The organism is Neorhizobium alkalisoli, assembly GCF_007829835.1.
GTDB lineage: Bacteria > Pseudomonadota > Alphaproteobacteria > Rhizobiales > Rhizobiaceae > Neorhizobium.
The window spans coordinates 282,797-398,139 of record NZ_VIWP01000003.1; the positions used below are offsets into that span (position 1 = coordinate 282,797).

Genomic DNA, 115,343 nt, shown 5'->3' on the forward strand with positions numbered 1-115,343 from the left:
GCATGCCTATCGGCCATGGTCAGCGCATCGGCGTAACGGACGTTGATTTCCTCCTGACCGGGGGATGCCTCGCCCTTGGAATTTTCGACCGGAATGCCGGCGCCCTGCAGGCCGGTGCGGATCGCCCGCATCACCTCTTCTTCCTTGGTGGTCTGAAAAATGTGGTAGTCCTCGTTATAGGCGCTGGCGAGTTTCAGGTTGCGGTATCCGCCTTCCCGGGCGCTGTCATAGGTCTGGTCGAACAGGAAAAATTCGAGCTCGGTCGCCATGAAGGCCGACATGCCCATGTCCTTCAGCCGCGCCACCTGCTTCTTTAGCATCGCCCGCGGCGAATGCGGCACTTCTTCATGGGTATGGTGATCATAGACGTCGCAGAGAACCAGCGCAGTACCTTCGAGCCAGGGCAGTTTGCGCAGGGTCGAAAGGTCGGGCTTCATCGTATAGTCGCCATAACCCTGCTCCCAGCTGGACGACTTGTAGCCGGAGATCGTCTCCATTTCGAGATCGGTCGCCAGCAGGTAGTTGCAGCTATGGGTCTCGTGATAGGCGCTCTCGACGAAATATTCCGCCTGGAACCGCTTGCCCATCAACCTTCCCTGCATATCGACGAGCGCTGCAATGACGGTATCGATGCGGCCGGCGGCGACATCGAGCTTCAGGTCGTCGAAGGAATAGCTGCTGCTCATGATTGGTCTTCCCTCCCGAGGAAAATGAAAGATGCGGCCCGCACAAAGCGAGCCGCATCGATTGATGTGGAGATCAGGCGAGCGAAGCTGCCTGCTTGTGTTCCATGGCGAATTCCTCTTCCGGAGAGAGGATCAGCCGGTGGCGACCGACGATCGCGAAATAGGCGATCGCCAGGGCAAACCACAGAACGACCCAGAGCACGCCCTTGGTGAAGTTCGGATCCTGGATCTGGTAGAAGAGCGTTACGACGGCGATGATGATCGTCAGCACGGCGCCGGGAATGCCGAGCGGCGAGCGGAAAGGCCGCTCGATATTCGGCAGTTTCTTGCGCAGGATGATGAAGGAGATCGCCTGCATGATGTAGGAGAACATGGCGCCGAACACCGCCATATTGAGCAGCACGCTGCCGATAATGCTGCCGCCCTGTTCTGCGCCGAGCGAGAACCAGATGACCAGCATGACCGCAAGGCCGACTGCAGCACCGGCACCCATAGCCACATAAGGCGTCTTGAACGTCGGATGCGTGACCGAAAGCACGGTCGGGAAATAACCGGCGCGAGACAGCGAGTAGATCTGCCGGCCCTGCGCATAAAGGATCGTGTGGAAGCTCGCGATCAGGCCGGTCAGCGCGACGAGACCGAGCACGACCACGCCACTATCGCCATAGACCGCCTTGAACCCGTCGAGCAGCGGCTCCAGCGCCGAACCAAGATGGAAGGCGCCGACGCCCGGCAAAGACGGGTTCAGCAGCACGATCATGAAGGCCGATAGCATCAGCGTCAGCATGCCGAGAATGATGCCCTTCGGCATGTCACGCTTCGGATCGACGGATTCTTCCGCGGCCAGCGGCAACTGCTCGATGGCGAGGAACAGCCAGACGGCAAAGGGCAGCGTCGCGAGAACGCCCGAAAAGCCGAAGGGGAACCACGAGCCATTGCCTTCCGGAAGCTCGATTGCAGCCCCATCAGGACCAACGCCGATATTCAGCGCCCAACGCGAAAAGTTCATGTTGGGAATGGCGCTGATCCAGAAGAAGACGAGGACGGCGAGCGAAATCACCGTGATGACCAGCGTTACCTTGAACGACAGTTCCAGGCCGAACACGTTGAGGCCCAAGAAGATCGCGTAGAAGACGATCCAGATCAGCGGCGAATAGGCCGCGTCGAGCCCGAGGATCGAGTTCACATAGGCGGTGATAAAGGTGACGACGACCGCCGGTGTCAGCACATATTCGACATTTTCGCAAAGGCCGGTGATGAAACCGCCCCAGGGACCCATCGCCGTGCGGGCGAAGGAATAGGCGGCCCCCGTATGCGGCAGAGCCGGGCTCATCTCGGCGATCGAGAAGGTCAGGCCGAGATACATGATGGCGATGATCGTGCCGGCCACCAGCATGCCGCCCCAGCCGCCCGTGGCGAAGCCGAAATTCCAGCCGGAAAAATGTCCTGAAATAACCGCGCCGACGCCGAGTGCCCAAAGCGACCAGACGCCCGCATACCGCGATAACCCGCGTTTTTCGAAATAGGATGCATCAGCCTTCTTGTAGCTGACGCCGGAAGATGAACTTTCCATGCCCTTCTCTCCTGATAAAGAAATGGGCGGCCGGCCGTCATGGCCTGCCACACCCCCAGTATGAAATTTCCCGCATCGCCCGCTTTTATCGGTGTCGATGAAGGTCCGCCTTATGCTGTTCCCAATCGTTCGGGGTCTTTATCGCTGGATGTCCGCGAGGCTTTCCCGCAGCAATCCTGTCAAGAAATCGGCCACGACCCCCTGGCCGATTTCGTCTTGTATGAGGTCGTTTCGGATTTCGATCATGACGTTCAAAAGCCCGGCAGGCAGGGCATGAACCTCAAGCGTATGGGTGACGCCATCGGCCGGGCCATAAGGCTCGTTCCGCTGGACGTTAAAAATATTGGTGTCGGCAGCCGCCTCCAGCATGCGATCCGCAAGCCTTTGGTCGGTGTCATGCAGGATGCCGATCTCGACACTGCGCGACTTTCCGAAATAGACCGGCGTAAAGCTGTGGACGGTGACGAGCACCGTGTGCCGCCCCTGCTCTTTTCGGTCGTCAATTTCAGCGCGGATGCGGCCATGAAAAGGCATGTAGAGCGCCGTCGTTCGGCGCGAGCGCTCCTCTTGCGGGAGATTTTCATTGCCGGGAATACGGAAGATTTCGGAGACGTCACGCATGGCCGACGGCGAGTCCGGCGGCCGGTTGCAATCATAGACCAGTCGCGAAAAACGCTGGTAAATCAATACCGCATCGAGATTGCCTGCCATCTGTCGGGCAACAGCCAAAGCGCCCGGATCCCAGGCGATATGCGAGGCGAGCGCTTCTTCGGACAGGCCCAGCGTCCCGTACCGCTGCGGCAGCCGCCGCGACGCATGTTCGCAGATCAGAAGCACATCGCTGCGCCCTCCGGCATTCTCTACGGCAACGGGTTCACCGTCCGTCTCCGTGAAAAAATCCGAGTGCAGCAGCATGAGGAATTCCGCAAAATCTGACCGAACTAAACTCAGAAGAGAATTCTTCACTTCATTCGCGCCGTCAACGCCAAAACTGAAATTTTCTCTTCAAAACCCCGATTGACTTCTTGTAACAAACCGCGGTTAATCATTGTCACAAACCGGCAGAGACCGGAGGGGACAGCTTTCGTGCCGCCAACAGCACGCACCGTTTCGGACGTCATTCGTCTTCGCTACGACGAACTGACGCGTGCGGAAAAACAGTTGGCGGACAGCCTATTGGAGAACTATCCGGTGTCGGGGCTCGGCAGCATCACCACGATTGCGGAAAACGCCGGCGTCTCCACGCCGACCGTTGCGCGCATGGTGCAGAAGCTGGGCTACAAGGGCTATCCGGAATTCCAGGCGCATCTGCATCAGGAACTGGAAGAGACGATTTCGAGCCCGATCGCCAAACATGATCGCTGGGCCTCGAATGCGCCGGGCACCCATATTCTCAACCGTTTTGCCGAAGCGATCACCGCCAATTTGCGCGAAACCCTTTCCGATCTGGACACCGCGACATTCGAGGGCGCGGCAGCACTTTTGCGCGATCGGGAACGTGGGGTCTATTTCGTCGGCGGCCGCATTACCGGGTCACTTGCCGAATATTTCTTCACTCACATGCAGGTCATTCGCCAGAAGACCACGCTGATTTCCTCCAACTCCAGTTCCTGGCCGCAGCATGTCCTGAACATGCGCGCCGGCGACGTCCTGGTGATCTTCGACATCCGCCGCTACGAGCAGGAGATGGCGACGCTGGCCGAAGCTGCGCAGGCGGCCGGCGTCGTCATCGTCTTGTTCACCGACATCTGGACTTCGCCCGTCGCCAAGCGGGCGCAACATGTCTTCAAGGTGCGTATCGAGGCACCCTCGGCATGGGATTCTTCGGTTGTCACATTGTTCGTCGTCGAGGCGCTGATCGAGGCGGTTCAGAGCGCCACGTGGGAGGAAACCCGTGAGCGCATGAACGCGCTTGAAGGCCTTTTCGAACGAAGTCGCCTTTTCCGCCGGCCCGGGCGACAGAGCCGCCTCGATTAACGGCGGCCAAGTACCGGATATCCTTTCAAAAACGCGACGATAATTAGCGGATGATCACGTTGCGAACCTGTCACATACCTTACATGAATCCGCTCTACGAGTTGCGCCAACAAAAACTTCACCCAAGGAGAACAACATGCTGAACAAGACCCAACGTCTGCTCTCCATGACGACCGCAATCGTCATGGCCTCTGCCAGCCTCGCTGCTGCCGAGCCGAGCGCCGATCTGATCGCTGCCGCCAAGAAGGAAGGCACGCTGACCACCATCGCTCTGCCGCACGACTGGTGCGGTTACGGCGACGTCATCGCAGGCTTCAAGGCCAAGTACGGCATCGAAGTCAACGAACTGAACCCGGACGCCGGCTCGGGCGACGAAATCGAAGCCATCAAGGCTAACAAGGGCAACAAAGGCCCGCAGGCTCCTGACGTGATCGACGTCGGCCTCTCCTTCGGCCCGTCCGCCAAGGCCGAAGGCCTGCTGATGCCGTACAAGGTTTCGACCTGGGACAGCATTCCGGACACCGCCAAGGATGCCGACGGCGCCTGGTACGGTGACTATTACGGCGTTCTCTCCTTCGTCGTGAACACCGACATCGTCAAGAACGTGCCGAAGGACTGGGCCGACCTGAAGAAGTCGGAATTCGCTAACTCGATCGCTCTCGCCGGTGACCCGCGCGCTTCCAACCAGGCCGTTCAGGCTGTTTACGCTGCCGGCGTCGCCGCTGGCGAAAAGGACGCGGAAAAGATCGGCGCTGCCGGCCTTTCCTACTTCGCCGAAGTCAACAAGGCTGGCAACTTCGTTCCGGTCATCGGCAAGTCCGCTTCGCTCGCCCAGGGCTCGACCCCGATCGTCGTAGCCTGGGACTATAACGGCCTGTCCTGGCGCGATACGCTGAAGGGCAACCCGCCGGTTGAAGTCGTCGTTCCGAAGACGGGCGTTGTTGCCGGTGTCTACGTTCAGGCGATCTCCGCCTTCGCACCGCACCCGAACGCTGCCAAGCTCTGGATGGAATACCTCTATTCCGACGAAGGTCAGCTCGGCTGGCTGAAGGGCTATTGCCACCCGATCCGCTTCAACGACCTCGCTGCCAAGGGCAAGGTTCCGAAGGAACTGCTCGACAAGCTGCCGCCGGCTGAAGGCTACACCAAGGCCGTCTTCCCGACGCTCGCAGAGCAGGACAAGGGCAAGGCCGCCATCACCACCAAGTGGGATTCGGTCGTCGGCGCCAACGTCAAGTAAGCTCCGCCATCAATCAGCCTTCCCGCGTCCGCGCGGGAAGGCCTTTTTTCATCCGGCACAATCCACCCCGAGTATCGGCCCCCATGAGCACCGCTTCCACGTCCTTTATCGACCGAAAAACCGTCGTCGATTGGCTCGGCATCGCGCCGTTCATGATCTTCGCGCTGATGTTCCTTGTCGTGCCGACGCTTTATCTCGTCACTGGCGCGTTTTTTACGCCTGACGGTGACTTCACCTTCAAGAACATTGCCGACCTGTTCACTCCGTCGATCCTCAGCGCCTACTGGATCTCGATCAAGGTCTCGGTCGCCTCTTCGATCGGCGGCGCGCTGATCGGCTTTTTCCTCGCCTGGGCGATCGTGCTCGGCGGCCTGCCCTCCTGGATCCGCTCAGGGCTCCTCACCTTTTCCGGCGTCGCCTCCAATTTCGCCGGCGTGCCGCTCGCCTTCTCCTTCCTTGCCACGCTCGGACGCACCGGTCTCGTCACCGTTCTGTTGCGCGACTGGTTCGGCTTCAATCTCTACGGAACCGGCTTCAACATCCTGTCCTTCTTCGGCCTCACCATCACCTACATGTTCTTCCAGATCCCGCTGATGGTGCTGATCCTGACGCCGGCACTGGACGGTATGAAGAAGGAATGGCGCGAAGCCTCCGAAATTCTCGGTGCCTCGACCTGGCAATACTGGCGCATGGTCGCTCTGCCGATCCTCTGGCCGAGCCTGATGGGCACGACCCTGCTTCTCTTCGCAAACGCCTTCGGCGCAATCGCCACGGCCTATGCGCTGACCGGTTCCTCGCTCAACATCGTGCCGATCCTGCTCTATGCGCAGATCCGCGGCGACGTCCTGCACAATGCCAATCTCGGTTACGCACTGGCACTCGGCATGATCGTTATCACCGGCATCTCCAACATCCTGTACATCCTGCTCAGGATGCGCGCCGAACGCTGGCAGAAGTGAGGAGCACGCCATGAAGATCAGCAAAATCCTCGCCTGGGTCGCGCTTGCCATCGGCGTTATCTATTTCATCGTGCCGCTGATCGGCACGTTCGAATTCTCGATGCGCATGCGCCGCGGCGCCTATTCCTTCGACGCTTACGACTCGGTCTTCTCGGACATGCAGTTCCGCTCGACCTTCGGCTTCTCGATGTTGATGGCACTGTTCACCATCATCTTCGGCATGCTGCTGATCGTACCGACCGCCTATTGGGTGCGCCTGCGCCTGCCGCAGATGCGGCCGGTCGTCGAGTTCATCACGCTGATGCCGCTGGTCATACCGGCGATCGTCATCGTCTTCGGTTACCTGCGCCTCTACAATTCGTCGTCCTATATTCCCTTCACGGGTTCGATTCAGGGCACGAACATCCTGCTCGTCCTCTCCTACATCACCCTGTCGCTGCCCTACATGTATCGTTCGGTCGATACGGCGATGCGCACGATCGATGTCAGGACGTTGACCGAGGCCGCCGAAATCCTCGGCGCCAAATGGCCGACCATCCTGTTCCGCTGCATTTTCCCTAACGTCATGTCGGGTGTGCTGTCGGGTGCCTTCATCACATTCGCGATCGTCATGGGCGAGTTCACCATGGCGGCCCTGCTCAATCGCCCGGCTTTCGGCCCCTATCTGCAGCTGATCGGCGCCAACAGGGCTTATGAACCGGCGGCGCTCGCCATCATTGCATTCGCCATCACCTGGCTGTCGATGGGCCTTCTCCAGCTCGTCTCCCGCTTCAGCAAAATGACGCCGTCCCGGCCCTAAGGAATTTAATCCATGTCGTTCCTCGTGCTCGATCATCTCAAGAAAAGTTTCGGCCAGACGCAAGTCGTCAAGGATTTCAACATGTCGATCGAGAAAGGCGAGTTCATCTCCTTTCTCGGTCCGTCCGGCTGCGGCAAGACGACCGTCCTGCGCATGATCGCCGGCTTTGAAAGCCCGAGCGACGGCACGATCACCATTAACGGCAAGAACCAGAATGGGCTGAAGACCAACCAGCGCAATATCGGCATGGTCTTTCAGGCCTATGCGCTCTTCCCGAACATGACGGTTTTCGACAATGTCGCCTTCGGCCTCAAGGTCGCCGGCATGCAGAAGTCAGAAATCGAGACGCGCGTGAAGGAGATGCTGAAGCTGATCCATCTCGAACATCTCGCCGATCGCTATCCGTACCAGATGTCAGGCGGCCAGCAGCAGCGCGTCGCCCTTGCCCGCGCCCTTGCGCCAAAACCGCAGGTCCTGCTGCTCGACGAGCCGCTGTCTGCGCTCGACGCAAAGATCCGCGTTTCGCTGCGTGAGGAAATCCGCCAGATCCAGCGGCAGCTCGGCATCACCACCGTCTTCGTCACCCACGACCAGGAAGAGGCGCTGTCGATCTCCGACCGCATCGTCGTGATGAATGCCGGCCGCGCCGACCAGATCGGCACGCCCTCCGACATCTACAACCGCCCGGCTACCCGTTTCGTCGCTTCCTTCGTCGGCACGCTCAACATGATCGAGGCAACCGTCGCCGATCCGGCCGCCAACACCGTGCATATCGGCGAAAACCTGGTGACCCTGCGGGAATCGATTGGCGCGCTGAAGGCCGGCGACAAGCTTTCGATCGCCCTGCGCCCGGAAGCGGGTTCGCTGTCGGAAAGCGCGAAGGGTGATACCTCCCTCACCGGCACCGTTGCTTCCTCGCACTTCCTCGGCTCGGTCGTTCGCACCCGGATCGATGTCGGCGGCACGCTGATTTCCTTCGACATGTTTAACTCACCGGACAAGGCCCTGCCGCAGCCGGGCGAGACCGTGACATTGCGCTTTGCTGCAAGCGATCTTCTGCTCGTCAAGGAATAAGCGTCCGGCCTTAGCGACCATTCCAGCCTGCGGACGGCAAAACAGGATCGCCCGCAGGCAGAACCTGTTGCCATGCAGCATCGGAACACACGCCAAAGCCTTGGGAAACAGACGTTTTGACTTGAAAATGCGGGCCTTATGCCGCATTGCGAAAGGATTGCCCCGGCCCTTTGCCGGCCGGGCCGTCTCGCAGCAAGTCAGTTGAACGATATGTCTCCCACCATGCCTTCTGCGGCCGCACCGCGCCGCCTCACCGCCCATGATTTCCGCGTTCTCGGCCTTGCCGCTCTCGGCGGCGCGCTGGAATTTTATGATTTCATCATCTTCGTGTTTTTCGCGGCCGTGATCGGAAAGCTGTTCTTTCCGCCGGACATGCCCGACTGGCTGGTACTGATCCAGACTTTTGGCATTTTTGCTGCCGGTTATCTGGTGCGCCCGCTCGGCGGAATCGTGCTGGCCCATTTCGGCGACATGTTCGGCCGCAAGCGCGTTTTCGCCTTCTCGATCCTGTTGATGGCGCTGTCGACGCTCGGCATGGCCGCCATGCCGACCTATGCGACGATCGGTGTTGCCGCCCCGATCCTGCTGATCTGCATGCGCATCCTCCAGGGCGCCGCAATCGGCGGTGAAGTGCCCGGCGCCTGGACTTTTGTCGCCGAACACGTCCCCTTCCGCCGCGTCGGTTTCGCCTGCGGTTTCCTCTGCTCCGGCCTGACGCTCGGCATCCTGCTCGGCTCCTTCATCGCGACGATCATCAATTCGGTCTTCGTGCCGGAAACGATCGCCGCCTGGGCCTGGCGTATCCCCTTCTTCCTTGGTGGCTTCTTCGGTCTCCTCGCTGTCTGGCTGCGCCGCTGGCTTCAGGAAACGCCGATCTTCACCGAGATGAAGGCTAGCCGCACGCTGGCGCCGGAACTGCCGCTGAAGGCGGTCCTGCGCGACCACAAGCGCGGCGTCGTCATCTCGATCCTGCTCACCTGGATCCTCTCGGCCGGCATCGTCGTGACGACGCTGATGACCGCGACCTTCCTGCAGAAGCTTTATGGCTACACCGCGCAGCAGTCGCTGGCCGCGACGAGCTTCGGCACGCTGTTCCTGATCGTCGGCACGGCAGCGGCCGGCGCCATCGTCGACAGGATCGGCTCCGGCCGCTTCTTCATCGGCTCCGGCGTCTTTTTCGGTGCCGCGACCTGGGCCTTCTACAGCTATGCCAGCGTCTCGATCACCACCGTCTTCGTGCTTTACGCGGTGATGGGCCTGGCTGTCGGCATGGTCGGTGCCGTGCCTTACGTCATGGTCCGCGCCTTCCCGGCCCGCGTCCGTTTCTCAGGGCTCTCCTTCTCCTACAACGTCTCATATGCCATCTTCGGCGGCCTCACCCCGATCGCGGTCACCTCGCTGCTGCCACTCAACCCGATGGCGCATGCCTGGTACCTGCTGTTCATCGCAGCGCTCGCCATCGGCCTCGGCGTCTATCTCAGCCTCTATGGCGAGACGGTAGAATCGGATGCCGGCATCGAGGAACTGACGGCACGGATGGCGAAAAGCTGATCTTCTTTTCGCTGAAGGATCAAAAGGAAAGGCCGGAAAGCTCATCGCTTTCCGGCCTTTTTGTTATTGTACTATCAAGCCTGCCTTACGCAGCGTCATCCACAGCACTGCCCGGCGTAACCGGCACATAGTTCAGCACCGGTCCAAGCCAGCGCTCGACTTCGCCAACGCCCATACCCTTGCGCTTGGCATAATCCTCGACCTGATCACGCTCCACCTTGGCGACGCCAAAATAGTAGGATTGCGGGTGGCCGATATAGATGCCGGAAACGGAGGAGCCCGGCCACATGGCGTAGCTTTCGGTCAGTTCGACACCGGTTGCCTTGGTCGCGTCGAGCAGACGGAACAGGGTTTCCTTTTCCGTATGATCAGGCTGGGCCGGATAACCGGGCGCCGGACGGATGCCGGCATAGTCCTCGTGGATCAGCTCTTCGTTGCTGAGCGTCTCTTCGGCGCCGTAACCCCAGAATTCCTTGCGGACGCGCTGGTGCATGCGCTCGGCGAATGCTTCGGCAAAGCGGTCGGCCAGCGCCTTGACGAGGATTGAGGAATAGTCGTCATTCGCCCGTTCGAAACGTTCGGCGATCGCCACTTCCTCGATCCCTGCGGTAACGACGAAGCCACCGACATAATCCGGCTTGCCAATATCCACGGGTGCCACGAAATCCGACAGGGCCACGTTCGGACGGCCATCCCGCTTCGACAGCTGCTGACGCAGGGTGAAGAAGGTCGCGAGCTCCTCTTTCCGGCTTTCGTCGGTGAAGAGGCGGATATCGTCGCCAACGGCATTGGCCGGCCAGAAGCCGATGACGGCGCGCGGACGGAACCAGTTTTCGGCAATGATCTTTTCGAGCATGGCCTGCGCATCGGCATAAAGCTGGCGAGCCGCCTCGCCCTGCTTCTCGTCTTCGAGAATGGCCGGGAAACGGCCTTTCAGCTCCCAGGTCTGGAAGAACGGCGTCCAGTCGATATAGGTCGCAAGTTCCGCCAGATCATAGGTCTCGAACACCTTGGTGCCGAAGAATTGCGGCTTGGTGGCCTCGTAGGACGACCAGTCGACCTTTTCGGCATTGTCACGGGCACGCGAGATCGGCAGGCGCTGCTTTTCCGCTTCCGAGCGGGCATGGGCGGCCGCGACCTTGGCATATTCGGCCTTGATGCCGTCGACATAGCCTTCCTTGCCGTCTTCCGACAGAAGCGACGAAACCACACCGACGGCACGGCTGGCATCCGTCACATAGATCGTCTGGCCCTGATTGTAGCGCGGATGGATCTTGACCGCGGTATGGACACGGCTGGTCGTCGCACCGCCGATCAAGAGCGGAATGTCAAAACCCTGGCGCTCCATCTCGGCCGCGACATGCACCATCTCATCGAGCGAGGGCGTGATCAGGCCGGAAAGACCGATGACATCGACCTTTTCGGCAATCGCCATTTCAAGAATCTTCGTTGCCGGCACCATGACGCCGAGATCGATGATCTCGTAATTGTTGCAGGCGAGAACGACGCCGACAATGTTCTTGCCGATATCGTGCACGTCGCCCTTGACGGTCGCCATCAGGATTTTTCCGGCCGACTTCCTGTCGTCGCCGCCGTTCTGGCGCTTCTCCTCCTCCATGTAAGGGAGGAGGACAGCAACGGCCTGTTTCATCACACGGGCGGATTTCACCACCTGCGGCAAGAACATTTTGCCGGAACCGAACAGGTCGCCGACGACATTCATGCCGGCCATCAGCGGGCCTTCGATGACATGCAGCGGGCGGGCCGCCTTCTGCCGGGCCTCTTCGGTATCGGCTTCGATATAGTCGGTAATGCCGTTGACCAGCGCGTGCGACAGGCGCTCCTCGACCGGCTTTTCGCGCCAGGCGAGATCCTGCACCTTGGCTTCCTTGCCGGGACCGCCGCGAAACTTTTCCGCGACTTCGAGCAGCCGCTCGGTGCCATCGGCACGACGGTTGAGCACGACGTCCTCGCAGGCCTCACGCAGTTCCGGATCGATCTGATCGTAGACCGCCAGCTGGCCGGCATTGACGATACCCATGTCCATGCCCGCCTGGATGGCATGGTAGAGGAACACGGCATGCATCGCCTCGCGCACCGGCTCGTTGCCGCGGAACGAGAAGGACAGGTTGGAGACGCCGCCGGAAATATGCACGAGCGGCATTTTCTGACGGATCGTCCGCGTCGCCTCGATGAAGTCGACGCCGTAATTGTTGTGTTCCTCGATACCGGTCGCGACGGCAAAGACGTTCGGATCGAAGATGATGTCTTCCGGCGCAAAGCCCGCTTCTTCGGTCAGAAGCTTGTAGGCGCGAGAGCAGATCTCGACCTTGCGATCATAGGTATCCGCCTGCCCCGTCTCGTCGAAGGCCATGACGACGACAGCGGCACCGTAATTGCGGATCAGCCGCGCCTGCGAGAGAAACTTCTCCTCGCCTTCCTTCAGCGAGATCGAGTTGACGATCGGCTTGCCCTGCACGCATTTCAGGCCTGCCTCGATGATCTCGAATTTCGACGAGTCGATCATGACGGGAACGCGGGCGATATCCGGCTCGGCGGCGATCAGGTTCAAAAATTCGACCATGGCATGGCCCGAATCGATCAGGCCTTCGTCCATGTTGATGTCGATCACCTGCGCACCGGCTTCCACCTGGTCGCGAGCAACGGCCAGCGCTGCCGTGTAATCGGCATTGGTGATCAGCTTGCGGAATTTTGCCGAGCCCGTAACGTTGGTGCGCTCGCCGACATTGACGAAGGGGATGTCCTTGGTGAGCGTGAAGGGCTCGAGGCCCGACAGCGACATGAAGGGAACATGGTCCGGCACCGCACGCGGCTTGTGGCGCGCAACGGCTTCGGCAATGGCGCGGATATGGTCTGGGGTCGAGCCGCAACACCCGCCGACCACGTTGACGAGGCCTTCGCGGGCAAACTCTTCCACCTGACGCGCCATCATCTCCGGCGTCTCGTCATACTGGCCGAATTCGTTCGGCAGGCCGGCATTCGGATAGGCGCAGATGAACGTGTCGGACACGCCCGACAGTTCCTGCAGATGCGGCCGCATGGCATCGGCGCCGAGTGCGCAGTTGAGGCCGATCGTGAACGGATTGGCGTGGCGCACCGAATTCCAGAAAGCAGACGGCGTCTGGCCGGACAGGGTACGGCCGGAAAGATCGGTGATCGTGCCGGAAATCATCACCGGCAGGTGGATGCCCTTGGCCGCAAAGCGTTCCTCGCAAGCGAAGATCGCAGCCTTGGCATTCAGCGTGTCAAAGATGGTTTCGATCAGGATGATATCGGCGCCGCCATCGATCAGTCCGTCGATCTGCTCGCCATAGGCAATGCGCAGGTCGTCGAAGGAAACGGCGCGGTAACCGGGATTGTTGACGTCGGGCGAGATCGAGGCCGTGCGGTTGGTCGGGCCGATGGCGCCAGCGACGAACCGGCGGCGGCCGTCTTCCTTTTCGGCGCGAAGGGCCGCACGGCGGACAAGCCGGGCGCCGTCGCGGTTCAGGTCATAGACAGCGCCTTCCATCTCGTAATCCGCTTGAGCGATCCGGGTTGAGGAAAACGTGTTGGTTTCCAGAATATCGGCACCGGCCTTGGCGTAGCGGTAATGGATATCCTCGATCGCCTGCGGCTGGGTCAGAATCAGGAGGTCGTTATTGCCCTGCTGGTGACAGGCGCAGCCGATAAAACGTTCGCCGCGAAAATGCTCTTCCTGAAAGCCGAGCCCCTGGATCTGCGTGCCCATGGCGCCGTCGATGACGAGAATGCGTTCGCGGGCAGCGGCCTTGAGCGCTTCGAAAATTTCTGCGCCGTCGCGCGGGGCGGCAGCGGAACCGAAGAGATCATCAAACACGGGCAAGGCTCCTGACAATTATCAATGCAATGTTCATAATCATATAAAGATACGTTTATGTGCTGTCCAGTGGATGTGTCGCAATCCTGTCCGGATTTGTCGCACGGATCTCATATGGTCCGCCGGCCTGTATTTCTGCCTTATTGCCGATGACAGCTATGGCCGGCACCGCTATAGGCTCTAAGTAAAGCGTTGATGCAGATGGGAGAACAGCATGAGCGAGACGGTTCCAGTGGCCAATTCGGTGTCGAAATTCTGGAGCGAGCTTCCTTACCACCGCAGATGGCTCATTGATCAGGCCGATGGCCTGATGGACTTCTTCCAGTATCGGGCCATCAACCCCAAGGGCGGTTTTTACGATCTCGATGATTCCGGCAATCCCTTGCCCGCGAAAAACCCTGTGCGTGGCATCCACGCTTCGGCGCGCATGGTCCACTGCTTCTCGATCGCTTACCTGCTCGGACGCCCCGGTGCCGGCGACCTGATCGATCACGGCATGAACTTTCTCTGGAACGGCCATCGCGACCAGAAAAACGGCGGCTATGCCTGGTCGATGAACGATGACGGCCCGGCGGATGGCGCCAAGCAGGGTTACGGCCATGCCTTCGTCCTGCTCGCCGCCTCTTCGGCCAAGACCGTCGGCCACCCGCTTGCCGACAGGATGCTAGCCGACATCACCGAAATCCTCGAAACGAAATTCTGGGAAGAAAAGCACGGCGCGATTGCGGAAGAATTCAATGCCGACTGGTCGCCGATCGACGGCGGCCTCTATCGCGGCCAGAATTCCAACATGCACCTCACCGAAGCGCTGATGGCAGCCTATGAGGCGACCGGCGAAGATAATTACCTGCGCAAGGCGGAAAGCATCGCGGATCTCATCATCCGCCGCTCGGCCGGCAGCCACGGTTTTCGCGTCGCCGAACATTTCGACACGAACTGGACCGTCAACAAGGACTATTACCACCCCGACGAGATGTTCCGCCCGGCCGGCACGACGCCCGGCCATGCACTGGAATGGGCGCGACTGACCCTTCAGCTCTGGGTGCTCGGGGATAAAAAGCAGGACTGGATGCCGGAAGCGGCGAAAAACCTCTTCGTCCAGGCCATCTCACTGGGCTGGGACAAGGAGAAGGGCGGCTTCTTTTATACGCTCGACTGGAATGACAGGCCCGCAAAAACCAACAAGCTCTGGTGGCCGATGTGCGAGGCGGCGGGTGCTGCGCACTTCATCAACCAGCATCTGCCGGCCGATCCGTTCTATGAAGACAGCTACCGGCTGATCTGGAGCACGATCGCCAATCGCTTCATCGACCATAAAAACGCCGGCTGGCATGAGGAGCTGACCGAGGATCTAGTCCCGGCCCATACGCTCTTCCCCGGCAAGGGCGATATCTACCACGCCCTGCAGGCCTGCCTGATCCCGATTTTCCCCGCGACCGGCAGCCTGACGAAGGTGATCACCGAAGCCGAAGGGCGCTTCTGACCTCTGGCAATCAGGCCGTTCCGCTCGGTGCAACAACCGAGCGGATCAGCGTCGCAAGCAGATCATAATCGTAAGGCTTGGTGACAAGAGCCGAGCGCGCAAGATTATCGGCGCCTTCGACATTGCGGTCACCGGTGGCAAAAATTACCGGCAGGTCCGGCACGCTCTGGCGCAGCGCCAGAATAAGGTCGAGCCCGCTCATGTCCGGCAGGTGCACATCAGTTACCAGCACATCGAAAGCCTGATCGCGCGCAAGCTCGATCGCTTCGTTGGCGGCACCTGCCTCGATAACCGTCATGCCGAGTTCCTGGAGAAAGTCGGCGGTGGAGATGCGGATCAACGCCTCATCCTCGACGAACAGGACTTTCAGCCCGTCCGGCTTGCCATTCGTTTGTTCCATGATGATCTTCGGCTCCAGTACTGGCGTTTCCGCCCTCGGCAACAGGCCGGGAGGACGCTGGTCGAGTACCTGTCTGATCTTTCGCGCCAGCGTTTCCCGCGTATAGGGCTTGCTAAGCAAATTTACGCCGAAATCGAGGCGGCCATCGTGAACGATCGAGTTTTCCGTATATCCTGATGTGAAAAGAATGCCGATACCGGGCAATCGTTCCTTCGCCGCACGGCAAGATCGCGGCTCTTCAGCTGGCCGGGCATCACGACATCGGTGAAAAGCAGGTCGATCGGGACACCGCTTTCGACGATCGCAAGACCGCTATCGGCATCCCGCGCCTTCAGCACGCGATAGCCGAGTTCGGTCAGCAGACCGACCGTCGTCTCCCGCACGGCTTCGTCATCCTCAACCACAAGAACGGTCTCGTCACCGCCGGTTGCCGCAGCCGGGTTTTCGACCGTTTCCTCTTCCTCGCCAAGCGACCGCGGCAGGTAGATGCGCACTGTCGTCCCCTCGCCCGGCTCACTATAGATGCGGATATGGCCGCCGGACTGTTTGACGAAACCATAGACCATGGAGAGGCCAAGCCCGGTCCCCTTGCCTTCCGGCTTGGTGGTGAAGAAGGGATCGAAGACCTTTTCGAGCACATCCGGCGTCATGCCCGAACCGGTATCGGTCACCGCCAGCATGACGAACTGTCCCGGCTCGATCTCGAAGGCCGTACGGGCATATTCATCGTCGAGATAGGCATTGCCGATCTCTATCGTCAGCTTGCCCTGCCCGTTCATCGCATCGCGCGCGTTGATCGCCAGGTTGAGAAGCGCGTTCTCGACATTCGAAGAATCGATCAGCGTGTTCCACAGACCGCCGCCAACGATCGTATCGATCTCGATCGCCTCACCAAGACTGCGTCGCAGCAGGTGGTCCAGCTCGCGGATGAGCCGCCCAAGATTGACCACTTTCGGTGCCAGCGGCTGCCGGCGACCAAAGGAGAGAAGCTGCGAGGCAAGCCGTGCACCACGCGACGCGCCGGCCAGCGCATTGCTGATTCGTTTCTCGGCGGCCGTATTGCCGGCGATCTCGCTCGAAAGCAGCTGCAGATTGCCGGTAATCACTTGCAGGAGATTGTTGAAGTCATGGGCGATGCCGCCGGCCAGATTGCCGATCGCTTCCATCTTCTGGCTCTGGCGCAGCACTTCCTGGGTTCGTTGCAGCTCTTCCGTCCGCTCCTCGATGCGGTGGCCAAGAGATTCCGCCAGATATTCGAGGTTGGATTCGGTGCGTTTCTGATCGTCGATATCCGTATTGGTGGCGACCCAGAAGACGATCTCGCCCTGCGGATTGCTGACCGGCACCGCCCGGCTGAGGAACCAGCGATACTGGCCGTCATGACGCCGCAACCGAAGCTCGCCCTGAAAGGTCTCTCCGGTCCGCACCGCATGTTTCCAGCCTTCCTCGACACGCTGCATGTCATCGGGATGCAGAATGGAGGAACGCTTGGTCTGGTCGAAATAGATCTCGTCCAGTCCGCTATAGCGGTAGAGCTCGTCATTGACCCACAACATCCGGCCGTCCGGCGAGGCCGTCCAGACCTGGTTCGGCAGCGATTGCGCAAGCGTGCGAAAACGCTCCTCGCTTTCCCGCGCCGCGACCTGGGCAAGTCTCAGGTCGGTGACATCATGCCCTTGTACGAAGATGCCGGTGATCGCATCGTCGCGGTCGAAGATCGGTTGATAGACGAAATCGAGAAACCGTTCCTGATAGGCCTCGTCGGGATGGTTCTGCAACAGCACGCGCACGCTCTTGCCGCTATAGGGCACGCCGGTCCGGTAGACCTCGTCGAGCAGCTCGTAAAACCCCTGGCCGGCAATATCGGGAAGAGCATCGCGAATGGTCCGGCCGACCAGCTCGTCTCGCCCGACAAGCGCCCGATAGGCGCCGTTGGCGATGCTGAAGACATGCTGAGCGCCCCGGAACACGGCCATGAAACCGGGCGCCTGCTCGAACAGCGCGTGCACATATTCGAGCTCCTCGCCAAGCGCCAGGTTCTCGCCCTTGAGAGCCTTGGCGTGGTTCAGCAGCGAGGATTGCAGGTTCGTGCCACTATCGGGCACGGAATGCCTCAGCTTCTGCAGTTCCGTGACATCGACCGTATGCTGCAAGACAAAGCGGATCTCGCCATTTTCCTCCGGGATAGGTGTGTGGGTGGCGCTCCAGTAACGCTCCTCCAGCACACCGTCGTCATTGGCGATCGGATAGGGAATAAGCGGCAGGTGATCGACCGCACCGGTCGAAAACACCTTTGTCAGGGATTGCCGCAGCAGCCGGTCCGGCACCGATCCCGGCGCACTCGGAAAGGCGTCGAACATGCCCTTGCCGGTCAGCTCTTCGCGCGATCGACCGGTGACGGCGAGATAGGCGTCGTTCATGCCGACGAGCCGCCACTCCCGGTCAAGAATGACATAAGGATTTGGCGATAGGTTGAACAACGTATTGAAGTCGATGGCGGATAGACCCGTCAGCCGAAACATGCTTCGTCCCTAATGCTAAGCGCCCCATTCGGTTATAGTTTTTTTTTGATTCGAAAGACAATGACAAAGACGATGCCGAGCCCATCTCGCCAAAAAGTTGCAGTCTGTTTTCGGCGATCGGGATTCTGATGGAACAAAACCATGTGCATGACCCAGCCCATCGCGCCTGCCCATTGGACGTTGCATTTCAGCTCGTGCTACAACGCAAATTGACAAACGGCATTTTGAATGCCCCTTTCGCGGCGAGGACCATGCCGGCAGTCTCGCATTCGGTGACCCTCTATGGCTAAAGACGCGATGACAGGACGGACGGAAAGCTTCGTGCATTCGGTGCTGGAGCGGCAGTTCTCAGCAAGGGAGATCTACGCCATCGTCACCGGCGGCGTGGTCTTCATGTTTATTCTGCGCCTCCTGCTCGCCGGCCCGCTTGCCGACAAGGCGACCTTCATTTTCTTCATCCCCCCCATCCTCGTTGCGGCCGTCATCGGTGGCCTGACGCCATCGGTCTTCACCGTCGGCCTTTCGGCACTCGCCATCTGGGCGCTCAAGGAACTGACGACCGAAGGCGCCGGTCTCTGGGAAATGATCGTCGTCCTGGTTTCGGGCCTCGCGATCGCCCTGATGGGCAAGGCGCTTCATGTCGCCCGCATCGTCATCAAACAGGCGCAGACGAGGGCGGAGACCCGCGAGGCACATCTCGAATCCATCCTCGACACGGTTCTGGATGCCACGATCGTCAGCAAGAAGGACGGCACGATCATCTCCTTCAACTCGGCCGCCGTTCGTCAGTTCGGTTATGCGCCGGACGAGGTGATCGGCGAGAACCTGCGCATGCTGATGCCGGAACCCTATCATCACGAACATGATGGTTATCTCGACCGTTACCTGCGCACCGGCGAAAAACGCATCATCGGCCGCGACCGCGTCGTTGTCGGCAAGCGCAAGGACGGCTCGACCTTCCCGATGAAGCTCGCCGTCGGCGAGACGCGCTCGGGTGGAGAGACCTTCTTCACGGGCTTTGTCCGCGACCTGACGGAGCGCGCCGAATCGGCAGCACGCCTGCAGGAAATCCAAGGCGAGCTCGCCCGTCTGGCGCGGCTCAACGAAATGGGGGAAATGGCCTCGACCCTTGCCCACGAGCTCAATCAGCCACTCTCGGCGATCGCCAATTACGTCCACGGCTGCTCGCGCCTGCTACGCGACCTCGACGACGAGACGGCGGTCAGGATGCGCGATGCGCTCGAGGAAACCGCGCAGCAGTCTTTGCGCGCCGGCCAGATCATCAAGCATCTGCGGGAATTCGTCACCAAGGGCGAAACGGAGAAGGCGCCGCACAATATCCGCCGGCTTGTTGAAGAGGCTGCGGCACTTGCTCTGGTCGGCTCACGCGAAAAGGGCGTGCGCACGCTTTTCCATTTCTCCCCCGGCCCCGAGACGGTGATCGTCGACCGGATCCAGATCCAGCAGGTCTTGACCAACCTCATGCGCAACGCGATCGAGGCGATGCGCGACAGCGAACGGCGTGAGCTTTCGGTCAGCACGGTGGTCAACGATGACGATGAGGTTATGGTCGTTGTCGAGGATACCGGTCCGGGCATATCCGACGAGATCGCCGGCCAGCTTTTTCAGCCTTTCGTCACCACGAAAGCAGGCGGAATGGGAATAGGGCTTTCCATCTGCAAGCGCATCGTGGAAGCTCATGGTGGAGAGATGACGGTCTCCAGCAATTCTGCCGGTGGTGCGACCTTCCGTTTCACCGTCCCCATAGACAAGGAGGAAAGCGATAATGCCGACCGCTGACTACGTGGTCCATATCGTCGATGATGAAGAGGCCGTGCGCAAATCGCTCGCCTTCATGCTGACGATGAACGGATTTGCGGTACGTATGCACGAGAGCGCGAACGGGTTCCTGCAGTTCGCGCCGGGCATGCTCAACGGCGTGCTGATCACCGACCTCAGAATGCCCGACATCAGCGGCATAGAGCTGATCAAGAGCCTTGCAGCGGCTAAGATCAAGGTTCCCGCGATCGTCATCAGCGGTCATGGCGACGTGCCGCTCGCCGTCGAGGCGATGAAGAACGGCGCCGTCGACTTTATCGAAAAACCGTTTCAGGACAGCGTCATCGTCGAGGCGATCGAACGCGCAGCACGGCTTCTGAGCGACAGGCCAGTCGAACTCGACGACCTGCAGGAAGTGCTGGGCAGGCTGCACTCCCTGAGCGATCGGGAGCGTCAGGTTCTCTCGGCCGTGGTCGCCGGCCTGCCGAACAAATCGATTGCCTATGATCTCGACATCAGCCCGCGCACCGTCGAGGTGCATCGCGCCAATGTCATGACGAAGATGAAGGCCCGCAGCCTGCCGCAGCTTGTCCGCATGGCAATCGCGGCAGGTTTCGGCCCGCACTGAATGCAATCTGGCAGATCATTTCGACACCCTAAAATAGTTGGCATTTTTTGATCTAGCGCAAAGTTTACTCGACCATAAAGGTTTTAACTACCGCTTCCTGCGGCAATGCCGCATGCTCTTGGTCAGAGAAAAACCTTGCCATCTCCCACAGGAACCATCGCCGTATTCGCGCCCGATCTGGCCCTGAGGCAGTCGCTCACCTTCGCGTTGGAGGTCGAGGGCTTCTGTGTAGCGGCGTTCGAACGCTGGAAGAAGGGCGGCCTGCTGGCATCATGGCTCTGTGTCGTCATAGACGACCACATCGTCCGCAACTCCGATGAAGCCTTTGATTTTGTGGCCAATCCCGAAAACAGGGTGATCATGCTCGCCGACGGCCTGTCGCCGGTTGCCGACGACAACCTGGCAAAGATCCTGACCAAGCCCTTCGACGGGGCAGAGCTTCTGCGCCTCGTCAAGGATCTTGCCGCCCCGGCAAGGGTGCTGGCGCCGGAATAGCCGGCCAAAACAGAAACGGCCCGAAATCGGAAGCGATCTTCGGAAGACCCGATCCTGCAGACACAGATCGCCAGCACATCCTCTGCGTCCATCTGGAGCACACAAGGGATGCGCTACGTATTATCCCGTAGTGTTACAACCGAATTATCCGAGCCTTCCGTTTCAGGCATTCTGTACCTGTCACGGAGAGGATTTCTGATGAGCATTACTGCACGCAGCATAGAGACCAAAACTGGCTCGACCCCGATTGCCTTCCCCCCCTCGATGATCGGGAATCAGAAAACCTCTCCGCTGACCACTTTTGCAGGCGGAGCAGAAATTTACGTCCCGGGCGAACAGGCCGGAAACCTCTACGAAGTGGAATTCGGTGCAGTGCGTCTTCACCGACTTCTCTCCGATGGCCGGCGCCAGGTCATCGCCTTCTACCTTGCCGGCGAGACGTTCGGTTTCGAGGCGGAACGCAGCCACAGCTTCTTCGCCGAAGCCATGGTGCCGACCGGCGTGCGGATCTCCCGCCAGCCGGACGGTCAGGCTTCGCCGGAACTGCTCATCCTGGCACTGCGCGGCATGATGCGCGCCCAGGAACATCTGACCGTGATCGGACGCCAGACGGCCGTAGAACGGATTGTCGGCTTCCTGCTCGACATGGCCAACCGCCAGGGCAGCCTCAACCATTTCGACCTGCCGATGTCGCGTCTCGATATCGCCGATTACCTCGGCCTGACGATCGAGACCGTATCCCGGGTTTTCGCCAAGCTGCGCGCCGCCGGGCTGATCAAGCTCCAGAGCGTCCGCTGCGTCCAGATCAAGGATTTCCAAGCGCTGGGAGGTTTGTGCGCGTAGACTGAAAAGAGACGGTGGCGCTTTCTCCCAGGTGGCCACCAATCTCCAAAGTCCTCTTCCCCCAAGAATGACGCGCCTCCCAGCAACGCGCGGCGGATCATCCTCACACATGATCCGCCGCGAAGTCTTTTTCAGACCAGCTTAAAATCCGGAAAGAACCGAACGCAGGCCTGCCACCGCTTCCCGGCTGGTCTTGTATGACGTCGGCATCTCGAAGCCGAACTCGACGCTGCGCCGATCGCGTGCCTCGACCGGCTTTCGGCAGGAACTGTGGATTTCCGACACGCCCGTGCGCCGCACAAGCTCCGCAGCATTCTCGGCATTGATCCCGCTTCCGGGCATGATCGATATTTTGCCCTGCGCCCTTGCCTTGAGGGCGGCCAACAGATCCAGCCTCTCAGGTGCACGCGGGCCAAGACCGGATGTCAAGATCCGCTCGACGCCGAGATCTGCCGCCTGATCGACGGCCTCGAAAGGGTCCTGAACGAGATCGAAAGCCCGGTGCAGTGTCAGGCCAAGGCCTGCCGAATGGGAAACAAGCCGCTCAAGCAGGCAGATATCGAGCCGCATGTCCGGCAGGTTGGCGCCGATCACGACGCCGGCAAGCCCGAACGACCGGACGGCATCGATATCCGCCAGCATCGCTGCTTCGTCCGCTTCATCGAAGACGAAATCACCCGCCCTCGGCCGGATCATGGCATAGACAGGCACCGGCACCTTGGCGGCCAGCGCCATCAGTCCGGATGAAGGCGTGAGCCCGCCGACATCGAGCGCCGCACAGAGTTCGATCCGGTCCGCACCACCGGCAATCGCAGCTTCCAGCCCCTGCGGACTGTCGACGCAGACTTCGAGAAGAACGCTCATGGCCGCACTCCCTGATGGCCGAGCACTGCCGCTCCAGCAAGTCCGCCGTCATCCTGCCGCAAGGCCGGCGTCACCAGAACCCGGTCGAACCTGTTCAGGATACGCTTACGCACAGCCACATCGAGCGCGGAAATCAGCGATGTCACCGAACCGAGACCTCCACCGACCGGCACGATCGAGGCTCCGGTCATGTTGACCACAAGCGCAAGCGGATCGGCGATCAGTTCCAGAAAGGCCGACACTGTCTTGCCCGCTTTCGCTTCACCGGCCTGCCATTGATCGAGAATGCCGTGGCTCGTCTCCTCGCAACCATGCAGAAATTGATGCAGCCGCTCGATACCGCGCGCGCCGCCGATCGTATCGGCGCAACCCGACTGGCCGCAGCCGCAGGCAAAGCGCGGAATATGCAGCGTCTCGCCATCCACCTCGATCATCGTGTTGAGGATCGGCCCATGGCCCCATTCGCCGGTGACACCACCTGCGCCGAGCACCATTTTCCCACCGATCGCCAGACCGCCACCGACCCCCGTCCCCATGATCGCGCAGAAGACGACGTCATGCCCCCGTCCCGCGCCCTCATTGACTTCGGCAAGCGTCAGACAATCGGCATCATTGGCAGCCAGCACCGGCCGGCCGAGAACCTCGGAGAGCGCATCGCCGATCCGACGACCGGTAATGCAGGGGATGTTGGCGGAGGTCGCCACGCCATCGCGCGGATCGACGAGCCCGGCAATCGACAAAGCCAGCGGCGATGCCGGATCGCCCTTGTCTGCGTGTCGCGTCACGAGCGCCGAAAGTGCCCCGCAAAAATCGTCCCAGTTTGCAGCCGGCGTCGGCACCCGCTCAAGCAGCGTCAACGCGCCCGGCATAGCGGAGACGGCGAACTTCATGAAGGAGCCGCCGATATCGGCACAGAAGACGGGCAGGTTTCCTTTGGCTTCGAGAGGCCTGGACAAGACGGCAGCACCGGTCATGAGTGGTCAGCCAAAAGGTTATCGAGCCATTCGCGAATGATCGCGACATCGGCAGGGCTGAGCGGATGCCCGTCATCGATCCGCCGCGCCGTGACGGTCGCGCCCGCATCCACCAGCCGCTTTTCGATCGGCGCTGCGTAAGGTGCATAAAGATCCTGCTTGGCGCTGACGGAAAGGACCTGTGTGCCGGAGAGATCAGCATCCGTGACCTCGTCCAGCACGTTCATCGGCCGCAGCATCACCGCCCTGCCGATGACGCCGGGATGAAGCTGCATGACGGCGCCCAGCATATTGCCGCCATTGGAATAACCGATAAACGTCGTCCGCGCCGGATCGACACCATAGGCGGCACCGATATCCTCGGCGAAACCGGCAAAGGCCGCGGCCTCGGCTGCAATATCCTTCTGGTCAAAAACCATCGTGCCGAAACGCCGGAAATAGCGGGCAATGCCCTCCTCCGTCGCCCGGCCACGCACGCCGATCAGCATCGCATTCGGCGCGACCTTGCGGCCGAGTGGCAAAATATCCGCCTCGCTGCCGCCGGAACCATGCAACATGACAAGCGTCGAGCCGTCCGGATTTTCCGGCATGTGGATGCGGTGGACGAAGTCGAGGTCGCGATAGGTGACGCGCTCCTCGCCCGGCAGGCCGAATTGCGGCAGCATCACCTTCAGCTCATCGGGATCGACCTTGAAATGTTTTGGAATGAAGAGCTCGACGCCGAGTTCTTCCAGCGTCTCGTCGGCGGTAAATCCGGGCGTATCGCTGGCGAACTCGATCAGCGTCCCGCCCGGCTCGCGGACATAAAGCGAGAAGAAATAATGCCGGTCATGGATGTTCATCTCGCCGGCATTGTCGGCCTCGAGTGCTGCATAGACAGCCTCCACCTTGGCCCGGTCAGGCGCACGCAGCGCGATATGGTCGATCGCGCCGGTACCGGGTGCCGCCGTCCAGAAACCGGCCGCATCGCGCACATCGACGATATCGCCAGCCTCTGACGTCAGCCGCTGGATCGTGCCTTCCTTGGCGCCTAGCGAAAGCCCCATATGTTTCGTTAGGAATTCGGCGGTCGCCTCCGGCTTTTCGGAGAGGATGGTGGCTCCCTTTAGCCGGCGGATCGCATCTGCTTCGGCAATACCGCCTTGCGGCCACCAGACCCAGGGCGACACCGTTTCCGTACCGACCAGCTTGACGATGATCCCGTCGGGATCGGTCAGCCGCAGAACTGGCTGGCCAAACTCCTGCGCCGGACCGGAAAGCTTGACGTTGAACTGCAGCGCCCGTGTCAGCCAGAAGCCGATCGCCTCCGGTTCGATCGCAAAGGCGATCTCGCTGGTCGCGCCATGCCCGACACGCCCGAGCGAGCCATCCTCCCAGGCGAGAAAGGTGATGAGCGAACCGGGCGATGCGGCGCCATCGCCATAAAACAGGTGCAACTGCTGCGCATCCTCAAAACCGGCCGTGCGCTTGACGAGGCGCAGCCCCAGAAAGCCGACGTAAAAATCGACATTCGCCTGGATCTTGCGGGTGATGGCAGTGATGTGATGCAGGCCGGTCGTCATGATGCTCGTTTCTGAATGCGTTTCGGATCGATGATCGTTGCAACCTTATGCGACGAAAACGACACGCAAGGGAAGCGGCTCAACGCAGCGCCGGCCTTGCCCTTTATCAAATCTGTTGACGCGACTCATCACGCATGTTGGCTAGACAGGCAAACCATCTTCACCTCACAATGGCCTTCATCGCGGGTATTTTGGGCCCGTCCATTGAATCATTTGGAATAGTATCGTGAGCAGCGACACGACAGTGCGCGCCGTAAAGCCGTCGGCTTCTCTGGCGCTGGCAAAGGCAGCCGGTTGGGGCAAGGGCCTGTCCATCCTCACGCGCATCACCGTCATGGCCTTCCGCCATCCCTGGCAGGCGGGTGCCGCCATCGGCGCGACGCTGATCGCTTCGGCTTTTCAGCTCACCATTCCGCGCCTGCTCGGTCAGGCCGTCGACAATACGCAGGTGGCGCTAACGGGCGGTGCAGCCGGCCAAGCAGCACAGGATGCGCTGCTGACGACCGCCCTTTTGCTGCTCGGCGCCAGCGTGCTGCGCGGCATCTTCACGCTGGTCCAGAACTATTACAGCGAGGCCGTCGGCCACCACATGGGCTACCGGCTGCGGCTGGCCTGTTACGAAAAGATCCAGCGCCTGTCCTTCTCCTTCCACGACAGCATACATTCCGGCGACCTGATCACCGTCGGCCTGCTCGATCTGGAAGGCGTGCGCATGTATTTCTCGACGGCGCTCGTGCGCGTCTTCCTGCTCTCCATGCTGATCGGCATCGGCGCCTATCTGCTGATTTCGACGGATCTCGTTCTCGGCCTGCTTGCCCTGAGCTTCGTGCCCTTCGTCGGCTGGCGGTCCTCCGTCACCCAGCTTCGCCTGCGCGCCACTTGGCTCGACCTTCAAGAAAGGCTGTCGGTCCTGACCCGCGTCATGGAGGAAAATCTCGGCGGCATCCGCGTCGTGCGCGCCTTCGCGGCCCAAAATCACGAGATGGAAAAATTCGACGCCGCCTCGCAAAGCGCCGTATCGCTCGCCCATCAGCGCGTCGGAATCCGTGTCGCCAATACCAGCGCCATGACGCTCTCCTTCTTCGCCTCCATGGGCCTCGTGCTTTGGGTCGGCGGCCTCAAGGTGATTTCTGGCGAGATCACGGTCGGCACGCTCACCTCCTTCCTCACCTTCATGACCATATTGCAGATGCCGGTGCGCCAGCTCGGCTTGATGGTCAACGCCTTTGCCCGCGCCTCCACCTGCGGCGCCCGCCTGTTCGAACTGCTGGATCTCGAAGTCGCGATCCGGGACCGCAAGGGCGCGCCCGAGCTGAAAGTCACCGAAGGCACGCTCTGTTTCGAGAATGTCGGCTTCGCCTATCCATCCGCAGAGACCAACGAGGTCCTGACCAACGTCACCTTCGAGGCGAAGCGCGGCGAGACGATCGGCATTGTCGGCCCGCCCGGCAGCGGCAAGTCCACCCTCGCCCACCTCATTCCGCGCTTCTACGATGTCGGCAGCGGCCGCATCACCATCGACGGACAGGATATCCGCGATATCACGCTGCAATCGCTGCGCCGCAAGGTGGTCGTCGTGCAGCAGGACAGCTTTCTCTTCACCACGACGATCGAGAACAACATCGCCTATGGCGACCCATGGGCGCAGGAAAGCCGCATCGAGCGGGCCAGCGAAAGCGCGCAATTGCACAATTACGTGCTGGGCCTGCCGACCGGCTACGAGACGGTCGTCGGCGAACGCGGCGTCTCGCTCTCGGGCGGCCAGAGGCAGCGCCTGTCGATCGCCCGCGCCCTGATGCTGCGTCCCGCCGTCATGGTCTTCGACGATTCGACCGCAGCAATCGATGCGGCGACCGAAAGCCGGATCCGCAGCGCCATGCGCAGATATGCCGCCGATCGCGTCACGCTGATCGTCGCGCATCGCCTGAGCTCGCTGATGCACGCCGACCGTATCCTTTTCATGGAAGACGGCCGGATCGTCGAAAGCGGCACCCATGACGAACTCATCGCCGCCGGTGGCCGCTACAAGGCGCTCTACGACCTCCAGGTTCGGCCTGGAGACGATGGGCGCGACGATGCGTTGACGGCGTAAGGACAGAAAAAATGTCGGAAGAACTCGAAACCGAACGCCCGGACATCAGAGAAGACGGCAGACGCCCGCCTCGCGCCGTGGTCGGCTCGCACCGCATCGAGGAAGAAATCTTCGGAAAAGTGTTCGACAGCAACATCATCCGCCGCATCTGGGCCTTCGTGAACCCTTACCGCACGAAGATCTATCTCGCGGTGGCCGCCGTTCTCGCCTTCACCGCCATGCAGCTCATCATCCCGCTGATCATCCGCTACGCAATCGACAACGGCATGCAGCCGGGCAATGCGAGCCACACAGTTCTCTACTGGTGCATAGCCGGCTTTGCCGCCGCCATTCTCGTCAATTTCGTCGCGAGCTATGCCCAGGAAACCCTGGTCGGCGGCGTCGCGGAAGATGTGTTGTTCGACATCCGCCGGGCGATGTTCTCGCATCTGCAGCGCGTCTCGCTGTCCTGGATGGACAAGACGGAAGTCGGGCGGCTGATGTCGCGCCTGCAGGGCGACGTCAATTCCATGCAGGAATTTCTCGAAACCTCGGTGCTTTCGGTCGGCGATATCACGCTCCTGTTCGGCATCGTCATCGTCATGCTGACGCTCGATTTCAAGCTCGGCCTGCTGACGCTGTCTGCCCTGCCCGTCCTGTTCATCGTCCGCATCTTCTGGCTGCCGCGTGCGCGAAAATCCTTCATGGCGGCGCATGAGACGAATTCGATCGCCAATGGCGCATTGGCCGAAGCGATCCACGGCGTGCGCGCCGTGCAGAGCATGGACCGCGAGCGCATCAATTTCGCGCTCTACGACGACAAGGCCCGCGCCAACCTCATGACCCATCTATCCGCAGCGCGATACGCGCAGGTCATGGTGCCGATCGTCGATTCTTTGACTGGTCTTGCCATGGCGCTGGTCATCGTCGTCGGCGGTGCGCGGGTGCTGAACCAGGCGCTCGATGTCGGCGTCATGGTCGCCTTCCTCTTCTACATCCAGCGCTTTTTCGACCCGATCCGCTCGCTCACCCTGCAATATTCGGTGATGCAGCGCGCCATGGCGTCTGGCCAGCGGCTGACGGAAGTGCTTGACGTGCCGGTCGATATCCAGGATGCGCCCGATGCCAAAACCTTGTCGCCGGACATGGATGGCTCGGTGGAATTCAGGGATGTGGTCTTCGGCTACAATCCAAAACATCCGGTGCTGAAACATGTGAGCTTCAAGGTGAACCCCGGCGAGACGGTGGCGCTGGTCGGCCCGACCGGCTCGGGCAAATCGAGCTGCATGTCGCTGATTCATCGGTTCTACGATGTGCAGCAAGGCGAGGTTCTGGTCGGTGGCCATGACGTGCGCGACCTGACGCAGGACAGTCTCGGCCGGCAGATCGCCATGGTTCTGCAGGAACCCTATCTCTTCACCGGCACCGTCTTCGACAACATCCGCTATCACATGAAGGATGCCAGCCGCGAAAAGGTGATCGAGGCAGCAAAAGCCGTCGGCGCGCATGACTTCATCATGCGCCTTCCCGAAGGCTATGACAGCATTCTGGGCCAGCGCGGTGGCAATCTTTCGCTCGGCCAGCGGCAGCTGATCAGCTTTGCCCGCGCACTCGTCGCCGATGCAAAGATCCTCGTGCTGGACGAGGCGACCGCCAATATCGACAGCTATACGGAAATGCTGATCCAGAAAGCGCTGGTCAAACTGCTCGAAGGCCGCACCGGCCTCGTCATCGCCCACCGGCTCGCCACGATCCGCGAGGCGGACCGCATCATCGTGTTGCAGAACGGCGAGCTGATCGAAAGCGGCAACCATGCCGCGCTGATGAAGAACGACAAGCTTTATTCAAAGCTCTACAATCTCAACTATTCGTCGTTCGACGACATTCCGGAGGATGTCATCGAGGAAGCGGCGACAGAACAGGCGACGTAAGATCCGGCAAAGCACAACGGAGAGGGATGAATTTCGACATCCCGGAGAACGGACATGGGCATCTCCCCTTTCAGGATAAATGTTCCCGACGAGGATATCTCCGACCTCAAGCTCCGCCTCGCCCGTACGCGCTGGCCGAACACGCTGGATGCAGCATCCTGGGAAGACGGCACGAGCCTCGCCTTCCTGCAGAAACTCGTCCACCAATGGAGCCACCGCTTCGACTGGCGCGCAGAGGAAGCGCGGCTCAATCAGCTGCCGCATTTCAAAACTGAGATTGCTGGCCTCGATATCCATTTCATCCATAAGAGGGGCACAGGACCGGCACCCATGCCGCTTGTGCTGACGCATGGCTGGCCGGGCTCCTTCACCGAGTTCGAACGGATCATTCCGCTCCTGACCGATCCCGGCGCCCATGGCGGCGATCCGGCGGATGCCTTCGACGTCGTGGTTCCATCCCTGCCCGGTTACGGCTTTTCATCCGCACCCCTGAAGGCGGGAACGGGATCCAGAGCCATTGCCGGGATCTGGCATGACTTGATGACCACCCTCGGCTATCGCCGTTTCGGCGCCCAGGGTGGCGACATCGGCGCAGGTGTTTCCACTTGGCTCGCCCGGCTTTATCCCGCCGATCTGATCGGCGTGCATCTGAACTATGTCTCGGCAGGTTTCCGACCGACACTGAGTCCCGGCGAAGAGCCGACGCAGGAAGAAAGCGCCTATCAGCAGCGGGTCCTTGCCTGGTCTGCACTGGAAGGCGCCTATTCCGCCCTGCATGCCACGAAACCGCAGACCCTTGCCTTCGCGCTGACGGATTCGCCGGTCGGGCTCGCGGCCTGGATCGCCGAAAAATTCCGGGCCTGGAGCGATTGCAACGGTGATCTCGAAAGCATCATCTCCCTCGACACCTTGCTGACGGATATCTCGATCTACTGGTTCAGCGGCAATCTCGACAGCGCTTTGCGCCTCTACAAGGAAAACCGGCTGGACCCCTTGGTTTTTGACTTTGGCGAAAGGCTTGCCCCGTCCTTCGGCATTGCACATTTTCCGAAGGAACTGCCCATTCCACCCCAGTCATGGGTGGAACGGGTCGCCGATGTGACACGCTGGTCCGAAATGCCGGCCGGCGGTCATTTTGCAGCGCTTGAACAACCGCAATTGCTGGCTGAGGAAATCAGGGCTTTCTTCCGCCCGCTCCGGTAGGATCGGGATCAGAAAAACCGCTGTTTCTGATCCCGCTTCAAGCCTCACCATCAGGTCGATAGAGGCTAAAATTTGCGCCAGATCGGCTTACAGACTGGCCTCGGCCATCCAGAATTCGGCATCGGCACCACCCGGAATTCTGAGCGGCGCGGACGCATCCGTGGCGGCACGCCAGACCGCTGCCGCCACGTCCGGCGCATGGGTTACCGGCCCTTTGTCATCCTGCACAGCCTGAATGAACTGCTGCAGCATCGGGCCGTAGTCCGGATCATCCATGCCGCGAAAATGCGGCCGCGCATTCTGTCCAAAACGCGTCTCCGGCGAACGCCCTGGCAGGACGATACGCACGCGCACGCCGAACGGCTCAACTTCCAGCGCCAGGCTTTCGGTAAAGGCATCCACTGCCGCCTTGCTTGCCCGATACAGCCCGATCACCGGGAGTGCCTTGACCGTCACCGTGGACGTCACATTGATGATGACGCCGGCTCTACGCCGACGCATTTGCGGCAGGACGGCCTGAACCATAGACAATGTGCCGATCGTATTCGTCTCGAAAAGCGACCGGGTCGTCGCGGGATCGGTCAGCTCGACTGGCGAAGGCGCTCCGAAGCCGGCATTGTTGACCAACACATCAATCTCGCCGGCCTGCCCCACGGCATCCGCAATGCTCGCCGGATCGGTCACATCGAGCGCCAGAATGCGCAACCGTTCAGAGGCTGGCAGCAGATCAGCATTAGGCGTGCGCATCGTGGCGATCACATCCCATCCGCGCTCGAGAAACAGTTTTGCGGTTTCCAGACCGAAGCCGGACGAGCAGCCGGTAATCAATATCGTCGACATGAACTTCTCCAGATGAAAGGAATGAAGCCATGCTAGTGACCGGGAGAGAGACTTGATATAAGCTTCAGTCTCCATTTCTTTAGCGTCAGTCCCGATCATGGCCATAGACCCTCTTGCAGAAATCGTCACCCTGCTGCAGCCCGCGGCGCGTTTTTCAAAACAAGTGGAATGCGCCGGGAGCTGGCGAATTCATCGTGAGGGCACGGGCGAACCGTTTTATTGCGCCATTCTCGAAGGGCGTTGTCGCGTCAGATTCGGAGAGGAACAACCGTTTATCCTCAACGCCGGCGATTTCGTCCTCGTGCCCGCCATGCGCGATCTCGTCAACGAAAGTATAGACGCCCCGGCCGATCTGGCCGCCACGATCCCGACGCGACTTGACGATGGCCGTTTTCGCGGCGGCCGCCTTGAAGGCCCTGCGGATCTGCGCATGCAGATCGGCCATTGCAGTTTTGGCGCGCCGGATGCGGCCCTGCTCGTATCCCTTCTTCCCGACGTTGTCATCGTGCGCGGCCAGCCCCGGCTTGCCACCCTGATGCAATTGGTTGGCGACGAGACACGCGCACGCCGGCCGGCACGCGACATCGTTCTGGAACGGCTGCTGGAAGTGCTTTTGATCGAAGCCTTGCGCTCCGGCATGGAAGCGACCGACGCGCCGAGCCTCAGCCGCGGCCTCGCCGATGACCGCCTCGCATCAGCACTTCACGCCCTGCACGCCCGCCCGGCCCATCCCTGGACGGTGGCGGATCTGGCGACCGAAGCCGCCATGTCCCGATCGGCATTTTTTGCCCGTTTCAGCCGTATCGTCGGCCTGCCGCCGATGGAATATCTGGTGGCCTGGCGCATGGCGCTTGCAAAACAGCTTCTGCGCAGTCGGGAATTGGCCATGGATCAGGTCGCCGAACGTGTCGGTTACGGATCGGCCAGCACATTCAGCGTTGCCTTTGCCCGATATACCGGCATGCCGCCCGCCCGCTATGCCCGAGCAAGTCAGGCAGATGGCTGAGGGTGGCGAAACCTTCTCGACGATCAGCCGCCCGCAATATTCCTAATCCGCTTCCAGCGTCGCCATCAGATTGGCAAGCAGCGCCGTGCGCGGCTTAAGGCTGGAGACAAGAATATGCTCGTTGAACGTATGCGGATTGGCGCCGTCGGCACCAAGACCGTCGAGCGTCGGCACGCCCATCGCCGCGGTGAAATTGCCGTCCGAACCACCGCCCGTCGACATGCCTTCAAGCGCAATCCCGAGACCGGATGCGATTTCAGCGGCCTTGTCGAACAGGCGCATGCCCGCTTCCGACTGGGCAAAGGGCGGGCGGTTCATCCTGCCGGTGATCTCGAAGGTGATGTCGGGATCGACAGGCGTCATCGCCTCGATTTTTCCGGTGATCTCACGGGCAATCACGTCGTCGGGGACACGTACGTCGATCTGCAGGCGGCATTCGGCAGGAACGGTATTGCGCCCTGTTCCGCCCTGGATCGTGCCGACCGTCACGGTCACGCCGCGTTCCGTATCGTTGAGAGCCTCGAGTTCCAGCACCAGTCGCGCAGCATCCCGGATGGCGCTTCGGCCATCCTGCGGCCGCGCACCGGCATGCGCCGCACGGCCGCGCACGACGGCGTCATACATGGCGACACCCTTGCGCGAGGTGACGATCTTGCCGCCATCGCGGGCCGGTTCGACCACCAGCGTATAGCCGGCGTTTTTCGCGCATTCCTCCATGAACGCGCGTGAGGAGGGGCTGCCCACTTCCTCGTCCGGCACGAAGACGAGATCGATCGGCATGCGACTGCCTTTGGCGACGGCAAGCTTCATCGCCTCCAGCGCCATCAGCGCTCCGGATTTCATGTCGTAAATGCCCGGACCATAATAGCGGTCGCCCTCACGGCGCAGCTTCAGCTGATCGTTGATGACGCCGATCGCATGCACCGTGTCGAGATGGGCGAGAACGAGCACCGTCTTTTCATTGCTGCCGGCCGGCCGCGGTGAACGAACGGTGAGAATATCACCGAAACCAAGCGTATCCGGCCGTCTCTCGACCTCCATCCCCGCCTCGCGCGCAAGCTCTTCGACGCGGTCAACGAGGCTGTTGATCGCCCTAACATTGCGCGACGGGGTTTCGATCTCCACCCAGCGGAGCAGCTCTTCGAGCAGGGCTTCTTCGTTGATATCGTCGAGGGAAATGGCTTGGGCGGAGGAAGCGGAATTGGACGGGGTCATGATGCGGCCTTGCATGAAAAGTCTGGCATGGAAAAACGAATGCCCGGACTATACAAGCCTCGGCCCGTCGATCAACGCTGGTTGACGAGTGCTAGGATCAACTGATGGACATTGCCGCCATCGCTGAGTTCGACCTTGTCGAAATCCCGGTTGCGCTGCTGATGGGCCGCAAAGATCTCGCCGATCTTCACCTGCAGGGCGGCGCGGACTTTTGTGCATTTCGGATCGTCCGGCGAAGAAATGCCGATGCTGACCTGTTCGATATTGCGGGCAAGGTTTTCGATCATCTCGCCATGAACCCGCTCGTGCCGGCGCACGCCATCGATGAAGACCACCCATTTGGCCTGCAGATCGGGCGAGAGTTTCGATGCCAGTTTCGGTAGCGTATAGATGATGACGAGATTGGGCTTTGCCGTCGTCAGCATGCAGGAACCATCAGCCTGCGGTTCATATTTGCGCTGCCAGGTTAGCTTGAAATCGGTATGGGCGATGGCGCGCACGTGCTGGCCGGCCTTGGGGCCGTTTTCGCCGATCGAGGAATAGAGTTCGATGCCGGACGTGCCGGTCACCGGATAGGTCTTGGTCTGTTCGGTCGGTTTCCAGGCCTGCTGCGCCTCTGCAGAGCCAGCCGCCAGCATGGCCATAACAGCAATCAAACCAAGACTTTTCCTCACCGCACACTCCCAGTCGTCAAAACGCCGCCGAACCTAGCGCATGTCTCCCGAAAGTGGCACCCGGTTTCGGGAGAAAGGCATGCGCCAAACAATAATCTGAGGCGCGCCGCGTCTCAGTCAGAAGCAGCAGCGCTTTCAACTGTCGGCAACGGTCAACGCGCAGCGCGCGCAATCGGCACCATGACCCTATCGACGATCTGCGAATCCAGATCATAGACGGTGATGGGCGTTTGCCTGTCGATCCGCGTGCCGTCGAGCAGCCGGATCAGGTCATCGGCGCCGGCGACCGGACGGCCGTCGATGGCGAGGATGAAATCGCCCTCCTTCAATCCGGCCTTTTCCGCCGGGCTACCGGGTTCGATACGGCGGATGCGCACCGTCGTCTCCTGGCCCATGCCGGCCTTCAGCGCTACGCGCCGCGGCAGTGCCGTCGTATCGGCAACGATACCGATGAAGGCACGTCGCACATGGCCGAACCGCAAAATTTCCGAAACGACGAAGTTGGCGGTGTTGGAGGCAACCGCAAAGGCGATGCCCTGCGCACCGCGGATCACGGCCGTATTGACGCCCACCACCTCACCGCCCGACGAGACCAGCGGCCCGCCGGAATTGCCGGGATTGAGCGCCGCGTCGGTCTGCACGACATCGTCAATCAGCCTTCCGTTCGACGCGCGCATAGAACGACCGAGCGCCGAGACGACGCCCGATGTTACCGACCAGTCGAAACCGAGCGGATTGCCGATGGCGATCGCGATATGGCCGCGCCGCAATGTCTTGGAATCACCAAGCCGCGCCCAGGCAGCCACATCCATGTCGGCGCGGATCAGCGCGATATCGGTATCGGCGTCGTGGCCGAGCACGCTGCCCTGCCCGACCGCGCCATTGGCACTTCGGATGCGCACGGTGCGCGCATCGGCGACCACGTGATGATTGGTGACGATCAGGCCGTCCGGCGAAATCGCAAAACCGGACCCGTGGCCGCGATCATCCAGCCGCTCGATGCGGCTGACCGCCGGGCCGACGCGGTCGACGGCCTTTGAAACCGTATCCGAATAGGCGTCCAGCAACTGGCCTTCGGCAATCGGGGGATTGGGATCGATGTAACCCATAATGATAACTCCGGGTGTCGCGTCGCAGAAAAGGAACGCGAAAGAGGAGATTCATGTGGTGGAAAGGTTGCGCTGAAACAAGGGAGGCCCGGAAGCCAACTTGTACGTGACAAATTCGGAAACTCATCATATAGGTTGGAAACCATTCAAAACCTCGCCGGAACGGCGAATGGCGGCAAAGAAAACCGCCTCTCAGACCCAGGGAGACAAGCGATTGAGCCTCGAAACGAAAGTGGAACCCACACGCGGATCGGGCACGCTTGTGTCGCAACTGGCCGAAACGCTTCGGCAGGCCATTACCGGTGGGCAGTTTCCACCGGGCTCGCGCCTGCCGAGCGAGGCACAGTTGACCGAGGCGCATGGCGTCAGCCGCACCGTCGTGCGTGAGGCGATCGCATCCCTGCGTGCCGACCGCATGGTCGAGGCGCGCCAGGGCGCCGGCGTCTTTGTGCTGGAGCCGCGAACGGCCGTCCAGCAGGCGCTTCTGTCGCCGATGAATATCGATCTGGCACAGGTTTCGTCGATGATCGAGCTTCTGGAGCTGCGAACCGCCGTCGAAGTGGAAGCCGCCGGCATTGCGGCGCTGCGGCGGTCACCGGCTCAGGAAGAGGCCATTTTCGAGCGCCATCATGCCGTCCGTGACTGTCTCGAAGCCGAAAAGCCGACCAGCGAGGCGGATTTCGCCCTGCATCTGGCCATTGCCGAAGCGACCAACAATCCGCGTTTCCGCGAATTTTTGACCATGATCGGCAAGAACCTCATCCCCCGCGCAGCCCTGCGGCCGGATGACGGCGAGACCGATCAGGGCGCCTATATCGCTCTTCTCGATACCGAACATGACGCTATCGTCGTTGCGATTTCCGAAGGAGACGAGGAAGGCGCGCGCGAGGCCATGCGCCGGCACCTGCGCGGCGCGCAGATGCGTTACAGAACATTGCTGCGGGAAGTTCGCCAATCTGTAAGATGACTTGTTGACATGACCTATATCCACATGTACGACAAGTTTGTCTGGAGGAGACATTTACAGAGGATTCCATAATATGACGCCTGAAGAGATCAAGGCCGCGCTCGGCGCCGGTCTGCTGTCATTTCCCGTGACCCATTTTAACGCCGAAGGCCAGTTCCAGGCCGAAAGCTATCGCCGTCACATCGAATGGCTGTCCGGCTTCGAAGCCCCCGTTCTCTTCGCCGCCGGCGGCACCGGCGAATTCTTCTCGCTGTCGCCCGACGAGATCCCGGGCATCGTCTCTGCAGCCAAGGAATCATCCGGCAAGACGGCCATTGTCTCGGGTTGCGGCTTCGGTAGCCATGTCGGCGTCGAACTTGCAAAGTCGGTCGAAAAGGCCGGCGCAGATGGCATCCTGCTTCTGCCGCATTACCTGATCGACGCGCCGCAGGAAGGCCTCTACCAGCACGTCAAAAAGATCTGCCAGTCGGTCGGCATCGGCGTCATGGTCTATAACCGCGACAACTCGATCCTGTCCGTCGATACGCTGAAGCGCCTCTGCGACGAATGCCCGAACCTGATCGGCTTCAAGGATGGCACCGGCGACATCGGACTTGTCCGGCAAGTGACGGCGACGATGGGCGATCGCCTGATCTATCTCGGCGGCATGCCGACGGCGGAACTGTTTGCCGAAGCCTATCTCGGCGCCGGCTTCACCACCTATTCTTCGGCCGTCTTCAACTTCGTGCCGGGCCTTGCGGTCGAATTCTACAAGGCTCTGCGCGCCGGCAACCGCACGCGCTGCGAAGAGATCCTGAAAGACTTCTTCTATCCGTTCATGGCGATCCGCAACCGTCGCAAGGGTTATGCCGTTGCCGCGATCAAGGCCGGCGTGCGCCTTCAGGGTTTCGATGCCGGCAAGGTTCGCCCGCCGCTCGACGACCTGACGGCGGAAGAGGAAGACATGCTTCTGAAGCTCATCGGCGCACACAAGCGGTGATCCGATGAAAATCGCAGCGGTCCGCACCCACCTTCTCGAACACAAGCTCGACGTCGCTTTCGAAAGCGCCTCGATGCGGTTCGACCGGCGTGCGCATATCCTGGTCGAGATCGAATGCGATGACGGCACGACGGGCTGGGGCGAATGCCTCGGTCCGGCCCGTCCGAATGCCGCCATCGTCGCGACCTATGCCAACTGGCTGATCGGCGCCGATCCGCTTGAGAACGAGAAGATCTGGGCAAGGCTCTACAATGCCCTGCGCGATCAGGGCCAGCGTGGTCTTGCGGTCACCGCCCTCTCCGGCATCGACATCGCGCTCTGGGACATCAAGGGCAAGCATTTTGGCGTGCCGGTCTCCACCCTGCTCGGCGGCCGTTTCCGTGAAAGCATCCGCGCCTATGCGACCGGCAGCTTCAAGCGCGACGGCGTCGACCGGGTCGAGGACAATGCGAGCGATGTCGCAAAATATCGTTCGGAGGGTTTTCACGCCACCAAGATCAAGATCGGCTTCGGCGTCGAGGAGGATCTGCGTGTCATCCGGGCCGTGCGCGAGGCGGCCGGATCCGACATGCGGCTGATGATCGACGCCAATCACGGTTATGACGTGATCGAGGCCGTAAAACTCGGCAATGCGGCTGCCGAATACGGCATAGACTGGTTCGAGGAACCGGTCGTGCCGGAACAGCTGGCCGCCTATCGCGAGGTCCGCGCCCGCCAGCCGATCCCGGTTGCCGGCGGCGAGACCTGGCACAGCCGCTGGGGCATGCGCGAGCCGATCGAGACCCGCTGCATCGATATCATCCAGCCCGATCTCGCTGGCGTCGGTGGCTTTACCGAAGCCAAGCGCGTCGCCGATCTGGCGGCCCTGCATGGCATCCGCGTCGTGCCGCATGTCTGGGGCACGGCCGTCCATATCGCCGCCGCCCTGCAATTCATGGCGGCGATGATCCCGAGCCCGGTTCGGGTCAACCCGATCGAGCCGATCCTCGAATTCGACCGCACCGACAACCCTTTCCGTCAGGCGGTGATCAAAACGCCGATCGAACATATCGGCGGCGTGGTGCAGATCCCCAACGGTCCCGGTCTCGGCATCGAGATCAACCGCGATGCGCTTGCCGAATTCAAGATGGGAGAGGCTTGATGCTCGTCCGCCCGCTTTCCGGACCATCGCCCGAGACGAAACTTCCAAGAGGCTCGGTCGATACGCAGATGCACATGTATCTGCCGGGCTTCCCATCCATACCGGGCGGCCCCGGTCTGCCGGTGGGTGCCCTTCCCGATGCCGACCAGTATCGCCAGTTCATGGCCTGGCTCGGCATCGACCGGGTCATCATCACCCAGGGCAATGCCCATCAGCGCGACAATGAAAACCTGATCGCCTGCCTTGCCGAAATGGGCGATGTCTCCCGCGGCGTCTGCGTCGTCGACAAGACGACAAGCGAAGCAGAACTCGACCGCCTCTCGGCGGCCGGCATTATCGGCGCCCGCATCATGGACCTTCCCGGCGGCGCAGTCGGCCTCGAGGAGCTGGAGGCGATCGATGCAAAAGCTGCTGCCCGTGGCTGGATGCTCGCCGTACAGTTCGACGGCAGCAATATTCTCGATCACGAAAGCCGTCTGGCTCGCCTGAAATCCCGTTGGGTTTTCGATCACCACGGCAAGTTCTTTGCAGGCGTCACGCCAGATAGCCCGCAGATCGATGCCGTGAAACGGCTGATCGACGGCGGCAAATGCTGGTTCAAGTTTGCGGGCGTCTATGAATCGTCAAAGACCGGCGGCACGGACTATGCCGATGTCGCCGCTTTCTCGAAGGTTCTGGCGGCCTATGCCCCCGAACGCATCGTCTGGGGCAGCAACTGGCCGCACAACCTTGCCCGCGAACAATCTCAATATCCGGATGACGTCGCCCTGACCGACACCGTGCTTGGCTGGCTTGCCGGCGAAGACGCGTTGCATCAGGCGCTCGTGACCAATCCGCAAGAACTTTATGGCCTGTCCGTTTGGGAGGCTGAAGGAGCATAAATCGACCGACCGGGGCGTGGAGGCACCGGCGTTTCACCTGAGGAGGAGCAGAAGATGAAATTTACCAAAGTCCTAGGCCTGGCATTGGCCCTGGCGCTGAGCGCCAGCGCATCCTACGCCCAGAGCGTTACCCTGCGTTCGGCCGATATCCATCCGGATGGCTACCCGACCGTCGAAGCGGTCAAGTACATGGGCGAGCTGCTGTCGCAGCGCACCAATGGCCGCATCAAGGTGCAGGTCATGAACAACTCGGTTCTCGGCGGCGAGAAGGACACGATCGAGCAGACCCGTTTCGGCGTCATCGACATGAACCGCGTCAACGCCGCACCGTTCAACAACCTCGTGCCGGAAACGGTCGTTCTCGGCCTGCCCTTCCTGTTCCGCTCGACTGACCACATGCACAAGGTCGTCGACGGCCCGATCGGCGACAAGATCCTCGCCGCCTTCGAGCCGCACGGACTTGTCGGCCTTGCCTATTACGATTCCGGCGCCCGCTCGTTCTACACGACGAAAAAGCCGATCGAAAAACTGGCTGACCTGAAGGGCATGAAGATCCGCGTCCAGCAGTCCGACCTGTGGATTGCCATGATGCAGGCCTTTGGCGCCAACCCGACGCCGATGCCGATGGGCGAAGTCTATTCCTCGCTGGAAACCGGCGTGGTCGATGGCGCTGAAAACAACTGGCCGTCCTATGAATCGGCCCGTCACTACGAAGTGGCCAAGAACTACACGCTGACCGAACATTCGCTGAACCCGGAAATCCTGGTCATGTCGAAGATCGCTTATGACAAGCTGACGCCGGACGACCAGAAGGCTGTCCGTCAGGCCGCCAAGGATTCCGTCGTCAAGATGCGCGAACTCTGGAGCGCCCGCGAAAAGGCATCGGAAGAAAAGGTCCGTGCCGGTGGCGTGAAGGTCATCAAGGTCAACAAGGAGGAATTCTCCGCCGCGATGAAGCCGGTCTACGACAAGTTCGTCACCGACGCGAAGATGAAGGACCTGCTCACGCAGATCCAGGACGTCAAGTAACCGGGATACTTAGAGCCGGTCCCGCCCTGGGGCCGGCTTCTTTCGCATATCCGGCAGAAGCCGGCGAGGAGGACAGGGTCATGAGGAAATTCATGCTGGCCGTGAAACCCGTTCTGGGTGGGCTGAGCAAACTATCGCTTTATATCGCCGGGATCGGCATCATCACCATGACCGTCATCGTCGGATGGCAGGTTTTTGGGCGCTACGTCCTCAACGACTCGCCGAGCTGGTCGGAGCCGTTGTCGCTTTATCTCATGTCCTGGTTCATCATGCTGGGCGCCGCCGTCGGCGTGCGCGAAAGCGTGCATCTCGGCCTCGACATCGTCCGTTATGTCATGCCGCCGCATATCCAGAAGGCGATGGATCTCCTGAGCCTCGGCCTGATCGTGCTGTTCGGCATCGGCATGGCCTATTATTCGACATTGCTGGCGATCGGCACCTGGACCGCCACCATCCCGGTTCTCGGCTGGCCGGGCGGCGTCGATTTCATCCCGATGATCGTCGGCGGTGTGATGATCGCCATCTTTTCTCTCGAACGTTTCATCGACGTCGCGATCGGCGAGGAAATCGCTGCAGACGTCCTGGTTCAGGAGGCCGCATAATGGCCTATACGATCCTTTTTGGTTCCTTCACCTTCCTGATGATCATCGGCATGCCGATCGCATTCTGCCTCGGCATCGCCTCCTTTGCGACGATCCTTTACATGGGTCTGCCGCCGATCGTCATTTTCCAGCAGATGAATTCCGGCATGAACGTGTTTGCCATGATGGCGATCCCGTTCTTCATCTTCGCCGGTGACCTGATGGTGCGCGGCGGCATCGCGACGCGGCTGATCCGCTTTGCAGCCGGTCTCGTCGGCCATATGCGCGGCGGCCTCGGCCAGGTCAATGTCGTGGCGTCCACCCTGTTCGGCGGCATTTCCGGCTCGGCCGTGGCGGATGCATCCGCTGTCGGCGGCCTGATGATCCCGCAAATGGCGGCCCGAGGTTATGACAAGGATTACGCGGTCAACGTCACCGCTAATGCCGCCATCATCGCCCTGATGATCCCGCCGTCGCACAACATGATCCTCTATTCGATCGCAGCCGGCGGCAATGTCTCGGTGGCCGATCTTTTCACCGCCGGCGTCATTCCCGGCCTGCTTCTGGCAGGTGCGCTGATGTTCACGGCCTGGTGGGTTGCGGTAAAGCGCGGTTATCCGGCCGATCCCTTTCCGGGTTTTGCTCGCGTCGGTTATTACCTGCTGGCCTCGCTGCCGGGCATTCTCCTGATCGGCATCATCTTCGGCGGTGTCCGTTCCGGCGTCTTCACGGCAACGGAAAGCTCGTGCATCGCTGTCCTATACGCGCTGCTTGTCGCCATGCTCGTTTATCGCGAGCTCGACTGGTCTGGCTTTGTCGAGGCTGTCATGGGCGCTGTCCGGACAACCGCCATGGTTCTGCTCGTCATCGGCACGGCGGCTTCCTTCGGCTGGCTCATGGCCTTCCTGCAGGTGCAGACCCTGATCATCGCCGCAATCGGCGCGATCTCGGACAATCCGATCATCGTGCTCCTGATGATCAACATCATCCTGCTCGTCCTCGGCACCTTCATGGACATGGCACCGATGGTGATCATTTCCACGCCGATCCTGCTGCCGGTGGTCAAGGCCTTCGGTGTCGATCCGGTCCATTTCGGCGTCATCATGATCCTCAATGCCGGTATCGGCCTCAACACGCCGCCGGTCGGCACCGTGCTCTTTGTCAGCTGCGCGGTCGGTGGCATCAGTATCCGCGAGGCGATGCGGACGATCTGGCCCTTCTTCGGCGCCAGCCTCGCGGTCCTGCTGCTGGTCACCTACATCCCGAGCCTGTCGCTCTGGCTGCCTGGCCTGTTTAGATAACGTCCAGTCCCCTCTGGCAACTTGAGGTCCCGTCTTCGTACGGGACCTTTCTTTTTGCGCGCGAAAGGATCTAAGGTCGGGCTTTCAGATGCATGAAAATGGATATTGCCATGACCGATACCGTGACCGATCGTTTTCTCCGTTATGTCGTCATCGACACCCAGTCCGACGCGAAATCGAAAAGCCAGCCTTCCACCGCAAAACAGCTCGATCTTGGCAAGCTGCTGGTCGAAGAACTGCTCGCGATCGGCCTCACCGACGCGCATCTCGACGAACATGGTTATGTCTATGCGACGGTGCCCTCAAATACCGGCAAGAACAATGTCCCGGTCATCTGCTTCTGCGCCCATATGGACACCGCCCCGGATTTTTCCGGCACCAATGTCAAACCGCAGGTGATCCGCAGCTATCAGGGTGGCGATATCAGGCTTCCGGGCCATGCCGAGCGTGTGATCCGCGAGAACGAGCATCCGGAGCTAAAGAACCAGATCGGCCATGACGTCATCACCTCCGACGGCACGACGCTGCTCGGCGCCGACGACAAGGCGGGCCTGGCCGAAATCGTCACGGCCGCAAAATTCCTGATCGACAATCCGGATATCAAGCACGGCGCGATCCGCATCCTGTTCACGCCGGACGAGGAAATCGCCCGCGGCGTCGAAAAAGTCGATCTGCAGAAGCTGGGCGCCGATTTCGGCTACACGCTGGATGGCGAGACGGTCGGCACGATCGAGGACGAGACCTTTTCGGCTGACGGTGCCGAGATCGCCATTACCGGCGTCGCGATCCATCCCGGCTTTGCCTATGGCAAGATGGAGAACGCCATCCGCATCGCCGGCGAAATCCTCGCCCGCCTGCCGAAGGAGCTGACCCCGGAGGCAACCAAGGGCAAGGACGGCTTCATTCACCCGACGGAAGTTTCGGGCGCCATGGAAGCGGCCAAGATCAGCCTGATCATCCGCGACTTCACCGAGCAGGGCCTGAAAGACAAGGAAAAGCTGCTGGAAAAGATTATCAGTGAGGTGATGACCGCCTATCCCGGCTCCCGTTACACGCTGAAAATCACCGAACAGTATCGAAACATGAAGCAGGTTCTCGACAAGAACCCGGAGATTGTCGAAAACGCGCTCGAAGCGGTCCGCCGCGCCGGCCTAAATCCCGTCCGCGGCAGCATCCGTGGTGGCACCGATGGATCTCGCCTCTCTTTCATGGGCCTGCCCTGCCCCAACATCTTTGCTGGCGGCCATGCTTTCCACTCGCCTTTGGAATGGGTCAGCAGCCAGGACATGGAAAAGGCGGTCACGACGATCGTCGAACTGGCAAAACTCTGGGAAGAGCGCGCCTGAGGCACCATCAGGCGCCCGTACGAAACCGTACAGAACAGAAAAACCGGCTAACGATTGGAACGGATCGCGGCGCCGCGCGTAAGGGATAGACACACTTCGCATCCGAGTTCCGCATGCCAAGATTCTATCTGCATATCCGCGACGGCAATGATTTTATCGAGGATCTGGAAGGCAGCGACCTTCCGGATATCCGCGCCGCGCGCGAAGAAGCCGAAGCGGCGATCCTTGAAATGCTCGCCGACAGGATTTTGGGTCGCCCCTTTCCGGCGCGGCCGATCATCGAGGTCTATGATCTCGGAGGAAAGAAGGTCGCCGAACTGCGCCCTCCAGCACGTCTGCCCTGATCCCTGACTTGCCACAGGGCGGCAGCTGCCTACCGCAGCGGCCCGACCAACCGCTCATATTCCTTCTCGCATTCGCCATAGACATCCTCGGCGAATTTCTCGAGAGCAGCCCTGTCCCGCACGATGATCACGCCGCGTTCGGAATAGATCAGCTTGCGCCCCTCCAGCACATGCAGAGCGGTTGTGACGCTCGGACGGCGAACGGCCAGCATGATCGAGAGGAATTCGTGGGTCAGGCTGATCTCGTCGCCATCGGTGCGATCGTGGCACATCAGGATCCAGCGCGCCAATCGCTCATCGATATGGTGGACGGCATTGGAAAGCGACGTATAGGCGCCCTGCACCGTCACCGCCTGGGTATAACGGGCAAGCAGGTTGTGAAGCGAGCGATCCGCCTCGAAGGCGGCCCTCAGGCGCTCTGCCGGCAGGCGATAGCCCGCCCCTTCCACCTGCATGAAGATCGAATAGGGATCGCGCTCGGCATCCAGCACCAGCGCCGTCGGCGTCATGCCGTCACGGCCAAACAGGCCGATCTCGGCATGCTGGCCGCCCGGCGAGCGTGCGACGATCGAGGCGAGACCGAATTCCGGGAAATAGGCGTAAGGCGCCGGCTCGTCCGGCTTCGACAATTCCATGCCCCGCGGCAGCTCGACATAGTCCAGATCAAGCGCCAGAGCATCGAAACATTCACCGGACATGAGCCGGAGAAGATTGTTGCGAACCCCGACCTGCTTGATTTCAACCATTACATACCCTTGAAGGCAAAGCGTGCCGCCCGGCCCCACTGAAACGGCCTCTGCCTGAACCGAATAATTCCATCTATGACCATAAAATTTCAGAGACAAGCCGCGCGGACATATCGGTACGGTATCAGACAAACGCGTACAAGGCAGGGGAAAACCGGCTAGAAAGCCTGGATCGCATCCTCTGTTCGAATCTGAAGGTCATTTTGTCCGATCACCTCATCCTCCTGCTGGAAGATCAGCCACTTATCTCGCTGGATCTGGAAGACGCGCTTGCCGCCGCCGGCTTTACCGACGTCGTCAACATGCGCTCCAGAAGCGATGCAATGGCCTGGCTGGGTGAACATTCCCCGGACATGGTCGTGCTTGACCTGCATCTCGCCGACGGCGATTGCCATGAAGTTCTCGAAGCCCTGAATGCATGCGGCATTCCTTCGGTCATCTATTCCGGCACCGATATGCCGGAAGGCTGGAAGGACGGGCCGTTTGCCGCATCGGACTGGATCGAGAAACCCGCCGATCCCGTTCGCATCGCGGAAATCGTGGCGCAAAAACTCGGCCGGTCATAGGCCGACGGCCCGCGCCGATACGCTTCCCCTGACCAGCGGGCCGAGAAGACGCAGATATTCCTTCTCGCTACCGCCATAGGCATCGCCTGCAAAACCTTCCAGCGCCTGACGATTGCGCACGATCACCGTGCCGCGATGGGAATAGATGAAACGCATGCCCTCCAGCTCGTGCAGCGCCGTCGTCACACTCGGCCGGCGCACGGACAGCATGATCGAGAGAAACTCGTGCGTCAGCTTGATCTCGTCGCCATCCGCCCGGTCGTGGCACATCAGGATCCAGCGTGCGAGCCGCTGGTCGATCGTGTGATTGGCATTGGCCAGCGCCGTGAACGAGATCTGCGTCGAGACGACATGCGCCCAGCGGAAGAACAGGCGGCGCATCGTGTCGCTGCCCTGCACGATCTCGTAGAGCTTTGGCCGGCTGATCCGCACGCCCTGCCCGGCAACCTGCATGATCACCCGATTGGGATTGCGGTCCGACCCGAGAAGCGCCGATGCCGGCGACATGCCCTCGAAACCGAACAGGCAGGTTTCCGACTGCGTGCCCTTGCGCGACACGAGAATGGTCGAGCCGATGCCGGAGGTCGGAAAATAGCAGTATTCGTCGATGTCGTCCGGACCGGAAAGCTGCATTGCCTGCGGCAAATCGAGAAATTCAAGATGCGGTTCGATCCGCAGATAATCGGAGGCGGCAAGGAGCCTTAAGAGCCGGTTGGCCGGAACCGCACTCGCCATATCTGCCTGGGCATATGTCATTCCGCTCAGCCTGTCTTGCCTCTTGAAAGCAAAGCTATAACAGGCTTGGGGCATGGTCCAGTTCCAGCGGGTTGAAACGATGGCGAAACCTCACCGGGCCGCCCTTGAAACCGCCTGTGGCATAATTACATCTGTGGTGCGGTCGCCTTTCGGGACCGGCAAAACTGGATCATTCCAGCAGCGTTATTCTGACCATGTTGCTCGACGAGGATATGGATATGATGGCGGCAACGAACGTCTCCAATTGCCTTTCGCCCTCTCTCGGGAGTGCGGGATCATGTCGTTTCGAAAAACATGTCACCGGTCTCCGGCCAGCTTTGACTGGCGGCAGCGCAAGCTGCATAGGAAGATCGCATGGAAACGCAGTGCCGTAGCCGAAGTCGAGACAAGTCTCCGGATGGAGACGTGACCGACATCGGCAGATGGAAAGCGTTGGAGCAGGAAATGAGAACCGACCCCTATCAGATACTTGGCGTGAAGCGCGCGGCGAGCCAGAAGGACATCCAGAGTGCGTTCCGCAAGCTCGCAAAGAAATACCACCCCGACCTGAACCCCGGCGACAAGAAGGCCGAGGAAACTTTTAAGGAAATTTCCGCGGCGCACGAAATCCTCGGCGACGAGGAAAAGCGCAAGCTGTTCGACCTTGGCGCGATCGACATCAACGGTTCTGAAACCGCTTCCCAGCGGCAGCGGCAATATGCGAACGCCGACGATTTCGAACGCGGTTTCGCCAGAGGGAATTCCTCCGGCAATTTTTCCGACATGGGCGGCTTCGAGGACATCTTCTCGAGCTTCATGTCCAATCGCGGCGGCGGCAAGAGCGAATTCCGCTCGAAAGGTGGCGACTTGCATATCAGCATGGATATCGATTTCCTCGATGCGCTGAATGGCAAGAGCGTTACTGTCACTCTGCCCGAGGGCGGCACGCTGGAAGTTGCCATTCCGGCCGGAACCCGCGACGGACAGACATTGAGACTGCGCGGCAAGGGTGCTTCCGGTTTTCGCGGTGGCCCGTCCGGCGATGCCCTGATCGAGGTGCGTGTGCGCCCGCATCCCTTCTTCGTCAGGGACGGCGACGATATCCGCATGGATCTGCCGGTCTCGCTGCGCGAAGCGATCCTCGGCGGCAAGGTGCGCGCACCGACCCCGACCGGCGATGTGCAGCTCAACCTGAAACCCCATTCCAACAGTGGCATGATCCTGCGGCTGAAGGGCAAGGGCGCGAAGCGGCAGGACGGCAGCAACGGCGACCTGCTGGTAAAGCTCATCATCACACTGCCCGAAAAGCCCGATCCGGCTCTGACTGAGTTTTTCGAAAGCAAGAGTGAGCAGGCGGATTATAACCCGCGCAAGAACATGACGATCTGATTTTCATGGCCGGCCCGTAAAGCCGGCCATTGCTATGTTTATGAAGTCATCAGCGGTTCAAAGAACCGCGCTCATCCCGCCATCGACATAGATGATCTGGCCGCTGACATAATCGGAGGCCGACGAGGACAGGAAAACGGCAGCGCCGACCAGCTCTTCCGGCCGTCCCCACCGACGCGCCGGTGTGCGTGCCTTGACCCAGCCGTCGAACTGCGGATTGCTCATCAGCACTTCGGTCATGTCAGTGATCATGTAGCCTGGACCGATTGCATTGGCCTGGATGCCGTGTTCGGCCCATTCGGCGGCCATGGCCTGAGTCAGGAGCTTGATACCGCCCTTCGCCGCCGTATAGGGCGCTACGGTTGCCCTTCCGAGCCCGCTCATCAGTGAACCGATATTGACCACCTTGCCCCGCCCGCGCGGCAGCATCCGCTTCGCGGCCTCGCGCCCAACCAGAAAGGCGCTGGTGAGGTTGGTATCGATCACCTTCTGCCATTCGGCTGCCGACACGTCGACGATCGGCTTGCGCAGCTGGATGCCGGCATTGTTGACGAGAATGTCGATCTCCACGCCATCGTCGTCGAGCTGCTGGAAGGCGGCCGTGACGGAAGCCTCGTCGGTAACGTCGAAAGCGGCAGGACGCGCCGAAATCCCCTCCGCCTGCATGTCGAGCGCCGCCTGCCTGCATTTCTCCGCATCAAGCCCGTTGACGACAATCGAGGCGCCTGCCTCGGCAAGTCCCTTGGCAATCGCCCGACCCAATCCGCGCGACGAGCCAGTGACAAGCGCGGTACGCCCCGCAAGGCTGAAAAGTGCGGTCAAAATAGTCTCCTCCATCCATGATTATCAGGTCTTATGACAGCACGGCCTGCTGTCGAAACGACGTTTCCGGTTATTCGGAAGCCGGCTCCAGATCGCAGCTTTCCAGCACCAGATCGGCCCCTGACGAGCGCTCCAGCACGAGGCGCACGTTCGGCAGATCGTTGCCATACATTTTGGCATCGAGCGCCTCGCCGGAAAGCCCGTAATAATGCCAGCGTGCGAGCAGCCGCTTTTCGAGTTCCTCGATCGGCGGCGCGAGCATTACGGCGAAATCGAAATAGGGACGCAACCGCTGCCACCCGCCCTCCCCGAGAAGCAGATAATTGCCTTCGACGATGATGAACCGATGATCGGGAGAGACGACACGGGCGGCGGCAATCGCCAGTTCCCGCGACCGGTCGAACACCGGCACCAGCACCTCTTCCTCGCCCGCCTTAACAGCCTTCAGGACATCGGCAAAACCGCGCAGGTCGAAGGTTTGCGGCGCACCCTTGCGTGCCAAAAGTCCCCGGTCTTGCAGCAGACCGTTATCCATGTGAAAACCGTCCATCGGCAGCACTTCGGCAGTCTCGCCGCGTTCGGAAAGCCGCAGCGCGAGCCTCTCCGCAAGCGTCGACTTTCCTGAACCCGGTGGCCCGGCAATGGCAATCATAGACCGCCCAGCACGCATGCTGCGGCCGAGGATGACATCGCAAAGCTCATCGATAGTCATATGCGTCAATCGAATTCCACCCTTCCTGACGCGGCCGCCTGTCGGCGGCCGATCCTCCATCTCCGACACAATCTGTAACCCTGCCGCTCGGCCAGGGTCAATGCGCGGCGGGTGCTTCGACAGGATCCGGGCGTGACGAGATGAAGCGTCGGGCCACGATCCAGCAGGCAACCGCCCATGTCGCGCCGGCACACCAGCCACCAAGCACGTCGGTCGGATAATGGACGCCCAGATAGATGCGGCTCATGCCGATCATCAGCGTCAGGAGAATGCCCGCCGCAATGAGGAAAATCCGCGTCGAACGATATTGCTCGGCGCGGGACAGCAGCGCTCCAAGCGTCATATAGGTGACGGCCGAGAGCATGGCATGGCCGCTCGGGAAACTGAGATCGTGCACTTCCACCAGATGCGGCACGATATCCGGCCGTGGCCGCGCAACGCCGAGCTTCAAAAGCGAGCTCACAAGCCAGCCGCCGATGATGGAGAACAACATGAAGACGGCGATGGCTCGCTGCCGTGCCAGGAGCAGGTAGATCGTCGCCAGCACGGTCATCAGCGACAGGACCGTCACGCCACCGAGCGCCGTGATATCACCCACCGCATGGGTCAGCCAGTTCGGGCCGATCGGCACCGCAAGATCACCCGCCTTGCGCAGGGAGAGAAGGATCATCTCGTCGAACGAATGCATGCCGCCATCGAGCACGAGCCCTGTCAGGCTGGCGAACAGGAAAAGCCCGCCGGCCAGCGAGGCAAACAGCAGAAGCCCGATCGGCTCGAACGTCATGAAACGTTCCACAATGCGCCGTCTTATGCGGTGAATGACCATCCGATCTCCCTTGAAACATTCAGGTGGCAAGCAATGTGGGGGTAGAGCCGCGCGCATCAAGGGGCAAGCGTCAAACGACCGCGGCCGGCGATTGCGGATTTATTCGCTGCCGCCGCCACATTGACGCGTCAGATTGCCGCCATAGGTATGCATCCATCAACCAACGCGGTGACCTTTGCTGACAACAGGAATTCTACAACGCTGGAACAGGCAATCCCTGGCGCGGCAATTCCTGCTTGCCGGCGGGGTGATTTCGGTCATCGCCATGATACTGGTCGGCGCACTGGTGACGAGCCTGATCGAGGCGATCGTCATCCGCAACTCTGCTGCGACGACGGCGCTTTACGTCGACAGCATCATCGCGCCCATCCTGCCGGATCTGAAAACAAGCGAGACACTGGATGACGTGACGACACGCGTCCTCGACGAGACCTTCGGCCAGGGCGCGCTTGGCGGCCGCGTCATCTCTTTCCGCCTCTGGCGGCGCGACGGCACGATCCTCTATTCCACGGAAGACGGGATGCGCGGCAAGAGGTTCGATCCGAGCGAAGACCTGAAATCGGCTTTCGCCGGCCGCATGGTCGCGCAATTCGAGCGGGTCGACGATCCGGAAAGCCCGCGGGAACGGGCGCTCGGCAAGCCGCTGCTCGAAATCTACAATCCGGTCCTTCAGCCCTGGTCGGGTGAGGTCGTGGCAGTCTCGGAATTTTACGAGGTTGCGGACGATTTCCAGAACAGTCTCTCGCAAGCGCGGCTGCAGAGCTGGCTGGCGGTTGCCGGCGTCACGCTCTCCTTCTTCCTGCTACTGTCGACCATCGTCTTTCGCGGTAGCCGTACGATCGAGAGCCAGCAGCGGACGCTGACCCAGCGCGTCGCCGAGCTTTCGGATCTATTGAGCCAGAACAAGGCCCTGCACGCACGGGCGCAGCGGGCATCGCAAAGGGCGACGGCGCTGAACGAAAGTTATCTGCGCAGGCTCGGCGCCGACCTGCATGACGGGCCGGCGCAGCTCGTCGCCTATGCCGCATTGCGCATGGACAGTGAGCTTCTCGTCGATCCGAAAGCGTCGCGGCGATCGCGAGACACCGAGATCTCGGCCATCCGGTCTCGCCTGCAGGAGGCGATGGATGAGATCCGCAACATCTGCACCGGCCTCGTCCTGCCGCAGATCGAAAGCGCCGAGGTTTCCGACGTCCTGCAGCGGGTGGTGAATGCCCATCGCCAGCGCACCGGCGCCGATGTGACCCTGTCGACGGCCATCCCCGTGCGGCCGCTGTCACCTTCGGCAAAAATCTGCATCTACCGCTTTGTCCAGGAAGCCCTGAACAATGGCTACCGCCACGGCGGCGGAACCAGCCAATCGGTCCGGCAGGATTATGATAACGGCAATATCACCGTTGAAGTGAGCGACGAAGGCGCTGGTTTCGATCCTGCCAATGTCCGTCCAGGCGCTCTCGGCCTGAGCGGCCTGCGCGAACGCGTCGAAAGCCTTGGCGGAACCTTCAACCTCGACACGTCTTGTCACGGCACGACGGTAAAGATGTCCCTGAACGTCCATGAAATGGAGCATGCATGATGGCAGCGATAAGAGTAGCGGTCGTCGACGACCACCCCCTGTTTCGCGAGGGCGTCATCCGCAGCCTCGGCGAAATCGACGGGTTCGATATCGTCGCGGAAGGCGGCTCGACCGACGAAGCCCTTAGGATTGTCGACCAGATCTGCCCGGACGTCATGCTGATGGATATTTCCATGCCCGGCAACGGTCTGGAAGCTGTCGCCGGCGCTCTGGAAGCCTGCCCGGATCTGAAGATCATCATGCTGACCGTCTCCGAGGCAAACGACGATATCGCTGGCGCCCTCAAGCTCGGCGCTCGCGGTTATGTCCTGAAAGGCGTCGGAAGCCGCGCCCTTGCCGATATCATCCGCACGGTCTCGGGTGGTGAAAGCTATCTGTCGCCGTCTCTTTCCGCCCGGCTTCTCGCCGGCCTGTCAAAGGAGCGCGAGGTTTCCGCCAAGCAGAACCTGATGGCCGAACTGACGGAGAGGGAACAGGAAGTGCTGAACCTCGTTGCATCCGGCCTCAGCAACAAACGCATCGCCCTTGAGCTCGACCTGCATGAGAAAACCGTCAAACACCACATGACGCGCATTCTCTCAAAACTGAAGGTCAGCAACAGGACGGAAGCAGCTCTTGCAATGCGTGATGCGACGGAAAGCCGGCTTATGGCCTGATCGTTTCCAGTCGGCGCAAGTCGGCACCGGTCGCCTGCCGGTTGACGATGGTGCGGGAGCGGGAATCCCGCATCTCGTAACGTCCGCCGACGATCTTTTCCGTCGTGCCGTTGGCATGCCGGACAGTGAGCGATCGGCCGGCCTGCAATTGCGATCCGCCTGGCGTATTTGCCGTCGCAGAGGGCATTGCCGTAGCGCCCGCTACTCCGTCGGCGCCAGACGTCGGATCGGAAACGGCGCGCCCGCCTACCCCCTTCGCATCATCGGCGCCGACAGCATCGCCTGAAGCATTTCCCCTGCTGTTCCTTCCCGTGCCCTGGCCTGATCCGCTATCGGCATCACTCGCCGCGCCGGCGCTGGAGCCGTCTTGGGATCCCTTGCCCGATGCGCTGCCTTCACCGGAATTTCCCCGACCGCCAGCGGAACTTGAATTTCCACCACCGTTTCCACTGTTGCCGTCCCCGCCTTTTCCGCTATTGCCGCCTCCATGCCCGGAACCTCCACCGGAACCGCCCTTATCGGCATGGGCCTCACTCCAGGCGGGCACGGCAAAACCTTTTGAAAAGTCGAGTCCGCTCGGCGCCAATGCGGCGGCAATCAATCCGCCTGCACACCACAAGATGAACTGCCGTCTTCCCGTCATGCTCCACCCCTTCGGCTGATGCGATCGACGATCGCGCCCCGGAGGCGCATCCATGGCCGGCTTTCGCCAGACGCCGAAATACGCTGGTGGGACAACAGGTAGCTGTTGCCCCGGTTCCCTTATTTGGGTGTTTGCAGGCGTTTCCCAAGAGTTTCCGGCCGTTGGTCCAAAATGCCATCAGCCTTTGGTCCGAAAATCACAGGGCATGAGGGCCCAGACGGGAACGTCCTCAGCGTCTCACCGATTATGACGCCATCTCCGCAGCGGCGCTCCCGACGCAACTGCCACGATCGGAGGAAACATCGTGAGAACCGAGAAAGGTAACATCATGAAAACGAAGATCATTATTCTCTCCACCCTGTTTGCCGCAGCCCTCGCTCCGGCCGCCATGGCGCAGCAGAGCACGGTCAACGGCGCGGCCGGCGGCGCAGTCACTGGTGCGATCGTCGGTGGTCCGGTCGGTGCTGCCGTCGGCGGTGTCGTCGGCGCGATCGCCGGTTCGGCCATCGATCCGCCGCCGCAGCGCGTCGTCACCTATGTCCAGGAACAGCCGATGCCGGCCCAGCCGGTGGTCGTTGAGGAACGGGTCGTGGTCGGCAAGCCGATCCCGCAGGCCGTCGTTCTGACGCCGGTGCCGGATTCGCCGCGCTACGCTTATGCCTATGTCAATCAGCAGCGCGTCATCGTCGATCCGCAGACCCGCACCGTCGTTCAGGTCATCAACTGACGAAACGGCGAGCCGGCCGATCAGTCGGTGGCAGGCAAGCGAATTTGAATGCACCCACCTTGCCCCGCGCGCGCTTTCGCCGCGGGGCAATTCATTCCGACAAGATCGGTCGGAAACGGCAATGCTAGCTTGATCGACACGAGTTCGAGACTTCCGAACCGGAACATAAGACTGGTCCGGGCGTTTCGAAAACTTCACCAGCCACGTCCAGAGGCCCTCCCGTGTCCCCAGCTTCCCGCGCCCTCCGTCATCCCGACGACGCTAAACCGACAGTTCCGGCAACCGATCCAGCCATCGAAACAGACATTGACACCGGCAAGGTAAAAGCCCAGCCGGATCAGGCACAGACACCGGAAGCGCCTGAAGACGCGGAAAAGAAACCCTCGATCATCCGCCGCCATCCGCTCTGGACACTGATCGTCCTCATTGCCGTGATTGCCATCGCGGTGGCCGGTTATTTCGTATGGCTGATCTATTACGAGCCCTATGAAACAACCGACGACGCCTTTGTCGACGCGCGCAGTTTCTCCGTCGCCGCAAAGGTCTCCGGTTATATCGAAGACATTCAGGCGACCGACAACCAGCATGTCGCGGCCGGCGATGTGATCGCAAAGATCGCGCCGCGCGATTACCAGATCGCGGTCGACCAGGCGAACGCCCAGGTGCAATCCGCAAAGGCTTCGATTGCCAATGCCGAAGCGCAGATCGAAGTCGCAGGCGCTTCCGTGGACGAAGCCCGTGCACAGCAGAACTCTTCGGCTGCGGCACTGCAATTTGCCCGTGACGAGGCAAACCGCCAGCGGCAGCTGCTTCAGGGCGGCGCAGGTAGCCTGCAGACCTCGCAGCAATCGGAATCGAACCTGCGTCAGGCCGATGCCGCCAATGCGCAGGCCCAGGCCAGCATAACCTCGGCCATGAAGAACAAGGCGGCCGCGGAGGCTCAGCGCAACAGTGCTCAAGCAAGCCTCAAGGAAGCGGAAGCGCAGAAGGAAACGGCCGAGCAGAACCTCAGCTACACGACCCTCACCGCCGCCCAGCCCGGCCGGATCGTCAAGCTCAGCGGTTCAAAGGGCCAGTTCGTGGAAGCCGGCCAGGCCGTCGCCATGTTCGTGCCGGACGATATCTGGGTGACCGCGAACTTCAAGGAAACCCAGCTCGCCGACATGCGGCCGGGCCAGACTGTCAATCTGACGATCGATGCCTATCCGGATCATCAGCTGACAGGCAAGATCGCCTCGGTACAACCGGGATCTGGAACCGCCTTCTCGCTTCTGCCGGCGGAAAATGCCACCGGCAATTACGTCAAGGTGACCCAGCGCGTGCCCGTCAAGATCACCGTCGATCACTGGCCGCAGGATGTCTCGATAGGACCCGGCATGTCCGTGCTTCCGACCGTCACCGTCCGCCCGCGGAACTGATCTGGACCTGATGAGGATCTGACATGGCAGACGCAGCTGCAATGGGCGGCTCCGGCGCAAGAAGCGCTGGCCGAACCACCAATCCATGGCTTGTGGCGGTCGTCGTTGCCGTCGCCGTCTTCATGGAAGTGCTCGACACGACAATCGCCAACGTCGCGCTGCGCTATATTTCCGGCGGGCTGGCGATCAGTTCGGACGAGGCCTCGTGGGTAGTCACGACCTATCTCGTTTCCAACGCCATCGTGCTGATCGCGTCGAGCTTCATCGCCCAGCGTTTTGGCCGCCGTCGTTTCTATCTCCTTTGCCTTGCGACCTTCACGCTGGCTTCGGTTGCGTGCGGCCTCGCCTGGAACCTGCCCTCGCTTCTTATCTTCCGCATGATCCAGGGTTTTGCCGGCGGCGGCATGGTGCCGGTCTCGCAGTCGATCCTGACGGACAGCTTTCCGCCGAACAAGCGCGGCCAGGCCTTTGCGATCTTCGGGGTGGCGGTTGTCGTGGCGCCGGTCATCGGCCCGACGCTCGGTGGCTATATCTCCGACAATTTCTCCTGGCACTGGTGTTTTCTGATCAATGGCCCGGTCGGCGCGATCGCCTTCACGCTTGTCTATTTCCTCGTTCAGGAATCCGACGAGGCCCGCAAGAAACGCGAGGACATGCGGAAAAAGAAGATCCGCTTCGATTTGATCGGCTTCCTGCTCGTCGCCACCTTTTTAGGCGCACTCGAGCTGATCCTCGACCGCGGCCAGACGGAAGACTGGTTCGATTCGAATTTTATCATCATCACCACGGTCATCTGCTTTGCCGCCTTCGTCGCTGCAATCCCATGGCTGATGACGGCGAAAAACCCGATCGTCGACGCAAGGCTGATCGCCACCCGGCAGTTCGGCTCCTGCATTCTCGTGATGCTCGCAACCGGTGCGATCCTCTACAGCACGACCCAGTTCGTACCGCAGGTTCTGCAGGAGAATTTCGGCTATACCGCCACCTGGTCGGGCCTGGCTCTTTCACCCGGCGGCCTGGTGACCATGGTGATGATGTTCACGGCCGGCAGGCTTTCCGGCCTCGTTCAGCCGAAATACCTGATCGCCATCGGAGCCGCGATCATCGCCTTCTCGATGTATGACATGACGCGGCTCAATCCGGATCTGAACTTCGGTTTCTTCGTCTGGTCACGCTGCATTCTTGGCCTCGGCCTGCCGCTGATCTTCATCCCGATCACGTCAGCCTCCTATGACGGACTGCGGCCCGACCAGACCGACCAGGCCTCCGCGCTGATCAATGCGGCGCGCAATACCGGCGGTTCGATCGGCGTGTCGATCGCCACCAACGTGCTGGCGCATCGCGAACAATGGCACCAGAGCCGGCTGGTCGAACATGTCGTTCCCTCCGACCCGGCCTATATCGAGACCATGCGCAACCTGCAGCATTTCTTCACCGAACGTGGAGCGACGATGGCGGATGCCCAGCAACAGGCTTTTGGCATGATCGGCCAGCAGGTGCAGGAACAGGCAAGTTACCTCGCCTATGTCGACGTCTTCTATACGCTCGCGATCATTTCGGCCTGCACCATTCCGCTCGCGCTGATCCTGCGCAAGATCGACCTGAATGGCGGCGGAGATGCCCCTGCCCATTAGGTGGGGATAAGAACTTTGCGAAACCCGCCTCCAGAGAAAAGAGTTTCGTTTCGATCGCCACCATTTTTGGAACAAATGATGTGGTGTTCGTGTCACGAGCCGCTAGTATCCTGCCCGAACAAGCGGTCGCCAGAAGACCACGTAAAGGGAGCCGACATATGAGCCTTCGTATCAACGACGTAGCACCGGATTTCACCGCCGACACCACCCAGGGTGAGCTGCATTTCCACGACTGGATCGGCGACGGCTGGGCCGTCCTCTTCTCGCACCCGAAGAACTTTACCCCGGTCTGCACGACCGAGCTCGGCACGATGGCCGGCCTCGAGGGCGAGTTCCGCAAGCGTGGCGTCAAGGTAATCGGCATTTCCGTCGATCCGGTTGAAAGCCATGCCAAGTGGAAGGCCGATATCAAGACCGCGACCGGTTTCGAGGTCGACTACCCGCTGATCGGCGACAAGGACCTCAATGTCGCCAAGCTTTATGACATGCTGCCCGCCGGCGCCGGCAATTCTTCCGAAGGCCGCACGCCTGCTGACAATGCCACCGTCCGTTCCGTCTACGTCATCGGCCCCGACAAGAAGATCAAGCTGATCCTCACCTACCCGATGACGACGGGCCGCAACTTTAACGAGATCCTGCGCGCAATCGACTCGATCCAGTTGACGGCCAAGCATCAGGTCGCAACGCCGGCCAACTGGCAGCAGGGCGATGACGTCATCATCACGGCTGCGGTCTCCAATGAGGATGCGATCACCCGCTTCGGTTCGTTCGATACGGTCCTGCCCTATCTGCGCAAGACGAAGCAGCCTTCGGCTTAAACCAAGCCATTTTCCGATCGAAAAATATCGCGCAGGCGCTCCGGCCCTGCGCGATATTCGTTTCAGAAGGGCTTGTAAGCTGTTTCGGAGAAAGCCATCAGGTCGAGATCCGGATGGTTGGAAGGCAAAAGCGTGCCCTGTGCCCAGACCTTCTTCAGCTCCTCGGTATCCATGGCAGCGACATTGACGTCGATATCCGTTGCCGTGCCGGGAACGCGATAGGGACATTTGCGCTGCGAACAGTTCGCCGCCGAGGAAAACTGCCAGAGGAAATAGCTCGACCAGCTGCCGATCGGAAACACGCCGGAAACATCCGGCCGGTAGCGCGCATACCAGATCGGCAGGCGTGAGAGCAGCGCGAAATCCAAGCTTCTGGCAGCGATATACCGGGCCACATTATGATTGGTGTAGAGGATCGGATAACGGCCGGTTCGCGCCTTGATATGCCGGACAAAGATCTCGGCATCCTCCAGCGACATGAATTTTTCGCCGAGGTCCTCGATATCGAGCACCATCAGGTCCTTGTCATCCGGCTCGGCATAATCCAGGAAATGATTGGCCTGATCGATCGGATTGCCCGGCCGCGCCAGATGATAGGCGCCCCAGAGCAGGCCGGCGGAACGGGCAACAAGTTTGCGCGTCTGGAAAAGCTCGCGGCTCACCGCATATTTGCGCCACATCGTCTTGCAATGCGCAACGCTGTCGCCCGCATGCGGCTCCTTGCAGGAATAGCTCTCGGGAAGACCGTCGGACGCCTTGTGGATGAAACCGGCAATCCTCTTGTCGGTCAGGAGCGCCTGCCAGTCGATCGCATTGAGCTCATAGGCATCGACCACGAGCGGCCGGCTCGGATCCTTCCAGGGCTGCGTTTCCGCCGCCTCTGCGGCTGGCCCGACAAGCATTGCCAGCATGACTGCCAGAAAATGCAGAAAGTGGGGCGCCGGTTTGCTCATTTTCCAAAAGTAAACAAACAGACTTAAACATGTATTAACTTAGGAGTGCGAGACAATACCCTGCACAGGCTCGCAAAATTAACAGTTTCTTTAGAAATCGATCACATATTGGTGACACTGAAGTGGTGCCAGAAACGTCTATGGTGCGGATTGCACGTCCGTGCATGCAGGTTCAAGTCCTGCCCACTTCTCCACTTTTCTCATCTTAACGTTACCGGATAACCATCCGCATCAGTTGTGGTTGTGCGCCCGGCTTTATGCTGGCAAGAGGGATGCACGCCCCTCGTAGCTCAATGCCAGAGCAGCTACCCCGTTTGTAGCCGATCCAGGTTCAATTCCTAGGCAGGGGCACCATTTCCTTAACAGCCTCAGGCCGCGCAGCCTTACGCCGAGCGCCAGACAACGCCGGCGCAACGCTTGCCGAAACCGCGATCCTGAAAATGTAAGACGGCGCTCTGCCGATCAGTGATGGTGATCGTTGTCGCGCTGCCAGTAGCCGACAATATACATCAGCTGCCGGTTATGGCTGCGCTTCTTCAGGAAGTCGCGAACCGGCCGCGCTTCCTTCTTCTCGCAACCGAGCCAGACATGCGTCTCCGGCGTGGCATCGAGGATGGCGGCCTTGACGACCGGCTCAAGCAGACCGCTCGTGCCCGGCGCCGCACCGTTGCGATGCAGCCACTGAAACTCGATCGAGGCAGCAGAGATAATCGGCAGCTCGCAGTCGGCGCTGTCGACTTCAAGAATGATCTTCATCCGCTTGTCGGCAGGTGCCTCGGCCGCGATACGGGAGATGACCGGCAAGGCCGTCTCGTCGCCGGCCAGAATGATATCGGTTGCGTCCGGAACGCCACCACCGCCCGGTCCCAGAATACCGGCAACATCGCCGACCTGAGCGGTGCGGCCGAATTCGGCGCCCGGCATTCCCTTGCCGTCGCTTTCATGCAGGACGAAATCGATATCCATCTCGCCGCGTTCGATATCGACGCTGCGGATCGTGTAGATGCGGATCGCCATACGGTCTTCCTGCCGGTACCAGCCGAGACGTCCGTCCGGCATGGTCAACGGCCAGACCGGCGCGCGACCCTTGACAGGGATCAGCAGGCGCACATGCATGTGCTCGCAGGCAAACCGGGCAACGTCGGCGCAGGCGACGGTCAGGCGGCGCATATGCGGCGTGATCTGGTTGACGGCGACAACGCGGACTTCGCTAAGATCCGGCAGCGGCGTTGCCGGCGCCTCATCTGCCCAGTTCAGTTCCAGCGGCTCCTCGCCGGCAAACATGAAGAGATGTTCGGCTATCGAGCTGCGCACCAGCTGCAGCATATGCGCCGAGGGGCAGGACAGATCGATCGACAGGCAACCGTTCTGCTTGCGGAAGCTCGCCTCGCCCGCCTCGCTCTCGAGCTTGACGTGGTCGCCCTCGCGCTTGACTTCGCTATGCTCCACGAAATGGCTGCAGATTTCGCAGAGCATGCGCTCCGCATCCACTGGAACAGCCTTGCCGGAAAGGGTGAACCTGTCGATCATCATTGAGTCGTTCCTTGCAACATTTTTGGTGCGGGCAAAAAGAAAGGCCCCGTAGGGCCTTCCTGCAAAACTTCACTCAGTTTGTCAACTTACCAAACCTTGCTCAGCTTGAGCGTGAAGGTACGAGCCTGGCCGTAACCGCAGAAATACTGGGTTGCGCAACCGGCGACAAAATCCTTGTCGAACAGGTTGGTGACGTTGAGCGACGCCTTCCAGTCGTTCTTCTCGTAGTGGATGCCGGCATCGAAGACCGTCGCATCGTCTACGCGCAGCGTGTTGGCATTGTCCGCCCAGGACTTGCCGCGATACCGCACGCCGGCACCGAGGCCGAGGCCTTCAAGCGCACCTTCGGTGACAGTGTAGTCCAGCCACAGGCCGGCCGTGGTCGCCGGAACGACGTAAGGCGTGTTGCCGACCATGTCCGGGCTGCCCGGATATTTGGTGAACTCGACATCCGTATAGGAGAACGAGCCGATCGCCTTCCAGTTCTGGTCGAGATTGACCTTGGCTTCCAGTTCGAAACCGCGCGAACGGACATTGCCGAGCTGCTGGTCGCCGATGCCGGGAACGCTGACGGTGTAATTGTCCTTGTCGATCTGGAAGAGCGACGCGGTCAGCATGCCGTCGAACCAGGTCGGTTCATACTTGACGCCGACTTCGTACTGTTCGCCTTCTTCCGGCTTCAGAGGACCATCGACGCTGGTGCCGACGAGCGGGCTGAAGAAGGTGGCAACGCTTGCATAGGGCGTCACACCGTTCTTGAACTCATAAGCGATACCGGCGCGACCGCTCCAGGCATGGTCGTCGGACGAGTAGTTCGTCATGACGCCGTTCAGGTCGTTGGCTTCGCTATGCAGATAGTCGTAACGGCCGTTGAAGGTCGCAATAAAACCGTCGCCGAAGCGGATCTGGTCCTGCGCATAGGCACCGACCTGGTTCATGGTGACGATCTGGTGCGAGCCGGGCGAAAGGACCGGATCGGGACCGTAAACCGGGTTCTGCGGATCGATCGAGGTCGGGAAGCCGGCATACTTGTCGGTATCGAGACGGTAGTAGCGATAATCGACGCCGAGCATGATCGTGTGGTTCGCACCGCCGATATCGAAATCGTTTTCGAGGCGGTTGTCCATGTTGAAGGCGTTTGCACGCGACGTGATGTCTTCCGCATAACGGCCGATCAGCGCATCCGTCTGGTCGAAGTCGAAGGCGTAGACGTAACGCTCGCGCTTGTAGAGGTTGGCGTAACGGGCGTTCTGGGTGAACTTCCAGCCACCTTCGAATTCGTGGTTGAACTCGTAGCCGACCATGGTCTGGTTGGCCTTGCCGATGTCGTAATCTTCGTTGCCGAGATACTGGTCACGGCCGATCTTGCCATAGACCGGGTTGGCGACAACAGTTCCCTCATAGGGAAGTAGGCCGTTCGTCGTATGCGTCTGGTCCAGACCGCTGACATAGGCATAGACGTTGAGGCTCGTCGCGTCGGTCGGCGCGAAGGTGATCTGCGGCATGATGAAACCGCGCAGGTCCTTCGTGTAATCGACATACCCATCGCCGCCGGCGACCTTGCCGGTCAGGCGATAGCTGACGACACCGTCCTCGCTGAACTTGTCGGAAATATCGAAGCCGCCGAAGGCATTGCCATCGCTGTTGATACCGGTCTCGGTATAGAAATACGGCTGGTCCGTCGGACGCTTGCGCTCAAGGTTGACCACACCGCCGGCGTTTGCACCGCCGACCAGAACCGATGCCGGACCTTTAAGGACTTCGATGCGCTCAAGCGCAAAGGCGTCGATCTGGAAATTGCCGTAGGCCGTGCTGGTGAAAGGCAGGTTGTCGAGGCTGAGACCCGTCTGGCTGGCATCGAAACCGCGGATGTAGAGCCAATCGGTATCCGGATCGGCGCCGTAAGGCTGGGTGAGAATGCCGGGCGTATAGGAAAGAGCTTCATCGACCTTGGTGATGACACCACGATCATCAAGCTCGTCACGGCCAATGACCGAAACGCTCTGAGGGATTTCGTTGATGGGGGTCGCCGTCTTGGAGCCGGTCGTGGTCTTCTTCGCGACATAACCCTTGATCGGGCCGGTGCCGGACTCGCCTTCGCCCTGAAGAACGATCGGCGCCAGCGTCGTGCCGCCGGCAGCCTGCGCATCGGCCTGCTGGGCCTGCGCATTAAAGGAAACGCACAGCGCGATCATTGCGGCGCTTGTCCCCAGTGCCGCCATTCTTGCGCGAATCATTGTCTTTTCACTCATCAATTTGCCCCACTCCGGCCTCACTTACGGCCAATTTAATAGCTGAGTGATTAACTCAATTTTCACGATTGCGCTTGCCCTGATCCAAGAGACTTGAACGGTTTTGGGCAAAGTTTGCGAAACTGGGCAAATCTCGACAAGTTTTGGAACGGGTGCGTCTTTTATGCGTCAATCATCAAACATGACGCAAAATCAGCTACGCTGCGCCTTTTTCCACTGCGATGGCGCAACGCCCATATGCTTGCGGAAGACGCGCGTGAAATGCGCGTGATCGGCAAACCCCGCCTCGGCGGCCACGACCGTCAGCGGCTCATCGGAGGTAAGCAAGAGCTGCTTGGCACGATTGAGCCGCGCCTTCATCTGCCATTCGTGCGGCGCCATGCCGGTCGAGGCCTTGAACGAATGGCTGAAATGCGATTGCGACAGGCCGGTCACCTGTGCCAGTTCCTGCAGACGAATGCCGCGCAGGCAGTTTTCCTCGATGAACTGGGTGACCCGCTTCAGCTGCCAGGGGGCGAGCGCCCCGCGCTTGCGCTGCTCTGATTTGACGATCTTCAAGACATCGACCAGAAGCGCGATCGCAAGCCCATCGCCATACAAATCGTGCAGCGGCTCGGGATTGGCGATCTCGGCGGCGATCAACTCGGCAAGCGACATGATCCGCGGATCGGAGAACAGAAGCTGTGGCTCCTTCAACCGCTGCGGATCGATCTCCTCCTGCAGCCGCCGACGCACCGTATCGGCATCGAAATGGATGTCGAGGTGACGGATCGACTGGACACCGTTGATATCGAGCCAGAGATCCATGTCAGCGGGAATATAGGAGATCGGGCTTTCACGCCGGTCCTTCTGAGCGCCACCGGCTTTCGGCGACACTTTGACCGTCGGCCGTCCCTCGCCGCGATGGTCGAGCAGGATGAACAGGCGCGGATCCTGCGCCACATAATGGCCGCCGGCATAGGAGGCGCATTCGACATCCCAGAGATCGGCGGTAATGCCATTCCAGTAGCGACGGCGCAGGCCGCCGACGACGGAAAAGCCCTCGATCTGATTGCTCATTCGCGGCTGGAAACTCATGTCGCGCTTTGATCCCGAAAAACTAGTATCTTATTATCAAGTTTAATTCGGGTCTTCAATCCCCGGCCTGCACGACCTGTGCAAACCGCCCTTCCCCGGTCCCGCGTTTCGTTATCCTCAACCGTGCTGTGCCGTATGCAGCCTGTTATAGAGGCCGCGACCGGCCATCAGGTCCTGATGGGTTCCCTGCTCGGCAATACCGCTTTCATCGATGACGACAATCCGATCTGCGCCCTGAATGGTGGCAAGACGATGGGCGATGACCAGCGTCGTGCGGCCGACGGCAAGTTCCGACAGCGACCGCTGGATCGCCCGTTCGGTCTCGGTATCGAGCGCCGAGGTTGCCTCGTCGAGGATCAGGATCGGCGGATTCTTGAGGAACATGCGGGCGATCGCCACACGCTGCTTCTGGCCGCCCGAAAGTTTGACGCCACGCTCGCCGATCACGGTATCAAGGCCATCGGGCAGACGCGCCAGCATGTCCTCCAGACGCGCCCGCTTGGCTGCCTCCACGATATCAGCCTCGCTCGCGCCAAGCCGGCCATAGGCGATGTTCTCGCGGATCGTGCCGCCGAACAGGAAAACGTCCTGCTGCACGATGCCGATCTGCTGGCGGAGCGACCGCTGCGTCATCTTGCGGATATCGATGCCATCGATGGAGATCCGGCCGCTATCGACCTCGTAGAAACGCGGCAGAAGCGAGCAGAGCGTCGTCTTGCCCGCCCCCGACGGGCCAACAAATGCAATCGTCTCACCGGCCCGAATGGTCAGATCGACATGCGAAAAGACCGGCTTGTCAGGCGTATAACCGAAGGTGACGTCCTTGTAGACGATATCCCCCTTGAGGCTGCCGACTTCAACGGCGTCAGGCGCATCGGCGATATCCGGGGCCGTGTCGATCAGTTCGAGGAAACGGCGGAAACCGGCCATGCCCTTCGGATAGGTCTCGATGACCGAATTGATCTTTTCCACCGGGCGGAAGAAGACGCTGACCAGAAGCAGGAAGCCGATAAAACCGCCGGCCGTCAGCTGGCCGCTCAGGACGAAATAGGCGCCGGCGACCATGACGATCATCTGTGTCAGGCGCATGCTCATATAGCTGAACGAGGTACTGGCCGCCATGATGCGATAGGCTTCCAGTTTGACGCGGCGATAGTTCTGGTTGTCGCTTTCGAACAGCGCCTGTTCATGCGCCTCGTTGGCAAAAGCCTGCACGACCCGCATGCCGCCGACATTTTCCTCGATCCGCGTGTTGAAATCGCCGACCCGCATGAACAGCCGGTGGAAATTTGCGGTCATCCGGCTGCCGTAACGGCTGGTCGCCCAGGCGGTCAGTGGCACGACGATCGCAGTGATCACGGCAAGCTGCCAATTGACGGAAAACATCAGAATGAGTGCGCCGGCAAAGGTCATCAGCGCGATGAACAGATCTTCCGGACCATGATGGGCAACCTCGCCGATCTCTTCCAGATCCTTGGTCAGTTTTCCGACCAGAACGCCGGTCTTCTGGTTGTCGAAATACCGGAAGGACAGTTTTTGCATATGATTGAAGGCTGCCCGGCGCATATCGGTCTCGATATTAATGCCGAGCATATGTCCCCAATAGGTGACGACCGCCATCAGCCCCGTATTGACGATATAGACGACAAAAAGGGCCGCGGAGGCGAGCAGGATCAGCAGCCATTCCTGGGACAGGAGCAGCCGGTCGACGAACAGTTTTACCGCCATCGGAAAACCGAGTTCCAACAGGCCCGACAGGATCGCGCAGAAAAAATCCACGAGGAAAAGCGTGCGATAGGGACGGTAATAGGAAAAGAAGCGCGACAGCATGAAAACCTGCAGAGGAAATGATCGGGCAGCGAATGCGGCAAAAGCCAAACATGAGGCGCCCCCTCATATTCGAAGAGCGGACAGCAGGAATAGTGCTTAAATGCCGCGCAACGCAACTTTACGACGGTCCGACTGGCAGTTCAGCCGCAAAACATGCCCGGATTGCAGGGCTATTCGCCATCCAGTCGCCTTTTCTTCGGTATCTCAAGCTCACGAAAAGATGACTATAAAAATCATCTTTCTCTTGCTCCGGGCGTGATCCTACCCTAGCTAGACCGGTATTGTTGCAGCATATGCTCCGGCACGTAAGCGTTAACGTCACTCAACGCGCTTGATCGATCGGGCGATCCGGTTTCGGTCTGCGCGGTCGCGTCCCGCAGGTCGGCACCTCTTGCCTCCGGAAAGGACAAAGATGAACGACATCTCCAGCACACAGAATGACACCGGCTCTCCGGTTCCAAACATCCAGCGTGTTCGCCACGAGCTGAAACGCCGCGAGCTGACCGTCGAGACCGTGGAAAACGTCACGCCCAACATGCTGCGCATCACGCTGACGAGCGACGACCTTGCTGATTTCATCAGCGCGGCACCGGACGACCACGTCAAGCTTTTCCTCGCGGTCGAGAACGGCGAACCGGAACGGCGCGATTACACGCCACGCCGTTACGACACCGAAGCACGCCGCCTCGTTCTCGATTTCGCCGTCCATGAAGCGGGACCGGCCACCCAATGGGCGCTGGAAGCCCGGCCCGGTACGTCACTTACCATCGGCGGCCCGCGTGGTTCGGCTGTTATTAGCGGTGTGAAGCGCTGGATCCTGATCGGCGACGAAACCGCTTTGCCCGCCATCGGAAGACGCATCGAGGAAGCCGGCGCCGATGAGACGATCGCAGTCGTCGCGGCGATCGAAGGCCCTGCGGAAGAGCAGCGTTTCGACACCAAGGCAGCGCTCGCCATCAGCTGGGTCCATCGCCCGCTGTCTTCGGCAACCGATGCCGCACCGATCATCGCCGCACTCGACGCGATCGAGCTGACGCCGGACACATTCGTCTGGATCGCCGCCGAGGGCTCCGTCGCCCGCGCCGTGCGCACCCATCTGGTCGAAAAGCGCGGTCATAAGCTGTCCTGGCTCAAGGCCGCCGGCTACTGGGCTAAGGGCAAGGCCGATAGCCACGAGACGATCGAATAGTCTTAAAGCCGGAGATGGCGGCGTTTCCGCCGCCATCCCGAAATTTTCAAACCGTTACGGCAGCGTATAAGCCGTCTTCACGACGGTAAAGAACTCCGCCGCATATTTGCCCTGCTCACGCGGACCGAAGGACGAAGCCTTGCGGCCGCCGAACGGAACGTGGAAATCGACGCCAGCGGTCGGCAGGTTTACCATCACCATGCCGGCTTCCGAATTGCGCTTGAAATGCGAGGCATATTTCAGGCTCGTCGTGGCAATACCGGCCGACAGACCGAAAGGCGTGTCATTGGCGATCACCAAGGCTTCATCATAGTCCTTGGCGCGGATGACGCTGACGACCGGCCCAAAAATCTCCTCGCGGGAAATGCGCATGTCGTTATTGGCTTCGGTGAACAGGGTCGGCTGCAGATAGAAACCGGGCGTATCACGCTTGACCAGCTCGCCGCCGAAGGCAAGCTTGGCGCCCTCCTTCTGACCGATCTCGATATAATCGGTATCCTGCTTCAGCTGCCGCTCGTCGACGACAGGTCCGATATGCGTGCCGGCCTTCAAGGCGTCGTCGACATTCAGCGTCTTCAGCTTTTCCGTCAGTGCCGCAACAAACTTGTCATGGATGCCTTCGGTGACGATCAGACGCGACGAGGCGGTGCAACGCTGGCCGGTCGAGAAGAAACCGGAATTGGCCGCCGCCTCGACAGCGACCGACAGATCGGCATCGTCGAGCACGATCATCGGATTCTTGCCGCCCATTTCCAGCTGGAATTTGCGATTGTGTTCGATCGAGGCGAGCGCCACGCGCTTGCCGGTGCCGGTCGAGCCCGTGAAGGTGATGCCCGAAAGATCCTTGCTGTCGAGCATGGCCTGACCGACGACAGAGCCGCGGCCCATCACGAGGTTCAGCACGCCCTTCGGCAGACCGGCACGGTGAAGGATGTCGACGATCGCCCAGGCGCAGCCCGGAACCAGTTCGGCCGGCTTGAACACGACCGTATTGCCGTAGCAGAGCGCCGGGGCGATCTTCCAGGCCGGAATGGCGATCGGAAAGTTCCAGGGCGTGATGATACCGACGACGCCGATCGGCTCGCGGGTGATATCGACGGTGATGCCCGGACGTGCGGACGGCACGATCTCACCGGTAAGGCGCAGCGCTTCACCTGCAAAAAAGTCAAAGATCTGGGCGGCGCGGGTCACTTCGCCGATCGCCTCGGGCAGGATCTTACCCTCTTCGCGGGCGAGCAGTTTTCCGAGCTCTTCCTTGCGGGCAAGAATTTCGTCCGCGGTCTTTTTCAGGATCGCATGGCGTTCGAGAATGCCGGAACGCGCCCAGGCCGGAAATGCGGCCTTGGCGGCAGCAATCGCCGCCTTGGTGTCCTCGGCATTGCCGGTGGCGTAAAGCCCGACGACATCGCCGGTATTGGAAGGACTGATATTTTCGCTCGCCTCTGCGCCAACCCATTCGCCGGCGATCAGGTTCTGGTAGATCGTCATTGTCAAACTCCTCGGTTCTCCCCCGCCTCAACCGTGGGAGATAAGACATGAAATACCGCGATCAGGCGTCGTTGGGATGACCGGCCGTGGTGAAGGCACCGCCCTGATAGATCACCGCGGGATCCGACGGATTGTCGCGTGCAGATGCTTCTACTTCAGCGCGCCATTTTGCGGAAGTATCCTGCGGGCTCCAGCCGAGAAAACCGGCCTTGCTATTGTCCCACCACTGCTCGTCATTGGCCGAAGCGCCATAAACGACCGTATGCTGGAGCCGCGGCGTCACAAAGGCGCGGCCGCAGAGCGAAACGAAATCGCGGGCGCTGAGCCAGGTGGCAAGCATGCGCGTGTTCATCGGCTTTTCGAAACAGGAGCCGATCCGGATCGACAGCGTCTCCTGACCAAACTTGTCCCAATACATGCTGGCAATTGCCTCGCCGAACACCTTCGAGACCCCATAGATCGAATCGGGTTTTGGCGCGACCGTGTTGTCGAGATGTTCGTCGCGACGATAATACCCGACGACATGATTGGAGCTGGCAAACACGATGCGCGGCTTGCCGTGACGGCGCGCGGCTTCATAGAGATTGTGGACGCCGACGATATTGCCCTGCAGGATCAGATCGAAGGGACGCTCGACCGAAACGCCGCCGAGATGAATGATGCCATCGACACCTTCCACCATTTTCGACACGCCTGCCGCATCGGCGAGATCACATTGGACGAAGCTTTCCGTCGCACCTGCATCCGTGATTTCGGCAAGGTCGGACAAAACGACCTCTTCGGCGAGCGTGCCCAAGAGCGGCCGGATAGCACGACCCACGCCACCGGCAGCGCCGGTCAGCAACAATCTTTTCAGCATTTATCCTCCCTAGGATGCCCGGATACCCGTCAAGGCACCTCATCATACATGATGGCTAAGCTTATACTATAAGGTGACCATGGAAGGTCAATAAGCTTTGCTGGGGATTCCACCCAATTGCCGCAAGCTATCGGCGCCATTGCGGCGCTTGGCGCTGCAAAGGCAGAATATCACATCATATAAGTGGATTGATCCGGGTGCTGGATGTTTGCTTGGATCAGTCGGAAGGACTATCCGGAGGCGTGGTCGTGGCGATCAGCTGCCGCAGGGCTTCCATGTCACACGACAGGGGGCGATCGTCGTCGTAACGGGCTACCCGCGACCGCACGAGATCGCGGACAATTTTTGTGCCCGAGGCCGGCGACAGCGTGTCGCACAGAAAATCCTGCGCCTGCACGGCGGCCATCAGCTCGATCGCCAAAATGTATTCAGCATTGTCGAGGATGGAGAGAAGCTTGTTGGCGGCGGCCGTCGGATGCGCCAGAAAATCCTCCTGCAGTGCCGAGGTCAGGCCACCATCTGTGGCCGCAGGCGCCGCCAGCCGCCGGTTGTCGTTGACAAGCGCCGCTGCCGTATACTGGGCGATCATGAAGCCGGAATGGCTGCCGGCATCGCTGGCGAGGAAGGGCGGAAGGCCGCTCACCAGCGGATTGACGAGCCGGTCGATGCGGCGCTCGCTCATCGCCGCGATCTGGGCAATCGCAATCGCCAGACTGTCCGCCGCCTGCCCCAGCGCAGGCGCCACCGCATGCGCCTCCGACCAGACAAGCGGATCTTCGGGTGTTCCCGCCACGGCAGGGTTGTCCGTCACCGAGGCCAGTTCCTGATCGACGATGCGGCCGGTCACATCGAACACATCCCAGGCCGCGCCATGGGCATGCGGTATGGAGCGCAGACTGAGTGCATCCTGCGTCCGCCGCCCGACAGCGGCGGCAATAATGCTGCTTCCCGCCAGACGGTCACGCAGTTTTGCGCCGACCTTGGCAATCCCGGCCGATGACCGCAGCGCCAGAACCGCTTCGTCGAAAGCCGTCATCTGGCAGCCGGCGGCTTCCAGCGTCAGCGCCGCAATCGTATCGGCCCAGTCCAGCAGATTTTCCGCACGCGAAAGCGCGAGCGAAGAAAGCCCGGTTGCGCAGGCCGTGCCGTTGACGAGGCTCAAGCCCTCCTTGGCGACCAGTTCCAGCGGCTGAAGCCCAATCGCGGCCAGCGCTTCGCGGCCGGTGAGCCGATCGCCCTTGACCGTCGCATGCCCCTCACCAATCAGCACCAGAGCCGTATGCGCGTTGTGCGTGAGATAGCCGGCCGATCCCTTCGAAGGCACATCCGGAATGTAATCCTCATTCAGGAACAGAGTGAGATATCGGATCACCTCCGGCCGCACACCGGAATGGCCGTGCGCAAAATTGGCGATCTGCGCGGCAATTACCGCCCGCACTTCTCGCGCACTCAGCAACGGGCCAACGCCGCAGGCATGGCTGAGCACGATATTGCGCGACAGCCTGCTCTGGGCGGCGCGATCGACGACCGTGTCCGAGAGAGCGCCGACCCCCGTCGTGATGCCATAGGCTCGCACACCGCTTTCGACCAGGCCCTCAACGATGCGCCGGGCCTCGGCAATACGCTGCTGTGCGGCCTCGGAAAGCACAAAATTTTCACCGGCGGCGACGCTTGCGATGTCGCGCCACGAAACGGTCTTTTCGATCGATATTGTCACTGCGAATTTCCAAAATGGCCGATGAACTGGCGGAAGGCCGGCGAAGCGCCGCCTCCGAACATCTCGTCGGGCGAACCGCTGCTCTCCACAAGCCCCTCGCGCATGAAAACGACGCGGTTGGAGACATTGCGGGCAAAACTCATCTCATGAGTGACGACCAGCATGGTCATCCCCTCCTCCGCCAGTGCCCGCATGACCCGCAGCACTTCACCGACCAGTTCCGGGTCGAGCGCCGATGTCGGTTCGTCGAACAGCATCACCTTCGGTTTCATCGCAAGCGCACGGGCGATTGCCGCGCGCTGCTGCTGGCCGCCGGAAAGATGGGCCGGATAGGCGTGGCGTTTATCGGCAATGCCGACCTTTTCGAGAAGCGCCTCCGCCTCGGCGATACAATCGGCCTTGGCGCGTTTCAGCACATGCACCGGCCCTTCGATGACATTCTGCAGGATGGTCATGTGGGACCAGAGATTGAACCCCTGGAACACCATGCCGAGTTCGGAGCGGATATGATCCACCTGCTTGCGGCTGGCCGGCCGGCTGACACCGTTTTTGTGGATCATCCGGATCGGTTCGCCATCCACGATGATCTCGCCGTCGCTGGCAATCTCGAGCAGGTTGATGCAGCGCAAAAACGTGGATTTTCCGGAACCCGAAGCGCCGAGCAGCGAAATCACGTCGCCATCGCGCGCGTCGAGCGAAATGCCGCGCAGCACTTCATGCGTGCCAAAACTCTTGCGGATGTTGCGGACGGACAGACGGGTGACATCCGGCATATCAAAAATCTCCGGTCAGGCTTTCAAGGCCGGCGGGATGGCACCGCGATGGCGGGAGAGAGAATATTCGAGCAGGTTCAACGCCTGCAGAATGACGAAGTTGAGGACGAGATAGATGAGCGCTGCGCAGAGAAACACTTCCATCGTCCGGTAGGTCTGCGAGATCAGCCGCTGTGCAACGCCGGTCACTTCCCAGACGGTGACGAGGCTGGCGAGAGCGGTCGATTTCATCATCAGCACGATTTCAGTCGAATAGGCCGGCAGGGCATGGCGGAAGGCGATCGGCGCAATGATACGGCGCACCAGAAGAAAGCCCGACATGCCCACAGACCGCGCCGCCTCGATCTCCTTCGGCGAGACGGCACGAATGCCGCCACGAAAGATTTCCGCCGTATAACCGGCCGTGCAGAGCGCCAGCGAGAGAACGGCGCAGACCACAGGTTCGCGCAGAAACGGCCAGAGGAAGGAATAGCGGATAACGCCGAACTGGCCGAGCCCGTAGAAGATCAAAAACATCTGGATCAGCAGCGGCGATCCGCGGAAGACAAAGATATACCCCTTGGCGAAACCGGCGAGAAACGGATTGCCGCTCACGCGCATGGCGACGATGACGAGCGCCAGAAGCCCGCCGAAAAAGATCGACAGGGAAAACAGCATCAGCGAGGTCGGCACCGCCTTGATCAGCGTCACCATTGTCGAGGAGAGAAAGGCGAAATCCATAGATATCACACCTTTCCGATCGCAGCCGACGGCATGCTACGGTTCGCCTTCCGCTCGGCGCCGTTGAAGACGCGGTCCGACAGGCTGGTCAGCACGAGATAAAGCGCTCCGCCGACAATGTAGAACATGAAATACTGGCGGGTGGAGCCGGCAGCCACCTGGCTCGCGCGCATCAGTTCAACGAGGCCGGTCACAGAGACGAGCGCCGAATCCTTCAGGCTGAGCTGCCAGACATTGCCGAGACCAGGGATCGCCAGCCGCAGGACCTGCGGAATGATGATGCGGCGGAACCGCAAGGCCCGGCTCATGCCGATCGCTGCAGCAGCTTCCAGTTCGCCCTTCGGGATCGCCTGATAGGCGCCGCGAAACACTTCCGCCTGATAGGCGCCGGAAATGATGCCGACGGCGAGCGAACCGGCAACGAAGGACGGCATGCCGAAAAACCCGTCATATCCCATGGACTGGGCAATCGCCGTCAAGCCGGAAGCACCGCCGAAATAGATCAGATAGATGATCAGCAGTTCCGGCACGCCGCGAAATATCGTCGTGTAGACATGTCCGAAAAAACTTAAGGTCCGGCTGCCCGAAAGACGGGCCGATGCGACCAGCGCACCTAAGACGGCACCGATGGCGAGCGCCGTCGCCGTCACAGCAAGCGTCATCAGGGCAGCGACAAGCAGCCAGGCGCCCCAGCCGTTCTGCCCGAAGCCGAGCAATTGCAAGCCTGTCATTCAAACGTCTCCGACACTGCGGCTTCAACAACACCGGAGACCGGCCTGCGCCTGAAAGGCACAAACCGGGCTCCGAGCCTCATCGAAAGACAGCCGCTCATTGCGGGCTGACGTCGACCTTGAACCACTTCATCGACAGGGTTTTTACGGTTCCGTCGGCCAGCGCCGACTTGATCGCCGCGCTAAACTTGTCGCGCAGATCCGTATCGGCCTTGCGGATGCCTAGACCTTCGCCCTCGCCCCAGATCGAACCGGCGATTTCCGGGCCTGTAAAGGCAAGCGCGCCGCCAGCCGATTCGAAGGCGTTGTTGAAGTAGACGGCATCGTCGAAGCCGAGGTCGATACGGCCGTTCTGCAGGTCGAGATCGCGGTCGGCGCCGGTCTTGTATTCGCGGATTTCCGCGACGCTGCCAAAATTGTCATAAACGAACTTGGCATAGACGGTGGCCGCCTGGATGCCGATCGTCTTCCCCTTGAAAGCGGCCTTAAGCGCCTCGATCTCCTTCACGCCGGTCTGTCCAGCGGTCATGGTGATCGTCGCGCCGGTGCCGGCAGCTTTTGCCAGCGGGCTGTCCTTGGCGGTCGCGAATGCGGCCGGCGTTGCGGCATAAGGAACGGTGAAATCGATGACCTGCTTGCGTTCGTCGGTGATCGACAGCGCATCCATGATGACGTCGAACTTGCCGGCATTCAGCGCCGGGATCATGCCGTCCCAGTCGGAGGCGACGAGCTTGCATTCGATCTTGGCGCGCTCGCACAGGATTTTTGCAAGCTCCGGTTCGAAACCGCCGAGTGAACCATCGGCATTCGTCATGTTCCACGGCGCATAGGCGCCTTCGAGCGTGATCGTGGCGCTCTTCCAGTCCTTGGCAAGCGCCGGCGAGGCGACGGCGGCAAGCGCGACCGAAGCGGACAAGGCAAAAACTTTGAAATTCATGATCCCAATTCTCCTCTGGGGTTCTGCAATATCATCGCAGCTGCCGATCTGACGCCGGCTTGCCCGCCATTCCGGCCCCGAAAACCGGGAGCTTGAGAACAGGCGGTGGAGCAACAATATGAGACATTATGGGATATGCAAGCGACATCCGCCGCTTTGGAAGGCGGCTTGAAATGGCGCAAAAAGAATAGGCAGATTTTTGGTATCGACCGCCAGCCGACGTCAGGCCAGCTCGGGATAACCCAGCGCCGCCGCCTGTCTTTCCAGATCGAGCAGCGCCTCGTAATCGGCATCTGACAACACTTCGAAACCGACAAGCGCCAGCGTATCACGAACGTCGGCAAGCGCCGGTTCGGACAGTGCCGCAAACAGCGCGGCACGCAACACGGCAACGTCATCGTCGCTGGTCGAGATGGCCGTGATCATCGCAAGCCCCGGCCCGGAAGGAGTTTCATCCAGAACCGTTACCCTGTCCAGAAGCTGCGGCGCAAAGCGATTGAGATGGCCGAAGGTGACGCAGTCGATTGCCGCGCAATCCGCCCTGCCCTCGGAAACCGCGGCAATGCTTGCCACATGCGCGCCGGCCTCGAACACGCGATCGAAGAATTTCTGGCCGTTCGCAAAGGGCGCGATTGCGGCACGAAACACGTTCGTCCCGGAATTGCTCTCAAAACTGTTCACCGCAGCGACGCGGCCGCGAAGGTCGGCCAACGAGGTATAACCCGCATCCTTGCGCATGATGATCAAACTGCGCGTATTCGGCCCGTCGCATCCGCGATAGGAATAACAGGGTGTCGCGATCAGCCGAACCCGATCGCGGAAGGTGGCAGCATAAGGATGGCCGCAGATCTGCGACAGGAGAAGATCGGGCCTTGCCCAGGCATGGTCATAAGCAACGCTCCGGTCGATCATGTCAGGAACGTCGGCAAGCCCTGCCTGACGAAGATAATCGCGAATGAAGGCCCAGAACGCGTCGGTCGCCTCTTCCACGGGTTTCGGCGCGACATACATGGCAAGGCTGGCGAGACGCAATTTCACTCTCCGCTCGGCAAAGGCTTCTCTGGGGCTTCGTCTGAAAAGATCCCGGGCGACAGCGCCCGAGCCGCTTATTTCTTCTTGTCGGACCGTCTCAGCTCGGCAACGTCGTGCTGCAGGATCAGGCCGGTCAGAACCGGATGTTCCCAGATCGTCTCGCCTGGCCTCGCCGAGATCGGATTGTAATCGACCGGGAAGGCATCGATCAGCGCCTGCTCGTCGATCGTCTTCGGCTTCCAGGCCGCATCCACTGCCGCCATCAAGGCGTGCCAGTCGGTCTTTTCGGTGGCCGACTGGCCGTAGATCGGCAGGCTCGACATGCCGAGGCCACGATAAAGATCGATGACGCGCAGATCGATCGGCGAACCATCTGCGAGCGAGCGGTCCTGCAATCCGTTGTTCTGAACCGGGTGGCCGAAATGCAGGCACGGAATGCCATAGCTTTCCGCAAACACCATGCCATGCAAGCTGGTGGAAACCAGCCGTTCGCAGGCCAGCATCTCGTCGATATTCTCGCCGATCGCGCCGACGCGGATATCGCTCACCGTGTTGATGATATGGATATCGTCCTTCAGCTCATCGGGAATGTGATACCGAACGAGCTCTTCGCGCACATGCGCTTCCGTCGCGCGGTCCGACAGTTCGGACAGATGCACGATCACGCCGAGCTTCCACTTCTTCTCGATCTTCGGCGCATAGAAGCGCGGCAGCAGCCAGACTGGGTCGCCGTAAATACCAACGGTGCCCTCGGCCTTGCCTGTCAGAAGTTTTTCGGAAACCGGACCGCGCGTCGCATGCACGATGAAATTCCAGTCCGGCTCGATGACGAAGGGCTTGCGCTCCTCCGCTGCCGCAGACGGATTGGACCAGGGCGAAGAACCAGTGCCCCAGAAATGCACCTCACCGCCGGAAAAGCCGTGACCAACCGTACCGACGCAGCCCATGCGCAGCGACTGCGACTTGGTCGGCACGCGCCGCACGTCCAAACCGGACATCAGCGCCACCATGACCGGGCTCAGCGCATCACCGATATTCAGGTAATCCATGGTGGTCGTGGAACCTGCCCATGCCAGCGGCACATAACCGTTCTGACGCGAGAAATTAGCCAGGGAATTGTTCTTCATGGGATTCGCTATGGTCCGCCAATGGTTTGGATCTGGGCGCATATCTGCCGGCCGCACGAGTAAGGTTTTGGGCTCGGCAATGTCAAGCGAAGGTTGCCGAAGTAGCGGACAAATGAAGAGATGCGCATCAACTGCTGTTACCAGCCGCAGACAAGGCCCATGGACTTTCAGGTGTATTCGGTAAACTTTACCCGCATGGCCCGGTTCTTGCTTCGAAAAGACCATGACGATCTCCCAGCGAAACCTTCCCTTTCAGGCCGAACCTGCCTGGCGCCGCGTCTTTCGCGATCTCGATCGTGACGGGCAGGCGCTGAATATCCAGGTGCGGCGCATGATCGTCGAGGCCGTTGAAACCGGCGTATTGTTGGCGGATGCGCGCCTGCCGTCAACGCGGGACCTGGCGCTTTATCTCGGCATCGGCCGCAACACCGTGACTGCCGTCTACCAGCAACTGATCGACGAAGGCCTGCTTGCCTCGCGCAACAGAAGCGGAATCTATGTCGCTGCCGCGATAAAGCCCGCCACGGTCGAGAAGACAGCCAGGCCGCCCGCCGATTGGTCGTCGCGATTTGCGATCGAACCATCCCGGTTGTCTCAGATCGTCAAACCGAAGGACTGGCGCAGCTACCCCTACCCTTTTCTCTCGGGCCAATACGATCCCGGCCTGTTCCCGACCAACAACTGGCGCGAGGCGGTGCGCGCCACGTCCAGCGTCCAGGAAATTCAGGTCTGGGCCGCCGACATGATCGATGACGATGATCCGGACCTGATCGAACAGCTCAGGATCCAGGTCCTGCCGCGCCGGGGCATCTTTGCGCATCCGGGCGAGGTCATGGTGACGGTCGGCTCGCAGCAGGCGCTGTCCATGCTCGTTCAGCTTCTGGTTAGCCGCGATACGGCAGCCGGCATGGAGGATCCCGGTTATCCCGACCTGCGCAACATGCTGAAGCTTGCCACCGACCGGCCGGTCTATCTCGCCAGCGACCACCATGGCGTCATTCCCGATGCGAGCTTCGCCGGATGCAAGACGGTTTTCGTCACACCCGGCCACCAATGCCCCACGACCCTTGTCATGCCGCAATCCCGGCGCCAGTCGCTGCTCGATGCCGCCACGTGCCAGGACGTTCTTATCGTCGAGGATGATTACGATGCCGACCTTTCGATCGAAAACGACAGCACCATTCCGTCCCTGAAAAGCCTCGATCGCGAAGACCGGGTCATCTATGTCGGCAGCTTTTCCAAGGTTCTGGCCCCCGGGCTGCGCATCGGCTATGTGGTCGCGCCAAAACAGGTGATCGACGAACTGCGCGTTCTGCGTCGCCTGATGCTGCGGCATCCGCCGACCAACAACCAGCGTTCGCTCGCCACCTTCATCGCGCTCGGCCACTATCGCCAGCATCTCGCCCGCGCCGGCACCACCATTCTCGAGCGCGCCCAGCTGATGGCAAAGATCCTGCCGGAGGTCATGCCCTCCTGCCGCTTCCGGCGTGACGATGGCGCAACCAGTTTCTGGATCGAGGGACCGGCGCACCTCGATTGCCGCGTCCTAGTCGAGAGCGCCCGCGCACAGGGCGTGCTGATCGAGATGGGCAATATCTTCTTTTCCGGCACCGACCGGGGCCAGAACTTTTTCCGCATCGGTTTTGCCTCGATCGCCACAAACCGTATCGAGGCGGGTCTGATCAGGCTCGGCGCCCTCGTCGAAGACCTTTGCAGGACAAACGGCACGCGCGCTTAAAGCTCGGCCGGTGGGAACCAGATGCGACTTTCGAGGGAGCCAGAAGCGCAAACCGAAGTCCCATGCGAATTGTCCATGTTACGTTTCGGCATCACCCACCCTCCGCAGCCAGGGAGACGCCCCGTGAACATCGCCGCGCAGCCCAACGATATCCGTGACGTCATCGAGGCGGATCGTGCCAATGTCTGGCATCACCTGACCCAGCACAAGCCGTTCGAGACCGTCGATCCGCGCATCTTCGTCGAGGGCAAGGGCATGCGCGTCTGGGATGCGACGGGCAAGGAATATCTGGATGCGCTGTCGGGCGGTGTGTGGACCGTCAATGTCGGCTTCGGCCGTACGTCGATCGCCGATGCCGTCCGCGACCAACTCGTGCAGCTCAACTATTTCGCCAATTCGGCGGGCTCGATCGCCGGCGCAAAATTCGCGCAAAAACTGATCTCGAAAATGCCGGGCATGAGCCGCGTCTATTATTCGAATTCCGGCTCGGAGGCGAACGAGAAGGTTTTTAAAATGGTGCGCCAGATGGCGCATCGCCATCACGGCGGCAAGAAATACAAGATCCTCTACCGCGAGCGCGACTATCACGGCACGACGATCGCAGCCCTCGCCGCCGCCGGCCAGCAGCAGCGGCGGGAACAATACGGCCCGATGCCGCCCGGCTTCGTCGAAGTTCCGCATTGCCTCGAATATCGCAGCCAGTATGGCGAGATCGACAATTACGGTGAACGCGCCGCCGAAGCGATCGAGGAAGTCATCCTGCGCGAAGGGCCTGACACGATCGGTCTCTTATGTCTCGAACCGGTGACAGCCGGCGGCGGCGTCATCGTGCCGCCCAAGGGGTATTGGGAAAAGGTCCAGGAGATCTGCCGGAAATACGACATTCTCCTACATATCGACGAGGTCGTCTGCGGCGTCGGCCGCACGGGCCTCTGGTTCGGTTACCAGAATTACGGCATTGAGCCGGATTTCGTCACCATGGCCAAGGGCGTCGCCTCCGGTTACGCGGCGATCTCATGCACGGTGACGACGGAAAAAGTCTTCGAGATGTTCAAGGACGATGCCGACGATCCGATGTCCTATTTTCGCGATATCTCCACCTTCGGCGGCTGTGTCGCGGGGCCGGCAGCAGCGCTCGAAAACATGCGCATCATCGAGGATGAAGGCCTGCTCGACAACACGCTTGCCATGGGCAAAAGGCTGGTCGGCAATCTCGAGGCCCTGATGGAACGCCACGCCGTGATCGGTGACGTCCGCGGCGCCGGCCTGTTCTGCGGCGCCGAACTGGTCGCCGACCGCAAGACCAAGGAGCCGGTTGCCGAAAAACTGGTGCAGGCCGTCGTTGCCGATTGCGCCGCCCAGGGCGTCATCATCGGCGCGACCAACCGGTCGCTGCCGGGGCTGAACAACACGCTCTGCCTCGCACCGGCGCTAATTGCGAAGGAGACGGATATCGACGGGATAACCGAGGCGATCGGCAAGGCGCTGACCAAGGTGTTCGGATAAAACTGCGGTAGCTGGCGCCCCTCACCCTAACCCTCTCCCCGTAAACGGGGCGAGGGGACGTGGCTCATGTTATGTCTGAGAGGGACGGATAGGTTGCGGCATATCCCTTCTCCCCGTCAGAACGGAGAGAAGGGGCCGGCAGGCGGATGAGGGGCAAAACACTCGGTAGGAGGCGTCCCCAAGATCCCTCACCCTACCCCCTGAAAATCTGGAACGGCGCCCAGGACTGGCTGACCGGCATGATCTCGACGCTGTTGATATTCACATGCTTCGGCAGCGACGCGACCCAGTAGATGGTCTCGGCAATGTCTTCCGGCTGCAGCGGGTTGGCGCCGGCATAAAGCTTGTCATAGGCTTCCTGATTGCCGCCGGTGCGCACGAGCGTAAATTCGCTCTCCGCCATGCCGGGCTCGATGGACGTCACACGCACGCCCTTGGCAGAAAGGTCGCTGCGAAGGCCGAGCGAAAACTGCCGGACGAATGCCTTGGTGGCGCCATAGACATTGCCGCCCGGATAAGGCCAGTTCGATGCGATGGAGGCGAGATTGACGATGATCCCCTTCTCGGCAATCAGCGTATCGAGCAGCAGCCGCGTGATCGTCACCAGACCGGTGACATTCGTATCGATCATCGTCTTCCACTGATTGAGATCGCTTTCCTGCGCCGGCGCGGTACCGAGCGCCAGCCCGGCATTGTTGACGAGCGCGGTGATCGCCCTGAACTCGGCCGGCAGTTCCGCAAGCGCCGCCTCGGTTGCGGCTTCGTCGCGAATGTCGAAGCAGAGCGCATGCGCCCGCTTCGGCCCGCCCAGTTCGGTGACCAGTGCATCCAGCCTGTCCTTGCGGCGGCCGGTGAGCACGACATTCCAGCCCTCCTTGACGAAACGCTGCGCTGCGGCCTTGCCGAACCCGGCCGTGGCACCGGTGATGAGAGCTATCTGGGGCATGAATCGATCCTTTTCTTTCGCATTGCAGCAAAGTCTATGCGGACGAAGGCGATCACGTAAACCGTCTGCATGCGGCGGATGGCGCGAGAAAAACATCCCCCCGTCACCGCCTCGCCCCTGTCACGCTGCACCCTGTCCAGCCAAGGCACTGTCGCTGATAGAACGGTCTTAGCCGCAGGCTGCAAAGCGATGACAGATCCAGAATATTTTGACCATGGAACCAGAGATATTCGGTGCTCGCCACATCTAGCAGCATGATCAAAATTGGCAAACCGCGTTGTTTTCAATGGCTAAATTTCACAAACCCGGTTTCGAGCGCCGCGCATATGGCTGGCAGGCCTGAACAATCCGCAGGCGTCTCGCCAAATTTATGAACGCCGGAATGGCGCGCATTTGTGCGGTTGCATTCACGCAAGCCTAAAACCTTTGGCAATGTGTCCGGAGACGCCGCCCTCCCGCCAAATATCCCGTTGTCAGCCCCGATCATCGTGCTAGCCTGTGGCCAATAACAGCGGCAAAGCCGCCAAGGGGATCTATGAGTTCAGGCAATTTTCATCCGGTTTCCGGCGTCGATCTTCCGCGCTTTGCAGGCATTGCCACATTCATGCGGCTGCCGCATATCGGGCTGGACGATCCACGCCTGGCCGAGGTCGAGATCGGCCTGATCGGCGTTCCCTGGGATGGCGGCACCACCAACCGACCGGGCCCCCGCCACGCGCCCCGCCAGCTGCGCGACTATTCCTCCATGGTCCGCTTCCAGAACGGCGCGACCAAGGTAAAACCCTATGACCTGGCGCGCTGCGCCGATCTCGGCGATGTCGGCATCAACCCGGCCGACGTGCAGGATTCGCTATCCCGCATCACCGCCTTCTACGACCGCGTGAAGGCGGCTGGCATCATGCCGCTCACCGCTGGTGGCGACCATCTCTCCTCCCTGCCGATCCTGCGGTCACTGGCCAGGGACAAGCCGCTCGGCATGGTGCATTTCGACAGCCATACAGATCTCTTCCATTCCTATTTCGGCGGCTTCAAATACACCCATGGCACGCCCTTCCGCCGCGCCATCGAGGAAGGCCTGCTCGATCCGAAGCGCGTCTGCATGATCGGCATTCGGGGCCCCGCCTATGATTTCGAGGACCGCGACTTTGCCGATTCCGTCGGCATAAGGGTAATCCCGATCGAGGAGTTTCACGCCCGCGGTGTGGCCGATGTCATGGCCGAGGCGCGCGAAATCGCAGGCTCCGACGAAACCTATGTCAGCTACGATATCGACTTCATCGATCCCGCCTTTGCGCCGGGGACCGGAACGCCGGAAATCGGCGGCCCGAACAGCTTTCAGGCGCTCGAAGTGGTCCGCGGGCTGCGCGGCCTGAACATCGTCGGCGCCGACCTCGTGGAAGTTTCACCGCCCTTTGACATGAACGGCACGACGGCCTTTCTCGGCATCACCGTCATGTTCGAACTGCTTTGCGTGCTTGCCGAATGCAGAGCGAATAAAGTGCAGGGCGCATAAACTGCAATCTTAAACCCAACAAGACCGGAAAACCGGCGGGAACAGTCCAACGCAACAGAAAACTGGGAGCTTACCGATGCGCATTTTGACCATGCCGATCTCTCGGCGCAGCATTCTGAAGACCACCGCTATTGGCGCTGGTGTCATTGCCTCTCCCGCCATCATTTCCTCGAGCGCGCTGGCGTCTTCGGGCGAAGTGAATTTCACCGGCTGGGCCGGTTATCCCGGCATGGCCGAAAAAGTGTTTCCGGCCTTTACCAAGGCAACCGGCATCAAGGTCAACTTCACCGAACAGCCGGACCAGGACACGATGTTCGCCCAGGCGAAGATCTCGCTTGCGACCGGCGCGTCCGACGTTGTCGAGCCGACGCTCGATCGCGTTGCCGCCTGGAACTCCAACGGCCTGCTGCAGGGCTGGGACCTGAAAAAGGTCGGTATGGACAATTACGCCCCCGGCCTCGCGGATGGCTCTGCCGCGACGCTTTCGACCATCGAAGGCAAGACGCTGATCCTGCCTTCCGTTTGGGGCACGGAAGCGCTGGTCTACAACAAGAAGGATTTCCCGACCGAATATGGCAAGGCAAGCCTCGGCGACCTGTTCAACCCGGCCAATCAGGTAACGGTGCGCGGCCACTCGGCACTCGCCGCCATGGGTCGCTGGCTTGACGCGCAGGGCAAGCTGCCGAAACCCTGGATCGAGAGCTACAAGGACGAAGCGACCATGGTCCAGCTCTGGGACATCGCGCTGGCCGAAGCGATCAAGGCCAAGGGCAATGTCGTGCAGTTCTGGAACGGCGAAAATGACGCCCAGGCCGCCTTCCGCACCAACGGCGCCGTGGTCGGTCTCTGCTGGGATTCGACCGGCTTTAACCTCACCAAGGATGGCTACGCCTATCTCGCGCCGAAGGAAGGCGCGTTTGCCTGGAATCAAGGCCTCGTGCTCCTGAAGAGCGCGAAAAACGTCGAACAGGCCCATGAATTTGCAAAATGGGTCTCGACGGCGGACGGCTCGGCGCTCTGGGCGACCGCATTTTCGGCCAACCCGGTCGGCAAGGGCGGCATCGACCTGATGGATCCGTCCGTTTCCGCCTTCTACAAGGCGAGCTTCCCGGGCGATGCCGTTTCGAAAATGTACTGGTGGCCGAGCCAGGCCGCTTGGTTCCTCTCCAAACGCGGCGAATATGCCGACAAGTACAAGGCCGCCTGAGGCCCAAACTCTCCGACTCCATGACCGGCCACTTCAGTGGCCGGTTTCTGCCCGACGGAACAGGCCACCGACCGCGCATCTGGCGGCAATGGCTTCAGAGGATGGACTGCGAGCAATGAGTGCCAGTGTCGAACTTCAGGATGTATGCGCGGATTTCGGATCGTTTCGCGCCGTGGACAATGTCTCGCTGTCGATCGAGGCCGGCGAATTCTTTTCCTTCCTTGGACCCTCCGGCTGCGGCAAGACAACGATCCTGCGCATGGTTTCCGGCTTCATCTCGCCAACCGCAGGCACGATCAGCATCGGCGGCAAGGACATGCGCAACCAACGCCCGAACCAGCGCCCGACAGCCCTGATTTTCCAGAACCTCGCCCTCTTCCCGCTGATGCCGATCTGGGAAAACATTGCCTTCGGCCTTGAAGCCCGCGGCGTCGACAAGAAGACCCGCCGAAAGCGCGCGGAGGAACTGCTCGCCCTCGTCGACCTGCCCAATGCCGCCGACAAGACGGTGGCCCAGCTTTCCGGCGGCCAGAAACAGCGCGTCGCGATCGCCCGCGCGCTTGCCGTCGAACCTTCCGTCATGCTGCTCGACGAGCCGCTCTCGGCGCTCGACCTGAAACTGCGCCAGCACATGCGCGCCGAACTGCGCGCCATCCAGAAGCGCACCAACGTCACCTTCATCTACATCACCCATGACCAGGGCGAGGCGCTCGCCATGTCCGACCGCGTCGCCGTCATGTCCCACGGCAAGCTGCAGCAGGTCGCCCCTCCCCGCGAGATCTACAACCAGCCGGCCACCGGCTTCGTCGCGGCCTTCGTCGGCGAAAGCAACATCTTCTCCGGCACGCTCGCCTCCCGCTCCGGCGACCGCGGCGAATTCCAGACGGAAAGCGGCGTCTTCAAGGGCAGGCTTGGACCGGATATCGGCGACGGCGCCAAGCTCTATGTCCGCCCCGAACATGTGAAACTCGACGCCGCCGCGATCAACGGCAACACAATCCCCGTAGAAGTGACGGATATCGCCTTCGAGGGCAATTTCATCTCGATCCAGACCATCGACGCCACCGGCCGCACCGTAGTTTCGGAAACCCGCAATGACGGCACAGCCTCGGTTCCGGACCGCGGCACAAAACTGTTCGCAAGCTTCGACGCCGACAAGGCCTTCATCCTCGCCGATGAAGCAAAAAACCAGCCGGTTGCCGCCGCATGAACGATCTCGTCCACCGTTACGGCACCGCCCTCACCCTTCTGATGTGCCTTGCCGTCGCCTTCTGGCTGGTCATCCTGGTCATCGTCCCGAACCTCTACCTGTTCGAAAACTCCTTCCGCCCCTACCTGCCGGTGCAGGACATGGGTGGCCCGAAGGATGTCTACACGCTGAAGAACTACCTGACCTTTTTCAACAGCCCGATCCATATCACCGTCTTCATCTCGACGGTTCTCTATTCGTCGATCGTCACGGTCATCTGTTTCGTGCTGGCCTATCCGCTCGCCTATTACCTGTCGAAAAAGGTCTCGGTCAAAAGCCTGCCGGCGATCTTTCTGCTTCTTACCGTGCCGCTCTGGGTGAGCGAGATCATGCGCTCCTTCGCCTGGTTCATCATCCTGTCGCTGCGCGGACCGCTCAACTACCTCCTCATCAATATCGAGGTGATCGACAAGCCGATCCGCTGGATGACCGGTTTTCGCAGCGTCATCATCGGCCTTGTCTACACCTACGTCCTGTTCATGCTGTTTCCGATCTACAACGCCATCCAGTCGCTCGACACGGCGCAGATCGAGGCGGCTGACGATCTCGGCGCGCCCTGGTGGCGCATCCACTGGCGCGTGATCCTGCCGCATGCCAAGCCCGGCATCGCCTCCGGCTCGGTCATGGTCTTCATGCTTTCGGCCGGCTCCATCCTGGTGCCGACGCTGCTCGCCTCGACCAATTCCCGCTGGTTCACGGAAATCATCCAGCAATGGATGTTCGAATCGCTCGACTGGAACACGGGTGCGGCCTACGCCTTCCTGCTGCTGATCCTCTGCACCGTCTTCGTGACGCTCGTCATGCGCATCTTCCGCGTCAAACTTTCAGACATCGCGAAGTGAGCCGGAGGAACGACAGATGACGACCAAAAAATCCGACTTCCTGTTCCGCCTCTACCTGGTGATCTTCCTCGCCTATCTGCTGCTGCCGCTGATCGTGATGGGCGGCGCCGCCTTCAACGACAGCCGGTTCCCCTCGGTCTTTCCCTGGGCCGGATTTACGCTCAACTGGTTCGTCGAACTGTGGAATGATGCGCGCCTGATCAACTCTTTCAAGAACACCATCCTCGTTGCGCTTGCCGTCGTCCTCCTGTCGGTCCCGATCGGCGCAGCCGCCGCCATCCTGATCAACAGTATCGGCGGTGCAACCCGCTCCATCCTCTACGGCCTGATGGTCGCCCCTATCCTCACGCCCGGCGCGGTCATCGGCATCTCGACGCTTCTCTTCTGGAACAAGCTCGCCGTCCCGCTCGGCCTGCATCTCGCCGTTTTAGGCCAGGTCTCCTATATCGCCGCCTTCGTCATGCTGCTGGTTCTGGCAAGACTGCAAAGCTTCGACCGCTCGCTGGAGGAAGCAGCCCTGGACCTCGGCGCCAGCCATTCCATGGTCCTGCGCCGCATCCTCTTGCCCCACCTCTACCCGGCACTCGGCGCCGGTGCGGTGATCGCCTTCTTCCAGTCGATCGAGAATTTCAACATCACGCTCTTCACGCGCGGGCCGTATGACACGCTGACGGTCTATGTGTTCTCGAAGGTACGAAGCGGCATCACGCCGACGATCAACGCGCTGGCGGTGATCCTGATTGCTGTGACGCTGACGGGCGCGCTGGTGGTGGAGTTGAGACGACGGCGGGTGCAAGCAAAGAGCGCCTGAAAACCAGCCAATATGTCCTCAGCCCTTTCGAGCCTGCCGCGCAATCTTCATTCGCATCAGGCGCTTCTTGGCCCGAATGCGCTGTTGCTTCCTCTGTCGCAGCCGGAGTTTTTTCTCCCGCTTTTCCATACGTCGGCTAATTCTGACCTGCTCTCTGGTCAAACTGCCATAGGCAGCCGATCTTGCCCGTATCGCCAGCCCAACCGCAACGATGAACAGTACGACGATGACGGCAACGGTGACGAGAAAGGTGATCATATGGCAATTTTTCGTTCTGTTTTGTGGCTGCCCGAAACGGGGATGATTTCAGGAAATACCATGTCGCTTAAGCAGAGACGACACCCTGTTCACCCGCCACCACGCTAATTGCACTTTAAAAGCGCCCAAAACGTTTTCGACCAATCCTGGAATTTTCTACACGTTTCGAAATCTGGTGCGAAATTCCAAAAATAGTATCCAGCTGCATTAGTTGAGCAACCAAGCCGAATAAAATCCATAAGTCTTTGATTTAAAAGAATTTTGGTGGGCCCGGAGGGACTCGAACCCCCAACCAAGCGGTTATGAGCCGCCGGCTCTAACCATTGAGCTACAGGCCCTTGCCCCGTAAGGCACGCGGTCAGGCGCAATGGTTCGCCGGCCGGTATGCCCGTCTAGCGTAAATCCTTTTCCGTCACAAGGGATTGCCGCAATAGGTTCACAATCGCACGGCAGGTAGGCGAGGTCCGGTGAAACCGGTCGTCATGGTTGCAGCTTTGTCAGCGCGCCAGAACGTCCGGCCATACCGTCACACCGCCTCCGGCAGGCCATCGGGTCTGCCCCCACAAGACGCTCTTGAAAGGAAACATCATGCGCCTTGGCTCCAAAACCTCTCCTGTCCTGCTGACGATCGGTGCTGCCTGCCTGCCGCTTCTCCTTGCCTTCGGCCCGGCGCAGGCCCAGGAGCAGGTCCGCCGCCGCGAGCCGGTGCTCAGCGTTTCCGGTGAAGGTCAGGCCTCCGTCGCGCCCGACATGGCGATCGTATCGCTGGCGGTGGTGCGCCAGGCGAAGACCGCCGGTGCTGCCACTGCGGCCAATACGGCTGCGATGAACGAGGTTCTGGCCGCGCTGAAAGCCGATGGCATTGCCGAGCGCGATATCCAGACCAGCAATTTTTCGATCTACCCGCAATATCGCCGCAGCGAGACGAAGAACGGCACGATCGAGACGCAGGAGATCGTCGGTTACGAGGTCACCAATTCGCTTTCGGTCAAGGTCCGCGATCTGACGAAACTCGGCAGCCTGATCGACCAGTCGGTCAAGCTTGGCGTCAATAGCGGCGGCGAGATCAGCTTCACCAATGACAAGCCGGATGATGCAATCCGGGATGCCCGCAAGGCTGCCGTCGCCGAAGCGCTCGACAAGGCAAAGACCCTGACGGAAGCGGCCGGCGTCAAGCTTGGAAAGATCCTGGAAATCAGCGAGGGATCGACCCGCCCGATGCCGCAGGCGCCGATGATGCGCATGGCTATGGCCAAGGACGTGGCTCCCGCCCCCGTTCCGGTCGCAGCCGGTGAAAATACCTATACGGTAACGGTCAATGTCACCTTCTCGCTCGGCGAGTAAGCCTTGAGCTTTTGAGATTCTTCCGGCCCTGGCCTTGCCTCGGGCCGGAAGTTTTTTTGAGATCCTGCCGCGGCTAGACAGACGAAAAGCCAGACAGGCCTGCCAATATCGTCTTATCAGCCCAGCCGGCCAGCCGCCTGCAGCGCCAGCATGATGGAAGAGACATGCAGCGCCTGCCCGATCAGGCCGGAGCGCAGTTCTTTCAGCAGCGTGTCTATCGGCATGGTCGAAACGGAAAGCCCCTCTTCGCCATGTTCCAGCATCTGCCCGGCGGTGCGGATTGCGTTCCGCGCCAGATAGACATGCAGCCGGTTGGTATGCGAGGCGGGGTTTGCATAAAGGCTTGAAACCAGCTCCCAGCTTTCGGCCTCCTATCCAGTCTCCTCCAGAAGCTCGCGTTTCGCAGCCGCTACGGGATCCGGATCACCGGCATCCACTGCGCCGCCAGGGATTTCCGTAAAAACATCGGCGGCACCATGCCGGTATTGCCGCACGAGCACGATCTCGTCATCGGCGGTAATCGCAACGATATTGACCCAGTCCGGATACGACAAGACGTAATAGGGCGCTATTTCCTGGCCCGATGGGGTCACGCAGGTTTCCGCCCTGAGGTCGATCCATCTGTCCTTGACGACCGTCTCCGAAGAGAGGACCGACCATTTCGTGTCCGTCATTCTATCAATGTCTCCTGAAAACGATGGCGCGCGCGCAGTTCATGCCGACAGGTGCAGGACGATCTCGCGCCGATGCGGCCGGTCACGGTGTTCGAACAGATAGATCCCCTGCCAGGTGCCGAGCAGCAGCCTGCCCTCCCTGACCGGAATGCCGATCGAGACAGCAGTCAGCGCCGCCTTGATATGCGCCGGCATGTCGTCCGGCCCTTCCATCGTATGCGTGACCCAGCGCATCGAAGGATCGTCCGTCGGCGGCACCAGCCGCGCGAAAAAGCTTTTCAGATCCCGGCGAACATCGGGATCGGCATTTTCCTGGACGATTAGCGAACAGGATGTGTGACGCACGAAAACGGTGAGCAGGCCTTCATCCGCCTGATTGCTGCGCAGGAAAGCCGCGACCTCGTCGGTAAATTCGTAGAGCCCCTGCCCTTTTGTATTCAGCGTGATCATCGTCTGCGGCATATCTGCTCCCATAGGTCGGAGGATGTTCGGGCCTGGGCCGCGCCTTAGCCTTCCAGGGATTTGACGCGGGCAAGTTCGGGAAAGATGCGGAACCAGAGAGCAACGACGACGAGCGTACCGATGCCGCCGATCACGCCCGTCAGCACGGGTCCGAGAAAGCCGGCCAGAAGACCGGATTCGAACTCTCCCAGCTGGTTTGAGGTCCCGATGAACAGCGAATTGACGGCGCTGACGCGGCCGCGCATCTCGTCCGGCGTCATCAGCTGTACGAGCGAGCTGCGCACCACCACGCTGATCGTATCGGCGGCACCGAGCACGGCAAGGCATGCCACCGAAAAGACGATGCTGGTCGAAAGCGAAAAGGCGATCGTCGCGACGCCGAACACGGCGCAGGCTATCATCATGCGACGGCCGACATTTTTCCGCAGCGGCCGGCGGGCAAGCAGCACCGCCATCACCAGCGCCCCGATTGCCGGCGCCGCGCGCAAAAATCCGAGACCCCAGGGGCCGGCATGCAGGATATCGCGGGCGAACATCGGCATCAGCGCGGTCGCGCCACCGAGAAGCACGGCAAACAGGTCGAGCGAGATGGCGCCCAAAATGATCGGCCGGCTACGCACGAAGGTGATGCCGGCAAAGACCGAATTCAGCGTCACCGGCTCGCGCGGCACAACCCGTCTTTCAATCCGGATACAGGCGACGTTGATGCAGGCAATCGCGAGCAGGATGGCGGAGATGAGGAAGGGGGCTGTCGGATCGACGCCATAAAGCAGGCCGCCCGCGGCAGGCCCGATGATGAAGGCTGCCTGCTGTAGCGAGGTGGCCGTCGCAACGGCCTGCTGCAGGATCGATGCCGGAACGACATTCGGCAGAAGCGCCGTCGAGGTCGGGTGCTGGAAGGCGGTCGCGGCACCGAGCACGGTGACGGCAATGAAGACGATCGTCGAGGTGATCCAGCCTTCCCACAGCGCCCAGGCAAGCCAGACCGCCACCAGCATCTGCACGACCTGGCAAATGAAGACGATTATACGCCGGTCAAAACGGTCCGCCACATGCCCAACGACGAGTGTCAGAAAGAAGCGCGGCAGGAACTGGCAGAAGCCGACGAAACCGAGCGCAAACGCGCTCTGGGTGAGATCATAGATGATCCAGCCGATCGCGATCGTCATCGCCTGAGTGGCAAGCGCCGTAAAGACGCGTGAGGCGGCGAGATGCAGATAGGCGGGATGATGAAGAACGCTTGGAATTGCAGAAGAGGATGGAGACGTCGAATTCGGGCTCTGCGTATTGTCCATGTCTGCCATCGCCTGTCCGGACGAAAGCCGCCCTGAGGATCAATCGAAAATTCGAAAATCCTGTTCTGCCGATGCGGCCGGCTTGTCAATGCCAGCCGCATCCACAGTCAGACGAAATCGACGCATGGGCCTGGCTTGGCCCACGCGTCAGTCAGCACGCCCGGCCTCAGGCAGCCAGTTCCTCGATGGAATCGACACGGTCGGGATAAAAGGCGAAGTGCTCTTTAATTTCACCAACAGCCTCGAAAGGCATTTCGTAGGACCAGACGGTATTGGCCGAGATCTGCCTGCCATCGATGACGGCACTGAAATAGGAGGCATCTCCCTTGTAGGGACAATAGGTGGAATGGTCGGTGCGTTCAAAGGCCGACATATCGACATCCTCACGCGGAATGTAATGGACAGGCGGATAGGCAGCTTCACGCAACGTCAGCACCCGGCGGCTGTCGGCAATTACCCGGCCGCCCGCCTTGACGACCACCCGATTGCCGTTGCGGCTGATCTCGATCGGATGATCGGGACCCGGAACCTTCTTCACCTTGTCAGCCATGATGCGGATCCTTCCTGAAACCTTTTTGTCGAAACACTAAAAGACAAGATGGGGACCCGCAGGCCGCGGTCAAAGGCTTGCCGTGCAGAAAAATCCCGCTCAGGTGCTGGCTGCCAGCCGGCCCGCCTCAAAACTCGGGAAAACCACGGCTTCGCCACTGCGATCTTGGAATGGCGCCGCCGACATCGAAAGCGAAGGACACGACCCTTGTGGCATCCATATCGATCTCGCAGCGGAAACTGAGATCGAACCACTGCCCCCTCTGCAGGAAGCCGGCCCGGCGGATGTCGAGAACGGTTCCCTGCGGCAGGCGCGGCGCGGGCAAAAATTCCGGGCGATAGGCGGCATGCAGGAGCTGCTGGCGAAGCTCGGTGGCGCAAAGCTGGCCGGCGCGGCTGCCGCGCGGAATGCCGGCCATAGCGGTCGTTGCAACATCGTCACCCGTATCCTGGGTCGAAAACAGCGTCTTGGCCGGTGTCAGTTCGGCCGGCTTGTTGGATGGCTTTTCCGAGGTCTTGTCTCCTGTCGGGCGCGCCATCGGTTTTGGCATCACGACGCCCGGAAGCGATCCACCCAGCGGATCGGTCGCGGAAGCCCCGGCGCCGGCCTGTGGATCACCAGAGGCAACGCTCAACTGTTGCGGCACCGCATGGCCCATTTCCGTGGCACCCGACGGTGTATCCGTCTTCTCGGCATCGGCAGCGGCCTGTGCAGCTGGATCGGTATCCTGAGAGGCAGTGTCGGCGGAAGCGGCTGTGTCTGCAGCCTCGGCGCTATCACCATTGGGAGACTTGCGTGGGCCGCTATCCTTGTCACCGAAACGGAACACGGGCTGCAACGTCGGAACCGGCGAACCGGTGCGGTTGTCTGCCGACTGATCCCGGCTCTGCTCCTGAGATGATTGTGCCTGTTGCTGCTCCGCCTGCTGGCGAGCCTGCTCCTCGGCCTGCGCGGCCTGCTCTTGCGCCTGCTTCTGCTCTTCAGCCTGCTGCTGGGCCTGCCTTTGCTCTTCGGCTTGCTGCTCGGCTTTCGCCTGCTCCGCCTTCTGCTGCTCTGCCTGTTTCTCAGCGGCCTGCTGTTTGGCGGCGGCCTCTTGCGCCGCCTTCTGTTGGGCCGCCTGTTCGCGCGCGGCCTGCTCCTGCGCAGCTTTCTGCTCGGCAGCTTTCTGTTGCGCCTGTTTCTGTTCTGCTGCCTGCTGCGCTTTTTCCTGCGCGGCCTTTTGCGCTTCCGCCTTCTGCTGCTCTGCCGCCTTCTGACGGGCTGCGGCCTCTGCGGCTTGCTTGGCCTGTTCGGAGGCCTTTGCTCTCTCTTCCTCGGCAGCCTTTTCCTGTGCCGCCTTCTCCTCGGCAGCCTTCGCCTCCGCCTTCTTCTGGGCATCGGCCTTCTGCGCATCAGATGCCTGGGACTGCGCCTGCGAACTGGTCAGATTAGGATCTTCGGGCGGTTTCGGCGACGGCGGAGGTGGCGACTCGCTCTTCGCAGCCTGTTCTTCAAGCTTGAGCGCCTCGGCAGCAGCCTCGCTCTCCGGCTTCGGTGCCTCCTCTTCCGGCGGAGACACAAGCTCCACCTGGACGACCTCTTCCTTCTGCGCCTCGGCCTGCGGCAATGGCAGCCTCACGAAGAACAGGGCAGCCACCAGAGCATGCAGCGCCACCGAAGCGGCCAGCACTCCGATAATCTTATGCCGCGATGTCCGGGAAGTTTCCTGCATAGCCCCGATGTAGGATGAATTGTGCGCCGGATCGAGTCCATGACGAAGGATCGCGGCAAAAAGAAAGCGTGATCACAGGTGTGAACGCCTGTCCTGCCGCGCGCCCTGTTGCATCACGCAAACCCGGCCAACAAAAAACCCGGCCTGCCTTGGGCAAACCGGGTTCTTCAATAATCTGTCGCGAACAGCCTTAGCTGTCGAGGAAGCTGCGCAGCTTGCGCGAGCGGCTCGGGTGCTTCAGCTTGCGCAGCGCCTTCGCTTCGATCTGGCGGATACGTTCGCGGGTAACCGAGAACTGCTGGCCGACTTCTTCGAGCGTGTGGTCGGTGTTCATGCCGATGCCGAAACGCATGCGCAGGACACGTTCTTCACGCGGCGTTAGCGAAGCGAGGACGCGTGTCGTCGTTTCGCGCAGGTTCGCCTGGATGGCGGCGTCGATCGGCAGAAGCGCGTTCTTGTCCTCGATGAAGTCACCGAGATGCGAATCTTCTTCGTCACCGACAGGGGTTTCGAGCGAGATCGGCTCCTTGGCAATCTTCAGGACCTTACGGACCTTTTCCAGCGGCATGGCAAGCTTTTCGGCCAGTTCCTCCGGCGTCGGCTCGCGACCGATCTCGTGCAGCATCTGGCGAGAGGTACGAACGATCTTGTTGATCGTTTCGATCATGTGCACCGGAATACGGATCGTGCGGGCCTGGTCGGCGATCGAGCGGGTGATCGCCTGACGAATCCACCAGGTCGCGTAGGTCGAGAACTTGTAACCGCGGCGATACTCGAACTTGTCGACCGCCTTCATCAGGCCGATATTGCCTTCCTGAATGAGGTCGAGGAACTGCAGGCCGCGGTTCGTGTACTTCTTGGCGATGGAAATGACGAGGCGGAGGTTCGCTTCGACCATTTCCTTCTTGGCGATCCGCGCTTCGCGCTCGCCCTTCTGCACCATCGACACGATTCGACGGAATTCCGTGATCGAAATACCGGTTTCCGTGGCGAGAGACTGGATCTCCTGACGGATGTCGCGGATCGTGTTGTTTTCGGCCTTGGCGAATTCCTTCCAGCCACGGGCGGCAAGGTTGGAGATCGACTTCATCCAGTTCGGATCGAGTTCGGCACCCTGATACTGTTCGAGGAACGAGTCACGCTTGACGCCGTAGGATTCGGCAAGGCGCAGCAGGCGGCCTTCGTTCTGCATCAGGCGCTTCGAAATGTCGTAGAGCTGCTCGACGAGGGATTCGACGCGGTTCTGGTTGAGCGACAGCGACTTCACAGCCGTAATCAGCTCGTCCTTCAGTTCCTTGTAGCGACGCTCCTGGGCAGACGACAGCGTGCCGGATGCAGCAAGACGCTGCTCGACCTGCTGGTCCTGAAGCTTGCGCAGCTTCTTGTAGGTGTCGGCGATCGTGTCGAGCGTCTCCATGACCTGCGGACGCAGTTCCGCTTCCATGGCGGCGAGCGAAAGGTTCGACTCGTCGTCGTCCTCTTCCTCTTCCTCGAGCGGCAGGTCGCCGCCGACAGCCGTAATGTCGTCGTCATTGGCAGCAGAGAAACGAGCCTTGCGGTTCTTTTCCTTTTCTTCGGCAGCCTTACGGTCGGCTTCGATCTTTTCCGGGCTCTGGAACTGCGGGGCAGCCTTCGCCTCGGGACCGGAATAGGTGGTTTCGAGATCGATGATCTCGCGCAGAAGCGTCGTGCCCTCGTTCAGCTCGTCGCGCCAGATGATCAGCGCCTGGAACGTGAGCGGGCTCTCACAGAGCCCAGCGATCATCGTTTCGCGGCCGGCCTCGATGCGCTTGGCGATGGCGATTTCGCCTTCGCGCGACAGAAGCTCGACGGAACCCATTTCGCGCAGATACATGCGCACCGGGTCGTCGGTACGGTCGGTCGGCTCTTTCTTCTTGGCGGTCGCAAGCGCGGTCCCGGCCGAAGGTGCGAGTTCGCCGCCTTCGCTCTCGTTGTCGTCGCTCTCGGTATCGTCGCTCTCGCTGGCTTCGGTCGCCTCTTCGGCTTCCTCATCCTCGACAACGTTGATGCCCATGTCGGACAGCATCGCCATCGTGTCTTCGATCTGCTCGGACGTGACTTCCTCAGACGGCAGGACCGAATTCAATTCGTCCATCGTGACATAGCCGCGCTTTTTCGCGGCCTTGATCATCTTCTTGACCGCGTCGTCAGAAAGATCGAGAAGCGGACCGTCATGCGAACCTTCGCGTTCGTTCTCGGCTTCTTCGTTTTCTTTGACTTTAGTTGCCATGTATGTCGTCGCTTTCCCTGAACGCCACGTCGCCGCGCTTCGTGGCTTGCGGCTGGAGGCTATGCCACGCTTGCCGCGAATCGATGTTCAACTCAGTAACGGAATGATCTTTAATTCCCGATTACCATTGACTGTCGCCAATGACAGGACCGGCCCTTCCAGGTCAACGGCCTTCATCTTCGGTGCGCTTGACCCAATCCGCCCATTCTGACTGAAATGGTGATTCCCACAAATTAATGTTTCGTCAAGTTTTTCCGAAGGCTGTGCCCAGGAAAAGTGGAAAATGCCGCATCTAAGCGACAGATTCGGGGGGTATTCCCACCAAGTTACCGCTTATGTAGGCGGCGCATGGCCAAAGACAAGGTTCGCATCCGCACAATTATGACCAGGAATGCAACGCTCCCCTCGACATCCAGAAAACACCCGCGGCACCTGGGTACCACTACCAGCACGATAGTCGTCAATCAATACTTCGCGCGGCTTATCCATGGGTTACTGCGGCTCCCTTCACCCGGCCGGACAGCACGCCGAACCCGTCGATGATCGCCTCCTGGTTTTCGAGCCGCGAGATCTCGTTCTGGACCTCGAAAAGCGCGCGCATCAGCATTTCCGCCCGATCCGGCTCGTCCTCGGTCATCTCGGCGATCTCTCGCTCGAGCTCGATCTTCTGCCAACGCAGCTCCTTGTTGCGCGAATGCAGTGCCCGGGTCTGCCGATAGGCCTGCAGCGCATCCTGCGCATCCGCCTCCTCGGTCGCGGTCCACAGACGCGCATTGCGAATCTGCTGGGTCATCGACTTCACAAGATCGTCAAAGCCGTTTTCGGCCAGCTGCTGACGCAACACGGCCGGCGTCAGCTCGGCGCCGATCTTGCCGGCAACCGTCAGAAGGCACGACCAGAAGCGCACCAGATCGCGATTTTCGAATTCGATCGAAGCGATCTCGTCATATTCGTCGAACAGCAATTGCGGATGGTTTGCGATGGTGAGCGCCAGCACACTTTCCCGCAGCGCCGGCAGGTCATGATGGCCGCGCACAAGGCCGGAGCGCATCAGCCGCTCGGAAATGCCGAGCCGCCCGCCGCCCGCGGCACCACGCTGTCCCTGTGCGCCAAAACCGCTTTGCCCAAAACCGCCTTGCCCGGACCGGCCACCGCCACCGCGCTGAAAACCGCCCTGCCGCCGGTCGCCACCGCCGCGCGAGACCGGCGCGAAAAAGCTGTTCAGCCTGTCGCGCACATCTTGCTGGTAATGGCGCCGGACATTTTCATCGGCGATCACCGAAACGACCTGCTTCAGACGCGCCTCGAGTTCGGCGCGCTTTTCCGGCGTGTCCAGACTGGCGCCGTTGGTCTCGCGCTGCCAGACCATTTCGGCAAGCGGCCGTGCTTCGGACAGCACCCGATCGAAAGGCGCCCTGCCCTCATGGCGCACAAGATCATCCGGATCCTTGCCATCCGGCAAAAGCGCGAAACTGACCGACTTGCCGGGCTTGATGAAGGGAAGCGCCAGATCCGCCGCACGGTTGGCGGCACGGATGCCGGCGCCATCGCCGTCGAAGCAGAGGATCGGCTGCGGTGTCATGCGCCACAGAAGTTCGAGCTGGTTTTCGGTGAGCGCCGTGCCGAGCGGCGCAACCGCATTCTCGACGCCCGCCTGATGCAGCGCTATCACGTCCATATAGCCTTCGACGGCAATGATCGTGCCCGCTTCCTCGCGTCCGCCCGTCTTCTGGGCCGCCCGCCGTGCGCGCGAAAAATTGTAGAGGACCTGCCCCTTGTGAAAAAGTTCGGTCTCGTTGGAATTGAGATATTTCGCCGGCGCATCCGCAGCCATGGCGCGACCGCCGAAGGCAATCACCTTTTCCCGCGACGAGAGAATTGGAAACATCACACGGTCACGGAACCGGTCATAGGAGACGGCAATACCTTCGCCATGCACGACGAGCCCACAGGCCTCGATCTGCTCTTTTGGCACGCCCTTGGAGGCCAGATGTTCCTTCAGCGCATTGCGGCTTTCCGGCGCATAACCGAGCCGGAACGTGTCGATCGTCCGGGCCGTCAGGCCGCGATCGCGCAGATAGGCGCGCGCCCTGACGCCGACAGCGCTCTGCAACTGATCCTGAAAGAACTGAGTCGCCATTTCCATGACGTCGAGCAGCGTGGTGCGTTCCTTCTCACGCCGCTCCGCCTGCGGATCTGGCTGCGGCATGGCGATGCCGGCAATATCGGCCACCGTCTGTACGGCTTCCGGAAAACTCATGCCTTCCGCTTCGGTCAGGAACCGGAAATGGTCGCCGGAGACGCCGCAGCCGAAGCAGTGGTAGCGCCCCTTGCGGTCCTCGCAGTGAAAGCTCGGGCTCTTTTCGCCATGGAACGGGCAGCAGGCCCAATAATCGCCGCGGCCGACATTGGTTTTCTTGCGATCCCAGGTCGCGCGTCGTCCAACGATCGTGGAGATCGGCACGCGGTCGCGGATTTCATCAAGAAAATTATTCGAGAAACGCATTTCTACCTCTGGGTCGGCAAGCATTCTAGCTGCCGCGCCGCATCTGCGCCACCATCAAGGCCAACTCAAACCCGGGCCTGCCCGCTATCCACAGGCCAGAATACAGGCGAAAATGAAGGCTGGCGCCTGCCCGAGTCTGTCGACCACCCATCAAGACCGATTCGATATGACAGATTTGAGGCAGTCGCCGGGGACCATGATTACGTTTTTGTAACTTGCAGTCAGGTCCGCGGCTATCTAACGTCTTGCTGAAATGAGCCGCCGACCGCGACCTTGCCGCCATAGGACGAACCACACCTCCGCTGGCCGCAGACGACGGAAACTATTTTTTTAGTTCATTTCGCTCTTCGGGGCGGGCTTTTGCAATGATTGCAAATGTCCGCCCTTTTTCCGTCGGTGGCTCGTTCTTTGTCGACCGGCGGGATGCGTAGAAGAGCAAGAAGGCGGGAAACCGATGATCGGATTCCCGCCTTCCCTAATGCGGCCAAAACTTACTTCAGCAGATCCTTGACCATGCCGGAAGCCTTGGCGAAATCCATCTGGCCGGCATAACGCTCGCGCAGGGCGGCAATCACCTTGCCCATGTCGCGCATGCCTTCGGCGCCGATTTCAGCGATCACGCCCTTGATGATCTCGCTGACCTTCTCGTCGCTCAGCTGTTCCGGCATGAAGCTGCGGATGATCTCGATCTCCTCACGCTCCTGGCTAGCAAGCTCGGCACGGCCAGCCTCGTCGTAGATCTTGGCGGATTCTTCGCGCTGCTTCACCATCTTCTGGAGGATCTGCAGGATATCGTCGTCGCTCGCCTCATCCTTGCCAGTGCCGCGATTGGCAATATCGCGATCCTTGACGGCGGTCTGGATCAGGCGGACGGTCGACAGACGACGAGCGTCCTTGGCCTTCATCGATTCCTTGAGCGCTGCGGACAGCTGTTCGCGCATCATTGTTTTTCTCCTTGAGGATGGCTCGGGCGACGCGCCTCATCGGGCCGGCCGCCGTCTTTGGCGCTGTCATAGAGCAAGGGCAAAGGGCGATCAATTGATTTGCCGCAGCATTGCATCATAGACATGAGCATTGCATCACAGACATGCCTGATAGCGCGGGATTCTTGCACTCCCACGATTGACCGCCCCGCCTGCCTTGTTTATGTCGAACACTTGCACAACAATTGGATGACGGGCTTTTGCGTGGGTTTCCGCGCGCCCTGTTCTTAATCGACGATGGATGGCCTCCATAGCCTGTTCCCCGGCCGGGAACGGGAACGCTGGGGCAGAAGGATAGAGATGACCGCAACCGCTCCCTGGACAACAAAAAAGCCGACCGCAGTCCTCGTTCTTGCCGATGGCACCGTTATCGAGGGAATGGGCATTGGCGCGACCGGCAAGGTGACCGCCGAAGTCGTGTTCAACACGGCATTGACCGGTTACGAAGAGATCATGACCGATCCGTCCTATCTGGGCCAGATCGTCACCTTCACCTTCCCGCATATCGGCAATGTCGGCACCAATGACGAAGACATCGAAGACCTGACGCCGGCAGCACGCCGCGGCGCGGTCGGCACGATCTTCAAGGCCGATATCACCGAACCGTCCAACTATCGCGCCGCAAAACATCTCGACGCCTGGCTGAAGGCCCGCGGCGTCATCGGCCTGTCGGGCATCGACACCCGTGCGCTGACCGCCTGGATCCGCCAGAACGGCGCTCCGAACGCCGTCATCGCCCATGACCCGAACGGCGTTTTCGACATCGAGGCCCTGAAGGCCGAAGCCAAGGCATGGAGCGGTCTCGAAGGCCTCGACCTCGCCAAGGAAGCAACCTCCGGCCAGTCCTCGCAATGGGCTCAGAAGCCCTGGGTCTGGAATGAAGGTTTTGACGACCTGAAGCCGGAAGACGCCAAGTATCACATCGTCTGCATCGACTACGGCGTGAAGCGCAACATCCTGCGCCTGTTTGCCGGCCTCGACTGCAAGGTGACGATCGTGCCGGCCCAGACCTCGTCGGAAGACATCTTGGCGCTGAAGCCGGACGGCATCTTCCTGTCGAATGGCCCCGGCGACCCGGCTGCCACCGGCACCTATGCCGTTCCGGTCATTCAGGACGTCATCAAGACCGACATCCCGACCTTCGGCATCTGCCTCGGCCACCAGATGCTCGGCCTCGCGCTCGGCGCAAAGACCGAAAAGATGCATCAGGGCCATCACGGCGCAAACCATCCGGTCAAGGATCACACGACCGGCAAGGTGGAAATCGTCTCGATGAACCACGGCTTCGCAGTCGACTCGAAGTCGCTGCCGGAAGGCCTTGAGGAGACTCACATTTCCCTGTTCGACGGCACCAATTGCGGCCTGCGCCTCTCCGGCAAGCCGGTCTTCTCCGTGCAGCACCACCCGGAAGCTTCGCCCGGCCCGCAGGACAGCCATTACCTCTTCCGCCGCTTCATCAATCTGGTGCGCGAGAAGAAGGGCGAAGCGGCACTGGCCGAACGCTAAGAGCTAAAACGGAATAAAGCTATCAGACGGCCCGCTTGAGAAATCAGCGGGCCGTTTTCGTTTGGCGCTGCAGAAGCAGCCAGAAGCGGCCGCAAAGCAGGAAAGCGGCGGCGGCAAGGCCGAGCACGAAACCGAACCAGATGCCCTCGCCCTTGAAGCCGAGCGGGAAGGCAAACACCCAGGCGCAAGCAAAACCGATCGGCCAATAGGCGATCAGCGCCAGGATCATCGGCACACGCGTATCCTTGAGGCCACGCAGCAGGCCGGCACCGACCGCCTGCACGCCGTCGGCAAGCTGGAAGACACCGGCAATCACGATCAGCGGCGCGGCGAGATCAAGAACAGCCTGCGCATCGGCCTGGCGGATATCGAGGAACAGCGCCCCCAGTTCACGTGGAAAGACCGCAAAGATCAGGCCGCCGACAAAGGTGAAGCAGACGGCGGAAAAACCTGCCGCCAGCGCCGCCTTGCGCACGCCCTCCATGTCTCTGCGGCCATAGGCGAGACCGACACGAACCGTCGCCACCTGAGCGAGGCCGAACGGGATCATGAAGGCGATCGAGGCGAATTGCAGCGCGATGCCGTGCGCGGCCAGTTCCAGCTTGCCGATATTGCCCATCATCAGCGAGGCGGCGGCAAACAGGCCTGTCTCGGCAAGGATGGTAAAGCTGATCGGCAGGCCGAGCATGGCGATTTCGCCCAGCATCGGCCAGTCGGAACGCCAGAAACGCACGAACACCTCGTAACGCTTCAAGACCTCCTGCCTCTGGATATAGAGGACCGACAGAATGAAGCCGGTGAGATTGGCGCAAACGGACGCGATGGCTGCCCCGTGCAGGCCGAGCTTCGGCGCACCGAAATGGCCGAAGATCGTCAGATAGGCGACGACGCCATTCAGCAGGAACATGCCGATCGTCACGTAAAGGACGATGCCGCCCTTTTCGAGCCCGGTCAGGAAGGAGCGCAGCACCATCAGCCACAGCGCAGGGAAAATGCCCCATTGTACGATCCGCAGGTAGCTTTCGGCCATGGCGGCGACATCCGGCGCCTGCCCCAGCCTCAGCAGGATCGGCTGCGAGAACCAGAGGACCGGCGCAGTCAGCATGGCATAACCGGTCACCACCCAGAGGCCCATGCGCACGGACCGGCGCACGGAAACGGTATCCTTGCGCCCCAGCGCCTGGGCGACCATCGGCACGACGGCCGCGGAAAAGCCCGAACCGAAGATGAAGACGATAAAGAACATCTGCGTGGCAATGACGGCTGAGGCGAGTTCGGTCGTACCGAGCCAGCCGACGAGGATGACGTCGGTCGTATTGATCGCCATTTGCGCCAGCTGGGCGCCGACCAGAGGAACGCCGAGCGCAAAGGTCGCGCGCAGATGCGACGACCAGGAATTATCCGGTGCGGTGATCGCCATTTGCGCTGACTGAGACACGGTATTCTCCATAAGACGAAAAAAGCCGCTTCCAAAAAACTTTGGCGAGCGGCGGGTAAGAATGCCTATATGTGAGGCAATTGCCTACGGCAAGTGCTGGACTGCAACCCAGCAGTATTTTTGCGGCTGGCCATCAAGGATGTTGATGGGTCGTCGCTCCTTGGTTCGCAGCCGGCGAAACGGCCGAAACCCGCCAGACGAAAACGATTGCCGCGAGCGCCATGAAACAGGATGCCGCGAAATAGGGCGCGCCCGGAAATTCGACGATCGCCGCGCTCCCCGAAAAATGGCTGAAGAGCTGGGTGAAGATCGCCGGCCCGACGATCGTCGTCAGGCTTGTCAGGCTCGTCATGGCGCCCTGCAACTCGCCCTGGGCCGACGCTGGCACCTTGGCCGAGGCAATGCTGCGCAAGGCCGGATCGGCGATATTTTCCAGCGTCGTCAGAAAGATGACCGCATAGACCATCCAGCCCTGCCAGGCGAAAGCGTAACCGGCAAGGCCAAGACAGGAAAAGACGATCCCGACGATCGCCGTACGCCACTCCCCAAGCACGGGAATGACCTTGGGCAACACGAACCCCATGACCAATGCCGCGCAGATGCCAAAAATCCCGAGAGAAAGACCGATCTCTGCCTCGCTCCAGCCATAACGGTAGCTGGAGACGAAGGACCAGGCGGAGGGATAGACGGCATGCGAGAGCCAGTAGAGAAACATCACCGCCAGCATCCAGCCGATCCCGGAATAATGGCGCATCTGCCTCAGCGCCCCGAGCGGATTGGCCCGCCGCCAGTCGAAGCTCCGGCGGTTTTGCTTTTCCAACGTCTCCGGCAGCAGAAAACAGGCCGCGACGAAATTGGCAAAGGACAGAAGGCCCGCGCCGAGAAAGGGCACGCGCGGCCCCAGCTCGCCAAGCAGGCCGCCGATCACCGGCCCGACCGTAAAACCGACCCCGAAGGCGATGCCGATCAGGCCGAAATTGCGGGCGCGGTTTTCATCATTGCTGATGTCGGCGATATAGGCCGAACAGGTGGCAAAGCTGCCGCCGGAAATGCCGGCAAGCACCCGGCCGACAAACAGCATCCAGAAACTAGTCGCCGCCGCACAGATCAGGTTGTCGAGCGCAAAGGTCAGCACCGAGGCGAGCAGGATCGGACGGCGCCCGAACCGGTCCGACAGATTGCCGAGCACCGGCGCGAACAGAAACTGCATGGCCGAATAGATCAGGAGCAGCCAGCCGCCATCGACAGCCGAAGCACTGATATCGTCGCCGGTCAGTTCGCGCAAAAAGGTCGGCAGGACCGGCATGATGATCGCAATCCCGATGATATCGAGAAACAGGATCATGAAGACGAGGAAGAGACCGCGGCGGACGAATTTCGGATCAAGCATCGATTGTCTCTCGAGCACATGATGAAAAAGAGACGATCGGATCGCCGGCTGGCCTTGATAGACCAGAAGGGAAACCGAAACAATCCATGAACATTTGAAAGTTTTTGATGGGAGCGATCGACGAAAAGCGGTTATACCGGTGACAGGGCATCGGGGGCAGGCAGAACATGATCGACCTATTCTGGCGTGGCATCGCCATCGGTATCGGCGCGACGATCCTGATGGATCTCTGGGCGTTTCTCCTGCATTTCGCCCTTGCCCAGCCAAAGCCGAACTGGGCGCCACCCGGCCGCTGGGTCCGGCACCTCGCCCATGGCCAAGTCTTTCACGACAATATCGCGGCTGCCCAACCCTATGAGCACGAACTCGCGCTCGGCTGGGCATTTCATTATCTGGTCGGCATCCTCTATGGCGTGATCTTCGCGCTAATCATCGGACCGGCATGGTTCTTGAGCCCCACATTCCTGCCTGCCTGGATCTGGGGCATCGTCACGATCGCTGGCGGCTGGTTCCTGCTGCAGCCCGGCATGGGCCTCGGCTGGGCGGCATCGAAAACGCCCAATCCGAACAAGATCCGCATCATGGGCCTGATCGCCCATACGGTGTTTGCGATCGGGCTTTATGGAACGGCGCTGATCCTGCGCTGATCAGACATCACCCGAAAACGTATCGCAGCTCTTCATGTTGCCGCTGTCGAAGCCGCGCTTGAACCAGCGCATGCGTTGCGCGGACGTGCCGTGGTTAAAACTTTCCGGGACGACATAACCCTGGCTGCGCTTCTGCAGCGTATCGTCGCCGATCTGCTGCGCGGCGTTCAGCGCCTCTTCAAGATCGCCACTTTCCAGAATGCCCTTCTGCTGGGTGAACTTGCCCCAGACGCCGGCAAAACAATCGGCCTGCAGCTCGACGCGCACCGACATGCGGTTCGAATCGGCCTCGCTCATCCGCTGACGGGCCTGATTGACCTTGGGCAGGATGCCGAGCAGGTTCTGGACGTGGTGACCAACCTCATGGGCGATCACATAGGCCTCGGCGAAATCGCCGGCCGCGTCGAAACGCTGCTCAAGCTCGCGGAAGAAGGCCGTGTCGAGATAGACCTTACGGTCGTTCGGGCAATAGAAAGGCCCGGTTGCCGAAGAGGCGAAACCGCAGGCGGAATTGACCCGGTCGGAAAACAGGACAAGCGTCGGCTGCTCGTAGCGCATGCCCTGCGACTTGAACACGTCGCCCCAGGTATCTTCGGTATCGGCAAGGACGGTGCGCACGAAGGCCGTCATGTCGTCATTTGCCGGGGCTCGTCTGGTCGATTGCTGCTGGCTTGTGCTGCCACCACCACCATCGAAGCCGATATCGCCGCCCGACAGCAGCGTCAGCGGATTGATGCCGGTAATCCAGCAGATGATCAGGACAACGACGATACCGCCGATACCGAGCCCGCCGCCGCCACGGCCGCCACCGCCGATCGGAATACGGAAGCCGGGGCCTGAAGAGCCCATCGAAGATCCGCGCTGGTCATCGACATTGTCCGACTGGCGACGCCCTCTCCACTCCATCTACCGTCTCCCTCTTCGCTCGATACCTGTTGGCGGCGATATAACGCAATGCCGGCGCGAACGATCCCATCCGCACCGGCCTTAATCAAAGCGGGACTCTGTCCGCCGTCAGGCGACGTTAAGCTGTTTCTTGCTCGGCAGGAAGACAGTGAGCAGACCGAGCGCCGGCAGGAAGGCGCAGACGGTATAGACGAAGGATATGCCGTAATGGTCGGCAAAGACGCCGAGCACGGCTGCCGCAATGCCGCCGACGCCGAAGGCGATGCCGAAGAAGATGCCGGCAATCATGCCGACCCGGCCCGGCACCAGTTCCTGCGCCATCACGACGATCGCCGGGAAGGACGAGGCCATGATCAGGCCGACAATGCCGGACAGAACGATCGTCATCGGCAGGTTGGCGAATGGCATGGCGAGCGTGAAAGGCAGCGCGCCGACGATCGACACCCAGATCACCACCTTCGAGCCGAACCGGTCGCCGATTGGTCCGCCGACGACGGTGCCAAGCGCGACGGCACCGAGGAAGACGAACAGCATGATCTGCGACATCTGTACGCTGACACCAAACCGTTCGATGACGAAGAAGGTGTAATAGCTGCCGATCGAAGCCATGTAGGCATTCTTGGAGAAGGTCAGGATGGCGAGTACGGTGAGCGCCACGACCACGGTCCGCTGCGGCAGGTTATGGGCACGAACAGCCTTCTTGCGACCCTTGTTGGCGGCCATATGCGCCTTGTACCAGCGCGCAATCCAGCTCAGGACGACGATACCGACCAGCGCGATGCCGGAGAACCAGGCAACACTGCCCTGCCCGTTCGGCACGATGATGAAAGCGGCGAGCAGCGGGCCGATCGACTGACCGAAATTGCCGCCGACCTGGAAAGTCGCCTGCGCAAAGCCGTAACGACCGCCGGAGGCAAGACGCGCAACGCGCGACGCTTCGGGATGGAAGACCGCCGAACCGATGCCGACCAGTGCCGCGGCAACGACCAGCATCACATAGACATGGCTTCCAGCCAGCAGGAACAGGCCGATAAAGGTCGCGCCCATACCGACCGGCAGCGAATAGGGATAGGGCTTCTTATCGGTAACGATGCCGATCAGCGGCTGCAGCAACGAGGCGGTACACTGGAAGGCGAGCGTCAGGATGCCGATCTGCCAGAAATCCAGCTGGTAATCCGTCTTCAGCATCGGATAGATCGCCGCGATCATCGACTGCATGATGTCGTTGAGCATATGGCAGAAGCTGGTGGCGAAAATGATCGGCAAAACCGTGGCCTCGGCCGCCGAGGCCGAGACGGGCTTGGAAGTGGCATCAGCCATGGATGTGTCCTCCGCGCAAACGGTCGTCGTCGCTGATCGCCGCTGCTGAATAATGAGTTTCTAAAGCAGCTCTAATCGCCTCGGAAGACCCTGTCCATGTCAGCTATGCGGCTGGCGGTACGCTTTGGACACGATATCTGGCCGTGTGTGTCATAACTTCCCGCTCAAACCCGGCGAAGCACGTAATGCCTTTGCGCTGCCAGAAGCGCGGCAATCGCCAGACAGGCCACCAACAACATCCAGCTCGGCCCACCGGAAAACACCACCGTGTTCATGATGCGCCCCGGCACCAGCGTGAACAGGCCGGCGACCCCGATGCCGCCGACATACATGCCGATCACGCCCGCCTTGTGGGCCCGGATATTATGCGCCCGCGCCGCCGCGATCGACCGCCATATGCTGACAAGCACGAAGATCGACAGAAGATGGATCGGGCTGAAGCCATAGAAGAGATTGATCTCGTGAATGAAGAAGCTCGAAATCGCCGTTACCGCCATCAGCACCATCCAGACTTTTCCCAAGGATCGATGCAGGCGCGTGCCCTTGGGATAGATCAGAATATGCGCACCCAGAATGGCGGCCGGAATGACGGCGGCCACATGGATCTGCACGGCCAGAGAAGCATCGAGAAGCGGCTGGGTATTCATGGCAATATCCTGTCGAAATCGGCATCGATTGAACTTGCCCTCTGTTTCGGCGATGATTTGTGCGGCCTCAACCGGCATGGCGCAGACGGCGGACAAACTTCGTGAACCAGGCGTTTTTGAATTCCACGCTTCGTGAATTGCAGCTCTTCATCCGCTCGCCGCGCTTCTGGACCACGTTCTTTCTCGTCGTGCTGATCTTCGTCGTCAGTGGCCCCTATGGCACGCTGGAGCGGATGACGATCGGAGTACGGCTGGGCTACTGGCTGATCGTCCATGCCGTCACCTGGGCGATTGCCATCGTCTTCTCTCTCGCAGCGGAACATCTGCTGCGCAGCCGGATCGCAAGCATGTTTGCCCGGATGATGATCGGCTCACTCATCGCCGCATTGCCGATCGGCTTTGCGCTCGGCGTCATCGACTATGCCTTTTCGGGTGAGTGGACGGAAATGGACAACGGGCTTCACCGCGCCCTGTTTGCCCTGCCGCTCTGTGCCCTCTTCTGTCTGCTGAGCTGGATGACCATGCACCGGCAGATCGCGCTTGCGACGGACGAGGCAATTGTCACCCCGCCCGCTTCCAGCTCCACCGACGTTCAGGTGGAACCGGAAATCCTCGCTCGGCTAAAACCGCAGAACCGCGGAGCCCTCATTCGCCTCTCGGTCGAGGATCACTATACTGAAGTGGTGACGAGCCGCGGCCGGGAACTGGTGCTTTTGCGCTTTGCCGACGCCTTGAAGGAACTGGGCACCACGCCCGGCCTGCAGGTGCACCGCTCGCACTGGGTGGCGGATGCCGCGGTCGATAGACTGAAGCGCGAGAAAGGAAAGCTTTTCGTCGTCATGAAGGACGGCGCGGAAATTCCCGTCAGCCGACCCAATCTCGAAATCACCCGCGCCCGCTTCGGACCAGCATGACACTGCGACGCAAAGTCATGTCGATTCCTGTCGATTTGCTGATTTATGGGGTTCCGTTGCCGGTCGGATTTGCCTATAAGCCGCGTCTAGCCTGAAAAGATCATGAATGCGCCCCCGACCGGTGATCCCACACCGTGCCGGTTTTTCGCGCAGGAAAAGAAGCGGATAGAGACCATGCCAAAGCGCCAAGATATCAAATCGATCCTCATTATCGGCGCGGGTCCGATCGTTATCGGCCAGGCATGCGAATTCGATTATTCCGGCACCCAGGCGTGCAAGGCGCTGCGCGAGGAAGGTTACCGGGTCATCCTGGTCAACTCCAACCCGGCAACGATCATGACCGATCCGGGCCTTGCCGACGCCACTTACGTCGAGCCGATCACCCCCGAAGTCGTCGCCAAGATCATCGCCAAGGAACGCCCGGACGCGCTTCTGCCGACCATGGGCGGCCAGACCGCGCTCAACACCGCGCTTTCGCTGAAGCGCATGGGCGTGCTCGACCGCTACAATGTCGAAATGATCGGTGCCAAGCCGGCTGCCATCGACATGGCCGAAGACCGCGCCCTGTTCCGCGAGGCCATGGCCCGCATTGGCCTCGAAACCCCGAAGTCGATGCTGGCCAATGCCACCGACATCAAGGATGCCGACCGCAAGACCCATGAAGCCGAGCGCGCCAAGCTGCGCGAGAGCCTGACCGGCGACGCGCTCGACAAGGCGCTCGACGAACTGGAAAACAAGTGGAACCTCGGCGAGAGCGACCGCAAGCAGCGCTACATGGCCCATGCCATGGCGATCGGCGTGCAGGCGCTCGACGTCATCGGCCTGCCGGCCATCATCCGCCCCTCGTTCACGCTCGGTGGCACCGGCGGCGGCATTGCCTATAACCGTTCGGAATTCTTCGAGATCGTCGGCTCCGGCCTCGACGCCTCGCCGACCACCGAAGTGCTGATCGAAGAATCGGTCCTCGGCTGGAAGGAATACGAGATGGAGGTCATCCGCGACACGGCGGATAACTGCATCATCATCTGCTCGATCGAAAACATCGATCCGATGGGCGTCCACACGGGCGACTCCATCACTGTCGCGCCAGCCCTGACGCTGACCGACAAGGAATACCAGATCATGCGTAACGCCTCGATTGCGGTCCTGCGCGAGATCGGCGTCGAGACCGGCGGCTCGAACGTGCAGTTCGCCGTCAACCCGAAGGACGGCCGCCTCGTCGTCATCGAAATGAACCCGCGCGTTTCCCGCTCGTCTGCGCTCGCCTCCAAGGCAACCGGCTTCCCGATCGCCAAGGTCGCGGCCAAGCTCGCCGTCGGTTACACGCTGGATGAACTCGAAAACGACATCACGGGCGGCGCGACGCCTGCCTCGTTCGAACCGTCGATCGACTATGTCGTCACGAAAATCCCGCGTTTTGCCTTCGAAAAATTCCCGGGCGCCTCGCCGATCCTGACCACTGCCATGAAGTCGGTCGGTGAAGTCATGGCGATCGGCCGCACCTTTGCCGAATCGCTGCAGAAGGCCCTGCGCGGCCTCGAAACCGGCCTGACCGGCCTCGACGAAATCGAGATCCCCGGCCTCGACGACGGTGAAGACCGCCAGAACGCCATCCGCGCCGCAATCGGCACGCCGACCCCGGATCGTCTCCGCCAGGTTGCCCAGGCCCTGCGCCTCGGCATGTCCGAAAACGAGGTCCACGAGGCCTGCAAGATCGACCCGTGGTTCATCGCCCAGTTCAAGGCGATCGTCGACATGGAAGCCCGCATCCGCGAGCACGGCCTGCCGACCGATGCCGAAAACCTGCGCATGCTGAAGGCGATGGGCTTCTCCGACGCCCGCCTCGCCTCGCTGACCTCCAAGCGTCCGAAGGAAGTGGCCGAGCTGCGCAACGCGCTCAACGTCCGCCCGGTCTTCAAGCGCATCGATACCTGCGCTGCCGAATTCGCTTCGCCGACCGCTTACATGTATTCGACCTACGAAACACCTTTCGTCGGCGAACTGCGCTCCGAGGCTGAAGTCTCGACGGCGAAAAAGGTCGTCATCCTTGGCGGCGGCCCGAACCGGATCGGCCAGGGCATCGAGTTCGACTATTGCTGCTGCCACGCTGCCTTCGCGCTGAAGGATGCCGGCTATGAAGCGATCATGATCAACTGCAACCCGGAAACGGTATCGACCGACTACGACACGTCCGACCGCCTCTATTTCGAGCCGCTGACCGCAGAAGATGTCATCGAAATTCTCCGCGCCGAGCAGGAAAAGGGCGAAGTCGTCGGCGTCATCGTTCAGTTCGGTGGCCAGACCCCGCTGAAGCTCGCCGAAGCGCTGGAAAAGAACGGCATCCCGATCCTCGGCACTGCGCCTGACATGATCGACCTTGCCGAAGACCGTGACCGTTTCCAGAAGCTTCTGATGAAGCTCGACCTCAACCAGCCGAACAACGGCATCGCCTATTCCGTCGAACAGGCCCGCACCGTTGCCGGCGAGATCGGCTTCCCGCTCGTCGTGCGCCCGTCCTACGTTCTCGGCGGCCGCGCCATGCAGATCCTGCATTCGGAAAGCATGCTGCAGTCCTACCTGCTCGACACCGTGCCGGAACTGGTTCCGGAAGACATCAAGCAGCGTTACCCGAACGACAAGACCGGCCAGATCAACACCCTGCTCGGCAAGAACCCGCTTCTGTTCGATAGCTACCTGTCCAACGCCATCGAAGTCGATGTCGATTGCCTCTCCGACGGCACCGACGTCTATGTCGCCGGCATCATGGAACATATCGAGGAAGCCGGCATCCATTCGGGTGACAGTGCCTGCTCGCTGCCGCCGCGCACGCTGTCGGCCGAAATGATCGACGAACTGGAACGCCAGGCGAAGGCCATGGCGAAGGCCCTCAATGTCGGCGGCCTGATGAACGTCCAGTTCGCCATCAAGGACGGCACGATCTACGTGCTCGAAGTCAACCCGCGCGCCTCGCGTACCGTGCCGTTCGTGGCAAAGACCATCGGTGCGCCGATCGCCAAGATCGCAGCCCGCGTCATGGCCGGCGAGAAGCTCGATGCAACCTTCGGCGCCTATGGCACGAAGCCGGATCCGCGTAACCTGAAGCACATTGCCGTCAAGGAAGCCGTCTTCCCCTTCGCCAAATTCCCGGGCGTCGACACGCTGCTCGGCCCGGAAATGCGCTCCACCGGCGAAGTCATCGGCCTCGACACCGATTTCGCGCTGGCGTTTGCCAAGAGCCAGCTCGGTGCCGGCGTCGAACTGCCGCGCAACGGCACGGTCTTCGTTTCGGTTCGTGACGAGGACAAGACCCGCGTCCTGCCGGCGATCCGCATCCTGACCGAGATCGGCTTCAAGGTTCTAGCCACCGGCGGCACCGCCCGCTTCCTCGGCGAAAACGGCATTTCGGCCACCAAGATCAACAAGGTGCTCGAAGGCCGCCCGCATATCGAAGATGCGATCCGCAACCGTCAGGTCCAGCTCGTCATCAACACGACCGATGGCAACAAGGCGATCTCGGATAGCAAGTCCTTGCGCCGCGCGACGCTGATGCAGAAGGTGCCTTACTACACGACCATGGCCGGCGCCGAAGCCGCAGCCATGGCCATCAAGGCGCTCAAGGCCGGCAATCTCGAAGTCCGCCCGCTGCAGAGCTATTTCTGAGCCATACCGGAGCCGGTCAGCATCACTGCCGACCGGCTCTCTTTCCTTCCGCAGACCGAACGGAAGAAGACCATGTCCGACAATCTGAACCGCGCGCTTGTGATCGAAAACGAACGTCTGTTCGCGACCGACCGCGCCACGCTTTTCAGGATGTTTTCCGAACCGGACCTGCTGGAAAGATGGTGGGGACCGCACGGCTTCACCAACCGCATCGAACAATTCGATTTCAGGAATGGTGGCAGGTGGATGATCGTCATGACATCCTCCAGCAATACCGACTTCGAAAACCGCTGGACGTTCGAAGACATCATTCCGGACGAGAAGATCGCCGCCTTCCATCACGGCCCGATCCACGCCTTTGCCCTGGAGATCAGCTATCGGGAAGTGCCTGACGGCACGCTGATGGCCTGGCAGATGCGCTTTGAGGATACCGAGGACAATCGCAATATCGAAAAGTTCCTTGCAGCCGCCAACGAGCAGAATTTCGACCGGCTGGAGATTTTGCTGTCCGACATGCAAAAAGACGCCTGACGGCCTCGTCCTCCTGAGGTTCGCGACGAGGATAAGCGGCGTCCTGCGGTCGATCACCTATCGCGTTTCGGATGCAACACATAGACCATAAGTTGAAATCACCTTGAATGCGCGTTAGCCTTGGCTGGGGCACATTTGGGGGATTTCATGTCAAAGAATATCGTCATTCTGCTCGACGGAACGTCGAACGAGATTTCGGCGGACCGCACGAATGTGCTTCGGCTTTTTGGCACGCTCGAACATTCCGATCGCCAGCTGGTTTATTACGATCCCGGCGTCGGGACGTTCGGTGCCGATGAAAACTGGTCCTCTTTTTCGCGTGACGCAACCGAAGTCTGGGGGCTCGCGACCGGCTGGGGCCTCGACCACAATGTCAAGGAAGCCTACCGCTTCCTGGTCGAAAATTACGACGCCGGCCCGGTCGAGAAGGGCGCGCACCCGGATCGAGACCGCATCTATATCTTCGGCTTCAGCCGCGGCGCCTATACCGCCCGTGTTCTGGCCGGCTTCATCCATGCATTCGGGCTGACGAAGAGCATCTATCTCAACCTGCTGGATTATGCCTACAGGACTTACAAGGGCATTCCTGAGCAACCGCCGGTCACGGCATCGAACACCACATCGCCCTTTGCCGGCATGCGGCTCTACGAAAAGACGCTCGATAATGACAGGCCACCGATCAAGCTGCTCGGCCTGTTCGACACCGTCGCCTCGATGATCGAAATGGGGCACGGGCGCATCCAGCTGAAGACGCATCCTTTCACCCACAAGAACCCGAGCGTGGAATGGGTGCGCCAGGCGCTTGCCATCGACGAGCGCCGCACGATGTTTCGCCCCGAGCTCTGGACGCCGGATCAGGACTATCGCGGCAATCCCTTCGCGCCGGTCAAGGGCAAGCAGAATTTCAAGGAAGTCTGGTTTTCCGGCGTCCATGGCGATGTCGGCGGCGGTTATCCCGAATTGGAAAGCCCGCAGGCCAAGATCCCGCTCGACTGGATGATCCGCGAAACGCAGCCGGCGGGCCTGATCTATCGCCAGGACATCATCGACAGGATCGTGCTTGGCCTTGATCCGAAACATCCGGAATATGTGAAACCTTCGCCGGTCTATCCGCCGCATGATTCGATGAATGCCGCTTGGCGTATCCTCGAGTGGATCCCGCGCCGGACCCCGCTGACGTCCTGGCGAAACGCAGGGGAGCGAGGCCTGTATGTGCCAAGATCCGATCCGCGCCTCATTCCGTCCGGCGCCTTGCTTCACAGCTCGGTCAAGACACGGCTCGACAACGGCAACTACGATCCGCCGAACCTGCCGAGCAACCCGCAATTCGTCGACTGACGCGTTGAATCAATTTCTGAGCTCATCTCGATAATCGACTGACAAGACTCACCTCCTCGCGGAATCGCGCGAGCTCATCTGCCTTGCGCCCTTCATCCGGTATCCGAAGCAAGAACGACGGATGCACCGTAACGAACAGCGTCCGTTCTTCGTCCATCGCGATCGGTCGGCCGCGCACATCCTCCAGCCGGTCCTTACGGTCGGTCAGCGCGTAAAGCGCCGTCGCGCCCATCGCGACTACCAACTTTGGCTTCACCAGTTCCAGCTCGCGGGCGAGCCACCAACGGCATTGCTGCACCTCGCCCATGTTCGGCTTCTGGTGAATGCGTCTCTTGCCGCGCGGCTCGTATTTGAAATGCTTGACCGCGTTCGTGATATAGAGTGAGCGCCGGTCGATGCCGGCCGCGCCGATGACCTCGTTGAAAAGCTTTCCGGCCGGGCCGACAAACGGCCTTCCGGCAAGATCTTCCTGATCACCCGGCTGTTCGCCGACAAACATGGTCGCGGCATCTGCCGGCCCTTCGCCAAAAACCGTCTGCGTCGCGTTGCAATGGATCGGGCAGCGTGTGCAATGCCGCGCCTCCTCTTTGAGAGCTGCAATCGTCCCCGCAATGGGCATATCCGGCTGCGGTACGCGTGCCGCGGCCTCCTGAATACGGTGATGGAAAAGTTTGGGTTCGCTCGCCTGTCTTCGCGCCATATCCAGAACGCTTGCCTCGGCATTGGCGATCAGGGACGGGATGAGCTCGGCCTCTGGAAGGTTTTTCCAGTATTTCTTCGGCATCTCCGTCATCATCATCTTCACCTTCAGCCGCGCCGGGTTGAAGATGTTGGCGTAATAGGTTTGCCAGAGCTGATCCGTCTCGTCCGTCAGGTCCGGTTTTTCCGCCGGTTCGTCCGTGGTCCGCAGCAGATCGCCATCCCATGACGCGGAACCATTCGGTGTGAGGATCAGCCAGTCCATGTCGGTAAACCGGCGCTGGAAGAAAGGCGCGACCCGCGCCACGATGAAATGATCCGGCTCGAACCATGCGAGAAACCGCCGCCGGCCCGCAAAACCTTGTCGCTGCGGCATTTCCTTGAAACGCACGAAGGCCGTCATCTTGTGATAATCGCGCCCGACCGATTTTGACATCCGTCGCGCTGCGGCCACATCCGGATCGGTTGTCATCTCAATCAGATGCCGCTCGGCCTTCAGCCGAAACAGCATCCGGTAAAGAAGGCCGAAGCGGGCCGGATCGGAATGGCAGATGACCGCCTCTGCAAGCTTCAGAAAACCGGCACTTACCGTGGTAGGACGGCCCTGCGGATCAGCCGGTGGCAGCCGGTTTTCCCCGGTTCCGAACAGCCCATCCGCATCTGCCGCACTCGACCAGTCTATCCTTTCCGGCACGATCCCGGCTGAGAGAAAAGCACGTGCCGCATCACGCCACTCGCCAAAATCGCCCCTACCCTTGAGAAAATGACGCCAGATCATAACAGCGACAGCTGTTCAGGTTTTGGCTCGAACATGGCGCGCAGGTCCGAACGATCCGCCAGCCGGCCCGGCGTCCAGCCTTCGGCCGTAACAAAGGGCTGGACCTTGCGCAGCGAAACTCCCAGCCGCTTCAGATCGTCCAGCCGCAGACGCCGGAAGCGGCGGGCGGACAAAATGCCCTTCACCGTCTTGGTGCCGAAACCCGGCACGCGCAGCAGACGCTCCTTGTCCGCCCCGTTCACATCGACCGGAAACTGGTCGCGATGCCCAAGAGCCCAGGCGAGTTTTGGATCGAGATCGAGATCCAGCATCCCATCCGTCCGGCTTGCGGTAATCTCGCCGATCGAAAACCCGTAGAAACGATAGAGCCAGTCCGCCTGATAGAGCCGGTGCTCACGGATCAGCGGCGGCTTGATCAGCGGCAGGTTTTTCGACGAATCCGGGATCGGGCTGAAGGCCGAATAATAGACGCGCTTCAGGCCATAGCTGCCGTAAAGCCGGGAGCTAGTGCCTAAAATGGTCGCGTCGCTTGCTCCATCGGCACCAACGATCATCTGCGTACTCTGCCCGGCCGGCGCGAATTTCTTGCGCCGCTTGCTCTGCAAGGTCGGCTCGGCCATTTCTTCGATCTTCAGCCGCAGCTCGCCCATCGAGCGGCGAATATTGTCCGGCCGCTTTTCCGGCGCGAATTTCCCGATCCCGGCATCGGTCGGCAGTTCGATATTGATCGATAGACGATCCGCATAAAGCCCCGCCTCCTCGATCAGCGCCGCGGACGCCTCCGGAATGGTCTTCAGGTGAATATAACCGCGAAAGTTATGGATGGTCCGGAGGTCACGGGCAATCCGCACCATTTCTTCCATCGTCTGGTCCGATGAACGGATGATGCCGGATGACAGAAACAGGCCTTCGATATAATTGCGCCGGTAAAATTCCAGCGTCAGCCAGACCACCTCGTCCGGCGAAAACCGCGCGCGCTCGACATTGCTGGACGACCGATTGATGCAATAAGCGCAGTCGTAAATGCAGAAATTGGTCAGCAGGATTTTCAGGAGCGAAATGCAGCGCCCGTCCGGCGCATAGGCATGGCAGATGCCGGAGCCTTCCGTCGATCCGAGCCCGCCCGAACCAAGCGAATCGCGTTTCGAAGTCCCGCTCGAGGCGCAGGATGCATCATATTTGGCGGCATCCGACAGGATCGCCAGACGTTCTTTCAGCGACTTCTTCATTAGTTTGTTCACTATACGTTCCGTCGCCAAAAGTCAATGCCGGCAACAAAAAACCTCGGCACTTCACCCGAAGGGAAAATGCCGAGGCCGAAATTTCAACGGCGCAGCAATGAGCTTTTCAGCCGGTCATTCGATCAGTGCAGAGCCGGAATATCCACCGTGAACAGCGTGAATTTCGAAGCCTGATCCGGGCTGAAGTTGTTGTCCGAGGCGAGCAGCATCGTCTGCTTACCGTCCAGCATCGGCCCGAAGGCGATCGATTCGATATTGTCGATCTTCAGGCCGTTATCACCGTCCTTGAGCGAGAACCACGGCGTCTTCGCCATCGGTTTAATCTCCGCGGCGGAAACCTTCTCCATGCCGCTGACATCGGTCGCCCCGGTGGCATCGGCGATGTAGAAGCGGATGTTGAACCCGTGCCCATCGGTGAAATTGCGCTCCACGACGATCAGGCGGCCATCCTTCATCGCATGAACGGCGGAAACGCCATTATCCGCCCAGCCATCCGCCTTTTCCGGCGCGACCGGGATCTTATCCGTCAGGTAGATATATTGCGCCTTCGGCGCCAATGTCTGCGTGTCGAGCAGCATCAGGCGCGAGGCGCTTTCCTGGGCAATCGTCGCCTTGCCGCCATCCTGAGCGAGGCCGTTTTCGTTCATCGCATAAAGCGTCGCGCCATCGGCGCTGAGATCGAGACCTTCGAAACCGAGGTTTGTCAGCACGCCCTTGCTGCCATCGGCATTGGGAATATAGGCATCCGGCAGGGTGATGGATTTGGCATTCGTGCCGTCCTGATCGGCGACGTAGAGCATCGGCACGTTCTTCTCATTCCGCTCCGAAGACCAGAAGATGCGCTTGTTGGCGCCGTCCAGCGCGATGCCTTCCGGATCTGCACCCTTCAGCGGAAAATGCGCGCCGCCGGGGGCCAACAGTTCCTGCATGCCAAGAATATCGAGCGTGGCGATCTTGCCCTTATCCGCCTTCACTGCAATCCGGTAGAATCGCACAGGGCCGTTTTCCGCGCGGTCGTCGGCGATGGCGAGGTAGTTGCCGGCAGCGGCATCATAGGAAAGATCCGAAATCCCGCCGAAGCGGACGCCGTTCATGGAAAATGCGGTCGGC

General features: G+C 60.7%; 99 protein-coding genes and 3 tRNA genes (2 of these 102 running past the window's edge). 49 read left to right on the plus strand and 53 right to left on the minus strand.

The window, feature by feature from the left end; all coding sequences use genetic code 11:
- From FHW37_RS12190 to FHW37_RS12200, 3 genes are all read right to left on the minus strand, one after another.
- On the minus strand, positions 1 to 686 hold the 5' portion of the coding sequence (locus FHW37_RS12190) for a glutamine synthetase family protein (protein WP_145636624.1). The gene continues 685 nt to the left of window position 1, outside the view; only the first 686 of its 1,371 coding nucleotides appear in the window; its start codon is at positions 684 to 686; the stop codon falls past the left edge of the window.
- Between the two features lie 73 nt (positions 687 to 759).
- Positions 760 to 2,259: an amino acid permease gene (locus FHW37_RS12195; protein WP_145636626.1), complete on the minus strand. Its 1,500-nt coding sequence runs from the start codon at positions 2,257 to 2,259 to the stop codon at positions 760 to 762.
- 138 nt (positions 2,260 to 2,397) lie between these two features.
- Positions 2,398 to 3,174, minus strand: coding sequence for an N-formylglutamate amidohydrolase (locus tag FHW37_RS12200; protein ID WP_145636628.1), 777 nt, complete (start codon positions 3,172 to 3,174; stop codon positions 2,398 to 2,400).
- Positions 3,175 to 3,345: 171 nt separating this feature from the next.
- On the opposite strand from FHW37_RS12200, the gene FHW37_RS12205 reads away from it, so the two are divergent.
- From FHW37_RS12205 to FHW37_RS12230, 6 genes are all read left to right on the plus strand, one after another.
- The gene (locus FHW37_RS12205; RefSeq protein WP_145636629.1) at positions 3,346 to 4,236 is read left to right on the plus strand and encodes a MurR/RpiR family transcriptional regulator; all 891 of its coding nucleotides are present in this window, start codon (positions 3,346 to 3,348) and stop codon (positions 4,234 to 4,236) included.
- A gap of 136 nt (positions 4,237 to 4,372) precedes the next feature.
- Positions 4,373 to 5,476: an ABC transporter substrate-binding protein gene (locus FHW37_RS12210; RefSeq protein ID WP_145636631.1), complete on the plus strand. Its 1,104-nt coding sequence runs from the start codon at positions 4,373 to 4,375 to the stop codon at positions 5,474 to 5,476.
- Between the two features lie 83 nt (positions 5,477 to 5,559).
- Positions 5,560 to 6,435, plus strand: a complete 876-nt coding sequence (locus FHW37_RS12215) for an ABC transporter permease (protein WP_145636633.1) — start codon at positions 5,560 to 5,562, stop codon at positions 6,433 to 6,435.
- A gap of 10 nt (positions 6,436 to 6,445) precedes the next feature.
- Entirely contained in the window at positions 6,446 to 7,234 is a 789-nt protein-coding gene (locus FHW37_RS12220) for an ABC transporter permease (protein ID WP_145636636.1), read from the plus strand.
- Positions 7,235 to 7,246: 12 nt separating this feature from the next.
- Positions 7,247 to 8,308 (plus strand): ABC transporter ATP-binding protein, encoded by a 1,062-nt coding sequence (locus tag FHW37_RS12225; protein WP_145636638.1) that lies wholly within the window; start codon positions 7,247 to 7,249, stop codon positions 8,306 to 8,308.
- Positions 8,309 to 8,518: 210 nt separating this feature from the next.
- Complete coding sequence (locus tag FHW37_RS12230; RefSeq protein ID WP_145637996.1) at positions 8,519 to 9,859, plus strand: MFS transporter; 1,341 nt, start codon at positions 8,519 to 8,521, stop codon at positions 9,857 to 9,859.
- 85 nt (positions 9,860 to 9,944) lie between these two features.
- Here the strand turns inward: FHW37_RS12230 and metH are convergent, their stop codons facing one another.
- On the minus strand, positions 9,945 to 13,718 hold the full coding sequence (gene metH, locus FHW37_RS12235) for a methionine synthase (RefSeq protein ID WP_145636640.1): 3,774 nt from the start codon (positions 13,716 to 13,718) through the stop codon (positions 9,945 to 9,947).
- A 214-nt stretch (positions 13,719 to 13,932) separates the two neighbouring features.
- Here metH and FHW37_RS12240 point away from each other — a divergent pair, with 214 nt between their 5' ends.
- On the plus strand, positions 13,933 to 15,201 hold the full coding sequence (locus FHW37_RS12240; RefSeq protein WP_145636642.1) for an AGE family epimerase/isomerase: 1,269 nt from the start codon (positions 13,933 to 13,935) through the stop codon (positions 15,199 to 15,201).
- A gap of 10 nt (positions 15,202 to 15,211) precedes the next feature.
- On the opposite strand, the gene FHW37_RS34595 is transcribed toward FHW37_RS12240, so the two are convergent.
- Positions 15,212 to 15,601: a response regulator gene (locus FHW37_RS34595; protein WP_348642837.1), complete on the minus strand. Its 390-nt coding sequence runs from the start codon at positions 15,599 to 15,601 to the stop codon at positions 15,212 to 15,214.
- A gap of 122 nt (positions 15,602 to 15,723) precedes the next feature.
- Positions 15,724 to 18,123: a PAS domain-containing protein gene (locus FHW37_RS34600; RefSeq protein ID WP_348642838.1), complete on the minus strand. Its 2,400-nt coding sequence runs from the start codon at positions 18,121 to 18,123 to the stop codon at positions 15,724 to 15,726.
- 282 nt (positions 18,124 to 18,405) lie between these two features.
- Between FHW37_RS34600 and FHW37_RS12260 the strand changes: the two genes are divergently transcribed.
- The 4 genes from FHW37_RS12260 to FHW37_RS12275 all read left to right on the plus strand — a co-directional run bounded on the left by FHW37_RS12260 (position 18,406) and on the right by FHW37_RS12275 (position 21,868).
- Positions 18,406 to 19,923, plus strand: coding sequence for a PAS domain S-box protein (locus tag FHW37_RS12260; protein WP_145636644.1), 1,518 nt, complete (start codon positions 18,406 to 18,408; stop codon positions 19,921 to 19,923).
- Positions 19,910 to 20,530, plus strand: a complete 621-nt coding sequence (gene fixJ / locus FHW37_RS12265; RefSeq protein WP_145636646.1) for a response regulator FixJ — start codon at positions 19,910 to 19,912, stop codon at positions 20,528 to 20,530. Before FHW37_RS12260 ends, fixJ begins: the two co-directional genes overlap by 14 nt.
- A 135-nt stretch (positions 20,531 to 20,665) precedes the next feature.
- The gene (locus tag FHW37_RS12270; protein WP_145636648.1) at positions 20,666 to 21,025 is read left to right on the plus strand and encodes a hypothetical protein; all 360 of its coding nucleotides are present in this window, start codon (positions 20,666 to 20,668) and stop codon (positions 21,023 to 21,025) included.
- A gap of 198 nt (positions 21,026 to 21,223) precedes the next feature.
- On the plus strand, positions 21,224 to 21,868 hold the full coding sequence (locus FHW37_RS12275) for a helix-turn-helix domain-containing protein (protein WP_145636651.1): 645 nt from the start codon (positions 21,224 to 21,226) through the stop codon (positions 21,866 to 21,868).
- Between the two features lie 141 nt (positions 21,869 to 22,009).
- Here FHW37_RS12275 and FHW37_RS12280 read toward each other — a convergent pair whose 3' ends face one another.
- The 3 genes from FHW37_RS12280 to FHW37_RS12290 are packed head-to-tail and all read right to left on the minus strand — an operon-like array spanning position 22,010 to position 25,268.
- Positions 22,010 to 22,732 (minus strand): copper homeostasis protein CutC, encoded by a 723-nt coding sequence (locus FHW37_RS12280; RefSeq protein ID WP_145636653.1) that lies wholly within the window; start codon positions 22,730 to 22,732, stop codon positions 22,010 to 22,012.
- Positions 22,729 to 23,688, minus strand: coding sequence for an ROK family protein (locus tag FHW37_RS12285; RefSeq protein WP_281407248.1), 960 nt, complete (start codon positions 23,686 to 23,688; stop codon positions 22,729 to 22,731). The genes FHW37_RS12280 and FHW37_RS12285 overlap by 4 nt, the downstream gene beginning before the upstream one ends.
- Positions 23,689 to 23,702: 14 nt before the next feature.
- The gene (locus FHW37_RS12290; protein ID WP_145636657.1) at positions 23,703 to 25,268 is read right to left on the minus strand and encodes a VOC family protein; all 1,566 of its coding nucleotides are present in this window, start codon (positions 25,266 to 25,268) and stop codon (positions 23,703 to 23,705) included.
- Positions 25,269 to 25,494: 226 nt separating this feature from the next.
- Between FHW37_RS12290 and FHW37_RS12295 the strand changes: the two genes are divergently transcribed.
- The 3 genes from FHW37_RS12295 to FHW37_RS12305 are packed head-to-tail and all read left to right on the plus strand — an operon-like array spanning position 25,495 to position 30,473.
- A complete protein-coding gene (locus FHW37_RS12295) occupies positions 25,495 to 27,360 on the plus strand; it encodes an ABC transporter ATP-binding protein (protein ID WP_186458237.1) in 1,866 nt (621 codons plus the stop codon).
- 11 nt (positions 27,361 to 27,371) lie between these two features.
- Positions 27,372 to 29,270, plus strand: a complete 1,899-nt coding sequence (locus FHW37_RS12300) for an ABC transporter ATP-binding protein (RefSeq protein ID WP_145636659.1) — start codon at positions 27,372 to 27,374, stop codon at positions 29,268 to 29,270.
- A 54-nt stretch (positions 29,271 to 29,324) separates the two neighbouring features.
- The gene (locus FHW37_RS12305; protein ID WP_145636661.1) at positions 29,325 to 30,473 is read left to right on the plus strand and encodes an epoxide hydrolase family protein; all 1,149 of its coding nucleotides are present in this window, start codon (positions 29,325 to 29,327) and stop codon (positions 30,471 to 30,473) included.
- A gap of 87 nt (positions 30,474 to 30,560) precedes the next feature.
- Here the strand turns inward: FHW37_RS12305 and FHW37_RS12310 are convergent, their stop codons facing one another.
- Positions 30,561 to 31,313 carry an SDR family oxidoreductase gene (locus FHW37_RS12310; protein WP_145636663.1) on the minus strand — a complete coding sequence of 251 codons (753 nt, stop codon included), beginning with the start codon at positions 31,311 to 31,313 and terminating at the stop codon, positions 30,561 to 30,563.
- A gap of 97 nt (positions 31,314 to 31,410) precedes the next feature.
- Between FHW37_RS12310 and FHW37_RS12315 the strand changes: the two genes are divergently transcribed.
- Complete coding sequence (locus FHW37_RS12315; protein ID WP_145636665.1) at positions 31,411 to 32,319, plus strand: AraC family transcriptional regulator; 909 nt, start codon at positions 31,411 to 31,413, stop codon at positions 32,317 to 32,319.
- A 42-nt stretch (positions 32,320 to 32,361) separates the two neighbouring features.
- Here the strand turns inward: FHW37_RS12315 and FHW37_RS12320 are convergent, their stop codons facing one another.
- From FHW37_RS12320 to FHW37_RS12330, 3 genes are all read right to left on the minus strand, one after another.
- Positions 32,362 to 33,534: a M20 family metallopeptidase gene (locus tag FHW37_RS12320; protein ID WP_145636668.1), complete on the minus strand. Its 1,173-nt coding sequence runs from the start codon at positions 33,532 to 33,534 to the stop codon at positions 32,362 to 32,364.
- A gap of 71 nt (positions 33,535 to 33,605) precedes the next feature.
- The gene (locus FHW37_RS12325) at positions 33,606 to 34,190 is read right to left on the minus strand and encodes a DUF922 domain-containing Zn-dependent protease (protein ID WP_348642839.1); all 585 of its coding nucleotides are present in this window, start codon (positions 34,188 to 34,190) and stop codon (positions 33,606 to 33,608) included.
- Between the two features lie 170 nt (positions 34,191 to 34,360).
- The gene (locus FHW37_RS12330; RefSeq protein ID WP_145636670.1) at positions 34,361 to 35,317 is read right to left on the minus strand and encodes a S1C family serine protease; all 957 of its coding nucleotides are present in this window, start codon (positions 35,315 to 35,317) and stop codon (positions 34,361 to 34,363) included.
- A gap of 169 nt (positions 35,318 to 35,486) precedes the next feature.
- On the opposite strand from FHW37_RS12330, the gene FHW37_RS12335 reads away from it, so the two are divergent.
- From FHW37_RS12335 to FHW37_RS12375, 9 genes are all read left to right on the plus strand, one after another.
- Complete coding sequence (locus FHW37_RS12335; RefSeq protein WP_186458238.1) at positions 35,487 to 36,284, plus strand: FadR/GntR family transcriptional regulator; 798 nt, start codon at positions 35,487 to 35,489, stop codon at positions 36,282 to 36,284.
- 73 nt (positions 36,285 to 36,357) lie between these two features.
- Positions 36,358 to 37,263 (plus strand): 5-dehydro-4-deoxyglucarate dehydratase, encoded by a 906-nt coding sequence (kdgD, locus tag FHW37_RS12340; protein ID WP_145636672.1) that lies wholly within the window; start codon positions 36,358 to 36,360, stop codon positions 37,261 to 37,263.
- 4 nt (positions 37,264 to 37,267) lie between these two features.
- Positions 37,268 to 38,404 carry a mandelate racemase/muconate lactonizing enzyme family protein gene (locus FHW37_RS12345; protein ID WP_145636674.1) on the plus strand — a complete coding sequence of 379 codons (1,137 nt, stop codon included), beginning with the start codon at positions 37,268 to 37,270 and terminating at the stop codon, positions 38,402 to 38,404.
- Positions 38,404 to 39,285, plus strand: a complete 882-nt coding sequence (locus FHW37_RS12350) for an amidohydrolase family protein (RefSeq protein WP_145636675.1) — start codon at positions 38,404 to 38,406, stop codon at positions 39,283 to 39,285. Before FHW37_RS12345 ends, FHW37_RS12350 begins: the two co-directional genes overlap by 1 nt.
- 54 nt (positions 39,286 to 39,339) lie before the next feature.
- Positions 39,340 to 40,314, plus strand: coding sequence for a TRAP transporter substrate-binding protein (locus FHW37_RS12355; RefSeq protein ID WP_145636677.1), 975 nt, complete (start codon positions 39,340 to 39,342; stop codon positions 40,312 to 40,314).
- Positions 40,315 to 40,394: 80 nt separating this feature from the next.
- Positions 40,395 to 40,916 carry a TRAP transporter small permease gene (locus tag FHW37_RS12360; protein ID WP_145636679.1) on the plus strand — a complete coding sequence of 174 codons (522 nt, stop codon included), beginning with the start codon at positions 40,395 to 40,397 and terminating at the stop codon, positions 40,914 to 40,916.
- Complete coding sequence (locus tag FHW37_RS12365) at positions 40,916 to 42,196, plus strand: TRAP transporter large permease (RefSeq protein WP_145636681.1); 1,281 nt, start codon at positions 40,916 to 40,918, stop codon at positions 42,194 to 42,196. The genes FHW37_RS12360 and FHW37_RS12365 overlap by 1 nt, the downstream gene beginning before the upstream one ends.
- A 110-nt stretch (positions 42,197 to 42,306) precedes the next feature.
- Positions 42,307 to 43,542 carry a peptidase T gene (pepT, locus tag FHW37_RS12370; protein ID WP_145636683.1) on the plus strand — a complete coding sequence of 412 codons (1,236 nt, stop codon included), beginning with the start codon at positions 42,307 to 42,309 and terminating at the stop codon, positions 43,540 to 43,542.
- Between the two features lie 113 nt (positions 43,543 to 43,655).
- Positions 43,656 to 43,886, plus strand: a complete 231-nt coding sequence (locus tag FHW37_RS12375) for a DUF6894 family protein (protein WP_145636685.1) — start codon at positions 43,656 to 43,658, stop codon at positions 43,884 to 43,886.
- Positions 43,887 to 43,915: 29 nt separating this feature from the next.
- On the opposite strand, the gene FHW37_RS12380 is transcribed toward FHW37_RS12375, so the two are convergent.
- Positions 43,916 to 44,632: a Crp/Fnr family transcriptional regulator gene (locus tag FHW37_RS12380; RefSeq protein WP_145636687.1), complete on the minus strand. Its 717-nt coding sequence runs from the start codon at positions 44,630 to 44,632 to the stop codon at positions 43,916 to 43,918.
- Positions 44,633 to 44,835: 203 nt separating this feature from the next.
- On the opposite strand from FHW37_RS12380, the gene FHW37_RS12385 reads away from it, so the two are divergent.
- Positions 44,836 to 45,198, plus strand: coding sequence for a response regulator (locus tag FHW37_RS12385; protein ID WP_186458239.1), 363 nt, complete (start codon positions 44,836 to 44,838; stop codon positions 45,196 to 45,198).
- Here FHW37_RS12385 and FHW37_RS12390 read toward each other — a convergent pair.
- Positions 45,193 to 45,954 (minus strand): Crp/Fnr family transcriptional regulator, encoded by a 762-nt coding sequence (locus FHW37_RS12390; RefSeq protein ID WP_246690748.1) that lies wholly within the window; start codon positions 45,952 to 45,954, stop codon positions 45,193 to 45,195. The genes FHW37_RS12385 and FHW37_RS12390 overlap by 6 nt on opposite strands.
- A gap of 444 nt (positions 45,955 to 46,398) precedes the next feature.
- On the opposite strand from FHW37_RS12390, the gene FHW37_RS12395 reads away from it, so the two are divergent.
- The gene (locus FHW37_RS12395; RefSeq protein ID WP_145636691.1) at positions 46,399 to 47,322 is read left to right on the plus strand and encodes a DnaJ C-terminal domain-containing protein; all 924 of its coding nucleotides are present in this window, start codon (positions 46,399 to 46,401) and stop codon (positions 47,320 to 47,322) included.
- A gap of 57 nt (positions 47,323 to 47,379) precedes the next feature.
- Here FHW37_RS12395 and FHW37_RS12400 read toward each other — a convergent pair whose 3' ends face one another.
- The 3 genes from FHW37_RS12400 to FHW37_RS12410 all read right to left on the minus strand — a co-directional run bounded on the left by FHW37_RS12400 (position 47,380) and on the right by FHW37_RS12410 (position 49,640).
- Positions 47,380 to 48,147, minus strand: a complete 768-nt coding sequence (locus FHW37_RS12400) for an SDR family oxidoreductase (RefSeq protein WP_145638002.1) — start codon at positions 48,145 to 48,147, stop codon at positions 47,380 to 47,382.
- 67 nt (positions 48,148 to 48,214) lie between these two features.
- A complete protein-coding gene (locus tag FHW37_RS12405) occupies positions 48,215 to 48,856 on the minus strand; it encodes a nucleoside triphosphate hydrolase (protein ID WP_145638004.1) in 642 nt (213 codons plus the stop codon).
- A 97-nt stretch (positions 48,857 to 48,953) separates the two neighbouring features.
- Complete coding sequence (locus tag FHW37_RS12410; RefSeq protein ID WP_432442848.1) at positions 48,954 to 49,640, minus strand: phosphatase PAP2 family protein; 687 nt, start codon at positions 49,638 to 49,640, stop codon at positions 48,954 to 48,956.
- A 217-nt stretch (positions 49,641 to 49,857) separates the two neighbouring features.
- On the opposite strand from FHW37_RS12410, the gene FHW37_RS12415 reads away from it, so the two are divergent.
- Complete coding sequence (locus FHW37_RS12415; RefSeq protein ID WP_246690749.1) at positions 49,858 to 51,258, plus strand: sensor histidine kinase; 1,401 nt, start codon at positions 49,858 to 49,860, stop codon at positions 51,256 to 51,258.
- On the plus strand, positions 51,255 to 51,914 hold the full coding sequence (locus FHW37_RS12420; protein ID WP_145636697.1) for a response regulator: 660 nt from the start codon (positions 51,255 to 51,257) through the stop codon (positions 51,912 to 51,914). Before FHW37_RS12415 ends, FHW37_RS12420 begins: the two co-directional genes overlap by 4 nt.
- Here the strand turns inward: FHW37_RS12420 and FHW37_RS12425 are convergent.
- A complete protein-coding gene (locus FHW37_RS12425) occupies positions 51,904 to 52,557 on the minus strand; it encodes a hypothetical protein (RefSeq protein ID WP_145636700.1) in 654 nt (217 codons plus the stop codon). The genes FHW37_RS12420 and FHW37_RS12425 overlap by 11 nt on opposite strands.
- Before the next feature lie 328 nt (positions 52,558 to 52,885).
- On the opposite strand from FHW37_RS12425, the gene FHW37_RS12430 reads away from it, so the two are divergent.
- The 4 genes from FHW37_RS12430 to FHW37_RS12445 all read left to right on the plus strand — a co-directional run bounded on the left by FHW37_RS12430 (position 52,886) and on the right by FHW37_RS12445 (position 57,154).
- Positions 52,886 to 53,284, plus strand: a complete 399-nt coding sequence (locus FHW37_RS12430) for a DUF1236 domain-containing protein (protein ID WP_145636703.1) — start codon at positions 52,886 to 52,888, stop codon at positions 53,282 to 53,284.
- Positions 53,285 to 53,505: 221 nt separating this feature from the next.
- A complete protein-coding gene (locus FHW37_RS12435) occupies positions 53,506 to 54,702 on the plus strand; it encodes an HlyD family secretion protein (protein ID WP_246690750.1) in 1,197 nt (398 codons plus the stop codon).
- A 23-nt stretch (positions 54,703 to 54,725) separates the two neighbouring features.
- Positions 54,726 to 56,336, plus strand: coding sequence for a DHA2 family efflux MFS transporter permease subunit (locus FHW37_RS12440; RefSeq protein WP_145636705.1), 1,611 nt, complete (start codon positions 54,726 to 54,728; stop codon positions 56,334 to 56,336).
- Positions 56,337 to 56,494: 158 nt separating this feature from the next.
- On the plus strand, positions 56,495 to 57,154 hold the full coding sequence (locus FHW37_RS12445) for a peroxiredoxin (RefSeq protein WP_145636708.1): 660 nt from the start codon (positions 56,495 to 56,497) through the stop codon (positions 57,152 to 57,154).
- Positions 57,155 to 57,216: 62 nt separating this feature from the next.
- Here FHW37_RS12445 and FHW37_RS12450 read toward each other — a convergent pair whose 3' ends face one another.
- On the minus strand, positions 57,217 to 58,107 hold the full coding sequence (locus tag FHW37_RS12450; RefSeq protein ID WP_145636711.1) for a glycoside hydrolase family 25 protein: 891 nt from the start codon (positions 58,105 to 58,107) through the stop codon (positions 57,217 to 57,219).
- 119 nt (positions 58,108 to 58,226) lie between these two features.
- Between FHW37_RS12450 and FHW37_RS33545 the strand changes: the two genes are divergently transcribed.
- Both FHW37_RS33545 and FHW37_RS33550 read left to right on the plus strand, forming a co-directional pair.
- Positions 58,227 to 58,301 (plus strand) — tRNA-Cys (locus FHW37_RS33545).
- An 84-nt stretch (positions 58,302 to 58,385) separates the two neighbouring features.
- Positions 58,386 to 58,461, plus strand: a tRNA-Thr gene (locus tag FHW37_RS33550).
- 108 nt (positions 58,462 to 58,569) lie between these two features.
- Here FHW37_RS33550 and FHW37_RS12455 read toward each other — a convergent pair.
- From FHW37_RS12455 to FHW37_RS12470, 4 genes are all read right to left on the minus strand, one after another.
- A complete protein-coding gene (locus FHW37_RS12455) occupies positions 58,570 to 59,640 on the minus strand; it encodes a siderophore-interacting protein (protein ID WP_145636714.1) in 1,071 nt (356 codons plus the stop codon).
- A gap of 86 nt (positions 59,641 to 59,726) precedes the next feature.
- Positions 59,727 to 61,892, minus strand: a complete 2,166-nt coding sequence (locus FHW37_RS12460; protein WP_246690751.1) for a TonB-dependent siderophore receptor — start codon at positions 61,890 to 61,892, stop codon at positions 59,727 to 59,729.
- A 192-nt stretch (positions 61,893 to 62,084) separates the two neighbouring features.
- Positions 62,085 to 62,969, minus strand: a complete 885-nt coding sequence (locus FHW37_RS12465; RefSeq protein WP_145636717.1) for a helix-turn-helix domain-containing protein — start codon at positions 62,967 to 62,969, stop codon at positions 62,085 to 62,087.
- A 117-nt stretch (positions 62,970 to 63,086) separates the two neighbouring features.
- Positions 63,087 to 64,799 (minus strand): ABC transporter ATP-binding protein, encoded by a 1,713-nt coding sequence (locus FHW37_RS12470; RefSeq protein WP_145636720.1) that lies wholly within the window; start codon positions 64,797 to 64,799, stop codon positions 63,087 to 63,089.
- A gap of 412 nt (positions 64,800 to 65,211) precedes the next feature.
- On the opposite strand from FHW37_RS12470, the gene FHW37_RS12475 reads away from it, so the two are divergent.
- Positions 65,212 to 65,988, plus strand: coding sequence for a siderophore-interacting protein (locus tag FHW37_RS12475; protein ID WP_145636723.1), 777 nt, complete (start codon positions 65,212 to 65,214; stop codon positions 65,986 to 65,988).
- Between the two features lie 54 nt (positions 65,989 to 66,042).
- Here FHW37_RS12475 and FHW37_RS12480 read toward each other — a convergent pair whose 3' ends face one another.
- The 9 genes from FHW37_RS12480 to FHW37_RS12520 form a co-directional block, all read right to left on the minus strand.
- Positions 66,043 to 67,476 (minus strand): aldehyde dehydrogenase family protein, encoded by a 1,434-nt coding sequence (locus FHW37_RS12480; protein WP_145636726.1) that lies wholly within the window; start codon positions 67,474 to 67,476, stop codon positions 66,043 to 66,045.
- 61 nt (positions 67,477 to 67,537) lie between these two features.
- Positions 67,538 to 68,335, minus strand: coding sequence for an NAD-dependent epimerase/dehydratase family protein (locus FHW37_RS12485; RefSeq protein ID WP_145636729.1), 798 nt, complete (start codon positions 68,333 to 68,335; stop codon positions 67,538 to 67,540).
- A gap of 217 nt (positions 68,336 to 68,552) precedes the next feature.
- Positions 68,553 to 70,052, minus strand: coding sequence for an HAL/PAL/TAL family ammonia-lyase (locus FHW37_RS12490; RefSeq protein ID WP_145636731.1), 1,500 nt, complete (start codon positions 70,050 to 70,052; stop codon positions 68,553 to 68,555).
- The gene (locus FHW37_RS12495; RefSeq protein ID WP_145636734.1) at positions 70,049 to 70,825 is read right to left on the minus strand and encodes an ABC transporter ATP-binding protein; all 777 of its coding nucleotides are present in this window, start codon (positions 70,823 to 70,825) and stop codon (positions 70,049 to 70,051) included. The genes FHW37_RS12490 and FHW37_RS12495 overlap by 4 nt, the downstream gene beginning before the upstream one ends.
- Before the next feature lie 15 nt (positions 70,826 to 70,840).
- Entirely contained in the window at positions 70,841 to 71,545 is a 705-nt protein-coding gene (locus FHW37_RS12500) for an ABC transporter permease (RefSeq protein WP_145636737.1), read from the minus strand.
- A gap of 5 nt (positions 71,546 to 71,550) precedes the next feature.
- A complete protein-coding gene (locus FHW37_RS12505) occupies positions 71,551 to 72,276 on the minus strand; it encodes an ABC transporter permease (protein ID WP_145636739.1) in 726 nt (241 codons plus the stop codon).
- Between the two features lie 97 nt (positions 72,277 to 72,373).
- Entirely contained in the window at positions 72,374 to 73,213 is an 840-nt protein-coding gene (locus FHW37_RS12510; RefSeq protein ID WP_145636742.1) for a transporter substrate-binding domain-containing protein, read from the minus strand.
- A 222-nt stretch (positions 73,214 to 73,435) separates the two neighbouring features.
- Complete coding sequence (locus tag FHW37_RS12515; protein WP_348642840.1) at positions 73,436 to 74,251, minus strand: phosphate/phosphite/phosphonate ABC transporter substrate-binding protein; 816 nt, start codon at positions 74,249 to 74,251, stop codon at positions 73,436 to 73,438.
- 68 nt (positions 74,252 to 74,319) lie between these two features.
- Entirely contained in the window at positions 74,320 to 75,372 is a 1,053-nt protein-coding gene (locus FHW37_RS12520) for a polysaccharide pyruvyl transferase family protein (RefSeq protein WP_246690752.1), read from the minus strand.
- A 223-nt stretch (positions 75,373 to 75,595) separates the two neighbouring features.
- On the opposite strand from FHW37_RS12520, the gene FHW37_RS12525 reads away from it, so the two are divergent.
- Positions 75,596 to 77,110: a PLP-dependent aminotransferase family protein gene (locus tag FHW37_RS12525; protein WP_145636748.1), complete on the plus strand. Its 1,515-nt coding sequence runs from the start codon at positions 75,596 to 75,598 to the stop codon at positions 77,108 to 77,110.
- A gap of 123 nt (positions 77,111 to 77,233) precedes the next feature.
- The gene (locus FHW37_RS12530) at positions 77,234 to 78,616 is read left to right on the plus strand and encodes an aspartate aminotransferase family protein (RefSeq protein WP_145636751.1); all 1,383 of its coding nucleotides are present in this window, start codon (positions 77,234 to 77,236) and stop codon (positions 78,614 to 78,616) included.
- 193 nt (positions 78,617 to 78,809) lie between these two features.
- On the opposite strand, the gene FHW37_RS12535 is transcribed toward FHW37_RS12530, so the two are convergent.
- Positions 78,810 to 79,562: an SDR family NAD(P)-dependent oxidoreductase gene (locus FHW37_RS12535; RefSeq protein WP_145636753.1), complete on the minus strand. Its 753-nt coding sequence runs from the start codon at positions 79,560 to 79,562 to the stop codon at positions 78,810 to 78,812.
- Positions 79,563 to 80,097: 535 nt separating this feature from the next.
- Here FHW37_RS12535 and FHW37_RS12540 point away from each other — a divergent pair.
- The 5 genes from FHW37_RS12540 to FHW37_RS12560 all read left to right on the plus strand — a co-directional run bounded on the left by FHW37_RS12540 (position 80,098) and on the right by FHW37_RS12560 (position 85,184).
- Complete coding sequence (locus tag FHW37_RS12540; protein WP_145636756.1) at positions 80,098 to 81,075, plus strand: agmatinase; 978 nt, start codon at positions 80,098 to 80,100, stop codon at positions 81,073 to 81,075.
- Positions 81,076 to 81,151: 76 nt separating this feature from the next.
- Positions 81,152 to 82,282: an extracellular solute-binding protein gene (locus FHW37_RS12545; RefSeq protein ID WP_145636759.1), complete on the plus strand. Its 1,131-nt coding sequence runs from the start codon at positions 81,152 to 81,154 to the stop codon at positions 82,280 to 82,282.
- 115 nt (positions 82,283 to 82,397) lie between these two features.
- Entirely contained in the window at positions 82,398 to 83,492 is a 1,095-nt protein-coding gene (locus FHW37_RS12550; RefSeq protein ID WP_145636762.1) for an ABC transporter ATP-binding protein, read from the plus strand.
- Entirely contained in the window at positions 83,489 to 84,373 is an 885-nt protein-coding gene (locus FHW37_RS12555) for an ABC transporter permease (RefSeq protein WP_145636765.1), read from the plus strand. Before FHW37_RS12550 ends, FHW37_RS12555 begins: the two co-directional genes overlap by 4 nt.
- A gap of 16 nt (positions 84,374 to 84,389) precedes the next feature.
- A complete protein-coding gene (locus FHW37_RS12560) occupies positions 84,390 to 85,184 on the plus strand; it encodes an ABC transporter permease (RefSeq protein WP_145636768.1) in 795 nt (264 codons plus the stop codon).
- Positions 85,185 to 85,202: 18 nt separating this feature from the next.
- Here the strand turns inward: FHW37_RS12560 and FHW37_RS12565 are convergent, their stop codons facing one another.
- Together FHW37_RS12565 and FHW37_RS12570 are read right to left on the minus strand one after the other, a co-directional pair.
- A complete protein-coding gene (locus FHW37_RS12565) occupies positions 85,203 to 85,442 on the minus strand; it encodes a hypothetical protein (RefSeq protein ID WP_145636772.1) in 240 nt (79 codons plus the stop codon).
- A 262-nt stretch (positions 85,443 to 85,704) separates the two neighbouring features.
- A tRNA-Ile gene (locus tag FHW37_RS12570) sits at positions 85,705 to 85,780 on the minus strand.
- 250 nt (positions 85,781 to 86,030) lie between these two features.
- On the opposite strand from FHW37_RS12570, the gene FHW37_RS12575 reads away from it, so the two are divergent.
- On the plus strand, positions 86,031 to 86,786 hold the full coding sequence (locus FHW37_RS12575; RefSeq protein WP_145636776.1) for an SIMPL domain-containing protein: 756 nt from the start codon (positions 86,031 to 86,033) through the stop codon (positions 86,784 to 86,786).
- A 116-nt stretch (positions 86,787 to 86,902) separates the two neighbouring features.
- On the opposite strand, the gene FHW37_RS34070 is transcribed toward FHW37_RS12575, so the two are convergent.
- The 9 genes from FHW37_RS34070 to FHW37_RS12615 all read right to left on the minus strand — a co-directional run bounded on the left by FHW37_RS34070 (position 86,903) and on the right by FHW37_RS12615 (position 97,179).
- Positions 86,903 to 87,049 carry a hypothetical protein gene (locus FHW37_RS34070; RefSeq protein ID WP_246690753.1) on the minus strand — a complete coding sequence of 49 codons (147 nt, stop codon included), beginning with the start codon at positions 87,047 to 87,049 and terminating at the stop codon, positions 86,903 to 86,905.
- Positions 87,050 to 87,157: 108 nt separating this feature from the next.
- Positions 87,158 to 87,460 (minus strand): NUDIX hydrolase, encoded by a 303-nt coding sequence (locus FHW37_RS34075; RefSeq protein WP_246690754.1) that lies wholly within the window; start codon positions 87,458 to 87,460, stop codon positions 87,158 to 87,160.
- Positions 87,461 to 87,499: 39 nt separating this feature from the next.
- Positions 87,500 to 87,922, minus strand: coding sequence for a secondary thiamine-phosphate synthase enzyme YjbQ (locus FHW37_RS12585; protein ID WP_145636779.1), 423 nt, complete (start codon positions 87,920 to 87,922; stop codon positions 87,500 to 87,502).
- 44 nt (positions 87,923 to 87,966) lie between these two features.
- Entirely contained in the window at positions 87,967 to 89,217 is a 1,251-nt protein-coding gene (locus FHW37_RS12590; protein WP_186458271.1) for an MFS transporter, read from the minus strand.
- Positions 89,218 to 89,383: 166 nt separating this feature from the next.
- Positions 89,384 to 89,767 carry a DUF427 domain-containing protein gene (locus tag FHW37_RS12595; RefSeq protein WP_145636785.1) on the minus strand — a complete coding sequence of 128 codons (384 nt, stop codon included), beginning with the start codon at positions 89,765 to 89,767 and terminating at the stop codon, positions 89,384 to 89,386.
- A gap of 127 nt (positions 89,768 to 89,894) precedes the next feature.
- Positions 89,895 to 91,436, minus strand: coding sequence for a DUF930 domain-containing protein (locus tag FHW37_RS12600; protein ID WP_145636788.1), 1,542 nt, complete (start codon positions 91,434 to 91,436; stop codon positions 89,895 to 89,897).
- 232 nt (positions 91,437 to 91,668) lie between these two features.
- Complete coding sequence (gene rpoD / locus FHW37_RS12605; RefSeq protein ID WP_145636791.1) at positions 91,669 to 93,729, minus strand: RNA polymerase sigma factor RpoD; 2,061 nt, start codon at positions 93,727 to 93,729, stop codon at positions 91,669 to 91,671.
- 481 nt (positions 93,730 to 94,210) lie between these two features.
- Entirely contained in the window at positions 94,211 to 96,235 is a 2,025-nt protein-coding gene (gene dnaG / locus FHW37_RS12610; protein ID WP_145636794.1) for a DNA primase, read from the minus strand.
- Positions 96,236 to 96,726: 491 nt separating this feature from the next.
- Positions 96,727 to 97,179: a GatB/YqeY domain-containing protein gene (locus FHW37_RS12615; RefSeq protein WP_145636797.1), complete on the minus strand. Its 453-nt coding sequence runs from the start codon at positions 97,177 to 97,179 to the stop codon at positions 96,727 to 96,729.
- A 339-nt stretch (positions 97,180 to 97,518) separates the two neighbouring features.
- Here FHW37_RS12615 and carA point away from each other — a divergent pair, with 339 nt between their 5' ends.
- The gene (gene carA, locus FHW37_RS12620; protein ID WP_145636800.1) at positions 97,519 to 98,724 is read left to right on the plus strand and encodes a glutamine-hydrolyzing carbamoyl-phosphate synthase small subunit; all 1,206 of its coding nucleotides are present in this window, start codon (positions 97,519 to 97,521) and stop codon (positions 98,722 to 98,724) included.
- A 43-nt stretch (positions 98,725 to 98,767) separates the two neighbouring features.
- Here carA and FHW37_RS12625 read toward each other — a convergent pair whose 3' ends face one another.
- Both FHW37_RS12625 and FHW37_RS12630 read right to left on the minus strand, forming a co-directional pair.
- Positions 98,768 to 100,174 carry an MATE family efflux transporter gene (locus FHW37_RS12625; protein WP_432442849.1) on the minus strand — a complete coding sequence of 469 codons (1,407 nt, stop codon included), beginning with the start codon at positions 100,172 to 100,174 and terminating at the stop codon, positions 98,768 to 98,770.
- Positions 100,175 to 100,295: 121 nt separating this feature from the next.
- Positions 100,296 to 101,552 (minus strand): TCR/Tet family MFS transporter, encoded by a 1,257-nt coding sequence (locus FHW37_RS12630; protein ID WP_145636803.1) that lies wholly within the window; start codon positions 101,550 to 101,552, stop codon positions 100,296 to 100,298.
- Positions 101,553 to 101,719: 167 nt separating this feature from the next.
- Between FHW37_RS12630 and FHW37_RS12635 the strand changes: the two genes are divergently transcribed.
- On the plus strand, positions 101,720 to 102,199 hold the full coding sequence (locus tag FHW37_RS12635) for a DUF2938 domain-containing protein (protein ID WP_145636806.1): 480 nt from the start codon (positions 101,720 to 101,722) through the stop codon (positions 102,197 to 102,199).
- Here FHW37_RS12635 and ypfJ read toward each other — a convergent pair whose 3' ends face one another.
- The 3 genes from ypfJ to FHW37_RS12650 form a co-directional block, all read right to left on the minus strand.
- Complete coding sequence (gene ypfJ / locus FHW37_RS12640) at positions 102,200 to 103,105, minus strand: KPN_02809 family neutral zinc metallopeptidase (RefSeq protein ID WP_145636809.1); 906 nt, start codon at positions 103,103 to 103,105, stop codon at positions 102,200 to 102,202.
- 108 nt (positions 103,106 to 103,213) lie between these two features.
- Positions 103,214 to 104,425 carry an MFS transporter gene (locus FHW37_RS12645; protein WP_145636812.1) on the minus strand — a complete coding sequence of 404 codons (1,212 nt, stop codon included), beginning with the start codon at positions 104,423 to 104,425 and terminating at the stop codon, positions 103,214 to 103,216.
- 164 nt (positions 104,426 to 104,589) lie between these two features.
- The gene (locus tag FHW37_RS12650) at positions 104,590 to 105,072 is read right to left on the minus strand and encodes a DUF2306 domain-containing protein (protein WP_145636815.1); all 483 of its coding nucleotides are present in this window, start codon (positions 105,070 to 105,072) and stop codon (positions 104,590 to 104,592) included.
- 101 nt (positions 105,073 to 105,173) lie between these two features.
- On the opposite strand from FHW37_RS12650, the gene FHW37_RS12655 reads away from it, so the two are divergent.
- The 4 genes from FHW37_RS12655 (at position 105,174) to FHW37_RS12670 (ending at position 111,515) form a co-directional block, all read left to right on the plus strand.
- Entirely contained in the window at positions 105,174 to 105,986 is an 813-nt protein-coding gene (locus FHW37_RS12655) for a LytTR family DNA-binding domain-containing protein (RefSeq protein ID WP_145636818.1), read from the plus strand.
- A gap of 174 nt (positions 105,987 to 106,160) precedes the next feature.
- Entirely contained in the window at positions 106,161 to 109,646 is a 3,486-nt protein-coding gene (gene carB, locus FHW37_RS12660) for a carbamoyl-phosphate synthase large subunit (protein ID WP_145636821.1), read from the plus strand.
- A gap of 72 nt (positions 109,647 to 109,718) precedes the next feature.
- On the plus strand, positions 109,719 to 110,177 hold the full coding sequence (locus FHW37_RS12665) for an SRPBCC domain-containing protein (RefSeq protein WP_145636823.1): 459 nt from the start codon (positions 109,719 to 109,721) through the stop codon (positions 110,175 to 110,177).
- 147 nt (positions 110,178 to 110,324) lie between these two features.
- On the plus strand, positions 110,325 to 111,515 hold the full coding sequence (locus FHW37_RS12670; protein WP_145636826.1) for a T6SS phospholipase effector Tle1-like catalytic domain-containing protein: 1,191 nt from the start codon (positions 110,325 to 110,327) through the stop codon (positions 111,513 to 111,515).
- A 22-nt stretch (positions 111,516 to 111,537) separates the two neighbouring features.
- On the opposite strand, the gene FHW37_RS12675 is transcribed toward FHW37_RS12670, so the two are convergent.
- The 3 genes from FHW37_RS12675 to FHW37_RS12685 all read right to left on the minus strand — a co-directional run.
- Positions 111,538 to 112,989 (minus strand): UdgX family uracil-DNA binding protein, encoded by a 1,452-nt coding sequence (locus FHW37_RS12675; protein WP_145638014.1) that lies wholly within the window; start codon positions 112,987 to 112,989, stop codon positions 111,538 to 111,540.
- On the minus strand, positions 112,989 to 114,221 hold the full coding sequence (locus FHW37_RS12680) for a putative DNA modification/repair radical SAM protein (protein ID WP_145638016.1): 1,233 nt from the start codon (positions 114,219 to 114,221) through the stop codon (positions 112,989 to 112,991). Before FHW37_RS12680 ends, FHW37_RS12675 begins: the two co-directional genes overlap by 1 nt.
- Before the next feature lie 134 nt (positions 114,222 to 114,355).
- Positions 114,356 to 115,343 carry the 3' portion of an esterase-like activity of phytase family protein gene (locus FHW37_RS12685; RefSeq protein WP_145636829.1) on the minus strand. Its footprint extends 101 nt past the window's final position, so only the last 988 of its 1,089 coding nucleotides appear in the window; its start codon lies beyond the right edge, outside the window; the stop codon is at positions 114,356 to 114,358.

Coding starts and splice junctions, on each gene's coding strand:
- FHW37_RS12195 (WP_145636626.1), bottom strand. CDS start 2,259: ATGGAAAGTTCATCTTCCGGCGTCAGCTACAAGAAGGCTGATGCATCC.
- FHW37_RS12200 (WP_145636628.1), bottom strand. CDS start 3,174: ATGCTGCTGCACTCGGATTTTTTCACGGAGACGGACGGTGAACCCGTT.
- FHW37_RS12210 (WP_145636631.1), top strand. CDS start 4,373: ATGCTGAACAAGACCCAACGTCTGCTCTCCATGACGACCGCAATCGTC.
- FHW37_RS12215 (WP_145636633.1), top strand. CDS start 5,560: ATGAGCACCGCTTCCACGTCCTTTATCGACCGAAAAACCGTCGTCGAT.
- FHW37_RS12220 (WP_145636636.1), top strand. CDS start 6,446: ATGAAGATCAGCAAAATCCTCGCCTGGGTCGCGCTTGCCATCGGCGTT.
- FHW37_RS12225 (WP_145636638.1), top strand. CDS start 7,247: ATGTCGTTCCTCGTGCTCGATCATCTCAAGAAAAGTTTCGGCCAGACG.
- FHW37_RS12230 (WP_145637996.1), top strand. CDS start 8,519: ATGTCTCCCACCATGCCTTCTGCGGCCGCACCGCGCCGCCTCACCGCC.
- FHW37_RS12240 (WP_145636642.1), top strand. CDS start 13,933: ATGAGCGAGACGGTTCCAGTGGCCAATTCGGTGTCGAAATTCTGGAGC.
- FHW37_RS34595 (WP_348642837.1), bottom strand. CDS start 15,601: ATGGAACAAACGAATGGCAAGCCGGACGGGCTGAAAGTCCTGTTCGTC.
- FHW37_RS34600 (WP_348642838.1), bottom strand. CDS start 18,123: ATGTTTCGGCTGACGGGTCTATCCGCCATCGACTTCAATACGTTGTTC.
- FHW37_RS12260 (WP_145636644.1), top strand. CDS start 18,406: ATGGCTAAAGACGCGATGACAGGACGGACGGAAAGCTTCGTGCATTCG.
- fixJ (WP_145636646.1), top strand. CDS start 19,910: ATGCCGACCGCTGACTACGTGGTCCATATCGTCGATGATGAAGAGGCC.
- FHW37_RS12275 (WP_145636651.1), top strand. CDS start 21,224: ATGAGCATTACTGCACGCAGCATAGAGACCAAAACTGGCTCGACCCCG.
- FHW37_RS12280 (WP_145636653.1), bottom strand. CDS start 22,732: ATGAGCGTTCTTCTCGAAGTCTGCGTCGACAGTCCGCAGGGGCTGGAA.
- FHW37_RS12290 (WP_145636657.1), bottom strand. CDS start 25,268: ATGACGACCGGCCTGCATCACATCACTGCCATCACCCGCAAGATCCAG.
- FHW37_RS12300 (WP_145636659.1), top strand. CDS start 27,372: ATGTCGGAAGAACTCGAAACCGAACGCCCGGACATCAGAGAAGACGGC.
- FHW37_RS12305 (WP_145636661.1), top strand. CDS start 29,325: ATGGGCATCTCCCCTTTCAGGATAAATGTTCCCGACGAGGATATCTCC.
- FHW37_RS12310 (WP_145636663.1), bottom strand. CDS start 31,313: ATGTCGACGATATTGATTACCGGCTGCTCGTCCGGCTTCGGTCTGGAA.
- FHW37_RS12315 (WP_145636665.1), top strand. CDS start 31,411: ATGGCCATAGACCCTCTTGCAGAAATCGTCACCCTGCTGCAGCCCGCG.
- FHW37_RS12320 (WP_145636668.1), bottom strand. CDS start 33,534: ATGACCCCGTCCAATTCCGCTTCCTCCGCCCAAGCCATTTCCCTCGAC.
- FHW37_RS12330 (WP_145636670.1), bottom strand. CDS start 35,317: ATGGGTTACATCGATCCCAATCCCCCGATTGCCGAAGGCCAGTTGCTG.
- FHW37_RS12335 (WP_186458238.1), top strand. CDS start 35,487: ATGGCGGCAAAGAAAACCGCCTCTCAGACCCAGGGAGACAAGCGATTG.
- kdgD (WP_145636672.1), top strand. CDS start 36,358: ATGACGCCTGAAGAGATCAAGGCCGCGCTCGGCGCCGGTCTGCTGTCA.
- FHW37_RS12345 (WP_145636674.1), top strand. CDS start 37,268: ATGAAAATCGCAGCGGTCCGCACCCACCTTCTCGAACACAAGCTCGAC.
- FHW37_RS12350 (WP_145636675.1), top strand. CDS start 38,404: ATGCTCGTCCGCCCGCTTTCCGGACCATCGCCCGAGACGAAACTTCCA.
- FHW37_RS12355 (WP_145636677.1), top strand. CDS start 39,340: ATGAAATTTACCAAAGTCCTAGGCCTGGCATTGGCCCTGGCGCTGAGC.
- FHW37_RS12360 (WP_145636679.1), top strand. CDS start 40,395: ATGAGGAAATTCATGCTGGCCGTGAAACCCGTTCTGGGTGGGCTGAGC.
- FHW37_RS12365 (WP_145636681.1), top strand. CDS start 40,916: ATGGCCTATACGATCCTTTTTGGTTCCTTCACCTTCCTGATGATCATC.
- pepT (WP_145636683.1), top strand. CDS start 42,307: ATGACCGATACCGTGACCGATCGTTTTCTCCGTTATGTCGTCATCGAC.
- FHW37_RS12375 (WP_145636685.1), top strand. CDS start 43,656: ATGCCAAGATTCTATCTGCATATCCGCGACGGCAATGATTTTATCGAG.
- FHW37_RS12380 (WP_145636687.1), bottom strand. CDS start 44,632: ATGGTTGAAATCAAGCAGGTCGGGGTTCGCAACAATCTTCTCCGGCTC.
- FHW37_RS12390 (WP_246690748.1), bottom strand. CDS start 45,954: ATGACATATGCCCAGGCAGATATGGCGAGTGCGGTTCCGGCCAACCGG.
- FHW37_RS12395 (WP_145636691.1), top strand. CDS start 46,399: ATGAGAACCGACCCCTATCAGATACTTGGCGTGAAGCGCGCGGCGAGC.
- FHW37_RS12405 (WP_145638004.1), bottom strand. CDS start 48,856: ATGACTATCGATGAGCTTTGCGATGTCATCCTCGGCCGCAGCATGCGT.
- FHW37_RS12410 (WP_432442848.1), bottom strand. CDS start 49,640: ATGACGTTCGAGCCGATCGGGCTTCTGCTGTTTGCCTCGCTGGCCGGC.
- FHW37_RS12420 (WP_145636697.1), top strand. CDS start 51,255: ATGATGGCAGCGATAAGAGTAGCGGTCGTCGACGACCACCCCCTGTTT.
- FHW37_RS12425 (WP_145636700.1), bottom strand. CDS start 52,557: ATGACGGGAAGACGGCAGTTCATCTTGTGGTGTGCAGGCGGATTGATT.
- FHW37_RS12430 (WP_145636703.1), top strand. CDS start 52,886: ATGAAAACGAAGATCATTATTCTCTCCACCCTGTTTGCCGCAGCCCTC.
- FHW37_RS12440 (WP_145636705.1), top strand. CDS start 54,726: ATGGCAGACGCAGCTGCAATGGGCGGCTCCGGCGCAAGAAGCGCTGGC.
- FHW37_RS12445 (WP_145636708.1), top strand. CDS start 56,495: ATGAGCCTTCGTATCAACGACGTAGCACCGGATTTCACCGCCGACACC.
- FHW37_RS12450 (WP_145636711.1), bottom strand. CDS start 58,107: ATGAGCAAACCGGCGCCCCACTTTCTGCATTTTCTGGCAGTCATGCTG.
- FHW37_RS12455 (WP_145636714.1), bottom strand. CDS start 59,640: ATGATGATCGACAGGTTCACCCTTTCCGGCAAGGCTGTTCCAGTGGAT.
- FHW37_RS12460 (WP_246690751.1), bottom strand. CDS start 61,892: ATGAGTGAAAAGACAATGATTCGCGCAAGAATGGCGGCACTGGGGACA.
- FHW37_RS12465 (WP_145636717.1), bottom strand. CDS start 62,969: ATGAGTTTCCAGCCGCGAATGAGCAATCAGATCGAGGGCTTTTCCGTC.
- FHW37_RS12470 (WP_145636720.1), bottom strand. CDS start 64,799: ATGCTGTCGCGCTTCTTTTCCTATTACCGTCCCTATCGCACGCTTTTC.
- FHW37_RS12475 (WP_145636723.1), top strand. CDS start 65,212: ATGAACGACATCTCCAGCACACAGAATGACACCGGCTCTCCGGTTCCA.
- FHW37_RS12480 (WP_145636726.1), bottom strand. CDS start 67,476: ATGACGATCTACCAGAACCTGATCGCCGGCGAATGGGTTGGCGCAGAG.
- FHW37_RS12485 (WP_145636729.1), bottom strand. CDS start 68,335: ATGCTGAAAAGATTGTTGCTGACCGGCGCTGCCGGTGGCGTGGGTCGT.
- FHW37_RS12495 (WP_145636734.1), bottom strand. CDS start 70,825: ATGCCGGATGTCACCCGTCTGTCCGTCCGCAACATCCGCAAGAGTTTT.
- FHW37_RS12500 (WP_145636737.1), bottom strand. CDS start 71,545: ATGGATTTCGCCTTTCTCTCCTCGACAATGGTGACGCTGATCAAGGCG.
- FHW37_RS12505 (WP_145636739.1), bottom strand. CDS start 72,276: ATGACAGGCTTGCAATTGCTCGGCTTCGGGCAGAACGGCTGGGGCGCC.
- FHW37_RS12510 (WP_145636742.1), bottom strand. CDS start 73,213: ATGAATTTCAAAGTTTTTGCCTTGTCCGCTTCGGTCGCGCTTGCCGCC.
- FHW37_RS12520 (WP_246690752.1), bottom strand. CDS start 75,372: ATGAAGAACAATTCCCTGGCTAATTTCTCGCGTCAGAACGGTTATGTG.
- FHW37_RS12525 (WP_145636748.1), top strand. CDS start 75,596: ATGACGATCTCCCAGCGAAACCTTCCCTTTCAGGCCGAACCTGCCTGG.
- FHW37_RS12535 (WP_145636753.1), bottom strand. CDS start 79,562: ATGCCCCAGATAGCTCTCATCACCGGTGCCACGGCCGGGTTCGGCAAG.
- FHW37_RS12540 (WP_145636756.1), top strand. CDS start 80,098: ATGAGTTCAGGCAATTTTCATCCGGTTTCCGGCGTCGATCTTCCGCGC.
- FHW37_RS12545 (WP_145636759.1), top strand. CDS start 81,152: ATGCGCATTTTGACCATGCCGATCTCTCGGCGCAGCATTCTGAAGACC.
- FHW37_RS12550 (WP_145636762.1), top strand. CDS start 82,398: ATGAGTGCCAGTGTCGAACTTCAGGATGTATGCGCGGATTTCGGATCG.
- FHW37_RS12555 (WP_145636765.1), top strand. CDS start 83,489: ATGAACGATCTCGTCCACCGTTACGGCACCGCCCTCACCCTTCTGATG.
- FHW37_RS12560 (WP_145636768.1), top strand. CDS start 84,390: ATGACGACCAAAAAATCCGACTTCCTGTTCCGCCTCTACCTGGTGATC.
- FHW37_RS12565 (WP_145636772.1), bottom strand. CDS start 85,442: ATGATCACCTTTCTCGTCACCGTTGCCGTCATCGTCGTACTGTTCATC.
- FHW37_RS12575 (WP_145636776.1), top strand. CDS start 86,031: ATGCGCCTTGGCTCCAAAACCTCTCCTGTCCTGCTGACGATCGGTGCT.
- FHW37_RS34070 (WP_246690753.1), bottom strand. CDS start 87,049: ATGCTGGAACATGGCGAAGAGGGGCTTTCCGTTTCGACCATGCCGATA.
- FHW37_RS34075 (WP_246690754.1), bottom strand. CDS start 87,460: ATGACGGACACGAAATGGTCGGTCCTCTCTTCGGAGACGGTCGTCAAG.
- FHW37_RS12585 (WP_145636779.1), bottom strand. CDS start 87,922: ATGCCGCAGACGATGATCACGCTGAATACAAAAGGGCAGGGGCTCTAC.
- FHW37_RS12590 (WP_186458271.1), bottom strand. CDS start 89,217: ATGGACAATACGCAGAGCCCGAATTCGACGTCTCCATCCTCTTCTGCA.
- FHW37_RS12595 (WP_145636785.1), bottom strand. CDS start 89,767: ATGGCTGACAAGGTGAAGAAGGTTCCGGGTCCCGATCATCCGATCGAG.
- rpoD (WP_145636791.1), bottom strand. CDS start 93,729: ATGGCAACTAAAGTCAAAGAAAACGAAGAAGCCGAGAACGAACGCGAA.
- dnaG (WP_145636794.1), bottom strand. CDS start 96,235: ATGCGTTTCTCGAATAATTTTCTTGATGAAATCCGCGACCGCGTGCCG.
- FHW37_RS12615 (WP_145636797.1), bottom strand. CDS start 97,179: ATGATGCGCGAACAGCTGTCCGCAGCGCTCAAGGAATCGATGAAGGCC.
- carA (WP_145636800.1), top strand. CDS start 97,519: ATGACCGCAACCGCTCCCTGGACAACAAAAAAGCCGACCGCAGTCCTC.
- FHW37_RS12625 (WP_432442849.1), bottom strand. CDS start 100,174: ATGGAGAATACCGTGTCTCAGTCAGCGCAAATGGCGATCACCGCACCG.
- FHW37_RS12630 (WP_145636803.1), bottom strand. CDS start 101,552: ATGCTTGATCCGAAATTCGTCCGCCGCGGTCTCTTCCTCGTCTTCATG.
- FHW37_RS12635 (WP_145636806.1), top strand. CDS start 101,720: ATGATCGACCTATTCTGGCGTGGCATCGCCATCGGTATCGGCGCGACG.
- ypfJ (WP_145636809.1), bottom strand. CDS start 103,105: ATGGAGTGGAGAGGGCGTCGCCAGTCGGACAATGTCGATGACCAGCGC.
- FHW37_RS12645 (WP_145636812.1), bottom strand. CDS start 104,425: ATGGCTGATGCCACTTCCAAGCCCGTCTCGGCCTCGGCGGCCGAGGCC.
- FHW37_RS12650 (WP_145636815.1), bottom strand. CDS start 105,072: ATGAATACCCAGCCGCTTCTCGATGCTTCTCTGGCCGTGCAGATCCAT.
- carB (WP_145636821.1), top strand. CDS start 106,161: ATGCCAAAGCGCCAAGATATCAAATCGATCCTCATTATCGGCGCGGGT.
- FHW37_RS12665 (WP_145636823.1), top strand. CDS start 109,719: ATGTCCGACAATCTGAACCGCGCGCTTGTGATCGAAAACGAACGTCTG.
- FHW37_RS12670 (WP_145636826.1), top strand. CDS start 110,325: ATGTCAAAGAATATCGTCATTCTGCTCGACGGAACGTCGAACGAGATT.
- FHW37_RS12680 (WP_145638016.1), bottom strand. CDS start 114,221: ATGAAGAAGTCGCTGAAAGAACGTCTGGCGATCCTGTCGGATGCCGCC.